The organism is Frigoribacterium sp. CFBP 8751, from assembly GCF_014841545.1.
Lineage (GTDB): Bacteria > Actinomycetota > Actinomycetes > Actinomycetales > Microbacteriaceae > Frigoribacterium.
The window spans coordinates 1-111,906 of sequence record NZ_JACYUB010000004.1 but is presented as its reverse complement, the minus strand read 5'-3'; the positions used below and the strand labels follow the sequence as shown (position 1 = coordinate 111,906).

The following is a 111,906-nucleotide window of genomic DNA, read 5'->3' as shown; positions in this document are numbered from 1 at the left end:
CCACGAGGAAGTCGGCGTAGGTGGGCTCGTCGACCCGGGGGACGGCCGAGACGGCTGCCGAGATCGGGGCGGCGAGGGCGACGGCCGCGACACGCGCCCGACGGCGACGGGGGTAGGTCTCGATGCGGACGGCCGGCACGCGGGGGTCGCGACGGTAGAGACCGGCGTCGACGCGACCGGTGGTGGGGCGGGTCGTCGCGGGGCGGGCCGAAGCGACCGTTCCGCGGACGAGGGAGACGAGTTGCTCGTGGCCGAGGCCCTGGAGCGAGGCGCTGCTGGTGTTCATGTTCTTCTCATTTCTGGCGACCCTGCGTCACCTGAGGAACCTGCTGGAACTGCGGGCACCGCCCGTGAAGTCGGTGCCCGTACCGCCGTGAACCGGTACGTCCATCACTGTGACAGGTGGATTGCTAGATGAACTAGCCAGATCGGGAAGAGTGCGCATTGCGGACATGGCTCGGTCGACTCCTGATCGATCTGCGTTCGTCTTCGTTTTTCTGCTTTTGTCTTGTTTTATCTGTGGAACCGACGTACAGTCGGCCCACACGGCACGGAACACCGCCGAACGGACACCAGCAGCACCGGCACCAGCAGCACCGCGAGACGACGAGGAGGTCGCATGTACGCCACCGAACGGCACGAGTCGATCGCCGAAGCCCTGCGCTCGGCCGGTCGGGTGTCGGTCAGCGACCTCGCCCTGCGCCTCGACGTCACGGCCGAGACGGTCCGCCGCGACCTCGACGCCCTCGAGCAGGCCGGTCTGCTGCAGCGCGTGCACGGCGGTGCCGTCGCCGCCGGCCGCTCCAGCGTCAGCGAGCTGAGCCTGAGCGAGCGCGAGACCCGACACAGCCCCGAGAAGACGTCCGTCGCCCAGGCCGCCGCGCACCTCGTGCCCCCGACGTTCACGGGGTCGATCGCCCTCGACGCCGGCACCACCACGGCCGCCGTCGCCGCCGAGCTCGCCCGCTGGGCCCCGGCGACACCCGGTACCGTCCTCACCGTCATCACCAACGCCGTCCCGATCGCGGCGCTGCTGCAGCACAGCCCCCACGTCGACCTGCACCTGCTCGGCGGACGCGTCCGCGGCCTGACCAGCGCCGCCGTCGGCACGAGCACGGTCGAGCAGATCCAGGCTCTTCGACCCGACATCGTCTTCGTCGGCGCGAACGGCCTCAGCGCCGGCTTCGGCCTGTCGACCCCCGACGAGTTCGAGGGCGCCGTCAAGTCGGCCTACGTCCGCGCCGGGCGTCGCGTCGTCGCCGTGGTCGACCAGACCAAACACGGCGAGGAGGCGCTGGTGCGGTTCGCGCGCCTGGCCGAGATCGACACCGTGGTCACCGACGCGCTCCCCGCGCCCGACCTGGGCGAGGCGCTCGAGCTCGCCGACGTCGAGGTGATCGTCGCATGAGCGCCTCGACCCCCGCGCCCCGCCCCGTCGTGGCCCCGCTCGACCCCGCACCGCTGCCAGGAGGCACCCGCATGATCCTCACCGTCACCGCGAACCCCTCGCTCGACCGCACGATCGAACTGCCGGGCACCCTGCAGCGGGGTGCGGTGCAGCGCTCGGTCAGCACGACCGACGAGCCCGGCGGCAAGGGCGTCAACGTGTCCCGGGCCCTCGCGGCGTCGGGCGCCGAGACCGTGGCCCTGCTGCCCGGCTCCCTCGACGACCCGGTCCTCGTCGCCCTGCGCGAGCGGGGCGTGCCGACCGTCAACCTGCCGATCGGGCAGCGCCTCCGGGCCAACGTCACCCTGACCGAGCCCGACGGCACGACCACCAAGATCAACGAGCTCGGCCCCGACCTCGGCTCCCACGTGGACGAACTCACCGCCCTCGTCGTCGAACACGCGGCCCTCGCCTCGTGGCTGGTGCTCGCGGGCTCGCTGCCGCCCGGCCTGCCGACGACCTGGCTGGCCGACGTCGTCCGGGCCGTGCGCGCCTCCTGCGGTGACGCCGCCCCGCGCATCGCGGTCGACTCGTCGGGCGAGCCCTTCGCCGCGCTGATCGCGTCGGGCGTCGGCGTCGACCTCGTCAAGCCCAACGCCGACGAGCTCGCCGAGATCGTCGGCGGCGACCCCGAGGCGTACGAGGCCGACCCGGCCTCGGCCGTCGCCGGAGCCCGACGCCTGCGCGAACTCGGCGTCGAGACCGTGCTGCTCACCCTCGGCAGCGCGGGCGCCCTGTTGATCGACGACGAGGGCTCGTGGTTCGCCGCCGCCCCCGTCATCACCGCCCTGAGCACGGTGGGCGCCGGCGACTCGTCGCTGTCCGGCTACCTGCTCGCCGAGACGGCCGGGGCCCCCGCCCCGGCCCGCCTCGCCCAGGCCGTCGCGTCCGGGGCCGCCGCCGCGGCCCTGCCCGGCAGCATCGTCCCCCGCCTCGACCAGACCTTCCCTGACGACATCGACGTCGTCCCGGTGGCCCCCGCGGCCGTCGGGCACCTCTGAGCAGCGTCGCCCAACCCCAAGGAGCAGAACAGCATGTCATCCCTCATCAGCACCGACCTCGTCGGTCTCGACGAAGACCTGGGCGGCACGTCGACCGACGTCATCCGCGCCCTGGCCGCGCGCGTCGCGGCCTCGGGCCGCGCCGGCTCGGCCGACTCGCTCGCCGACGACGCCATCAAGCGTGAGGCCTCGGTCGGCACCGGCGTCCCCGGCGGCATCGCGATCCCCCACGCGCGGTCGGCCTCGGTCACCGAACCCACCCTCGCCTTCTCGCGGCTCGCCCGCACGGTCGGCTTCGGCGCCCCTGACGGCGACGCCGACATCGTCTTCATGATCGCGGTGCCCGAGGGTGCCGACGGCGACCACATGACGGTCCTCTCGACCCTCGCCCGCGCCCTCATCCGCGACGACTTCACCGCCGCCCTCCGCGCCGCGAAGACGCCCGCCGACATCGTGCAGCTCGTCGACGACGAGGTCAGCGGCGAGGTCGCCGAGACGCGCGGCGCCACCGCGACCTCCGCGGCCGGCGCGACCAGCGCCTCCTCGTCCGCGGCCGACGCCACGGGTGACGGCGCGCGTCGCCCGAAGCTGGTCGGCGTCACCGCCTGCCCCACCGGCATCGCCCACACCTTCATGGCCGCCGACGCCCTCGTCGCCGCCGCGAAGCGCCTCGGTGCCGACCTGCAGATCGAGCCGCAGGGCTCGGGCACGGTCACCCCCCTCGACCCGGCCGTCATCGCCGAGGCCGACGCCGTGATCTTCGCCGTCGACGTCGACGTGCGCGACCAGGGCCGCTTCGCCGGCAAGCCCGTCGTCCGCGGACCGGTCAAGCGCGGCGTCGACGCTCCCGACGCCATGGTGAAGGAGGCGCTGGCCGCCGCCAAGGACCCGAACGCCGCCCGCGTGGGCGGCACGGCCGGTGCCGCCGGTACCGCCGCGGGCTCCGCCACCGAGAAGCAGGGCTTCGGCTCGTCGCTCAAGCGCTGGTTGCTGACCGGCGTCTCGTACATGATCCCGTTCGTCGCCGGTGGCGGCCTGCTGCTCGCCCTGGGCTTCCTGCTCTCGGGCTACGAGATCGCCGGCAACGCCGCGACCGTGCTGACCGACTACTCGCTCGTGAACCTGCCGCCCGAGGGCCTGATCTACTTCCTCGGTGCCGCCGCGTTCCAGATCGGCAACCTGTCGATGGGCTTCCTCGTCGCCGCCCTGGCCGGTTACATCGCCTATGCGATCGCCGATCGACCCGGCATCGCCCCTGGTTTCGTCGCCGGTGCCGTCGCGGTCTTCATGGGGGCCGGCTTCATCGGCGGTCTCGTCGGTGGCCTGCTCGCCGGCTTCGCCGCCTACTGGATCGGCAAGCCGAACGTGCCCCGCTGGCTGCGCGGCCTGATGCCCGTCGTGATCATCCCGCTGCTCGCGTCGATCTTCGCCTCGGGCCTGCTCGTGCTCGTGCTCGGCGGCCCGATCGCCGCCCTGACCGTCGCCCTGACCGACTTCCTCAACGGCCTCAGCGGCACCGGGGCGATCGTCCTCGGCGTCATCCTCGGCCTCATGATGTGCATCGACCTCGGTGGACCGGTCAACAAGGTCGCGTACTCGTTCGCCGTCGCCGGCCTGTCGGCGGGCTCCATCAGCGACAACCCCGCTCCGCTGATGATCATGGCCGCCGTGATGGGCGCCGGCATGGTGCCGCCGCTGGCCATGGCCCTCGCCTCGACCGTGCTCTACCGCAAGGGCTTCTCGCAGGTCGAGCGCTCCAACGGCACGGCCGCCTGGCTGCTGGGCGCCTCGTTCATCTCGGAGGGCGCGATCCCCTTCGCCGCGGCCGACCCGCTGCGCGTCATCCCCGCGAGCATGGTCGGAGGCGCGGTGACCGGCGCCATCTCGATGGCCGCCGGCGTCACGTCGCAGGCCCCCCACGGCGGGTTCTTCGTGTTCTTCGCGATCACGGGGCTCGGCATGTGGATCGTCGCCATCCTGTCCGGCACGGTGGTCAGCGCCGTCGTGCTCGTCCTGCTGAAGAAGTTCGTCCGCCGCGGTGCGGCCGCCGGGGCCGACGCGTCGGCCGAGGCCGCCGAGGCCGGATCGGTCGTCGGCCAGCGCAGCCCCGTCGCCGCGTAGCAGCGACACCGCCCCGCACCGACGCCGTCGAGGCGACCACACGAGGAGGCGCGCTCCGGGAAGCCCCGGAGCGCACCTCCTTCGCTGTGGACGGGCCGCGGACGGGCGGCCGCGTCCTCTACCCTGGCGTGAGCAACCGATTGGACCCCACGCCGTGACCGACATGAGCCTGAGGCTCCCCACCACCCATTTCCGTGCCGTGCTCGACCTGGGCCAGCGCCCGGCCGCGCAGACGCCGCTGCCGACCGCGCTCGGCAAGCCGAACCTCTACGCCGAGTACGACGACGACGACCTGATCACCGCGCTGTACGTCGGCTACGAGACCGGTCAGGTGCACCTCGAGACCACGCCCTCGGGCGACGTCGAGCACCACTTCCACCTCGCGAACGGCGACGACAGCGACCTCAGCCCCTTCGGCGTCGCCGACACGCGGGTGCTCGTCGAGTGGTCGACCCGGCTGATCGTCGACCTGCACCGCCGCATGCCCGACCTGCTCGACGAGGTCGACGAGGCCGCCGCCTGGCACGACGCCGGCTTCGACCTCTACGTCTGCGAGGTCGAGGAGCCCCGCAAGCTCGACCTGATCGAGGTCGACATCGAGGGCGAGCTGCTCACCCTGCCGTGGCTCGGCTCGGGCGCCGTCGAGCACGACCACATCGAGGGCGACGACCACCCCATCGCGCTGAGCTGGACGCCCCAGGGGTCGTCCGACGCCGTGCCGATCGCGGAGGCCTGGCTCGATCCGCGGACCGACCAGCCCCTCACGAAGGCCCTGCCCGGCATCGACTGGGACGCCGTCGGCTGGGGTCGCGACGAGGTGCTGCCCTGGCTCGAGGCGATCTACATGAACCACCACGTGCTGCCCGACGCGGCCGGCACGATCCTCACGGGCGTGCTCGAACGACTCGGCGGGATCGACGGCACCGACTAGCGAGGCGTCGCGCACGGGGGCGGGCCGCGCTGCCAGGATGGCGAGATGAGCGACTCGGCCGCACCGCGCCTCCTGAACCTGTTGGTCCTCGACGTCACCGACGAGGCCCGCGACGACCCGGCGTTCGCGCGCGAGCTCGACGAGTTGTCGACCTCGGTGGTCGCCGCCGCCGAACAGGTCGGCTTCGCGGTGCGCCGGGTGCCCGCGAACCGGCTCGGCGACGTGCGCACCGCCCTCGCCGAGGCCGACGCGGTGCTCGTCACCGGCGGTGAGGACGTCGACCCGAGCCACTACGGCGGGCCGGTCGACTACCCGGGGCGCGGCCAGACCTTCGCCGACGCCGACCGGGTGCAGTTCGAGGTGGTGCGCGGGTCCGTGGAGGCGCGGGTGCCGCTGGTCGGCATCTGTCGCGGCATGCAGGTGGTCGACGTCGCCCTCGGCGGAGACCTCGTGCAGCACCTCGACCACCCGGGCCACGTGAACCCCGACGACGCCTCGGACAGCATGGTCGACCACCCGGTCCGCCTCGAGGACGGCAGCACGCTCGCGACGATGCTCGGCACGACGTCGCTGGTCGTGCGCAGCTCGCACCACCAGGCGGTGGGGCGCCTGGGCGAGGGGCTGCGCGCGGTCGCCTGGGCCGACGACGGCACGGTCGAGGCCGTCGAGCACGACACGGCTCCGGTGTGGTGCGTCCAGTGGCACCCGGAGGACCGCGGGGCGACCGGCACGGTGCTCACCGACCTGCTCGTGGCGGCGCGCGACGCCGCCCTGGTTCGTCGAGAGGACGTTTGATCCGCTAACCATGGCTAAGGTGGGCGGCATGCCCCTGGTTCCCCCGCCCTCGTGGCCGCGGGTCGAGTACGAGAGCCACCCCTGGGACGACGACGAGGACGCCCCGCTCTCCCGCCGAGCTCGACTGCGGTCACGCGGCCCGTACGAGGCCGCCGTCACCCCGGCCATCGCCGGGGCGGCCGTGCCGAACCTGCCCGCGGACCTCGTGGTCGACTGCGAGGACGCCGTCGCCGAGCTGGCCCGCTTCGACGCCGAGGTGGGCGCGTTCACCGCCCCTTTCGCGGCGATCCTGCTGCGGAGCGAGAGCGCGTCGAGCTCCGAGATCGAGAACCTCACGGCCATGCCCCGTGGCATCGCCCTCGCCGCCCTCGGCCGGAAGGCCGGGACGAACGCCCGGCTCGTCATCGCCAACGCGCACGCGATGGAGGCCGCCGTCGCCCTCGCCGACGACCTCGACGACGCTGCCGTGGTCGCGATGCACGCGGCCCTCCTGGGCGACGAGCAACCGCATCACACGGGCCGCTGGCGCGATCAGCAGGTGTGGATCGGCGGCACGGGAACGAGCCCGCACACGGCGGACTTCGTGCCGCCCCGCGCCGAGAGGGTGCCGCGAGCCATGGACGACGTGCTCGCCTTCGCCCGTCGTGACGACCTGCCGGCCCTCGTGCACGTCGCGCTGACGCACGCGCAGTTCGAGACCATCCACCCCTTCCCCGACGGCAACGGCCGGACGGGTCGCGCGATCGTCCACTCGATGCTGAGACGGCTGGGCGTCATGCGTCAGGTGACGGTGCCGGTCTCGGCCGGCCTCCTGCGGGACGCCTCGGGGTACTTCGACGCACTCGGGGCGTATCGCGACGGCGACGTCGAGCCGATCGTCCGCGCCTTCACCCGCGCGACCGTCGAGGCGGTCGACAACGGCCGTTCGCTCGTGACCGACCTGACCCGGCTCCGCCTGCAGTGGGACGAACTCACGACCGCCCGCGCGGGGTCGGTCGGTCGACGTCTGCTCGACGTGCTGCAACGCCAGCCCGTCGTCGACGTGCCGTCGGTCGCCCGCGAACTCGGGGTCGCGACGAACAACGCCCGGGCCGGCATCGAACGACTCGTCGACGACGGCATCGTGCGGCCGATCGGTGAGGCACGCCGCGGACGCCTGTACGAGGCGCCCGACGTGCTCGTCGCCCTCGACGCCTTCGCCGTGCGGGCCAAGCGCGGCCGACGACCCGGGCCCGGCGCCTAGCGCTCGCGGACGATCAGGGCCGAGGCCGCGGTCACGAGTCGACGGGGCAGGAAGCGGTGCGCCTGGGCACCGATCGCGTTGCCGAGCCCGCTGACCACCACGGCACGGCGACGGCGGACGGCCCGCAGTGCCACGGTGACGACCTGCTCGGGCGTCTGGCGACCGCTCGTGAGGAAGTCGCTGCCGGTCGCGGCGAAGAACCCGGTCTCGGTCGCCCCCGGGCAGAGGGCCGTGACGGTGACGCCCGACCCGCGCACCTCGGCGTGCAGCGCCTCGCTGAACGAGAGCACGAACGCCTTCGTCGCCCCGTAGACCGCCATCGTCGGGATCGGCTGGAACGCCGCCGTCGACGCGACGTTGACCACCGTGCCGCGTCGGCGGGCCACCATGCCGGGCAGCAGCGCGCGCGTCAGCGCGACCACCTGTGAGCAGTTGAGGTGCAGCTGCGCCTGGACGGCGGCGGGGTCGGACTCGGCGAACGCCCCGTGCGAGCCGACGCCGGCGTTGTTCACCAGCACGTCGATCGTGCGGTCGCCGACCGCGGCCAGCACGGTCTCGACCCCCTCGGGCGTCGACAGGTCGGCGACCACGGCCGTGAACGACCCGGAGGCGCGGGTCGCCACGAGCTCGGCCCTCACCTGCTCGAGGCGGTCGCCGCTCCGTGCCACGATCACCACGTCGTGGTCGGGCGCGAGCCGCCGGGCGAACTCGGCGCCGATGCCGCCGGAGGCGCCGGTGACGAGAGCGATGGGCAGGGACGCGGTGGGTGCGGGCATGCCGTCCATCCTGCCCGACGGGGTGCCGGCTCTCCGACGGGGTGCCGGCTCTCCGACGGGGTCGCACCACCGTTGCGTCGTCGAACCACGCGACGGGGTGGTTCGACGACGCATCGGTGGTGCGACCTCCGGCAGGAGGCGCGGGGCGGGGCCCAGCGGGCGCAGCGTCGGCCGGCCGGTCGGCGTCAGCCGACGGGCGCGACGACCACGTCGACGCCGGCGGCCGCGAACTCGGCCAGGGCCTCGGGCGCGGCCGTGGCGTCGGTGACGAGCGTCCAGCCCTCGGGCAGGGCCGCCCGGGCGTGGAACGTCGCGCGACCGAGCTTCGAGCCGTCCGCCAGCACGTAGACGCGCTCGGACTGGCGGCACATCAGCTCTTTGAGGCGGGTCTGCACGAGGTCCGCCTCGACCACGTGCCCCGAGGCGAGCACGCCGTCGGCGCCGAGGAACACCCGGTCGAAGGTCAGGCGCTCGAGCGCGGCCTCGGCCAGCGGCCCGACGAAGCCCTGGCTGGCCGGACGCAGCGTGCCACCGAGGCACTCGAGGTGGATGCCGTCCGAGTCGGCGAGCTGCTGGATGACGGCGATCGAGGTGGTGGCGACCGTCGCGACCAGACCCGAGCGCGCCTCCCGGGCGAGGGCCGCGACCGACGACCCGGCGTCCAGCAGCAGGGTCTCGCCGTCGTGGACGAGCGTGCGGGCGTACCGGGCGATCTCGGCCTTGGCGACCCCGGCCTCGCTGTTGCGCTGCCGGAAGGTCGGCTCGGCCCCGGGGGCGCCGAGCGGCATGGCCCCGCCGTAGGTGCGCGCGATCTCGCCGCGCCGGGTGAGCTCGGCGAGGTCGCGGCGGATCGTCGACGGGGTCACCTCGAAGCGGCGGCTCAGCTCGTCGACGCTCGCCAGCCCGGTGGTGTGGGCGAGCTCGACGATGTCGCGGCGTCGCTCCCGTGCCGTGGTGCTCATGCGATGGCCGTCCTGATCGGTGGGGCGGGCGGCGTCACGCCGACGGTGCACCGACCTCGACGGCGTCGGCCGGGCTGGGCGACATCTCGACCGCCTGGCGCAGCGCCTCGATCATGCTACCGACGGCCACGACCCCGGTGCCGGCGATGTCGAACGCGGTGCCGTGGTCGACCGAGGTGCGGATCACGGGCAGCCCCACGGTGATGTTGACACCGGCCTCGATGCCGAGCACCTTCACCGGCCCGTGGCCCTGGTCGTGGTACATCGCCACGATGAGGTCGTAGTCGCCGCGACCGCCGAGGAAGAACGCGGTGTCGGCCGGCAGCGGTCCGACGGCGCGGATGCCGTCGGCCTGCAGCACCTCGATGGCGGGGGTGATCTTCTCGGCCTCCTCCCCGTAGCCGAACAGGCCGTTCTCGCCGGCGTGCGGGTTGATCGCGCAGACGCCGATGCGGGGGTCGTCGACGCCCGCGCGGCGCAGGGCCTCCCAGCCACGGCGCACCGTGCGCTCGACCAGGCCGGGCTCGATCTTCGCGATGGCGTCGATCAACCCGATGTGGGTGGTCACGTGGATCACCTTGATCTTGGGCGTCGAGAGCATCATCGACACCTCGCCGACGCCCATGAAGTGGGCCAGCAGCTCGGTGTGACCGGGGAACACGTGACCGGCCTCGTGCAACGCCGCCTTGTTCAGCGGAGCGGTGCAGATGCCCTGCACGAGGCCGGCCATGCCGAGCTCGCACGCGATGCGGATGTACTCGTACGCGGCGTGGCCGGCCTCGGCCGAGACGGCACCCCAGGGCAGGTCGGCCGAGAGCAGGTGCGGGTCGACGACGTTGATGCGGCCGGGGCTGAAGACGGCGTCGGCGGGGCCGTCGACCTCGACGATCTCGGCGTCGACGCCGAGCGCGGCGGCCCCCAGCCGCAGTCGGTGGGCGTCGCCGACGACGACCGGGCGGGCGTCGCGGTAGGCGGCCTCGTCGAGCAGCGCGCCGACGGTCACCTCGGGTCCGACGCCGGCGCCGTCGCCCATGGTGACGGCGATGAACGGCCGCGTGTCGGGTGTCGTCGTGGTCATGGGGGTTCTCCGTTTCGTGGGGGCGCCGGACGCGGCCGACGCGGTGAGGTCATGGGGGTCGGCGCCGGCGCGCGTGCGGCGCACCAGGTCGACGAGGTCGGCGAGCACGGTCGGGCCGCCGAAGCTGCCGGGCTTCGTGGCGACGAGCCGGCCGTCGCCCGCGGTGCCCCGCCCGTCGGCCGCGAGGCTGAGGACGGCACCGTGCTCGACCTGCGCGAGCGGCCGCAGGGTGGTCGTGGCGAGCCGGTCGAGCACCGCGCGGGCGGTCTCGCCGCCGGTCAGCACGAGGTCGAGCTCGACGTCGGCGCCGATCCGGGCGACGACCTCGGCGAGGGCCGCCGACCCGACGAGCGGGTCGGGCAGGCGCCGTGCGGTCACCGTCAGCACGGCGACGGACGACCGGGACAAGGAGGCGCGGGTCACCTCGACGAGGTCACCCGCGTCGTCTGCCGGGTCGAGCACGTGCACGTCCGCACCGGTCGCGGCGAGCACGTCGGCGTGGCCGCGGGCCACCTCGGCGGCCGAGCCGACCACGACGAGGACGGGTCGCACGGGCCCGGCCCCACCACGGGGCGCGACGTCGTCGGATGCGAGGACGTGGCCCCCAGGGGTCGCGGCCGGGGTCACGGCCGGAGCCACCGCGTCGGCGAGCGCGGCGGCGAGCGCGGCGCTGCCCGCGAGGGCGACGGGCCGACGGACCCCGGGGCGCACGGACAGCCGGAGAACGGCCGCGACCACGGCCGCGAGGTCGTCGTCGGTCTCGGCGTCGACGAGGGCGAGGGCTCCCCCGACGAGTGCGTCGTCGAGGCGAGCGGCGAAGGCGACCGGACCCGAGCGAACGACGTCGAGGCCGACGAGGGCCGACGGGTGGTCGACCAGTTCGGCGAGGGTCGCGGGGGCGTCGCGCGGTTCGAGGTGCCAGAGGGGCGTCTCGGCCAACGGTCGCCCGTCGACGAGGGGCCGCCCGCCGACGACCGTGCGCCCGAGAGCGGGCAACGCCCCCGCCACGACCACGTCGTAGCCTCGGCCGGTCAAGGCCTCGAGCTCGGGCCCGACGTGACCGCGCCAGAGCGAGTCCGTCTTCTTCAGGACGAGGGTGCCGACCGGCAGGGGCAGCGTGTCGATCGCGACCCGCGCCTCCTCGGCGGTGCCGGCGCGGGTGCCGACGTCGACGACCGTGACCCCGGTGGCCGGCCCGGACGGCACGCCGAGCGAGACCGAGGTCTCGTGACCGCGCAGCCGGAACTGCTCGGCGGTCTCGGCGGCGCCGGACAGGTCGTCGGCGATGACGGTGATCGGGGTCATGATGCGGCCATCCTGACACGACTGCGCGTTGTGCGCCAATGGTCTTGCGCGAAACGCGCAGCCCTGGCACAGTGTCATCCAGCCCGGACGAGGGCGTCGCAGCGCTGCGGGACCGGGCGCCGTCGACCTCGTCGAACCCCTGGATCGAGAGGTCGATGATGACCGTTCCGTTCGCGGACCACGAGATGTCGCGCCGTACCCTGCTCCGCTGGGGTGCCGCCGCCGGACTCTTCGTGACCGCCACCAGCCTCGCCGGCTGTGCCGGTCCGACCGGGCTGCCCGGGCCCGGCACGCTGACCCTGGCCCTCAACCGCTCGCTGGTCAGCCTCGACAACAAGCTGAACCAGTTCGACGCGGCCGTCACGGTGCAGCGGGCGGTGCGCCAGGCGCTCACGCGCATCGGCCCCGACATCACGCCCGAGCTCGTGCTCGCCGAGAGCTTCGAGCCGACGAGCGACACGCAGTGGACGGTCCGGCTGCGCGAGGGCGTCCGCTACTCGGACGGCACGCCCGTCACGGTCGCCGACGTCGCCACCGCGCTGCAGATGTACGAGCAGGTGCAGGGCTCGTTCGTCGCCAGCTTCTTCCCCGAGTTCCCGACCGTGACCGCGATCGACGAGCGCACCTTCACGCTCGACTCGTCGCAGCCGATCCCGGTGCTCGACGCCTTGATGAGCAACATCCTGATCACCCCGGCCGCGGCCAACAAACCGGAAGAGCTGCAGGACGGCGTGGGCAGCGGCCCGTTCGTCGTCACGCGCTTCAACCGCGGCGCCGGCACCTACAGCCTGACCCGCAACGAGCAGTACTGGGGCGAGGCCCCCGGCGTCGACCGGGTCGAGGTACGGTTCCTGCCCGAGGAGTCGAGCCGGGTGATCGCGCTGCGCAGCGGCGAGGTCGACGTGATCGACTCGATCACGCCCGACTCGGCGACGCAGCTGCAGGGACTGCCCGGGATCGCCCTCGACGAGGCCTCGAGCCTGCGCATCAACCAGATCTTCTACAACTTCCGCAAGCCCGAGGGGCACCCGCTGGCCGACGCCCGGGTGCGCGAGGCGCTCAGCCACGCCATCGACGGCCGCGCCCTCGTGCGCGACGTGCTGACCGACTCGGTGACGCAGGCCGACGGCGTCGTGCCGCCGAGCCTGCTCGGCTACGCGAAGACCGGCGAGTACCGCTACGACCCCGACCTCGCCCGGCGCACGCTCGCCGACCTCGGGGCGAGCGACCTGACCTTGCGCATCATCTGGGAGACCGGCGAGTTCGCCGGCGACACCTTCATCATGGAGGCCCTCGTCGAGATGTTCGGCGCGATCGGCGTGCGGACCACGCTGCAGCAGTTCGAGCCCGGTGGCGACATCCTGCAGTGGCGCCAGGGCAAGGCCGGCGACTGGGACCTGCTCGGCAACGGCTTCTCGGCCCCCACCGGTCTCGCGTTGACCATCTTGCAGGGCATGTACGCGGGCACCGCCGAGAAGGAGCAGACCCGCGACACCTACCAGGGCTACGTGCAGCCCGACGTGGCCGAGGCGATCGCCCGCGCGTCCACCGAACCCGACGCGACGCTGCGCCAGCAGCGGCTCGCCGAGGCGCAGCAGGCGGCCTGGGACACCTGGCCCTGCGCCTGGGCCTTCGTGCCCAAGTCGGTGCTCGCCCGTCGCGAGCGGGTCGAGCGCCTGGCCCTCGCGTCGTCCAACACGTATCCGCTCGCCGACGTCCGACTGGGGGCCTGACCATGGCGACCTACATCCTCAAGCGCCTCGGCCAGGGCCTGCTCACCGTGTTCCTCACGGTGTCGACGGTCTTCGTGCTGATCCGCCTCGCCCCCGGCGACCCGGCCGTGGCCTACGCCGGGCCGCTCGCGACGAACGAGCAGCTCGCCGCCGTGCGCGAGCAGTTCGGACTCGACGACCCGCTGCTGCAGCAGTACGGCGTGTTCCTGCAGCAGTTGTTCACGGGCAACCTGGGCACCTCGTACTCGTTCCAGGCACCGGCCGTGCAGGTCGTCCTCGAACGACTGCCGTACACGCTGACGCTCTCGTTCGCGGCGATCCTGCTGGCGGCCGTCGTGTCGATCCCGCTCGGCGTCTGGATGGCCCGCCGCACCGACACCCGCAGCGAGACCGGCGTGAACGTCGTCGCGATCGCCGGCCAGTCGATGCCCGACTTCTGGACCGGCATCCTGCTGCTCAGCGCCTTCGCCGTCGTGATCCCGATCTTCCCGGCCTCGGGCTTCGCGACCTGGGGCGGCCTCGTCCTGCCGACCGTGACGATCGCCATCCTGCAGGTGGCGCTCATCTCCCGACTCGTCCGACGCGAGATGGCGACCAACTTCTCGGCGCCCTACCTGACCGTGGCCCGGTCGCGTGGGGTCTCGGAGCGCGCCCTCACCTGGCGCTACGCCATGGGCAACTCGGCGATCCCGGTCTTCACGGCCCTCGGCACCCGGTTCGCGGCGATGCTCAACGGCGTCGTCGTGGTCGAGGTCGTGTTCGCCTGGCCCGGCGTCGGGTCGCTCATCGTGCGGGCACTCGAGACCCGCGACTACCCCCTCATCCAGGCGACCGTGCTGGTCACGTCGCTGCTCGCCGTCGGCGTCCAGCTGCTGATCGACCTCGCCTATCCCCTGCTCGATCCGCGCGTGCGGCTCGGAAAGGCGAGTGCCGCATGACCCGCACCGACACCTCCGGACGCCCGTCCGGCCCGGCGACCGCCGGCCCGTCCGGCCGGACCCCCGAGGAGGCGCGACCCACCGCGGTCACGCCGCGCCTGCTGAAGAGGTCCGAAGCGGCCCGACGGACCTCCGCCGCCCGCGTCAAGCTCTGGGTCGGGGCGATCTGCGCCCTCGTCGTCATCATCCCGATCGTGCTGGCGCAGGCCCTGCCGCTGCCCGACGCGAACGGCCAGGACCTCGGCAACCGCCTCGCGCCTCCGTTCACCGCCGGTCACCTGTTCGGCACCGACCAACTGGGTCGCGACCTGCTCTCGCGGGTGCTGCACGGCGGCCAGGTCTCGCTCGCGATCGGCGTGCTCGCCGTCCTCGTCTCGGGTGCCATCGGCGTGGTGCTCGGCTCGATCGCCGGGTTCTACGGGCGCTGGGCCGACACGCTGATCAGCCGCCTGCTCGAGGCGCAGATGTCGCTGCCGCTGCTCATGATGCTGCTGCTCGTCGTGGCGCTGTTCGGCCCGTCGATCCCGGTGATCACCTTCGTGATCGCGATCGCGCAGTGGCCCGAGGTGGCCCGGCTGACCCGCTCGCTCGTGCTCGTCGAACGCGAGAAGCCGTACGTCTCGTCCGCCCGGACGCTCGGCCTGAACCGCTTCACCATCCTGCTGCGCCACGTCGTGCCCAACGTCATCAAGCAGGCGACGCTCGTCGTGCTGCTGCTGCTCGCCCAGGCCGTGCTGCTCGAGAGCGCCCTGAGCTTCCTCGGGGCGGGTCCGCAGCGACCGTTCGCCACCTGGGGCCGCATCATCTCGGACGGCCAGGACTACGTCACCACGGCCTGGTGGATGGTCACCATCCCCGGCCTGTTCATCGTGTTGCTCGTCGTCGGGGTGAACCTGCTGGGCGACGCCCTGCGGGACCGGCCGCGCCGGTCGGCGGCCTCGCGCCTCCGTCGGTTCGTCGGGCTGCGCCCGTCGGCCTCGGCGTCGACCTCGGCGCCGACCTCGGCCCCGAAGAAGGGAACGCTCGCATGACCCCCGTGACCGACGACTCCGTCGACCCCGACCTGCTGCTCGAGGTGCGCGACCTGCAGATCGAGCTGATGACGACGAACGGCATCGTGCGCGCCGTCGACGGCGTCTCGTTCCACATCGCCCGCGGCGAGACCGTCACGATCATCGGCGAATCGGGGTCGGGCAAGTCGACCACCGCGATGGGCGTGCTGCAGCTGCTGCCCGCCGACCTCGCCGTGGTCTCGGGCCACGTGCGCATCACCGGACTCGACGTGCTCGCCTCCGCCTCGGCCGTGCGGACGGTGCGCGGCCGGGCGGTCGCCCTGATCCCGCAGGACCCCATGACGGCGCTCAGCCCGGTGCGGTCGATCGGCTCGCAGCTCGGTGAGGCGATCCGCATTGCCGGGGCCGCCAGCGGTCGGGCCGCCGTGACCGCGCGGGCCGTGCGCCTCCTCGAACAGGTGCACATCCCCGACCCCGTCGCCCAGCTGCGGAAGTTCCCGCACCAGCTCTCGGGCGGCATGCTGCAGCGCGTGCTGATCTCCATCGCCCTGGCCTGCGAGCCGCAGCTCATCGTCGCCGACGAGCCGACCAGCGCCCTCGACGTCACGGTGCAGGCCGGCATCCTCGACCTGCTGCTCGAACTGCAGGAGCAGCGCGGCATCGGCCTGCTGATGATCACCCACGACCTCGGGGTCGCCCGCCTGGTGTCCGACCGCATCCACGTCATGAAGGCCGGCGTCTTCGTCGAGTCGGGCGACGTGCGACAGATCGTCGAGCGCCCCGCCGAGCCGTACACGCAGGGGCTGCTCGCCGCGGTGCCCACCCTGGGTGCCTGGGACGAGACCCCGTCCACACCCGCCACGACCAGCACCGACCGACCGGAGGCCACCCGTGTCTGACACCATCCTCGAGGTCGACGACCTGGTCGTCGACTACGGCAGCGGCTCGACCGCGCACCGCGCCGTCGACCACGTGTCGTTCTCGGTGCGCCGCGGCAGCACCTTCGCCATCGTGGGCGAGTCGGGCTGCGGCAAGTCCACGATCGCCAAGGCGGTCATGCGGCTGTTGCAGCCGACCAGCGGGCGCATCGTGCTCGACGGCACCGACCTGGCGACCCTGTCGGAGGCGCTGCTGCGGCCCCTGAGGCACCGGTTCCAGATGGTCTTCCAGGACCCCTACGGCTCGCTCGACCCGCACCTGAGCGCCCGGGACATCGTCGCCGAGCCGCTCCGGCTGAAGGGCGTGCGGTCGGCCCAGGACCGGGCCACCGAGGCGGCGCGCCTGATCGACCGCGTCGGCCTGCCGTCGACGGCGCTCGACCGTCGCCCGCACGAGTTCTCGGGCGGCCAGCGCCAGCGCATCGGCATCGCCCGGGCGCTCGCCTCGAGCCCGGACCTGCTGATCTGCGACGAGGCGACGAGCGCGCTCGACGTGTCGGTGCAGGCGCAGGTGCTCGAGCTGCTGCGCGAGATCCAGGTCGACACCGGCATCACCTACGTCGTCATCTCGCACAACCTCGGCGTCGTGCAGCAGATCAGCGAGAGCGTCCTCGTCATGAAGCAGGGCGCCGTCGTCGAGCAGGGCGCCACGGCGCAGGTGCTCACGTCGCCCGCCGAGGACTACACACGGCGGCTGCGCCGGGCCGCCCTCGACCCCGCCACGATGACGGGCGTCAAGCCGCGCCACGTCGTCCGCAGCCTCTCGTTGGGAGCCACCGCATGAGCCGGACCGACACCGCCCGGACCGACACCGTCGCCGACGCCGACACCGCCGTGACGGGCGACGCGGCGGCCACCCGACCCGCGCCTCCTCGGCTCGTGCTCGGCACGATGACCTTCGGCGACACCGTCGACGAGGCCACCGCCGCACGGATGCTCGACACCGCGCGCGACGCGGGCGTCAGCTGGATCGACACCGCCAACGCGTACGTCGGCGGCACGACCGAGACGATGCTCGGCCGCCTGCTCGCCGGGCGACGCGACGAGGTCGTGCTCGCCTCGAAGGCCGGCATGCCCCACGCCGACGCGGGCGGCCTGCCGCCGCTCTCGGCCGTGGCCCTGCGCGCGAGCGTCGAGGCCAGCCTGCGCCGCCTCGGCACCGACCGGCTCGACCTGTTCTACCTGCACCAGCCCGACCGCCTGACGCCGCTCGACGAGACCCTGTCGACGGTCGCCGCGCTCGTCGCCGAGGGCAAGGTGCTCTCGCTCGGCGTCTCGAACTTCGCCGCCTGGCAGATCGGCGACGTCGAACGCGTGGCCGACGCCGTGGGAGCTCCCCGCCCGGTCGTCGCACAACAGCTGTGCAACCTCGTGGCCCGCCGTCTGGACGACGAGTACCTCGAGTTCGCGAGCGTCCACGGGCTCGAGACGATGGTCTACAACCCGCTCGGCGGTGGCCTGCTGACCGGTCGGCACCGGTTCGACGAGACGCCGACCGACGGGCGCTTCGGCGACTCGGCCCTCGCCGAGATGTACACGAAGCGCTACTGGGACGCCGACCTCTTCGTCGCGATCGACCGACTGTCGGGCGTCGCGGCCGAGGCCGGGGTGACGCTCGTCGAGCTCGCCCTGCGCTGGGTGGCGTACCGGCCCGAGGTCGGTTCGGTGCTGCTCGGCGGCTCGCGGCCCGAGCAGCTGACCGCCAACGTCGCCGCGATCGCCGACGGGCCGCTGCCCGACGAGGTCGTGGCGGCCTGCGACGAGGTCGGACGCTCGTTGCGGGGGCCGATGCCTCCGTACGCGCGCTGACCCGCGCCTCCTGACCTCCCCCGACCGAACCGCACGCACCGCGCACACCGCACGAGAGAGAGCACCATGAGCACCGCCAGCGACTTCGCCCGCACGATCCGCCGCCGCGAGAGGGCGGTCGGCTACTGGATCACCCTCGACGCCCCGCCGGCGACCGAGCGCATCGCGCGGCTCGGCTACGATTACGTCTGCCTCGACGCGCAGCACGGCTTGTTCGGCTACCAGGGCATGATGACCGGCCTGCTCGCGATCGACGCGGGGCAGACCTCGGCCGGCCTCGTGCGGGTCGAGGCGAACGACATCACGCCCATCGGCAAGGCCCTCGACGCCGGGGCGGCCGGCATCATCGTGCCGCTCGTCGACACGGCCGAGGACGCCGCCGCGGCGGTGCGCAGCGCGAAGTACCCGCCGCACGGCCGCCGCTCGTACGGCCCCATGCGGTCGAGCCTGCGCATCGGCCCCGTGCCGGCCGACGCGAACGACACGACGATCGTGCTCGCCATGATCGAGACGCCCGACGGGCTCGCGAACGTCGAGGCGATCGCGGCCACCCCCGGGCTCGACGGCCTCTACGTCGGCCCGAGCGACCTCTGCATCGCGGTGGGCGGGGCGTACCCGGGCGACCCGGCCGTGCAGGAGGCCTTCGACGCCGCCCTCGTCCGCGTGGCGGCGGCGGCCGAGGCGGCGGGCATCGCGGCGGGCATCCACACGCCGCACGGCGACGTCGCCCGGCAACGCCTCGCGGCGGGTTACACGTTCGCGACCGTGGCCGGTGACCTCAACCACCTCGAGGCCGCCGCACGCGACCACCTGCGGCGGGCGACCGCGACGGACGACGCCGACGCGACCGCAGGAGGCGCGGCGTGAGCAGGCAGGACACGGCGGCGGATCAGGGCGCCGCGGTCCCGGTCGGGGCTGTGGGCGTCGACGGGGCGGACGACACAGACGGCGTCGTCGCCGACGGCCGGCTGCGGCCCGACGCGGCGGGACGCTCCTGGTCGTACCTGCCGACGGCCACGGTGCAGTCGCACGCAGCCAACCTCGCCGAACTGCCCGACGGTCGCCTGGCCTGCGTCTGGTTCGGCGGCACGCAGGAGGGCGTCTCGGACATCCACGTCTGGTTCTCGACCCTCGACGGCGAGGTGTGGTCCGAGCCCGTGCGGCTCAGCGACGATCCCGCGCGCTCCGAGCAGAACCCGGTCCTCTTCACGGCCCCCTCGGGCGACGTCTGGCTGCTCTACACCGCTCAACGGGCGGGCAACCAGGACTCGGCCGAGGTGCGCCGCCGGGTCTCGACCGACGGCGGGATGACCTGGGGTGAGCCGTCGACGCTCTTAGCGGCCGACGAGACCGGCGGTGTGTTCGTCCGGCAACCGCCGGTCGTCACCCGGGCAGGCGACCTCCTCGTGCCGGTGTTCCGCTGCGTGACGACCCCCGGGCAGGCGTGGGTGGGCGACCACGACACGAGCTCGGTGATGATCTCCCGGGACGGCGGCGCCACGTGGGGTGAGGTCGCCGTCCCGGGCAGCACGGGAGCCGTACACATGAACGTGCACGAGCTGCCGGACGCCTCGCTGCTCGCGCTCTTCCGCAGCCGCTGGGCCGACGCCGTCCACGAATCCCGCTCGACCGACGGCGGCCGCACCTGGACGGCGCCCGTGCCGACCGAGCTGCCCAACAACAACTCGTCGGTGCAGTGGGTGCCGCTCGCCGACGGCCGCCTCGCGATCGTGTACAACCACCGCCGGGCCGACGCCACGACCGAGCGCCGGCTCGGGCTCTACGACGAGATCGACGAGTCCGGCATCGTCGAGCAGGCCGCGCTGCTCGGCTCGGACGCGGACGCCGACCAGGAGGCGCGGGCCGGGTCGCCTGCGGAGGGGGGCCGGACGGCGTTCTGGGGCACGCCCCGGGCTCCGATGTCGCTGGCGGTGTCGACGGACGACGGGCGCAACTGGCCGCACCGCGTCGACCTCGAGGACGGCGACGGGTGGTGCCTCTCGAACAACTCACGCGACGGGCTGAACCGCGAGCTGTCGTACCCGAGCATCACGCAGACGAGCGACGGGGCCGTGCACGTGGCCTACACCTGGCACCGACGGGCGATCCGCCACGTGCGCCTGTCGCCCGCCGACCTGCCCGGCGTGCCCGACCTGCCCGGCGTGCACGACCCGTCCGGCGCGGACGTCGGGGACTGAGCCGTGGCCGACGACGAGACACGGGGCGGGCAGGGCACCGACCGGCACGCCGTCGTCACGGGCTGCAGCTCGGGCATCGGGCGGGCGATCGCCGGGCTCCTGTTGGCCGAGGGGTGGCGGGTGACCGGGCTCAGCCGGCGCGCGGTCGACCTGGGCGAGGGGTTCTCGTGGGTCGGCTGCGACCTGTCGGTGCCCGGTGACGTCGCGGCGGCGGTCGCCGACGTCGCGCCGGTCGACGCGATCGTCCACGCGGCCGGGTTCCAGGTCGCCGCCCCGCTCGGCCGACTGGACCCCGCCGCCCTCGAGGGCATGTTCGCCGTGCACGTGGGGGCCGCGGCAGCCCTCGTCGACGCGCTCGTCGACCGGCTGTCCGACGGCGGCCGCATCGTGCTGATCGGCAGCCGTACCGCCGTCGGGGTCGCCGGCAAGAGCCAGTACGCGGCGACGAAGGCGGCCCAGGTCGCGCTGGCCCGCAGCTGGGCGGCCGAACTGGCGCCGCGGGGCGTCACCGCCAACGTCGTGGCGCCGGGGCCCACCGACACGCCGATGCTCGCCGACCCGGCCCGCGCCTCCTCGGCTCCGGTCGTGCCGCCGCTGGGCGCGCTCGTCGACCCGGTGGACGTGGCCGCGCTCGTGGCGTTCGTGCTCGGGCCACACGGACGGAGCATCACGGGGCAGGCGCTCGTCGTCTGCGGCGGCGCCTCGCTCTGAGAGAGGTCGGGGTGGTGCGTCCTGGCCGAAAAGCGAGGAGCGAACACGAGTTGTTTTGAATCATTCAAAAGAAGGCGTATGGTGGTGGCAACGCCGACGGAGGCCAGGGCCACCGTCGAGCATCTCGGCGCGGCCCTCCCCGCCGGTGGCCGCCCGCTCGATCCCCGATCGCGGGCCCCGACCGACACGACCCGCCCAGCCCCGAGGAGTCAGCATGGACACCACCGCCACGACCACCCGCACCGCCGTCACCCCGCTCGGCGGCCGCTACGTCAGCACGACCGCCGCCCCGACGGTCGGCTCCTACGTCGGCTCGCTCGCCGCCGACGTCGCCCCCGGTTCGTACGTCAGCACCTCGGCTCGCCGAGACCTGTCGATCGGCCGCTACACCGCCAGCGTGCTGCGTCGCCTCTTGTCGGCCACGGCATCCGTCCGCACGGCCACGGGCACGATCCACACCGCGACCGGTTCGATCCGCACCGCGTAGTCGTCACCGGTCGGGGTCGCCTCACCCCGACCGTCCCGCCCGGGCGGCCCGTCCGGGCTGCCCCACCAGACCCGGGCCCGCCGCGCGACCTGAATCCGCGCGACGGGCCCGCTGTTGTACCCAGGAGACACGACGTGCCGCTCACCTGCGAAGGTGAGCGGCACGTCGTGACATCCCTGTGGCCAGGCCAGGCCAGGCCAGGCCCGACCCGGCAGCCGACCGGACTAGAGCGTCGCGGCCGAGGGGTCCCAGCTCTCGTCGAGCGGCACCGGCTGCTGCACGGCGGACTCGACGGAGACCGGCCCACCCTGCTCGGCGGCCGACGAGATCGCCAGCAGCACGTCGAGCACGTGCGAGGCGACGGCCCCGCTGGCACGCTCGGCGTCGCCACCGCGGATCGCCCGCGCCAGGTCGAGCACGCCCGACCCGCGTCCGTAGGTCGACCCCACGGCGGCGAGCGTCTCGGGCTCGTCCTGGCCGAAGCGCCACAGGCTCGAGTCGCCCTCGAACGTGTTGGGGTCGGGCAGCACGAGGGTGCCCTCGGTGCCGCTGATCTCGACGAAGCCCATGCGGGGCAGCGCGTTCTGGAACGAGAACGTCGACTGCGCCGACTGCCCGCCCGCGAACTCGATGAGCGCCGCGTGGTGCGTCGGCACCTCGACCGGGAAGGTCTGGCCCGCGCGCGGGCCGCTGCCGATGGTGCGCGTGTCGAACGACTTCGACGAGACCGCGCTGACGCGGCTGGCCGAGCCGAACGCGTGCACCAGGGTCGTCACGTAGTACGGCCCCATGTCGAAGAGCGGACCGGCCCCGAGTGCGAACAGGAAGTCGGGGTTCGGGTGCCACGACTCGGGCCCGGGCACGTGGAACATCGTGGTCGCCGTCAGGGGCTGGCCGATGTCGCCGCGGGCGATCGCGCGCATCGCGGTCTGGATGCCGGCGCCGAGCACGGTGTCGGGTGCACAGGCCACGCGGACGCCGGCCGCCTCGGCGGCGGCGAGCAGGTCGCGCGCGGACTCGTGGTCGAGGGCGAGGGGCTTCTCGCTCCAGACGTTCTTGCCGGCGGCGATGATCTGACGTCCGACCTCGGCGTGCACGGCCGGGATCGTCAGGTTGACGACGATCTCGATCTCGTCGATCGCGAGCAGTTCGTCGACCGTGCCGTGACCCGGGACGCCGTACGTCTCGGCCTGCGCCTCGGCACGGTCGAGGTCGAGGTCGGCGACGAAGAGCACCTCGAGGTCGGCGAACTGCGTCATGTTCTCGAGGTAGGTGCCGCTGATGACGCCCGCGCCGATGACGCCGACGCCGACGCGTCCCGTGCGGCCGGCGGTCGTGTCGACGCCGCTCACTTGTCGTTCTCCTGCAGCCAGGCGAAGGACTCGGCGACGCCGTCGAAGACGTCCTTCGCGTAGTCGTCGAACTCGACGACGCGCAGCGCGTGCGGCGCGGCGGCGAGCACGGCGGCGACGTCGACGTCGCCCTGACCGGCCGGGGTCTGGTTCTTGAAGGCGGCGGCGAGCGCGTCGGGCACCTCGAGGGCGCTCTCGCTGCTGGGCAGGGCGGTCGCGATGTCGCCCGAGATCTTGCCGTCCTTGACGTGGAGGAACTGCACACGGTCACCCAGCGAGCGCAGCAACGCCGGGGTGTCCATGCCGCCGACGGTCGACCAGAAGGTGTCGATCTCGAGGACGACGTCGTCGTTCAGGCGCTCGAGGAAGAAGTCGTAGACGGGACGGCCGTCGACCTTGTTCGCGAACTCCCACTGGTGGTTGTGGTACCCGAACTTCAGACCCGATGCGGCGGCGAGCACCTGCAGCTCGTTGACGCGGTCGGCGATCTTCCGGGCGTCGTCGGCGGTCTGCCAGCGGTCGCTCGGGATGAACGGGTCGATGACCGTGCCGATGCCGAGCTGGGCCGCTGCGGCGAAGGCGCGCTCGGGCTCGTCGGAGTCGATCACGGGGGCGTGGCCGGAGGGGGCGGTGACGCCGGAGGCGGCGAAGGCCTTCTCGAACTCGTCGGCACGCTCGACGAACGAGTAGGGCTCGACCTGGGTGAAGCCGATCTCGGCGATGCGGGCGACGGCGCCCTGCAGGTCGGCCGAGACGGCGTCTCGGACCGTGTAGAGCTGAACGGAGGGTGACGAGGTCATGGGATGACTCCTTTGTCGTGAGGGGTTCCGGTGGTCTGTGCCCAACTCTGTCACTTATGTCGACCGATGACAAAAGTTCGTCCGAAATCGACGCATTCGCTTGCCCGGGCGACACCTGCTGTGTATTCTGCGAACACCTAGCGCGACTAGGTTTTGACTCGAGGAGGCGTCATGGCCAACCCAGGCCCCATCGGCACGCAGGGCGTGCTCACCCAACCCGTCAGCACCGTGAGGGTGTCGCGGGGCTACATGATCGCGCTGGGCCTGGCACAGTTCGGCCTGTTCGCGGCCCTGCTCTCGCCGGTGTACGTGAGCATGCAGCTCAAGGCCCAGCAGCTGAACCCCGACGACCCGGCGAGCATCATCGGGCTCGTCCTGCCGTTCGGCGCCTTCGGTGCACTGCTCGCGAACCCGCTCGTCGGCGCCCTGAGCGACCGCACGCGCACCCGGTGGGGCCGCCGCCGCCCCTACCTCGTCGGCGGCATCGTCGTCTTCACGCTCGCCCTCGCCTGGCTCGCGTTCGCCCCCACCGTGCTGCAGCTCGGCATCGCGTGGGTGATCGCCCAGATCGCGGCCAACGCCGTGCTCGCTGCCCTGACCGCGAGCTTCGCCGACAACGTGCCGCAGTTCCAGCGCGGCAAGGCCTCGAGCGTCATCGCCCTGGCACAGAACATCGCCGTCCTCGCGGGCACCTACCTCGCCGTGCTGTTCGTCGCGAACCTGCCGGTGCTCTTCATCGCGCCGGGCATCCTCGCGATCGTGCTGATCCTCGTCTACGCGGTCGTCGCCCGTGACGACCTGCCCGAATACGAGCTCAAGCCGTTCACCTTCGTCAACCTGGTCAGCTCGTTCTGGACGAACCCCCTCGAGCACCGCGACTTCGCCTTCGCCTGGTGGTCGCGGTTCCTGATCATCCTCGCGACGTTCATGTTCACGACCTATCGACTGCTCTACATGCAGGAGCACCTCGGCATCTCGGACGTCGCCGACGCCACGGCCGCGGTCGCCTTCGGCGTCCTGCTCTACACGATCGCGTTGATGGCGAGTGCCGCGCTCTCGGGCTGGCTGAGCGACAGGCTCAAGATGCGCAAGGTCTTCGTCGGAGGCTCGACCGCCCTCTTCGCGGTCGGCCTGATCCTGCTGGCCCATGCCGAGACCGTCACCGGCTTCTACGTCGCCGAGGTCGTCATGGGCTTCGCCTACGGCATCTACGCCGCCGTCGACACCGCCCTCGTCGTCGACGTGCTGCCGAACGCCGACCGTCCGGGCAAGGACCTCGGCGTCATCAACATCGCCAACGCCCTGCCGCAGTCGCTCGCCCCGGCGATCGCGCTGTTCTTCCTCGGCATCGGCAACACCGGCTCGGGCAACTACACCCTGATGCTCTGGGCCGCCGGCGTCGCGGCGATCCTCGGCGCCCTGGCCGTCATCCCCATCAAGCGCGTGCGCTGAGTCGGGCGGTGGCGTGTGCGACGGCCTACCGTCGCACACGCCATGACGCCCCCGACCGACACCTCCGCCGCCACCCCCGCCACCGCCGGTCCGGGTGACCACCGGGTCGTACCCACGGTCGGGCCGGTGGCCGCCCCGGACCTGCACCTCATGACCTACAACGTGCGGCGGCGCATGCCGCAGGTGCTGACCACCCGTCACGCCCTGGCCGACCGGTGGTCGTCCCGGCTGCCGGCACTGCGCCTCCTGCTCGAGGCCGAGCGACCCTCGGTGCTGGGCATCCAGGAGGCGCTACCCGACCAGTCCGCGCAGCTCGCGGACGCCCTCGGCGCCGACTACGCCTCGGTCGGCACGGGTCGCGACCGCGACCGCGGCGGCGAGCGCGTCGAGCTGTACGTCGACACCGCCCGGCTGAGGATCGTCCGCCACGAGGCGCTCTGGCTCTCGGCCACCCCCACGGTGCCGGGGTCGCGCTCGTACGGCAACATGATCCCCCGCACGGCCGTCCACGCCGAGCTCGACGACCTCACGACCGGAGCCCGACTGCACATGGTCGTGACGCACTTCGACCACCTCTCGGCCCGCTCGCGGCGACACTCCGCCGTGCAGCTGCGCACCTTCACCGACGCCCTCGACGGGCCCGTCGTCGTGATGGGCGACTTCAACGCCGTGGTCGACTCCCCCGCGCACCGCGAACTGACCCGCGGCAGGCTGGTCGACAGCCGCGTGGTGGCCGACGTGCGGCTCGACCCGGGCTGGGGCTCGTACTCGAACTACGGCCCGCCCCGCACCGGCGGCCGCCGCCTGGACTGGCTGCTCGTCGACACCGGGGCCCACGTCGAGCGGGCCGGCGTCGGCGGGGTCCGTCCCGGCGGCGTCGCCCCCTCCGACCACGACCCGGTGCACGCCGTCGTGCGCTGGCCGTCCGGGCACGCCGGACACCGTCCCGCCGAGCACCGTCCCGCCGAGCACCGTCCCGCAGAGCACCACCCCGAGGAGTCCTGAGATGCCCACCGTCGCCGAGACCTTCCTCCGCCGCCCGCACGGAGTCCTCGAGTACGTCGCCGACGCCGTCCGCGTGGTCGCCGCGCTGAGCGTCGTCGTGGTCGGCGTCGGCTGGGGCGTCGTCGAGATCGCCGTGCTGATGCTGGCCCTGCTCGGCACCCTCGTTCCCCGCATGCTCGGCCTCCGGGCGACGTTCGACCTGATGGTCGGCGTCGCCGCGCTGGGCGCCGCCTGGAGCAGCGTCTTCGAGCTCTACACCCGGGTCACGGGCTACGACACGGTCGTGCACTTCGTGCTCAACGGCCTGCTCGCCGCGGTGTTCGTCGTCCTGGCCCACCGCGCCGGCTGGGTCGTGTCGCCGGGCCGCGGTGACGGACGAGGAGGCGCGGGTCGCTCCGCCCGCGTCGGCTCAGTCCTGCTGACGGTCGCGTTCGGCCTGGCGGCCGGCACCCTGTGGGAGATGGGCGAGTGGGCGGGCCACACCCTCGTCGACTCGGCGATCTTCGTCGGCTACGACGACACGATCGGCGACCTCGCCGCGGGCGGCCTCGGCTCGCTGCTGGCCGGGCTGGCGCTGCCGTTCCTCGTGGGGGGCGACGTCCGCGGCCGGGCCGCGCGCGCCTCCTCGTCCGGAGCCGGCGCCGGCGCGGGTGCCGACGGACACGGGGGCGACGCCGTCGGCCACGGCCGCCCGCGCGTCCACCACCACTGAGGGCGCCCAGCCGAGCCGCGTGAAGACGCCGGCCGGGTCGGCGCGCAACCAGCGCGACCACGGCAGGCCGTCGGTGCCGTGGACCGTGAACGAGTGCAGCGCCCGGTACGTCCGCAACCACGGGGCGTTGCCCGGATCGAGCGGCCGGGCCGAGATGCCCGTGACGACGTCGCGGCGGTAGGCGATGCGGCCCCGACCGGCGAGTTGGCGGTCGCCGAGGTGCAGGGCGAGGTCCATGTCGTCGTGCAGCAGGGTCTCGTGCCGGTGCACCTCGTCGCGGACGTCGAGCCAGGCGGTGCGGCGCATCATCATCGTCGAGCCGAACAGCGGCCAGTGCGCCAGGGCGGCCCCGATCACGAGGTGGTACGCGCCGACGTAGAGAGCGGAGAGCAGGCGTTCGACGCCGACGGGCGCGTCGTAGAAGCGGGCGTTCGTGCTCACGGCGAGCACGTCCGGCTCGTCGACGAGGGTGCCGAGCAGATCGGCGACCCAGGTGCGGGGCAGGACGCTGTCGGCGTCGACCCGGCCGATGAGGTCGGCGGGCGCGGGGGCGCCCGCCTCGGCACCCACCCCGGCGGCGGCGTCGTAGCCCGTGCTGGCGGCCGCGGCGATGCCGACCTCGGCCTCGGCGACCACGCGGGCACCGTGCCGCAGGGCGACCTCGACGGTGTCGTCCGTGCTGCCGTTGTCGACGACGATCACCTCGTCGGGCACGCGCGTCTGCCGCGCGAGCGACCGGAGGCACGCGTCGAGCAGGGCTCCGTCGTCTCGGACGGGGACGACGACACAGACACGCACTCGCCCATCCAACCCGGTCGGGGCGGGTCACGTCGAGCGATCACACCCCAGGACGTCGCCGAGACCCGTCGGCGCGCACAGGGGTCTCGGCGGTTTCCCGGGGTCTGGCCGCACGCTCGCCCGGCGAGAGCAGACTCGGCGCATGATCCCGACCGCCGCCGAACCGATCGTCCCCATGCTCGCGAAGGCCGTGGCCGACGTGCCCGAGCCCGACTCCGTCGAGGGCGGGCTCGTCTACGAACCCAAGTGGGACGGGTTCCGCGGCATCGTGTACGCCGAGCCCGCGGCCGCCGGCACCGACGGCGCCCCGCTCACGATCGAGATCGGCAGCCGCGGCTCGAAGATGCTGACCCGGTACTTCCCCGAGCTGGTCGATGCCCTCGCGCGCCTCCTGCCAGGGCCCTGCGTGCTCGACGGCGAGATCGTCGTGCGCACCGGCGAGCCCGGTCACGAACGGCTCGACTGGGACGCGCTGGGCCAGCGCATCCACCCGGCCGCGTCGCGCGTCGCGAAGCTCAGCGTCGAGACCCCCGCGATGTTCGTCGCGTTCGACCTGCTCGCCCTGGGCGACCGCGACCTGCTCGACACCCCGTTCGCCGAGCGCCGCGCGCTGCTGCTCGAGACGGTCGGCCCCGAGGGAGGCGCCGGCAGAGGTGCCATCGGCACGGCAGGAGGCGCGGACCACCCCCTGCACGTCAGCCAGGCCACCGACGACGTAGCGACCGCACGTCGGTGGCTGACCGAGTTCGAAGGCGCCGGGCTCGACGGGGTCGTCGCGAAGCCGACCCGCGCCTCCTACGCTCCGGGCAAGCGGACGATGCTCAAGGTCAAGCACCACCGCACCGCGGACGTCGTGGTGCTCGGCTACCGCGTCCACAAGAGCGGCTCGGGAGTGGGGTCGCTGCTGCTCGGGCTGCACGACGACGAGGGCGAACTGCGCAACGTCGGAGGCGCGTCCGCGTTCTCGGACGCCCGTCGCCTCGAGCTGGTCGACGAGTTGGCGCCGTTCGTCGACCGCGACGACGACGGCGAGGTGCGTCACGCCGAGACCGAGCGCAGCCGCTTCTCGTCGGGCAAGGACGTGTCGTTCGTCCCGCTTCGTCCCGAGCGCGTGGTCGAGGTGCGGTACGACCAGATGGAGGGCTCCCGGTTCCGGCACACCGTGCAGGTCGAACGGTGGCGCGACGACCGCGAGGCCCGCTCGTGCGGGTTCGACCAGCTCGAGGTGCCGGCGGCGTACGACCTGGGCGAGGTGCTCGCCTAGGCGACGAGCGCTTCCTCGGGCACAGGGCACCGCGTTTCGGGCACCGCACACCGACGAGACGCGGTGCCGTGCACGGGACACGGTGTCGTGGTCAGTCGGCGGCGGGCTTCCGCGCCCGGCTGGGCTGCACGCGGGGCGGCTCGCCGGGCATCTTCGGGAAGTCGGGCGGGAAGGGCAGCTCGCCGAGGCCGTCGGCGACGTCGCGCTCCCACCAGGCGAGCAGTGTGTCGATGCGCCCCGGCGACTCGTGCATCGAGCCCCACGGGTCGCCGTGGGTCTGCAGTCGCTCGGGCACCGTCAGCACGGTGTGCTCGGCCGGGTCGATGCCGGGCAGGTCGTCCCACGTGACCGGCAGGGACACGGAGGCGCGGGGCAGCGCCCGGGGAGACCACGCCCCCGCCATGGTGCGGTCGCGATTGGCCTGGTTGTAGTCGACGAAGAGGCGGTCGCCGCGTTCCTCCTTCCACCACGCGGTGGTGACGCGGTCGGGGGTGCGGCGTTCGAGCTCGCGGGCGGCGGCGATCACGGCGTGCCGCACCTCGAGGAACTCGTGCGTCGGCTCGATCGGCGCGAAGACGTGCAGGCCCCGGTTGCCGCTCGTCTTGACGAACGCGGTGAGGCCCGCCTCGTCGAGCACGGCCCGGAGGTCGAGCGCGGCCGTCACGGCGTCCGCGAAGCTCGTGCCCGGCTGCGGGTCGAGGTCGATGCGCAGCTGGTCGGGCAGGTCGGGCTGCTCGGCGCGCGAGGCCCACGGGTGGAAGACCAGGGTGTTCATCTGGGCCGCCCAGACCGCGGCGGCGGGCTCGTCGACCACGAGCTGCGGGTGCACGCGACCGCTCGGGTAGGTGACGTCGACGGCTCGCACGTAGTCGGGGGTGCCGCGGGGCGGGTTCTTCGAGAAGTACTGGTCGCCGTCGACGTCGCCGCCGAAGCGCTGCAACGAGATCGGACGGTCGCCGTTGGCCGCGACGAAGGGCGTGCCGACCTCGGCCAGGTACCGGGCCAGGTCGAGCTTCGTCACGCCGAGGTCGGGCCAGAGCACGCGCGACGGACTGCTGATGCGGACGTCGCGGTCGCCCACCCGCAGGGTCGTCGCCTCGGATGCCATGTGCGTGACGCTAGTCCCGTCACGCCGCCGGGGCACGAGGTGCCGGCGTTCACGGGGTGTTCACCCGGGCGTCGCTTCCGTCCGAGATGGTTCGGTCCACACCCGACGAAACGGACACCCGCATGCGCACGCCCTTGCTCCGCCTCGGCGCCCTGACCCTGGCCGGCTCGATCGCCGCCGCCGGGCTCGTGGCCACGAGCGCCCTGCCCGCCCTCGCGGCCGAAGCCGACGTCGTCGTCAACGAGATCGACACGACCGACGACTGGGTCGAGCTGCTCAACACCGGCGCCACCCCCACCGACGTGTCGGGCTTCGTGCTGCGCGACAGCAACGACACGCGGACCCTCGCCCTGCCCGCGGGTACGGTCCTCGCCGCCGGCGAGCGCCTGGTCGTCGACGTCGCCGACGACGCCGTGTGGGGCGCCGCCGCCTACGGGCTCGGACGCGCCGACGCCGTCCGGCTCTACGCGGCCGACGGCACGACGCTGCTCGACTCGTACGCCTGGACGCAGTTCCCGACCACGACCTACGGCCGCTGCGCCGACGGCACCGGCGAGTTCACGACGACGGCCGCGGGAACCCGGGGCACCGCCAACGAGTGCGCCACGACACCGGCGCCGACCGACCCGACGGACCCCGCCCCGACCGACCCGACGACCCCCGCCGTGCCCGCCACCACCGACGTCGTGATCAACGAGGTCGAGTCCAACGGCGACGACACCGACTGGGTCGAGCTGACGAACGTCGGCACGGTGCCCGTCGACGTCTCGGGCTACACCTTCCGCGACGAGGACGACGTCCGCACCCCCTTCACCCTGCCCACCGGTTCGGTCGTGCAGCCCGGTGCGTTCTTCGTGATCGACCAGGCCTCGGGCTCGAACCCGGTCGGCTTCGACTTCGGTCTCGGCCAGCCCGACTCGGCGCGCCTGTTCGACACCGCGGGCACGCTCGTCGCGTCGTACGCCTGGAGCGTCCACAGCACGGTCAGCTACGGCCGCTGCCCCGACGGCACCGGCGAGCTGACGACGACGACCTCGACCACGAAGGGCGCGGCGAACGACTGCTCGTCGCCCGTGCGCATCAACGAGGTCGAGAGCCAGGGAGGCGCGCCCGGCGACTGGGTCGAGCTCACCACCGTGGGCACCTCGCCGGTCGACCTCGGCGGCTACGTGCTGACCGACTCCGACCCGACGCACCGCTACGTGATCCCGGCCGGGACCGTCGTCGCCCCCGGTGGCTTCGTCGTCCTCGACGAGCAGACCCCGACCTCGGCCGGCTTCGACTTCGGGCTGGGCGGTGCCGACTCGGTGCGCCTGCTGCTGCCGGACGGCACGACGGCGGCCGACGGCTCGACCCTCGCCGACGAGTACTCGTGGACCTCGCACGCCGCCACCACCTACGGCCGCGGCCCCGACGGCACGGGCGACTTCGCCGTCACGTCGGCCCCGACCAAGGGCTCGGCCAACGCCTTCGCCGGCGTCTCCGTGCCGACGGCCTGGCCCGGCGGACCCGACGAGGTCCCCCTGGACGACGAGGGCACCTTTACGGGCGACCTGAGCGGTCTCGACTACGAGCCGACCGGCACGGCCACCCCCGGCACGCTCTGGGCGGTGCAGAACGGCGACGGCCTGCTCTACCGCATCGTCCCGGACGGCGCCGGCGGCTGGGCTCCGCAGACGACCGACGGCTGGGTCGCCGGCAAGAAGCTGCTGTACCCGAGCGGGGTCGCGACCGACATCGTGGACGCCGAGGGCGTCACGGTCGCCGACGACTCGTCCGCCGGGGGCGTCTACGTGTCGACCGAGCGCAACAACGCCTCGGGCTCCGTCAGCCGCCCCTCGGTGCTGCGGTACGACGCCGCGACCGCGAGCCCGGCCACGACCCTGGTCGCCACCGACGAGTGGAACCTCGCCGCGGACTTCCCCGGCCTGGGGGCCAACGCGGGCCTCGAGGGCATCACCTGGGTGCCCGACGCGTGGCTGACCGAGGCGGGGTTCGTCGACGAGGCGACCGGCGCCTCCTACGATCCGGCCACCTACGCCGGCCACGGTGACGGGCTCTTCTTCGTCGGCGTCGAGGGCACCGCGAGCGTCTACGCCTACGCCCTGATGGACGACGGTTCGTTCGAGCGCGTCGCGACGATCGCGACGTCGTTCGCCCTGGTCGCCGACCTGCAGTTCGACGCCGACCTCGACGCGCTCTGGGTCGTCTGCGACGAGGCCTGCTCGGGCCGCACGGCGCTGTTCTCGGTCGACGAGTCGGGGGCGTTCGCCGAGGACGTCGTCCACGAGGCACCGGCGAACGCCGACCGGGGGCTCGCCAACGAAGGCTTCGCGATCGCCCCGGCGGCGACGAGCGTCGACGGGTTCCGTCAGACGTTCTACGCGGACGACAACGACACCGACGGGTTCTCGCTGCGCGCCGGGACGTTCCCCGGCGTGGCGGCCGAGCCCGGGACGCCCGGCGACCCCGGGACTCCCGGCACCCCCGGGACGCCCGGGACGCCCGGGACGCCCGGCGGCCCCGGTTCTCCCGCCGATCCCGGCACGGGCGTGACGCCGATCGGTCAGGGCTCGGGCCCGGCGTCGGTCGACGGGCAGCTCGCCTTCACCGGTTCGGACGCCCGGTGGGCGGCGGCCGCGGCCCTGCTGCTCGTGCTCGCCGGGGCGGGCACCCTGATCGCCCGTCGCCGTCGCCCCACCCGCGACTGAGGAACGACGCCCCGCGAACCCCGTTCCGAACGATGAACCCGCAAGCTTCCGGGTTCATCGTTCGGAACGGGGTTCATCGTCGTGCGGCGGCCGGGCGGCGGCCGGGCGGCGGCCGGGCGGCGGCCGGGCAGCGGGTCGGCGGGTCAGCGGGTCAGCGGGTCAGCGGGTCAGCGGCGTCGCCGTGCCGGTGACCGTGATGCCGCCCTCGACCGGGACGTCGACCACGAGGAGGCTCGGCCGCCCGACGTGCCGCCCCTGCCTCACCACGACACGGGCAGGAGGCGCGATCAGCTCGAGCGCTCGGAGGTACCCGCCCAGCGAGGCGGCCGCCGACCCCGTCGCAGGGTCCTCGGTGAGGGAGCCGACGGGGAACAGGTTGCGCGCCTCGACCACGGTCGCCCCGGACTCGTCGACGCCCCGGGCGTGGATCACCGTGATCGTGCCGGCCCAGCCCTGCTCGTCCATCAGTGCCCTCACGGCGATCGGATCGAAACCGAAGTCGTCGAACGCCCGCTGGTCGCGGACCGCCACCACGGGGTGCCGGTTGCCCGCGAAGGACTCCCGCACCGGACGACGCTCGTCGAGGTCGGCGTGCGCGAGGCCCAGCAACGCCAGCAGCCGGTCGGTGACGGTCGGGTCGAGGTCGCGCACGACGGGGTCGACGCTCGTGAACGACGCCGTCACGAGGCCCGTGACGACGTCGGCACCGCCGCGCGACGTCTCGATCACGACCGGGCCGACCGCCGTCGCGAGCGTGAAGGCTCCGACCCCACGACGCTCGGCCAGGGCGACGGCGGTGGCGATCGTCGCGTGGCCGCAGAACGGCACCTCGGCCCCGGGCGAGAAGTAGCGCACGGCCACGTGCCGGTCGTCCCCGGCGCGTGACGGTTCGACCACGAACGCCGTCTCGGCGTACCCCACCTCGGCGGCGATCCGCAGCATGTCGGCGGCCGAGAGGGCCGACGCGTCGAGCACGACGCCGGCCGGGTTGCCCCCGCCCGGCCCGTCGGCGAAGGCCGTCAGGTGCAGCACCTCGACGGACGGGGCGGACGGCGAGGCAGGGGCGGGGTCGTCAGGGTCGTCAGGAGGCGAGGGTCTGCGGTCGGTCACGACGCCACTGTGCCGCACCGCGCCTCCTCGTCGCCAGCGCCACCCGGGGCCGGGTGGCCCGCCCGGCTCTCGAGACCCTGCCGAGCCGTGCCGGACCCCGAGCCGCCTCAGACGACCCGACCGGCCTCGAGCCACGTCACGCGGTGCGCCGCGTCGAGCAGCAGCGGATCGTGCGAGACGGCGAGGACGGCCGCGCCCCGGGTCGCCTCGTCGAGCAGCGTCACCCGGATGCGTTCGGCGCTCACCGCGTCGAGTCCGGTCGTGGGCTCGTCGAGCACCAGCAGGTCGGCCCCGCGCGCCAGCCCGTGGGCGAGGAGCGCGCGCTGCCGCTGACCGCCCGAGAGCGCGGCGAAGGGTCGCTGCGCGAGATCGGCGACGTCCAGGCGGTCGAGCGCCTCGTCGACGGCGGCGCGGGCTCGACGGTCCAGGGGACGCCACCGGCCCACGCGACCCCAGGCGCCGACCGTCACGACGTCGCGCACGGTGACCGGGAGCCCGTCCGGGATCGACGTGCGCTGCGGGACGAACGCGATCGTCGCGGTGACCGACCGCGTGCCCGACGTCGGCTGCCGCACGCCCGCGACGACCTCGAGCAGCGTCGACTTGCCGGCCCCGTTCGGACCGGCCACCACCGTGACGACCCCGACGGGCACGTCGAGGTCGACGTCGGCCAGGGCCGTGCGGTCGCCGAACGACACGCCCACCCCCAGGAGGCGCGCCGGGGTCGGGGGAACGGCGGCGGTGTTCGTCGTCATGCGACCACCCTAGTTGATAAGCGTTCTCATTCTCAGCTACGGTCGTGTCTCGTGCCCTTCCTCTCCACCGCCGTCCTCGAGCCGTTCTCGCTCGACTTCGTCCAGCGCGCCCTCGTCGGCGGCGGCCTCGTCGCGATCCTCTGCGGCGTCGTCGGCACCTGGGTCGTGGTGCGCGGCATGGCCTTCCTCGGCGAGGCGCTCGCGCACGGCATGCTGCCCGGCGTCGCCCTCGCGACCGTGCTCGGGGCTCCCGTCCTCGTCGGCGGGGCGCTCAGCGCCGTCGTCATGAGCCTCGGCGTCGCGGCGCTGCAACGACGCGGTCGCCTGTCGTACGACACGAGCATCGGCCTCCTCTTCGTCGCGATGCTCGCCCTCGGCGTCGTCGTCATCTCGCACTCGGGCAGCTTCGCCACCGACGCCACGTCGATCCTGTTCGGCGACGTCCTGGCGATCACCTCCGCGGACCTCGGACTGCTCGCCGGTGCGACGATCGTCGGCGTCGGCCTCGCGGCCGCCTTCCACCGCCCCCTGCTGGCCCTCGCCCTCGACCCGCGACTGGCCGCCGTGCTGGGGCTCGGTCCGCGCTCGGCCCAGGCCGTGCTCGTGGGCCTGGTCACGCTCGCCGTCGTGGCCTCGTACCAGGCCGTCGGGTCGCTGCTCGTCGTCGGACTGCTGCTCGCACCGGCCGTCGCCGCGGGCCACTGGACGTCGCGCCTGCCCACGCGGATGGTCCTCTCCGCGGTGATCGGCGTGCTCGCCGTCGCCATCGGATTGCTCGTCTCGTGGCACGCCGCGACGGCCGCCGGCGCGTCGATCGCGGCGACGGCCATCGCGTTCGCCGGACTGTCGGGCGTCGGCCACGCCGCCGTGGGCCGACGTCGGGAGCGCCGGGGCGGCGCCGCCGTCCCGGCGCCCGCGAGCAGGGCACCCGTCGCGACCCGCGCCTCCTGATCCGCCGCACTCCCCCACCCGCGCCGGCACCCTGCCAGCCACGCCCACGCCCACGCCCCCACCCACCCGGAAGGACCGCATGCGATCCCCCCTCCTCTCGACCTGCCTGCTCGGCACGCTCGCCCTCGGGCTGACCGCCTGTTCGACCGGCACCGCCCCGGGCGGTGGCGGCGCCGGCGGGGAGTCGTCGACCGACTCGAGCGACACCACCGGCGAGGGCCACGGCGCCGTCGCCAATGCCGAGGAACTCGCCGAACCCCGACTCGGCCTCACCACGATCGACCCGTCGGGCACGGTCGCGCACCTCGACCTGCTCGACGAGAGCGTCGTCGAGCTCGGCTCGGTCGACGCCCCGACCGCCGTGGAGACCGACGGGCGGTACCTGTTCGCCGAGACACCTCGCGGCCTCGACGTCGTCGACAGCGGGGTCTGGACGTGGGACCACGTGGACCACTTCCACTACTACCGGGCCGACCCGCGCCTCCTCGGCACCGTCGAGGGCGACGGCGCGGCGACCGTGGCGACCACCAACCTCTCGACCTCGGGCTCGACCGGCGTGCACTTCGCCGGCTCGGGCGACGCCGTGCTGCTCGACACCGAGGCGCTGTCGCGGGGCGAGCTGCGCGAGCGGTTCCGCCTCGACGGCGAGCCCGGCGACGGCCTGGTCGTCCCCGTGGGCTCGTACGCCCTGGTGACCGAGGGTCGCGGCGAGACGACGACGCTCGTCGGGCGCACCGCCGACGGCGACGAGACGGGGCTGCGGGAGGCCTGCCCGGACGCCTCCGGCACGATCACCACGCGCGTCGGGGCCGTCGTCGGCTGCTCGGACGGGGCCGTGCTCGCGACCGTCGACGACGACGAGCTCGTCGTCGAGCACATCCCCTACCCGGCCGGCACGGCCCTGTCGTCGGGAGGCACGGCGGCCCCGGCCACCGCCTTCGACAACCGGGAGGGGCGACCCACCGTGGCCGGGCTCGCCGGCTCCGAGGGCGTCTGGCTGCTCGACACCCGGGCCCGGGCCTGGACCCTGCTGCCGGCACCGACCCCGCTGGTCACGGTGACCGCCGTGGACGACGCCGACCAGCGCCTCCTGGCCCTCGCGCAGGACGGCCGGGTGCTCGTCCTCGACGGCACCACCGGCCAGGTCGTCGCCGAGACGGCGCCGCTCGTCGCGGACTCGCTCGCCGCGGGCCGCACGCCGACGCTGATCGCCGACCAGCAGCGCGCGTACCTCTCGGCCCCCGCCGAAGGGCGGCTGTTCGAGATCGACCCGGCCGACGGCGCCCGGATCGCCCGCAGCTTCGAGACGACCACCGAGCCGGCCTTCGTCGCGGAGACGGGTCGATGAGAGCGCCGTCGACGGCCCGCCGCCGTGTCGGGCTCGCTCGCGTCACCCGCGGCACCGCCGCCCGCGTCGCCGCCCTGACCGTCGCGGCCGCGGTGGCCCTGACCGGCTGCGCACCCGCCGGCGACGACCGCCCGGTCGTCTTCGTGTCGACGAACATCCTCGGCGACGTCGTCGACGAACTCGTCGGCGACCAGGCCGAGGTCGTCACCCTGATGAAGCCGGACGCCGACCCGCACTCGTTCGAGATCTCGGCCCAGCAGGCGGCGCGGATGCGGGCGGCCGACCTCGTCGTCTCGAACGGCCTCGGCCTCGAGGAGGGGCTGCAGCAGCACCTCGACGCCGCGGTCGACGCCGGCGTGCCCTCGTTCGTCGCAGCCGACGCGATCGACGTGCTCGACTACCGTGAGGGCGACGCCGCAGGCACCCCCGACCCGCACTTCTGGACCGACCCCGGACGCATGCTCGACGTCGTCGACGCCCTCGGGCCGGTGCTCGCGGAGGTCGACGGCGTCGACGCCGCGGCGCTCACCGAGCGCACCACCGACTACCGGGCCGAGCTCGAGCGGCTCGACGCCGACATGGTCGACGCCTTCGCCGCGATCCCCGCCGAACGTCGCGCACTCGTGACGAACCACCACGTCTTCGGCTATCTCGCCGACCGGTTCGACTTCGACGTCGTCGGGGCCGTGATCCCCGGCGGGACGACGCTCGCGGCACCGTCGGCCTCCGACCTCGCCGACCTGGTCGACGCCGTCGAGACGACGGGCGTCCCGACCGTGTTCGCCGAGTCGTCGTCGCCCGACCGGCTCGTGCAGGCCCTCGCGAGCGAGGCGGACGTCCACGTCGACGTCGTCGAGCTGTTCACCGAGTCGCTCACCGCGGCCGACGGCGACGCCCCCGACTACCTGACCATGATGCGCGTCGACACCGAGCGCATCGCCACCGGGCTCTCCCCCTGAGCGCCCGACCACCGGAAAGAGGAACACCCATGCGCACCACCCACCTGCGACGGACCGGCGGCTCACTGCTCGCCCTCGGCGTCGCCGCGACCCTCGTCGCCTGCTCGACCGGCGGACCCGGCACCGCGTCCGACGGCACCGGCGGCACCGACGCGACCGGCGCCTCCTCGTCCGGCCCCCGCCTCGCCGTCTCGTCCGAGGGCCGCGTCACCGTGCTCGACGGCGAGACCCTCGAGACCGTCGGCGAGTTCGACTCCGAGGAGTTCACCCGCCTGAACCCGGCCGGCGACGGCCGACACGTCATGGTGACGACGAGCGAGGGGTTCCAGGTGCTCGACACCGCGGCCGGCAGCTCGTCCGAGCCCGCCCTGACCGACCTCGTCTTCGACGCCGACACCGCGGGCCACGTCGTCCGACACGGCGGCAAGACGATCCTCTATGCCGACGGCACGAGCGACACCACCGTCTTCGAGTCCGCCGACCTGACCGGCGCCGTCACCGACGGCGAGCTGCCCGCGGTCGAGACCGTCGAGGGCGTCCAGGCGCACCACGGCGTCTCGGTCGTGCTCGAGGACGGCACCTTCCTCACGACGGTCGGCGACTCCGACGGCCGCACGGGCATCGAGGTGCGCGACGCCGACGGTGCCGTGGTCGCGCAGAGCGACGAGTGCCCGGGCGTCCACGGCGAGGGCACCGCGGCCGACGAGGCCGTCGTGTTCGGCTGCGAGGACGGCGCACTGGTCTACCACGACGGCACGATCACCAAGCTCGCCTCGCCCTCGCAGCCCTACGGCCGCATGGGCAACGCGTGGGTCAGCGAGACCAGCCCGATCGTCGTCGGCGACCACAAGGACGACCCCGACGCCGAGGGCTACCTCCTGCACGCCGTCACCCTGATCGACACCGCCGCCGACACCCTCGACGTGGTCGACCTGCCCGAGGGCGTCGAGTACACCTTCCGGGGCGTGGCCCGTGGCCCGGGCGACCTCGCGTACCTGATCGGCACCGACGGCGCGGTGCACGTGCTCGACCCCGCGACCGGTGAGCTCACCGACTCGTGGCCCGTCGTCGCCCCCTGGGAGGGCCCGGCCGAGTGGCAGGACGCCCACCCCGCGATCGTCGTCGCGGGTGACGTCGGCTACGTCACCGAGCCGGCGACGAACAGCGTGCACGCGGTCGACCTGACCACGGGCGAGGTGCTGTCGTCGCGCGGACTCGACGTCACGCCGAACGAGGTCGCGGTGGCCACGGCCGACTGACGCGACCACCCCGGGGGACGAGGAGGCGCGGTGCGACGGCACCGCGCCTCCTTCGTCGTCGAGGGCTGCGCACGGCTCGTCCGGCCGGCCCGGCGCGCTCGGCCGACCCGGCCACCCCGTCCCGCCCCGCCGGTCGCTGGCCCGTCCTCTGGGGGCACCTCGAGCCCCGTCGGGGCGTCCCGCCGCACCGAAGATCAGAAGAATCCGACGATTTCGTGACGTTTCGCCCTCGGGGATCGTCTCCATCGTGTGCCGCCCTTCACCGCGGCGGTGCAGCAGGACGACGGATCGAGAGGACCACCATGCCGAGCTTCTACGTCAGCGAGCCCGACGGAGAACCGGACCCGACGGGCGGCGTCACCTCGCACCCCGTCGACCTCACGGGCGGCGGCGACGACGGCGCCGCGTCGACCTACCGGCGCGTGCAGGACGGCGGCACCGATCTGCGCGAGGCGACCCGCCGACTCGAGACGCACTACCGGGGTCGACGTTTCCGGGCCCAGTCGGGCGGTCGACCCTTCGAGTACTCGTACGTGCTCGCCGGCGACCACCGTCTCGTGCTGCAGACGTCGTCGTTCACCGCCCCGATGCAGGGCGAGATCCCCTTCCCCGGGCAGTACATCGTGGCGTGGAACCGCAGCGGTCGCACCACGCTGCACCAGCGCGGCCACACCTTCACGAGCGAGGGCTCCACGCCGTTCCTCATGCCGGCCGAGGAGGCCTTCTCGTTCGAGTCGACCCCACGGACGAACAGCATGGTGCAGGTCGGCAGCGACTTCCTCGAACGGACCGCCGCCGAACGCCACGGCGGACCCTCGCAGCGCGTCGTCTTCGACTACGCGGTCATCCCTCGCCCCGAGGCGGTCGCGGCCTGGCGCGCCGCCGTCGGCTCGAGCGCCGCGGCCGTCGTGGCCCAGCAGACGTCCCCGCTCGTGCGACTCGAGGCCCAGCTCACCCTCGCCCGGGCCATGCTCGACCTCTTCCCGTGGCGCGCCGTCGACGTGCCCGTCGGCCTGCGCACGCAGGAGGCCGCCCGCGTCCGGCACGCGGTCGAGTACATCCACGCCCACGCCGCCGAACCGCTCACCCCGGCCGACATCGCCGAGGCGTCGGGCATGCACACCCGCACCCTGCAGACGTCGATGAAGGAACACCTCGGCACGTCACCGGCGGCGTACCTGCGCCAGGTGCGCCTCGACCGCGTCCACGACGAACTGCTCGCGGCGGCGCCGGACGAGACCCGCGTCTCGGACGTCGCCCGGCGTTGGGGCTTCGGCAACTTCGGCCGGTTCGCGGGGTCGTACGCCGCGCGCTTCGACGAGTACCCCCGCGACACGCTCGCCCGCTAGCGACGCCGCGGCCCGCGCCGCGCTGCCCGGCTCCGCCCCGAGGAGGCGGTGGTCGAGTGGGCAGGAAACGTCCTTCCCGGTCCCGCGAGGGACATCTTCTGCCCACTCGATCGTCAGGCACCCTGCTGGTCGGACCCCTGCTGCTGGGCGTAGGCCTCGGGGCCCTGTTCGGCCGCCGACGGGTCCATCCAGCCGAACTCGAGGATGTTGCCGTCCGGGTCGGTCAGCTGACGCTGGTACATGAAGCCGTAGTCCGACGCGGGGCGCGCCTCCGTCCCTCCGGCGCCGAGGCCGGCCGTGACCGTGGTGTCGACGTCGTCCCGCGAGTCGAGCATGACGGCGGTGGCGACCGAGGGAGCGGTGGTCGGGTCACCGATGGGCAGGTCGGTGAAGGTCTGGAAGAAGTCGCGCGTGAGGATCATGAACGCGCTGTGGTCTTCTTCCACGACCACGCAGGCGGCGTTCTCGTCGGTGAAGAGCGGATTGATGGTGAACCCGAGCGCCGTGTAGAACGACTTCGCCCGGTCGAGGTCGGTCACGGGCAGGTTGACGAAGATCATGGGCACGGGGTTCTCCTTCGAACGGTCCACGGGTAGTGAGCCACACAGTGGACCCGCCCGGGTGCGCCGTCAAGGCCCCCATGACCGCTCAGAAGTCGAGCAGGCGCAACCTCACGCTCACGGTGTCGCCCACCCCGACGCCCTCGGCGTCGCGCACGGCCCGCTTGACGGGCAGGGCGTAGGCGTTCTCGTCGCCGAGGGGGAAGACCGACGTGGCGAACGTCGACGAGCCGACCCGCGCCTCCACCCGGACGGAACCCCAGCCGCGCAGCAGGTCGCCGGCCACCATCAGGACGTGGTCCTCGACCTCGGGCGGCAGGCTGACGAACGTGTAGAAGGCTCGCCGGCTCTCCCACCGCCACAGGTCGGCGTCGAACGTGAACTCCATCGCCGCCCCTCCTCTCGCCGTGAACCGTCCCGTCGAACCTAGTGCCGGTGCCCCGGCCCGGCCCCCGGCCCGCTCCACACGGGGAACGGGTCGACGAAGTCGCGCCAGCCCGCCGGGTCGCCCAGCAGCTCGTCGTCGGTCAGGAGGCACGCGTCGAGCTCACGACGGATCGTCGCGACGTCGAGGTCGAGACCGAAGAAGGCGATCTGCTGGCCGTGGGGCGAGTCGGGATGCCACGACGGGCTCGAGGTGGGGTCGAGGCTCAGCATCTGCCCGACGCTCGACCACGAGCCGACGCGGTCGCAGCGCGTCGCGAACTGCGTGAACCCGCGGGAGCGCAGCAGCGTGCCGACGGCGCCCGGGGCGAAGGTGTGCTCGACCGCCAGGGCGAGGCGGCCGGGGTGGAACGGGCGCTCGTCCCGGTAGACGGAGGTCGTGACCACCCCGTCGTGGTCGAGGTCGGGGGTGTGCTCCGAGAGGGCCTGCATCCAGCCGGCGGCGCCGCCGAGCTGCGCCGCGCCTCCCGGGCTCTCGAGTGTCTCGCGTCGCACGGCGGCGACGCTCGCGACGCGGCTCTCCGGTGCCAGTCGTGCGAGCAGCCGGCGGATCGTCCGCAGGTCACGCGGGCGCACGGCGGCCGTGTCGACCAGGACGATCACGGTCGCGTACTCGACGAGGTCGACGACGTGCTCGGCGGCGAGGAAGCGGTCGTCGACACCACCGAGCACGAGGTCGACCAGGTCGACCGCGCTGACGACCGAGACGACGTGCTGCAGCAGCGAGCGGCCGTCGGGGCGACCCAGGGACGAGTCGAGCAGGGAGCCGATCAGCAGCCCGGTGGCGCGGCTCGGCGTGCCGGCCGCGAGCGTGGCGACGACGTCGATCGGCTGCCCGTCGTGCGCGAGGTCGAGCGCGAGCCGGTGCACGGCGTCGGCGGCGTCGTGCACGTCCGGGCCCGAGTCGACCCGACGGCTCGTCGACCCGGCCAGCCGGTCGGCCACGAGATCGACCTCGGACGGGCTCTGGCCCGTCACGAGGACGACTCCCCGGTGGCGTGGGGACGAGGAGGCGCGGGTCGGTTCGGTCATGCCCCCACGCTAGGTGATAATGGTTCTCACTAACAACCGCACCACCACACCGACACCAGGAGGCACCCGTGAAGGTCCGCAACTCGCTCAAGGCGCTCAAGAAGATCCCCGGCTCGCAGGTCGTCCGCCGCCGCGGCCGGGTATACGTCATCAACAAGAAGGACCCGCGGTGGAACACCCGCCAGGGGTGAGGCTCACTCCGCCGTCGGGCGCGCGAGCGGCAGGGTGACCTCGATCGTCGTGCCGGTGTCCGACGTCGCCGCGACCCGGACGTCACCGCCGTGACGGCGGGCGATCTCGCGGACGAGGGCGAGACCGATGCCGAAGCCCGGGCGCGCAGAGGCCGGGCCCGACGGCTGGTCGGCCCGGGCGAAGCGGTCGAAGACCCGCGCGGGGTCGATCCCGGTGATGCCGGGTCCCCGGTCGGCGACCGCGATCACCACGGTCGCCGCGGCGTCCCGGCCGTCGACGCGGACGGTCGTCACGACCACCGATCCCTCGGGGGCGTGGCCGAGGGCGTTGTCGACCAGGGCGAGGACCGACCGTCGCAGGCTCGTCCGCGGCACGGCGACCCGCGCCTCCCCACCGCCGGCGACGAGCTCGAGACGGACCGCCCGCTCGTCGGCCAGCACGGCCATCGACCCGAGGACCTCCGCCACCACGGCGTCCACGTCGACGACCCCGGGTGCACCCCCGTCGTGGTCCTCGCCACCGGCGGCCTCCAGCAGGTCGCCGACGATGTCGATCAGCGCCCGAGAATCCTCGCGGAGGTGCGCGACGTCCGACGCGACCTGCGCATCGGCCGCCACCGCGCCTCCGGAGATCTTGCGCTCGAGGGCCTGGAGCCGCGCGTCGAGGACGGCCAGCGGGGTGCGAAGCTCGTGGCTGGCGTCGGCGACGAACCGGCGTTGCCGGCGCAGGGCGTCGCCGAGCGGCCGGACGGCGCGTCGGGCGATGACGACGCTCACGACCCCGGCGAAGACCACGCCGGCGAGTCCGAGCACGACCAGACCGGCCACGACGTCGGTGGCGCTGATGAAGACCTCGCCGCGGCGGGCCGCCGCGACCTGCTCGAGCCGCTCGCTCGGCACCGTCTGGTGCAGCACCCACGCGATCGTCAGCGCGAGGGCGGCCACGACCACCACGGCCGAGACGAGCACGATCTGGCGGCCGACCGACCGCGCCGCCCCGCGGAGCGCCGCCGCGTCGGGGTCGGGCCCCCGCACGATCGGCGGCCGGCCGGAGGGACGTCGGCCCGGCCACCCCGCCCCCCGGGGTCGCCCGGTCACAACGCTCCGATCCGGTAGCCGCGCCCGCGCACGGTCAGCACGACGTCGCGGTCGAGCTTGCGCCGGAGGTAGCTGACGTAGGTGTCGACGGTGCCGAGCTGCTCCCCGCGGGGGAAGACCGCCGCCAACAGCTCGGACCGGTCGAAGGTGTGGTCGGGCCGCTCGGCGAGCGCGGCCAGCAGGCCGGCCTCGCGGTCGCTCAGCACCACCCGGCTCGACCACGGCGTGACCACGATGCGGCTCTCGGGGAAGAACCGGCCGGCACCGACGTCGAGCCACGCCTCGTGGGCGGCGAAGGACCGGGTGAGGGCGCGCAGCCGCGCGAACAGCTCGTCGAACTCGAACGGCTTCACGAGGTAGTCGTCGGCTCCGAGGTCGAGGCCCTCGACCCGGTCGGCCGTCGAGCCGAGCGCGGTCAGCATCAGCACCGGGGTGGTCACGTGCTCGCGACGCAGGGTCGCGACGAGTGCGGTGCCGTCGAGCCCGGGCAGGCGTCGGTCGACGACCAGCACGGCGTGGACGCCGGTACGGGCGACGTCGAGCCCCCGACGGCCGTCGGCCACGAGGTCGACGCGCCACGCCTCGGCGAGCACGTCGGCGACGATCGGCCCCAGCGCGGGGTCGTCCTCGACCAGCAGGAGGCGCGGGCGCGGATCAGGATCGGTCACCCGAGTCCTCCTTCCGCCGTCGTGTCCCTGCCGATCGTCGCACGGCGGCGAGCACGAGGGGCAGCACCGACACCGCGACGAGCGCGATCGCGAGCAGGTCGATGTGGTCGGCGACGAACGGCAGGCCGCCGAGGAGCGAGCCGAGCACGGTCACGCCCACGGCCCAGAGGAACGCCCCGGCGAGGTTCCACACGACGAAGCGGCGGTACGGATACCCGCTGGTCCCCGCGGCGAGCGGGACGAAGGTGCGCACCACGGGGACGAACCGGCCCAGCACGAGGGCGGGGCCGCCGTGCCGCGCGAAGAACGCCTCGGCCCGCTCGAGGTGCGCCGTCTTCAGCACCCGGGCGTCGGGCCGGAACCACCGTCGGCCGAAGCGGTGACCGAGGAAGAACCCGACCTGGTCCCCCGCGGCGGCGGCCACGAAGGCACAGAGGGCGATCACCGCGACGCTCAGGCCGAGGCCCTGGTGCAGCAGCCCCGCCGTGACCAGCAGCGAGTCACCGGGCAGGAAGGGGAAGAGCAGGCCGGACTCGACGAACACCACGAGGGACAGCCCACCCAGAGCCCAGGGGCCGAGTGCGGTGAGCAGCGTCTGCGGGTCGAAGAGGGTCATGGGGCGTTCCGTTCGGTGTCGGGTGCCGTCAGGGCACCGGGTGGTGTGGTGGCAGGTCGGTCGAGTCGGTCGAGTCGGTCGAGTCGATCGACGATCCGTCGCCAGAGGGGCAGGGCGAGGGCGACGACCGAGCAGCCGAGCACCACCGACGCGATCGTGTCGGTGGGGTAGTGCACGCCGATCCAGACGCGGGAGGCCGCCACCAGGACGACGCCGAGCGCGGCCACGACGGCGACCGGTTGCCACCCCCGCCGTCCGTTCCGTCCTCTCACGACGAGCACGATCGCCAGGGCGAGGCCGGTCGCCAGCGCGGTGTGGCCGCTGGGGAACGAGAACGAGTGCGGTTCGACCAGCAGGGGGTCGACGAGGAGGCGCGGGTCGGGTCGGTCGCGTCCGACGACCAGCTTGACAGTCTCGGCCGCAGCCCACGGCAGCACCGAGACGCCGACGACGGTCAGCGCCTCCGCTGCCCGCCGGGTCGTCACCCCCACGGCGACGGCGAACAGCAGGACGAGCGCCACCCCGAGCTGCGGCCCGAGCAGCCGGTCGATCAGCAGCGCCGCCCCGTCGAGCAGGGGCGTGTGCATCCCACTGACGTCCTCGACGACGGCGATGTCGGCTGCCGCGACTCCCCCGGCACCCGACGTGATCACGAGTCCCGCCGCGACGACCGCGACGATGCCGATCCCACCCGCAGCCGCGATCCCGACGTCGCGGCGGATCGGCCGACGAGCGGGACGAGACGCAGGAGGCGCGGGTCGTCCACCCGGGGACGTCACCGGGGGTCGTCGGTCGAGTTCGGTCATGTACCGAGGCTCGTCGCGCCTCTCCCAGAAACCGCCCAGCGGCGGGATCGAGCCGACCCGCGCCTCCTCGATCCGGTGTCTGGGCGCTTTCTGGGACCGGCTTCGCCAGGGTCGTCCGCATGACGACACGAGCCGAACGCACCGAGCCGGCGATCAGCCGACCCGGGTCGCTGCTGAACAAGGTCCCCGAGGTCACGTCGGCCTTCTGGGTGGTCAAGGTGCTCTGCACCACCGTGGGCGAGACGTTCGCCGACTTCCTGAACGACGGTCTCGGCCTCGGCCTCACGGTCACCAGCGTGGTCATGACGGCGCTGCTCGTCGTCGCTCTCGTGTTGCAGTTCCGGACGCGACGGTACGTGCCCTGGGTCTATTGGCTCACGGTGGTGCTCATCAGCGTCGTGGGGACCCTGCTGACCGACACCCTCACCGACTCACTCGGGGTGAGCCTTCGGACCTCGACCGTCGTCTTCGCCGCCGCGCTCGCCGTGCTGTTCGGCGTCTGGTACTCGGTCGAGCGGACGCTGACGGTTCACGACATCACGACCCGTCGCCGAGAGGGCTTCTACTGGGCGACGATCCTGGTGACGTTCGCCCTCGGCACCGCCGTCGGCGACCTCCTCGGCGAGCAGCTCGCCCTCGGGTACCTGTCGTCGGCGTTCGTCTTCGCGGGAGCCATCGCCCTCATCGCCCTGGCCCGCCGCTTCTTCGGCCTCGGCGCGGTGGTCGCCTTCTGGGCGGCCTACGTACTCACCCGGCCGTTGGGCGCGTCCCTCGGCGACCTCCTCTCGCAGGCTCGGTCCGACGGAGGACTCGGGCTGGGTCCGACGGCGACGAGCCTCGTCTTCCTCGTGGCGATCGCCGGGGTGGTGACGGCGATGACCGCGGCGGCACGTCGCGAGACCCCGCCCGGACGGCACGCCTGACCCCGCACCTCACCTCACCTCACCGCACCGCACCGCACGGCACCGACCCCGAAGAGAGACACCATGGACTGGCAACTGAACGGACTCCCCCTCCACCCGCTGATCGTGCACCTCGTCACGGTCGCCTTCCCGACGGCCTCGCTGCTGATCCTGGCCGGTGCCGTCTCGGCACGGCTGCGCCGACGGCTGGGCATCATCACTCCGCTCGTCGCCCTCGTCTCGCTCGTCGCGGTGCCCCTGGCGACGTCGTCGGGCGAATCGCTCGAGGAGCGGGTCGGCCACAGCGCCCTGCTCGAGACGCACACGCAGCTCGGTGACACGCTGTTGCCCTGGGCGATCGCCGTGTTCGTCGTCGCCGTGGCGCAGTGGGCCTGGCAGCACAACGTGCTGACCCCGGACGCGAAGCGACCGCATCCCACCCTGAAGAAGGGCACGCGCACGATCGTCGGGGTCGCGCTCACCGTGGCGGTCGCCGTCGCCGCGATCGGCGGCATCGTCACGACGGTGCGCATCGGCGACTCGGGCGCGAAAGCGGTCTGGTCGGATTCGAGCGAGGGCTGAGATGGAGCAGATCACCGTCCACCGGTTGGCCGCCCTCACGACACCACTCGTGGTCGACGTGAGAGCCGCCGACCGCTTCGCCGAGGGCCACGTCCCCGGGGCGGTCAACCTCCACCCGTCGCAACTGGTGGATCGACTGGACGAGATGCCACACGAGACCGCTGTCTACCTGATCTGCCAGAGCGGCGCACGGAGCTCCCGGGCGGCCGAGGCCCTGTCAGCTCGAGGGATCACCGCCGTCGACGTGGTCGGCGGCACCACGGCCTGGGTCGCGGCAGGGCTGCCGCTCGATCAGTCCTGAGGGGCGAGCCGGGCGACCGGCGCCGGGGTGATCGTGAAGGCGTCGACCGGTTCCGTCGTCTGGCAGGATCTCCTGATGCCTGCCGACCGATCGCCCCGCCGACCCGACGTCACGACCACCGAGCTCGTGGGCGGTGCCGAGGCCGTCCACGTCTCGTTGCACGAGTACGACGAGCGCTGGCCGGCCGAGTTCGCCGAGCACCGACGCCGCATCGTCGAGGCCCTCGCGCCGTCGGGCATCGCGGTCGACGTCGAGCACATCGGCTCGACGTCGGTGCCGGGCCTCGCGGCGAAGCCGATCGTCGACATCGTGGTCGCGGTGCCCGACATCACTGCGGAAGAGGACTACCTCGAACCGCTGCTCGCCGCGGGTTACGAGCTGCGGGTGCGTGAACCCGGGCACCGACTCGTGCGGACGCCCGAACGCAGCGTCCACGTGCACGTCTTCGAACAGGGCACCGACGCGATCGACGGATACCTGCTGCTGCGCGACCACCTACGCACCGATGCCGCCGACCGCGAGCTCTACGCGAGCGTCAAGCGGGACCTGCTCGGCCGCCGTTGGGACGACATGAACGACTACGCCGACGCCAAGACCGAGGTCATCGCCGCGATCAAGGCGCGGGCGCGCGCAGCCCGCGAGCGCTGACCGCGCCACGGTCGCCACGGCCGCCGCGGTCGGCCGGGCCGAGGCGTCAGACGGCCGACGTCGCCGCCATCGACTGCAGCCCGGTGACGCGCAGCAGGTCGAGTCGCGCCTCGTCGTCGGAGCCCGGTGCGACCGTGTAGACGACGATCCGTAGGTCGCCCGGCGCGGTCAGCACGTCGCAGTCGATCGTGATCGGGCCGGCCGGCGTGTTCGTCACCGTCTTGCGACTGGCCCGGTGCTCGGCCACCTTGGCCTCGGCCCAGCGGCGTGCGAACTCGGGCGACGTGTCGAGCAGGCGCGACACGAGGTGGTCGAGCGAGCGGTCCGACGGGTAGCGCCCCACGGCCGCCCGCAGGTCGGCGGCGAGGTCGCTCGCGAAGTCCTCCTCGTGCTGCGCGTCGAACTCGGTGCCCGCGTGGCCGGACGTGAAGTGCCGCCAGACGAGGTTGCGCTCGAGCCCGACGAGACGCGACGGGTCGCCGTTGACCGCCGCCCAGAGGGGGTTCCAGAGCAGGATGTCGTGGGTCGCCGAGAAGACGGCCAGCGGCACGTCGCCGAGCCGGTCGACGATGCGTTGCACGCCGGGCCCCACGTGGCGCGGGACGACCTCGGCCGACGGAGGCGCGGCGCCGGCCGAGCGGTAGAGGTGGTCGCGTTCGTCGTCGCTCAGGCGCAGGGCCACCGCCAGGGCACGGAGCATCTGCGGTGACGGATTGGTCGCCCGACCCTGCTCGAGGCGGACGACGTAGTCGACGCTCACCCCGGCGAGCGCCGCCAGCTCTTCGCGGCGCAGGCCCGTCGTCCGGCGCCCCACCCCCGCCGGCAGCCCCACGTCGGCGGGGCTGACCCGGTCACGCCACGACCGCAACACGTCGGCGAACTCGCTCATGCGCCCATCCTCCCCCGCCCCGGGCGCCCGAGGGTGGTACCGCCAGTCCTCCCGTCGTGCGGGGCCTGGGTGCCCGGGCGGGGCCGGGCGCAGCATGGACCCATGACCACCACACTCATCACCGGGGCCAACAAGAGCCTCGGACTCGAGACCGCCCGCCGCCTGCTCGAAGCGGGCCACACCGTGTACGCCGGCATGCGCGACCTCGGCTCGGGCGACGCCGTCCGGGCCCTCGGCGCCCACGCCGTGCAGCTCGACGTCACCGACCAGGCGAGCGTCGACGCGGCGCTCGCCTCCCTGCCCGAGCTCGACGTGCTCGTCAACAACGCGGGCGTCCTCGGGTCGTCGTTCGGCGTCGACGACCTCACCCCAGAGACGATGCAGGAGGTGCTCGACGTCAACGTCGTCGGGCTCGTCCGCGTCACCCAGGCCGCGATGCCGCTGCTGCGCCGCTCCGACCGTCCCGTGATCGTCAACGTCGCCTCGGGCGTCGGCTGGCCACGCTGGCTGAGCACCGAGGGCCACGACGAGTACCCCGTCGCCGCGGTGCCCTACGCGTCCTCGAAGGCGGCCGTGATCGCCCTGACCGTGCAGTACGCCAAGAACCTGCCCACCTTCCGCGTGAACGTCAGCGACCCCGGCTACACCGCCACCGACTTCAACGGTCACGGCGGCCACCAGACCGTCACCGAGGGCACGGACGCCACCGTCGCCCTCGCCCTGCTCGGCCCCGACGGCCCGACCGGCGAGTTCCACGACCGCCGGGGCCGCATCGACTACTGAGCGGCGACCGCAGGAGGCGCGATGCCGGTCCCCGAGACCGGCACCGCGCCTCCTGCGTGGCGAAGGACTAGACCTGTCCTCGTGCCGTCACCGCTCCTCCTCGCCGCCCTCGCCGGCCTGCTCTCTGGCCTCTCCCTCGTCGTCGGGGCGGCGGTGTCGTGGTTCGTCAGGGTGCCCCGCGAGGCCGTCGCCCTCGTCATGGCGTTCGGCGCCGGGGTCCTGATCTCGGCACTGTCGTTCGACCTCGTCGACGAGGCCACGAGCAGCGGGGGGCTGCTCCCGACCCTCGGTGGGTTCCTCGCGGGCGCCGTCGTCTACGTCGCCCTGGACCAGCTGCTCGAGCACGGCGGGTTCCGGCGCAAGCACCACCGTCGCGGGTCGGCCGGCTCGGGCACCGGCCTGGGCATCGCCCTCGGCGCCCTGCTCGACGGTGTCCCCGAGACGGCGGTGCAAGGCGTGAGCCTCACGGGCGGCGGCTCCCTCAGCATCGCCGTGCTGGTCGCCGTGGTGATCTCGAACTTCCCCGAGGGCATGTCGAGCACGGCCGACCTCAAGTCGTCGGGCCGGTCCGCCCGGTACGTCTTCGGCCTCTGGTCGGGCATCGCCGTCGTGTGCGCCCTGTCCGCCCTCGGCGGGTACGCCCTGCTGGGCGGGGTGCCCGAGGGCGGGCAGTCGTTCGTCATGGCGTTCGCCGCCGGGGCGATCCTCGCGATGATCTGCGACACGATGATCCCCGAGGCCTTCCGCAAGACGCAGACGCTGACGGGACTGGTGACGGTGCTCGGCTTCGTCGCGAGCTACGTCGTGCACCAGGTCGCCTGAGCAGGGGGCCGCGCCCCGAACTGGGTCATCCGTTCTGCGCAACGTCGCCGACACCTGGGGCGATGCTCGGTACCCTGCTGTCGTGAGCCCCGACCTTCCCGCCACTCCGGAGAACCACCCGGAGTCCGTCCGGCGTCTCGCCGCGACCCTGCAGACCCTGGACGAGGCGCACCGTCGCTACCGGCTCCACGCCGCGAAGGTCGTCGGCATGGGCCACACCGAGCTGGCCGCGCTGCTCGCCGTCGCCGACGCCCCGGGGCTGACCCCGGGTGCGCTCGCCCAAGAGCTGCTGCTCAGCACGGGGGCGACGACGGCCGTGGTCGACCGGCTCGAGAAGTCGGGGCACGTCACGCGCAGCCGACACCCGGGCGACCGCCGCAGCCTCTTCCTGCACCTGACCGCGCAGGGCGAGGGCACGACGACCACCCTGCGCGAGGCGTACCAGTACGTCCTCTCGACCACGGGCACGGACGAGACGATCGCCGAGGCCCTCCCCCAGCTCGACAGCATCGCGGCGGCGCTCGACGCCGCCGCCCGCGAATCCGTGTCCTGACCCGCGCCGCGCCTCCTCGGGGCGTGGTCGGGGTCGGGGTCGGGGTCGGGGTCGCACCACCGATGTGTCGTCGAACCACGGAACACGATGGTTCGACGGCCCATCGGTGGTTCGACTGCGAGCCACGACTCCTAGGCTGCGGGGCATGACATCCGACGTCGGGGCTCGCTACGCCGCGCGGGCCCGCGAGTACGTCGACCACCTCGGCTCGATGTCGGCGGTGCACCCCGCTGACGAACACCTGGTCACGTCCTGGGCGACGACGGTAGAGGGTCCCGTGCTCGACGCGGGCTGCGGGCCGGGCCACTGGTCGGGGCACCTCGCCGCGCGGGGCGTCCACGTGCGCGGACTCGACCGGGTCCCGGCCTTCGTCGAGCACGCGCGCCACACCCACCCGGACGTCTCGTTCGGCCTCGGTGACGTCGACGCCCTGCCCTACGAGCCCGACGAGTTCTCGGGAGTCCTCGCCTGGTACTCGCTGATCCACCACGACCCGGGCAGCATCCGGCACCCCCTCCGCGAGTTCGCCCGCGTGCTCCAGCCGGGCGGCGGGCTGCTCGTCGGGTTCTTCACCGGGTCGACCGGGCCGACCGTCGAACCGTTCGACCACGCGATCACGACCGCGTGGCGCTGGGCACCCGACCTCCTCGCGGACGAGCTGCGCGCCTCCGGGTTCGACGTGCTCGAGACCCACACCCGCACGGGACCGCCGTCCGGGCCGAGGCCCCACGGCGCGATCATCGCCCGACTCGCACCGTGAACTGAGCGTCGCACCGCCGATTTCCGCGGTACGACGTCCAGTCGGCGGTGCGAGACCCGCGTGACCGGCGCCGGGGCACGCGCCGCAGCGGTCAGCCTCCCTGGCGCACCTGCCGCACGTACCGGTACACCGTCGGCTCGGACACGTGCAGCGCCTCGGCCACCTGGGCCACCGCGCCCTTGAGCAGGAAGACCCCCGCCCGTTCGATCTCGCGCACGGCCGCGACCTTCTCGTCGGGCGTCATGCGGTGCGGCTCGACGCCCTGGGCCGCCACGATGCGGGCGACGCCGTCGAGGGCGAGCTCGTCGACGTTCATGCTCAGTCGCTCGGCGACCGGCCCCGACGACGAGGTCGAGGTCGAGGCAGGGCCCGCCTCGGACCCCGACCCCAGGGGCGCCCCCTTGACCAGCCCCGTCGTCGCCGTGATGGCCGCGAGCAGGTCACGAGCCCGGGTCAGCGGCTCGTCGTCGATGTTGAGGCAGAGCATGCCCACGACGTCGCCGCCCGCGTCGCGGATGAAGAAGGTCGACGAGCGGAACGTGCCGCCGGTGCGGGACTCGGCCAGGTAGTTGGCCAGGTAGTCGCGGTCGTCGTGCTCGTGGTTCTGCAGGACCTTGAGCACCAGGTCGGTCGCCGGCCCGCCGACGCTGCGCCCGCTCACGTGGCCGTTCGTCAGGGCGACGATCGACCGGCTCAGGTCGCTCGTGTCGTGCAGCACGACCTCGGTCCGCGGCCCGAGCAGCTCGGCGAAGAAGTCCATGAGCGGCAGGTAGGGCTCGAACTCGGCCCGCAGGACCCGGCTGGCGTCGACCACGGTGGCGCTGCTGGCTCTCGTCATGCCCCCAGGTTACCGGCATGTAACGAAATCGTCGCACTGTGATAATTTCTTCTCATCTCGCCGATCGCTCGGCTAGCTTGCGATGACCGACGACGCTCACGAAAGGCTCGACCATGACCCGAACCCGCTCCCGCTCCGCCCTCTGGGGCACCGTCGCCACGGGCGCCGTCCTGGCCCTCGGCCTCACCGCGTGCGGCGGCCCGAGCGCCCCGCAGCCCGGCGACGCCTCCGGCGACGCGTCCGGCGGCGCCTCGTCGTCCTCGACCATCCCCGACACGAGCGCGCTGCTCGACGCGGTCCAGGTCGACGACGCCCTCGCCGCCCAGGTGCCCGCGGACATCAAGGACGCGGGCACGCTCGTCGTCGGCTCGAACGTCCAGTCCGCGCCCAACAACTTCTACGCGGCCGACGGCTCGACCGTCATCGGCTCGGACCACGACCTCATCACCGCGGTCGGCAAGAAGCTCGGCCTCGACGTCGAGTACCAGAACCAGGACTTCGGCTCGCTCATCACCAGCCTGCAGTCCGGCCGCGTCGACGTGACGATCGCCGCGATGAACGACACGGCCGAGCGCCAGCAGGCGATCGACTTCGTCGACTACCTGACCTCGGGCATCACGCTGATGGTGCAGAAGGGCAACCCCGACGACATCACCGGCCCCGACGCGCTCTGCGGCAAGTCGATCGCCGTCGTCACCGGCACCAGCCAGCAGGAGTTCGCCGAGGCCACCAGCACGCAGTGCGAGTCCGACGGCGAGGAGGCCCTCGACATCACGGTGACCGACAGCGACAGCCAGAACCAGACGCAGCTGCGCACCGGCCGCATCGACGCCATCGTCAACGACCTGCCCAGCGCGGTCTACATCTCGAAGACCGCCCAGGACGGCCAGGCCTTCGAGGTCGTCCCCGGCGACGTCATCGACGGCGCCCCGTACGGCATCGGCGTCAACAAGGACGACGCCGAGCTGCGCGACGCCATCGCCGCGGCCCTCGACTCGCTCATCGACGACGGCACCTACGGCGAGGTCCTCGACGCCTGGGGCATCACCTCGGGCAGCGTCACCGAGGCCACCGTCAACGGCGGCAAGTAGGTGGCGACCGCACGACCGACGGGCACCGACCCGGGCGACGCGACCCGCGCCTCCTCGGCCGGACGCGGCGGCGGGCCCGTCGGCAGCCGTGAGCTGCTGCCCCAGGTGCGCCTGAAGCACTGGGGCCGCTGGGTCAGCGCCGTCGTCATCGTGGTGCTGCTCGTCGCGCTCGTCTACGGGGCGTCGCAGGGCGACATCTCGTACCGCGACATCCCATACTATCTGGTGTCGCCGATCATCCTGCAGGGCCTCGTCGGCACGATCGTGCTCGCCGTGGTGGCCCAGGTGAGCGCCGTGGTCATCGGCGTCGTCATCGCCCTGATGCGCATCTCGAAGAACCCGGTGGCGCAGGCCTTCGCGGCCGGCTACACCTGGCTGTTCCGCGGCCTGCCCGTGCTGCTGCAGATCCTGCTCTGGTACAACCTGGCGCTGATCTTCCCGCGCCTGACCGTCGGGGTGCCGTTCACCGACGTGGTGTTCCTCGACGTCAGCACGAACGACGTCATGACCACGTTCGTCGCGGCGTTCCTCGGTCTGGCCCTCAACGAGAGCGCCTACATGGCCGAGATCGTGCGCGCCGGCCTCAAGAGCGTCGACCGCGGTCAGATCGAGGCCGCCCAGTCGATCGGGCAGACCCCGATGCAGCGCATGGCCCGCATCGTGCTGCCCCAGGCGATGCGCATCATCATCCCGCCGACCGGCAACGACTTCATCAACATGCTCAAGGGCACGGCGATGGCGTCGGTCATCGGCTACCTCGAGTTGATCAAGGCGGCGAACAACATCGCCTCGTTCAACCTGCAGGTGATGGAGACCCTGATCGCCGCGGCGATCTGGTACATGGTCATCGTCAGCGTGGCAAGCGTCGGCCAGTTCTACCTGGAGCGCAGCTTCGACCGGCAGGACCGCCGCCCCGGCGGGCCGCCGAACGCCCGCGCCCTCCGCCGCAAAGTCGCCGCCGACCTCGGCCGCGCACCCCTCGTGAGGAGCACCCCGTGACCACGACCGACACGACCACCGCAGGAGGCGCGGTGCCCGCCGCCGAGGCGGCCCCCGTCCTCGAGGCCATCGGCATCGGCAAGTCGTACGGCAGCCACGAGGTGCTGCGCGACGTCTCGATGACGGTGCGCAGCGGCGAGGTGGTCTGCATCATCGGCCCGTCCGGAGCCGGCAAGTCGACGTTCCTCCGCACCCTGAACCGGCTCGAGGAACCCGACGCGGGCGAGGTCTGGGTGGGCGGCGAGCCGATGGGCTTCGAGCTCCGCGACGGTGTGCTGCACGAGCTGAGCGAGCGCCGCCTGTCGGCCCAACGCGCCCGCACGGCCATGGTGTTCCAGCACTTCAACCTGTTCCCGCACCTGACCGTGCTGGGCAACGTGCTCGAGGGCCCCGTCCGCGTGCAGCGCCGGTCGGCGAAGGAGGCGCGGCGCGAGGCCGTCGAGATCCTCGAGCGGGTGGGCCTCGGCGACAAGGTCGACGCCTACCCCGGCCAGCTCTCGGGCGGGCAGCGGCAGCGCGTGGCGATCGCCCGGGCCGTCGCGATGAAGCCGCTCTTCCTGCTCTTCGACGAGCCGACCTCGGCCCTCGACCCCGAGCTGGTCGGCGAGGTGCTCAAGGTGATGGGCGACCTGGCGCGCGACGGCATGACGATGCTCGTCGTGACGCACGAGATCCAGTTCGCCCGCGAGGTCGCCGACCGCGTGGTGTTCATGGCCGACGGCGGCATCGTCGAGCAGGGGCCGGTCGAGCAGGTGCTCGGCGCCCCGCGTGAGGCGCGCACCCGACAGTTCCTGCAGCGGGTGCTGACGTGACGACGGGTACGCCGACGGCCCCGGGCTCGGCGCTCGACGCCTACCTCGCGTCGTTCGCCGAGCCGGTCGGCTACCTGAACTTCGGCAGCTACGGGCCGCCGTCGCGGGACGTCGTCGAGACGATCGGCCGCCTCGCCTCCGCGGCGAGCGCCGGGGTCCCCTCGTCCGGCCTGCACGCCGAGGACGAGCGGGCCCTCGCGGCGGTCTCGCGCCTCACCGGGTTCGACCGCGGCGGGGTCGCCCTCACCGGCAGCACGTCGCTGGGGCTGATGCAGATCGCGTTCGGCCTGCCCCGGGGCGAGGTCGTGGTCAGCAGCGCCGAGTTCCCGTCGAACCTGTACGCGTGGTGGCGCTCGGAGGAGGCCGGGCTCACGACGGTGCGACCGCTGCCCGCCGTCCCGGGGCAGCCGCTGGCGCCCGTCACGCCCGAGCGCGTGGCCGACGCGGTCGGGCCCGACACCGTGGCCGTCGCGGTGAGCGCGGTCGACTTCCGCACGGGCACCGTCGCCGACCTCGCCGGGCTGAGGGAGGCCGTGGGCGACCGACTGCTCGTCGTCGACGGCATCCAGGGGTTCGGCGTCCTCGACGCCGACTGGACGCTCGCCGACGCCCTCGTCGTCGGTGGGCAGAAGTGGCTGCGCGCGGGCTGGGGAACCGGGTTCGTGGCGCTGTCCTCGCGGGCCCTCGCGCGCCTCCGTCCGGTCCTCGGGGGCTGGACGGGCGTCGAGGGGGCGTCGCGCTACGACGGCGTGCCGCACGCCCCGCTGCCCGGGGCGCAGCGCCTGTCGGTGACCAACGGGTCGCCGTTCGCGTCGGGCGCCCTCGCCACGGCGCTCGAGCAGCTCGAGTCGGTGGGCGTCGACGTCGTGGCGTCCCGCGTGGCGGACACGGCGGGCGACCTGATCGGCCGACTCGAGGCCGCCGAGGTGCCCGTGCTCTCCCCCGTCGACCGGTCACGGCGGGCGGGACTCGTCGTCGCCGGCGTGCCCACGGGTGAGGCCGCCGCCGTCGGCGCACGACTCGAGGCCGCCGGCGTCACGGCGACCGTCCACGGCGACGACCGGGTGCGCCTCAGCGTGCACGCCACCACCACCCCGGCCGCGCTCGACGCGGCCCTGACCGTCCTGGGAGGACGACGATGACCCTCGACCCGAACCCCCTCCGTGCCGTGCACACCGACCGGGCCCCGGCCGCGATCGGTCCGTACTCGCAGGCCGTCCGGGTGGGCGACCTCGTCTTCGTGTCGGGCCAGCTGCCGATCGACCCGGCCACGGGCGAGTTCGCCGGGCCGGACGTCCGCGACGAGGCGGCCCAGTCGTTGCGCAACGGCGCCGCCGTGCTCGAGGCCGCGGGCTCGCGCATCGACCTCGTCGTCAAGACGACGGTGCTGCTGGCCGACATCGCCGACTTCGCCGTCGTGAACGAGGCCTACGCCGAGGTGTTCCACGGCGGGGTGCTGCCGGCCCGAGCGGCGTACCAGGTCGCCGCGCTGCCCAAGGGCGCCCGGGTCGAGATCGAGTTCGTGGCGGCGGTCGCCCCGGGGCACGCCGGGTAGCATCACGGCATGCCGGAGGGTGACAGCGTCCACCTGCTGGCGGCGCGCCTCCGTCCGTCGCTCGTCGACCGCGTCGTCGTCGACGGCGAGCTGCGGTCGGGCGGCCGGGCGGGCGAGTCGCTCGCCGGTCGGCGCGTCGTCGAGGTCGACACCCACGGCAAGCACCTGCTGACCCGCTTCGACGACGCCACCACCCTGCACACGCACCTGCGCATGCAGGGGTCGTGGACGCTGACCCGACCCGGTCGCGTCCTGCCGTCGCGGCTGCAGCGGCAGGTCCGCGTGCGGGCCCGGCTCGACGACGGCCACACCCTCTGGGGCGTCGACCTGCCGGTCGTCGACCTGGTGCCGACCCGGGACGAGCACACGCTGATCGGCCACCTGGGCCCCGACCCGCTCCGCCCCGACTGGGACCCCGAGGAGGCGCGACGTCGCCTGGCCGCACTCCCCGACGTCACGGTCCGTGCCGCCCTGCTCGACCAACGTCCGATGGCCGGTCTCGGCAACCTCTGGGTCAACGAGGTGGGGTACCTGCGTGGGGTGCACCCGGCCACCCCGATCGGTCAGGTCGACCTGGTGAAGCTCGTCGACGTGGCCGCGCGCGCCCTGCGATTCTCGGTCTCGACGCCCGGCGCCTACCAGGTCACGACGGGCCGGACCCGCCTCGGCGAGACGCACTGGGTCGTCGGCCGGGCCGGACGCCCGTGCTTGCGCTGCGGCACCCGTGTCGAAGGGCGCGACGACCCGCCGACGCCGGACGGGCGCACGCGACGGGCCTGGTGGTGCCCGCGGTGCCAGCCCGCGGCGTGACGGCGGACGGTCGCGACGACGTGCCCCGAGGAGCGGGCCGCGCCCGGCTCAGCGCACGCTGACGAAGATCGGGTTCGCGTAGAGCCAGGTGTCGGCCCACGGGTCGGCCGGGGCGACGGGATACGGCTGGGGCGCCCGGGGGTCGACCTCGGCGCCGAGCGGACCGACGCCGTGCACCCGGCCGTCGCTGCCGCGCAGACGTACGTAGCCGTCCTCGGTGACGGGCTCGAGCGGCACCACGACGCGGAACGGGGCGGCGGAGCGGTCGGCGACGTCGAGCAGTTCGACGACCCGGGTGCCGGGCGCGCGCTGCTCGTCACGGTCGGCCGCGGGTCCGGTGACGCGGCCGCGGATCACGTCCAGGTGGACGAGCCGCGGGACGGTGCCCCGTGAGGTGGGCGTCGTCGTGGGCACGACGTCGACCACGAGCTCGAGGGCCGTGCCGCGCGGGACGGTGAGGGTCCCGCCCATGGTGGCCTGCGCCTCCTGCCCGCCGGTGGCCCGGAGCACGACGGAGAGCCCGGCGACGAGGTGCCCGTGGTCGACCCAGAGCCGACCGGCGCGGATCGCGTCGAGCAGCGCGGCGGACGAGCGGTCGACGGCCCCGACGTGGTTCCGGCTGAACTCGCCCGGCCAGAAGTCGGCGCCGTTCTGGGGCGTGGCCGTGGCGACCGGGTCGGGTCGACGGCCGGCACGGTCGAAGTTGGCGAGCGTCGCGCCGGCCTCCCAGCCGGCCCCGGTCGGGAAGTCGCCGACGCGCGTGGCGTCGGACTCCTTGAGGTGGAGGTCGCTGTTCGAGGTGATCCACCAGCGCCGCCCCTCGCTGAGCAGCGAGTCCCACACGCCGCCGACGACGGCCGTCGTCCAGTCGAAGCCGCCGTGGGTGAGGTAGGCCTCGGCGGGGTAGCCGGCGAACGAGAACTCGCTGGGGGCGTTCTCGTACTCGCCCCGCCGCGAGCGCGCCGAGGCGTTCGCGGCGACGGCACCGGCCTGGGCACCGGGGGCGCCCTCCATGCCGACGAACACCTCGGGGTCGGCGTCCTGCCAGGCCCGCAGCTCGCCGGGCGAGTCGATGCCGAGGCGGCTCGGGTGGTTCGCCAGGACGATCACGTCGTCGACGACGCCCGAGCTCTTCTGGGCGCCGAGCCAGGCGATCGCGTCGGTGGCGTGCACGAGCCACTCGGCGGCGTCGTCGGTGCCGGGGCGCGGTTTCTCCCAGCCGTTGAGCTTGCCGTCGTGGTCGAGCTCGAAGCGGCGCAGCACGCGGGTCGTCGCGGGACCGGGTGCGACGAGCACGGTGGCGTGCTCGGCGCCGGGGATGTACCACTCGAGCCCCTGCAGCACGAGCAGGTCGGGCCGGGCAGCCCGCGCGGTCTCGATCTCGCGGGCGGCGTTGAACACCCCGCCGACGTTGGCGTGGCCCTTGTTGCTGTGCTCGGTGAAGGCGATCGCGTCGACGCCGAAGCGCTGCGCCCGGTCGAGGATCGTCGTCATGGGGTACTTCGCGTCGTGCGAGTAGACCGAGTGCACGTGGTGGTCGAACACCAGCCACGAGAGCGCCGCCGGGTCGACCACGGCGGGCACCGACGGCAGCGGCGCGGCCTCGGCGGGGTCCGCTCCCCGCAGTCCCTGGGCGGTCGCCCCCACGGCGACCGTCGCGGCGACGGAGGCCCCCAGGAAGGCCCGGCGGGAGAAGCCCGATCCGGTCGGGGCGGGCTGCTCGGGGCGGGGGTCGAGGGACATGGCATCACTTTCGTCGGGCGGGCGTCCCGACCGTAGGGAGCGGGCCTGAACCGCAGGCCAACGGTCGGGGACGCGTGCGACACCGGGCGTTCACGATCCGTTCCCCCGGGTGCGCGACAGTCCTGGCGTCGCCGCGCGCTCCCCGCCGCGGAGGCCCACCGCACCCACCGAAGGTCCCGATGTCCTCCTCCGTCCCCACCGCCCGCCGCCTCCCCTCGCGCGCCTCCGTCCCGGCCGCCCGCCGCCTCGCCTCGCGCGCCTCCGGACGGGCCCTGCTCGTCGGGGCGGCCCTCGCCGCCGGCACGGTCGCGGGCCTGGCCGGGCCCGGTGCCGCCGTCGCCGCTCAGGCGCCCGCCGACCCCGCACCGCTCGTGCTGCGCGACGCCGCCGGCACCGCGGTCGTGTCGGGCGACGCCCGCGCCGACCCATCGTTCGCCTCGGCGCTGTTCGCCGCGGGCTGCCCGTCCGCCGCGGACGATGCCGCCCGACTCTCGGTGACCTCGGGAGGCGCGACCGTCGTCACGTCGCCGAGCGTCGCGGTGGCCGCGGGGCAGCCGGTCGAGGTGCCGATGGCGATCTCGTTCGAGGAGGTCGTCGCCGCCGGCGTCGAGGCGGGCGGAGCGACGCTCTCGCTGGAATGCCTCGTCGTCGAGTCGGGCATCCCGTCGACGGTCGTCGTGGCCGCGACGCTGCCGGTGACCTTCGCCGCGGGGACCTGGTCGGTGCCCGGCGCCGAGGTCGACCCGGCGCCGCCGACGGACGATCCGACCGCGGTGCCGACCGATCCCGGCACGGCGCCCTCCCCCGCGCCCACGGACGGTGCCGGGGCGGGAACGGGCTCGACGCCGCGCCCCTCGGCCACGGCCCGGCCCTCCGCCGACGGAGCCCTCGCCTTCACCGGCGGACAGGTCGCCGGGGTCGGCGCACTCGCCGCCGGCCTGCTCGCGGCAGGCACCGCCCTCGTGCTGCGACGACGTCGGACCGCGCCCGTCGACGGGCCGACCGCGGAGTAGGGCTAGCGCGCGCTCGGCGCCTGCTCGTCCGCGGCGACGTCCTTCTGCACGGCGAACTGCGTGCGGTGCAGTTCTTCGTAGCGTCCCTCCGCGGCCAGCAACTCCTCGTGCGTGCCGCGCTCCACGATCGAGCCGTCCTCGACCACGAGGATCTGGTCCGCGCTGCGGATGGTGGACAGGCGGTGCGCGATGACCAGGGCGGTCCGACCCTCGAGCGCCTCGCTGAGGGCGGCCTGCACGGCGGCCTCGGACGTCGAGTCGAGGGCCGCGGTCGCCTCGTCGAGGATGACGACGCGGGGCTGTGCCAGCAGGAGGCGCGCGATGGTCATCCGCTGACGCTCGCCTCCCGAGAGCCGGTAGCCGCGCTCTCCCACCATCGTGTCGAGCTGGTCCGGCAGGGACCGGACGAGGGGCTCGAGCCGTGCACGCCGGACGGCGTCCCAGACCTCGTCGTCGGTCGCCTCCGGCCTCGCGAGACGCAGGTTGCTGAGGATCGTCTCGTGGAACAGGTGGCCGTCCTGGGTCACCATGCCCAGGGTGTGGCGCATCGAGGCGAAGGTCACGTCGCGGACGTCCGTTCCCGCGAGGCGCACGGCACCGCCGTCGACGTCGTACAGACGCGACATCAGCTGCGCGATCGTGGATTTCCCGGCACCCGACGTGCCCACGAGCGCGACGGTCTGCCCCGGCTCGATCCGGAAGGACACGCCGTGCAGCACCTCCTCGCCGCCGCGGGTGTCCAGGGTGGAGACCTCTTCGAGGGAGGCGAGGGACACCTTGTCGGCGGACGGGTACGCGAAGCGGACGTCGTCGAACTCGACGCTCACCGGACCCTCGGGGACGGAGGCGGCGGTGGGCTTCTCCTGGATCAGCGGTTCGAGGTCCAACACCTCGAAGACGCGCTCGAAGCTCACCACCGCGCTCATGATCTCGACCCGCGCGTTCGCGAGCCCGGTCAGCGGCACGTACAGGCGGGTGAGGAGGAGTGCCAGGGTGACGACCTCCCCGGTGTCGAGCTGGCCGGCGAGCGCTAGGGCACCGCCGAGCCCGTAGACGAGCGCGAGGGCGAGAGCGGAGACGAGGGTCAGCGCGGTGACGAAGACGAACTGCAGCAGGGCGGTGCGGACGCCGATGTCGCGGACGCGGGCGGCGCGGACGCGGAACTCCTCGGCCTCCTCGTCGGGGCGGCCGAACAGCTTGACGAGGGTGGCCCCGGGCGCGGAGAAGCGCTCGGTCATCTGCGTGCTCATCGCGGAGTTGTGGTCGGCGGCCTCACGGCGGAGGGCCGCGAGGCGGCTGCCCATGCGCCGCGCGGGCACCAGGAAGATCGGGAGCATGACGACGGCGAGGACGGTCACGAGCCAGGACGTGCTGAGCATGACGATCAGCGTGAGGACCAGGGCCACGACGTTCGTCACGACGCCCGACAGGGTGCCGCTGAAGGCCTGCTGGGCGCCGATGACGTCGTTGTTGAGGCGGCTCACGAGGGCGCCCGTCCGGGTGCGGGTGAAGAACGCGATCGGCATCTTCTGCACGTGGTCGAAGACGGCGGTGCGGAGGTCCAGGATCACGCCCTCGCCGATCCGGGCCGAGAACCAGCGCGTCACCAGCGAGACGCCGGCGTCGGCCAGCGCCACGACGGCGATGAGGACGGCGAGCCGCACGACGGCCGCGAGTTCGCCCCGCGCGACGATGACGTCGACCACCCGGCCGGCCAGCACCGGCGTCGCGACCGCGAGGACGGCACCCACCACGGACAGGGCGATGAAGACGACCAGCTTCGACCGGTAGGGCACCGCGAACGTCATGATCCGCCGGACGGACGCGCGCGAGATGCCGTGCCCACCGTCCCGTGCGGACGAGATCTTGTAGAGCGAGCTCCAGGCCGCGCCTTCCATGCTCATGGGGGTTCCTTCCGTGGGGGCCTGGCCCAATGTAGACGGCGGGTCACCCCGGGCTCGCAGCAGCCGTGTCGGGCCGTCGTCAGGGAACGAGGACGACCTTGCCGTCGAGGGTGCGGGACTCGGCGAGTTCGAGCGCCTTCGAGATGTCCGTGAGCGGGAAGCGCGCGGCGACGTTCGCGGTGAGGACACCGTCTCGGACGAGTTCCAGGACGTGGGTGAGGTCCTCGTCGAGGCGTCGCCGGTACGACTTCCCGCGGGTGCCGTGGCCTGCCCAGAGGTCGTAGAAGGTGGCGCGCTTGCCGTTCGGGAGGGCGTTCCAGGTCAGGATGCGGCCCAGGTGGCGCAGGAACGGCGGCCAGAGGCTGCCGGTGCCGCTGACGGCGGCGATGATCGCATACGACACCAGGGTGCCACCGCGGCCGAGCAGCGACCACGAGGTCCGCGCCGTCTCCCCTCCGACGTTGTCGAAGACCGCTGCCAGGCCCCCGGCGGGAGCCGACCGGCGCACGGTCGACGCGAGGTCCGGGTCGGCGTAGTCGACGGGGACGACCCCTCGCGCCCGCAGGGACTCGTGGTGGCGCGGGGACGCCGCCGCGATGACGTGGACGCCGGAGTGCTGGGCCATCTGGATGAGCAACCCGCCCACGCCTCCGTTCGCCCCGAACACGAGGATCGTGTCCCCGGCCTCCACGCGTGCGGCCCGGTGCAGCATCTGCCAGGCGGTCACTCCGTTGACGGTGACCGCCTCGGCGAGGTCGGCGGCGAGCCCGTCGGGGACCACGACGCTGTCCCGGGCGGCGACGATCGCGTGTCCGGTCCAGGCGCCGGTCTTCGTCAACGTCGCCACCCGTCGGCCCACGAGTCCGCCGTCCGCGCCGGTGCCCGCGGCGAGCACGGTGCCGACCAGGTCGTATCCGGGGGTGAAGGGGAACGGCGGCTGGGCGAAGTACCGGCCACGACGCATCGCCTGTTCCGCGTACGAGATCCCCGTGGCCTCGACGGCCACGAGCAGTTCTCCGGCGGCGGGCGTCCCGACGGGGGCGGCGAGGTCGACCACGAGTCCGTCGGGTTCGACGAGGCCGGGCAGGACGATCCGTGTCGTCGTGGTGGGGAGCGAGGTGTTCGTGTCCATGACGTTCCTTCTTGTTAGTGTTCAGTCAGTCACAACTGCGGACATGCAGAGGGACGAGCGCGCGGGCCGCCCGGATCAGTCGCGGTGGCGGATGCCGGCGGTGAGCGTCGAGGCCCAGGCGTGCGGCAGGTGAGCCAGGTCCGCCTGGACGACGAGGTGGCAGAGCTGCCCGTAGGCGATGAACCGCTGCACCGCGTCGGGTGCCGCTCCGGACCCCTCGGCGACGGCCTCGACGACGGCCCCGAGTCCTTCGTGGACGGCCGCACGGACCGCGGCCACGTCCGTCGCCGCCTGCGCGTGGGACTGCATCAGGATCAGGTCGCGGTCGGCGATCAACCGGACGTAGGCCTCGGTCATCGCGTCGAGGACGCCCTCCGGCGTCGTCGATGCGGAGGCCGCCCCGGCGTCGCGCATGGTCGCCTCGACGAGCGCGTAGGTGTGCCGGACGGCCGCGACGAACAGCCCCTCCTTGCCGTCGAAGAGTCGGAAGACGTAGGCGGGCGAGACCCCGGCCGCGGCGGCGACGTCGGCGACCGGGGTCGCGTGGAGGCCCTTGCGGGCGAAGACGTGCACGGCGGCGGAGGTGATGAGCGCCCGCTGCGCCTCCGCCGTCGAACGTGTCGCGGTGCCTGATGTCATGTGACTGAGTGAACACTCACATCGACGTGATGTCAACCGTGATCGTGCGGACGGCAGCCGTTCGCCGGGGCCGGGTGATGCAGGAGGATCGACGTCATGGACACGGACACCTTGGCGTCGACCCCCCGGCTGACCCTCCGCCTGCATCGCGAGGGTGATCTGGAGCGACTCGTCGCGATCCACTCACGGCCGGACGTCGCCCGTTACCTCCTGGAGGAGCCCTGGTCGATCGAGTCCGGGCAGGCGCAGCTCGAACGACGCCTGGGTCGGACGGACCTGGCCGAGCCCGCCGGCGCACTCGCCCTCGCCATCGAGCGGGCGGGGGCGTTGATCGGCACGGTGGCGCTGTGGCGCACCGAGCCCGAACCCCGCACGCTCGAGGTCGGGTGGACGCTCGATCCCGACCACGGGGGTCGGGGCTTCGCGGGCGAGGCGGTGGCGGCCGCGCTGCGGCTCGCGTTCGCGCTGGACGACGTCCATCGCGTCACCGCGCAGATGGACGGCCGCAACACGGCCTCCGCCCGACTCGCGGCCCGGGTCGGCATGCGGCAGGAGGCGCACCACCGGCAGGACTTCTGGAGCAAGGGCGAATGGACCGACACCCTCGTCTTCGCGATGCTCGCCGACGAGCTGCCCGCGTGACGCGTCGGTCCCGGCGGGCCGCCGACGGGCAGACTCGTGCCGAGGAGTCCACGGCGACGGAACGGAGACGGGCATGTTCACGAGGCGGGGGAAGTCGACCGAGGGGTGGGCCCTCATCGGGTTCGGAGTCCTCGCGTTCCTGTTCTCGGTGATCGCGCTGTCCGGCGGATTCGGTCCGATCCCGGACGGCGGTCGCGCGGGGACGTTGGCCTACCTGGGCATCCCCGTCGGCATCGCGGCGATCGTCGTCGGCATCGTCGGCCTCCGTCGTGACGACCGTCGCGCCGGGGACTGATCCCGCGCCTCCGCCGGTCGGCGTTCCGGTCCTCCTCAGCGGACCACGCATCAGCGGATCTCTTGACCTGTCTTGCACCGCAAGGTAACTTGTGACGCATGACAGTGGACGGAGGGGCGCAACTGCGCAAGGGCGTCGTCGAGTACTGCATCCTCGGATTGCTCGACCGTGAGCCCATGTACGGCTGGCAGCTCTCCGAACAGCTCGTCGAGGCCGGTCTCGCCGCCAGCATCGGCACGCTGTACCCCGTCCTCGGCCGCCTCCGGGCCCAAGGCCTCGCCACCGCCTTCGACCAGCCGTCCGCGACGGGCCCCGTCCGCAAGTACTACCGACTCACTCCCCTCGGACGCGCCCAGCTCAGCGCTTTCCGGCTCCAGTGGGCCCCGTTCACCGCCTCGGTCCACCGACTCATCGGAGAAGACACCCGTGACTGACACCACGCCCGGGATCACCACCGCCTACCTCGCTCAGCTCGACGCCGAGCTCGCACAGCTCCCGGCAGACCTCCACCGGGACATCGTCACCGGCGTGACGGAGGAACTCCGGGGTCTCGACGCAGGAGCCGCGGCCGCTCGCATCCGGCAGCTCGGCGATCCGGCCTTCATCGCGGCCGAAGCACGCGCCGAGACCGCCACCGAGGTTCCCCTCGTCAGCCAGGACGCGCCTCCTCCCGGCCGCACCTTCTCGATCGTCGCGGCGGTCGTCCTGATCGCCGGCTCACTCCTGGTGCCGGTCGTCGGCGCACTCGCCGGCCTCGTCTTCGTCAGCCAGGCCCAGGCCTGGACACGACGGGAGAAGGCAGCCGCCTGGCTCGCCTCCGCGGGCGTCGCCCTCCTCGCCGTCGCGGCCGCGACGGTGATGGCCTCGGCGGGTCTCGGCGGCACCCACCTCGTCGTCCTGGTCGGCTACCTCGTGTTCCCCGTGGTCGGCATCGTCCTGGCCGTCCGAGCGCGGCGCCGGGGCTGGCGCGCCTGAGGCGCAGCTCCGCACCTCACGGAACGACCTCTGCCCGTCGCGCCCGTCGGCCGGTCCCTACCGGCCGCGGGGAAGACGCTCGTCGAGCAGCGTCGCCAGCCGTTCGAGGTCACCGCGCACGAGGCGGGCATCGGCCTCGACGTCCGCCTCCGACATGCCGTCCCGGCGGAAGAGGGTGAACACGGCCTCGCTTCCCTGGTCGTTGGCCACGACGCGGAACGGGTTGTTCACGACCGTTCCGTCCGGCAGGACCACGTCGTGATCGAGGATGCCCAGTTCCACCGGCCCGGTGAACGTGACCTCGACGACCCCCATGGGTGAGTCCGTGAGCCACCGCCCCTCTTCCTGACGGATGCCGGCGCTCAGACCCGCCGCCCACGAGGGGAGGTTCGCCGGGTCGCCGGCGACGCTCGAGACGGCGGCGACGTCGTGGTCGAACGCACGCGAGATGTGGAGGACGGGCCAGGTCATGCAGGGAAGCTAGCAGCGGTCCCCTCGACGAGCCACCATCACGACGCCGCGTCAGGGCCGTCGGACTCGTCACAGGCGAACGGAGAGCACGGTCGGTAATCTCGGTCCATGACGCGCCTCCCAGATCCTTCGTCCGACTGCCACAGTCCGGGCGCCCGGAAGACCCCGGGCACCTCCCGGTCGATCGCCCTCGCCGCCCGATGAACGGCGACCTGCTCCTCAACATCGTCCTCGTCGTCGTCTTCGTCCTGGTCGGCGGTGTCTTCGCCGCCACCGAGATGGCGCTCGTCACCCTCCGCGAGAGCCAGGTCAACGCGATCGCAGCCCGCGGCAAGCGCGGTGAGAAGGTCGCGGGCCTCGCCCGCGACCCGAACATGTTCCTCGCCGCCGTGCAGATCGGCGTCACCGTCGCCGGCTTCGCCTCCGCCGCCTACGGCGCCTCCTCCATCGCGCCGTCCGTGACGCCCGTGCTCGTCGGGTTCGGGCTCGGCGAACAGGCCGCCTCGACGGTCGCGACCATCGTCCTGACCCTTCTCATCGCCTACCTCTCGCTCGTGCTGGGCGAGCTGGCTCCCAAGCGGCTCGCGATCCAGCGGAACGCCTCCTTCGCCTACGCCGTCGCCCCCGTCCTGGCGGTCTTCGCCGTCCTCATGCGGCCTGTCATCTGGCTCCTGTCGATCAGCACGAACCTCGTCGTCCGTCTGCTGGGCGGCGATCCGCACAAGACGGGCGAGGAGATGACCGAAGAGGAGCTGCGCGACATCGTCTCCAGCCACGAGGGCCTCCCCGAGGACGAACGCCGGATCCTCGACGACGTGCTCTCCCTCCGGCACCGCCAGCTCAGCCAGGTCATGCGCCCTCGCCCCGAGGTCACGGCCGTCGACGGCACCGGGAGCGTCAGCGACGCCGCCCGCGAGGTCCACGACCAGCCGTATTCGCGCTACCCGGTCATCGACCGGTCCATCGACGACATCATCGGCTTCGTGCACGTGCGCGACCTGTTCGAGGCGATCACGAGAGACCCGGCGACGCCGGTCCGCGACATCGTGCGGACGATCTCGTACCTGCCGGCCACGGCGCGCGTCCTCCCGACGCTGACCTCGATGCGGGCGGACGGCCACCACATCGCCGTCATCGTCGACGAGTACGGCGGAACCGACGGCATCGTCACCCTCGAGGACCTCGTCGAGGAGGTGGTGGGCGAGATCTTCGACGAGTACGACACGGAGTTCGCCGCCGCCGACCTCGAGGCCGGCGGCGGGATCGTGGACGGCCGTCTGAACTTCCAGGACTTCGAGGAGGCGACGGGCATCCACCTGCCCGAGAGCGCCTCCGACACCGTCGCCGGCTACGTCATCGAGACCCTCGGGCGCCTGGCGGTCGTGGGCGACGTCGTCGAGATCGACGGCGCCCGCCTGCAGGTGACCGAGATGGACCGTCGCCGCATCTCCGAGCTGCTCGTCATCCCCGACGTGGACGAGACACCCGCGGACGAGGCGGGCACCCCGGACACCGCGCGGCCCCTAACCTGACGGCATGGGGATTCAGAAGAAAGCGTCGACCACTCTCGTCGCACTGGCGGCCGTCGGGGCTCTGCTGACCGGTTGCGCGTCGACCGCACCGGTGACCGAGACGCCACCTGGAGCAGCGGGCGCGACGTCCGCCGCTCCGGCGAGCGACGGTGCCGAGAAGTGGCCGACAGGCGCCGACGGCGACACCCCGACGTGCCGAGACGCCTCGTCGGCCGTCCTGACGACCGTCAACGAATCGATCCTCGACACCGCCTCCGCGAACGGGACCGTCGTGTCCGCGCTGCCCTGGCTGAGCGCCCACCCCGACCCGGACCTCGGGAAATGGACCCTCACCGGCCTGGTCGAGACCGCCCAAGGCACCGAGGGCGGTTACTTCGTCGTCTTCGCCACAGCTGACGATCCCACCTCACCTGCGTTCGACGGGGCGGTCTTCGCACTCGGTGCCGCAACCGGGGTGACGAACCTTCCACCTCTCGAGCCGGCCTACGTGGGGCCGACCGACATGGACGACGTGCCTCCCGCCGCACTCGGCTGCGGGACGCAACGCGCACAGAACCCCTGAGCCTCGCCTTCCCGGCCCCACCTCCACCAAGGGCCCGCTCGGCGATCGTCTAGAGCGACACGGGGCCGTGTCCGTCATCGCGCTCCACGCCGTCGACGCTTCGTCGCCAGAGGAGGATCATCGCGATGAGCGCGGCCGGGATGAGGAGGATGTTGAACGGCGCGGCTGCGTCGAGGAACGGGTTGTGGGCGTTGCGCAGGTCCTCGTCGATGCCGCCGCTGACGAGGAATGTCGTCGGGTCCGTCACCGCGTGCAGGATCATCGGCCAGATGATGCTGCCCGTGACGCGCATCGTCAGGTACATCATCATCCCGAAGCCGAACGCGATCAGCACCGTCAGCCCGACGACCAGCGGTGCCTGGCCGGTGAAGATGTTCACCGAGTGGGACAGTCCGAACACGGCGCTCGAGACCACGGCGACCGTCCACTCGCGGTGCCCTGCCTCGCGGAGCACGGTGACGACGACACCGCGATAGAGGATCTCCTCGGTGAAACCGATGAACAAGCCCACGAAGAACGACATCGGCACGACACCGGCCGCGTAGACGCCGTAGTCGGTCCCGATGAGCTGGAGCACGATCGGGGCGACGACCAGGGCTACGGCGATCCACATCCACCATCGGCGGCTCGCGGTCTGCCGGGCGAAGACCGGCCGGGCGAGCCCGGACGTCCAGACGAACACGACGAGGATCACGGCGCCGACGATGAGCGGCGCGCCGAGCCCGAAGAGCACGGTGGTGGGCGAGGCGAAGATGTCGTCGCCGACCCGGTCGCCGAAGGCCCAGCCGAGGAGGAACCCGGCGAGTTCGTAGAGGCCGAGGTAGCCGACGACCGCGAGCAGCGCCTTCCACCATCGTCCGCGAGCCCAGAAGCGCCGCCAGGCAGATCCTCCAGGAACGGGCGTGGTCGTCATCGGGGCAGTGGTCATGAGCGTCTTCCCTCCGTCGGCGCCGCAGCGGCGGGGTCGTCGTGTCGTGCGGAGCGGGTGCTCCGGGTGCGCCGGTCTTCGCGGATGACGCTGACCAGGCCCCCGAGGGAGGCGACGATCAGCAGGGTCTGCAGCACGGCGGCGGGCCACATGGTCGACATGTCCGTCTCGTTCTGCTGCATGAGCGCCTCGGACGTGCTGGTGGCACCCGACGAGAGGTAGAGGAGGCAGTCGGTCAGCGCATGCACGGCCATCGCCGCCCAGAGGCGGCCCGTGACACGTCGCACCCAGTACAAGAGGGAGCCGTTCATCGTCAAGAACGTCACCTGGAACACGATCGCCCCCGGCGGCACGCCCGCCCAGACGCTGCCGACCACGTGTGCGAGACCGAACACCGCCGAGGTGCCGAGCAACGTGACGAGCTCGCCGTGCCGGGCCCGCAAGGACTCGAGCAGGATGCCCCGGAGGAACAGCTCCTCGCCGATGCCCACGAGTGTCGTGGCCAGCACCACGACGATCACCACGCCGGCTACCTGGTCACCCCAGGGGATGGAGGGGACCTGGGACAGTGCGAGGGCGACCATCAGTACCGGGATCGTCACCAGCCACAACCGCCTCGGCACCAGCCGGGGAGTCGGCGTCTCGCGGAACACGCGCCGGACGTCCCAGCCCGACCACCGGAACACGAACAGCGAGCCCAGGGCGATCGCGATCGGCAACGGGATGAAATGCGACAGTGCGAGCTCGGCTGTGTCACCGCCGGCGAGGTCCCCGACGAGTGTGCCGATCACCGCCGCCAACACGACGTAGACGACCACCGCTGCGAACCCCACCCAGAAGGTCCGCGGCACGCGTGTCCGCTCGGACTCCGGTGCCTGCTGAGCCTGACGGCCCCCCGACTCCACGGGTCGACGGGAAGAGTTCATGTGACATTCCAAGCAGATGCCGAGCTGCCTGATCAGCTCGAGCAGTACTCAGTATTGCGGGCACCCGACGTGACGGGCAACGCAGCTGATGTCGTACCCACGATCATCACGGTGTCCTCGAGAGGCGTTGTGTTGGAAGATCTTGCCCCGAGGTCGAGGGGTGGGTGCATCCGACGAGGTCCGAAAACTGTAGCGTTCAAGCCCCATCACAGGGCATTCATGCGGGACGGGACGCGAGCGAGAGGGTGGGGCTTCACTTGACGTCGGCCGGCCGAGACGAGCTCGAAAAGAGGCTCCGATGAACAGCCGAATATCGGAAATCTCCTCCTCTTACTGGTAACTGCTCGCGTGCGCAGGAATGGGTATCGGAAGCGCATCGTGGCCGACGGTGCAACTGCAACCGCAGACTCAGCCCCCGATATGAGCCTCATTCCGACGGACCGGAGTGCGATGTGCGGTGCGGCGTTCGGTCAGGAGGAAGACGACGAGCAGGACGACGCCGACGAGGACGAGGACGATGTTGCCGAGCTGGGCCAGGGACCCGAGGCTGCTCTGCAGGGGGTAGGTGCCCTGCATGAAGATGCTCGGGTCGGTGCTCGCGTGCAGCAGGATCGGAGCGATGATCGTTCCGGTCACCCGGAGCGCGAGGTACATGCAGAGGCCGAAGAAGAACGTGTAGAGCATCTGCAGCACGGTGGGGACCAGCGCCTGACCGGTGAAGAGGTTGGTCGCGTGCAGCAGCGAGAACAACGCCGCGGAGACGAGCCCGACGGCGATCTCGGAGCGGCCGGCCGAGCGCATGATGCGGACCACGTACCCACGAGTGAGCACTTCTTCCGAGAAGCCGATGACGAGTCCTGCCAGGAGCCATGCGGCGACCCAGTCGAAGCCTGCAGCGTCGTAGTCGATGCTCGCGAAGCGCAGCACGTTGAAGAGCAGCACGACAGCGACGGCGATCCACATCCAGCCTCGGCCCGGGACGTCCTGCCGCGCGAAGAGGCTCCGCAGCCAGCCGAGGCTGGCGCCGAAACCGATCAGGATCAGGCTGCCGATCAGGACCGGGACGACGATGAGGACGAGGACGTAGCTGACTGAGCCGGCGTCGCCGATGAACGGCACGAAGGGTGCCATGAGGAGCGACGCGGGTTCGTAGATGGCGAGGTAGCCGACGGCGAGGATCAGCGCCTTCCACCATCGACCCCGTTCCCAGAACCGCGTCCACCCTGATCGTGCAGCAGTGTCTTCCATGATCCTCCTCTTGGTTGAGGTTCAGTCAACCATCAGCTTCGGGGACGATTCAAGTTGATGTCGGGGGGCGAGGACCCGTCTCCGCGGTGCTCCCCTGCGTTCCGATCATGGTCGAACGGCGTAGGAGCAGGCGCCCTGCGACGATGCATGCTGCCGTGCCTCCCCACCAGATGGCGAGGGCGACGATCGCGATGACGAGATAGGCGTGCTCAGTCGTCACCCCGGCATACGGCTGGGCGTCCAGGGCATCCAGGGCTGTCCGGACGAAGACCGCTCCGAGGACGGCGCTGAGGACACAGCCCACCGCGACGCCGACGTAGATGCGTCGTCGCCGCGGTGGGCTGGCCTGGGGTTCAGGCTTCGTGGTCGTGGCCTGCTCGTCGGCGTCGGACTGCGATCAGGGAGAGTCCTGCCAGCAGGAGCAGTGCGGCCGCCGTGATGCCGGACATGACCATGTCGCTGCCGGTGAAGGCGAGGTTCGAACCGCTCATGCTCCCGTTGGTGGTACTCGTGCCGGTGCCGGTGCCGGGGTTGGCACCCGTTCCCGTTCCGGGCGTGGTGCCGGGGTTTTCGCCGACGACGGGTGCTGCCGTCACGGTGAACTGTGCGGCCGTCGAGCCGGACGTCGCTCCGGTGAGCGTGATGGTGTGCGTTCCCGGGGTCGTGTCGAGGGGCACGGTCCACGTGATCGAGACAGCACCGTTCTGGCCGGCGGTCGCGGTGCCCACCTGCACCGGGTCCGACGTCATGACGGCGGTGACGGTCTCGCCTGCGGCGAAGCCCTCACCGATGACGGTCTGGGTCTCGCCGGCCTGGACGGTGGCGTTCTCGACTCGTGACGTGAGAACGGTGGCGGCAGGCGCCACGGTGACCGTGGTGGCTGCGGAGGTGTTCCCGTCACCCGTCGACACGGTCACCTCGAGAACCGTGCCGGGTGCCTGGGCGGGGTCGAGCGGGACGGAGAACCGTCCGGTGGCGTCCGTGGTGCCGGAGCCGACGAGGGTGCCTCCGGCGGTGACGGCGACCCCGGTCTCGGGCGCTGCGCTGCCGGTGACGACGGTGCCGTCGGTCGGATCGACGGTCGGCGCCGTAGGCGTCGGCGCCGTGACGGTCACGAAGGTGACCTCGGACGAGCCGCCGGCGTTCGTGGCGGTGACCGAGAGGACTGCTCCGGGCTGCTGAGCGGGCGACAGTGGGACGGTGAACGCGCCGGTGCCGTCGGTCGTGGCGGTGCCCAGGGTGGCGCCGGTGGCGGTCACGGCGACGGTGGAGTCGGGCTCGGCCGACCCCGTCACGGTCGTTCCCGTGGTGGGGTCGACGGTCGGGGCCGCGGGGGCGGGGATCGGGACCGTGATCTCGGTGGCCGCCGAGGTGTTGCCGGCGGCGTCAGCGGCGGTGACGCGGAGCTGGGCACTTCCTGCCTGAACAGGCGTGAGCGTGACTGTGAAGTTCCCGGTGGCGTCCGCCACGGCAGATCCGACGGCGGCGCCGGTGCTGTCGAGGACCGTGACGATCGCCTCGGCCTCTGCGGTGCCCGCGACCGTGGTGCCGGTGACGGAGGTGACGGTCGGGGCGTCGGGGGCGGCGGTGTCCGCGACGGTCGTCCGCAGCCGGAGCGTGGCGGTGTCGGCGGTCCGGGAGACGACGTCGAGGGTGGTCGTACCAGTCGCCGTGGTGAAGGTCGATCCGGGAGCCCAGGAGTTGGGGCGGGTGCCGTTGCCGGTGCCCTGCGGGGAGATCAGCAGGGTCTGGGTCGTTCCCTCCATGCGGAGGATGCGCACGCCGCGGACGGAGGCGTAGGTGTCGCCGCCGACGGACGAGGTCCTCGAACCGGCGATGTAGCCGGTGTCGTAGCGGGTGGGCGTCGCGAGCTCCGCCCAGTAGGTGATGCCCGAGGAGGGGTCGGTGAACTGCAGCGAACGAACGCCCGTGGTGGCCTCGCGGGCCTGGATCGTGACGGTCTGGTCCACGCTCGTCGGGCTGTCGACGTCGACGTAGTCCGCGGCGGTCAGGATGCCGGTGCGGATCTGGTTCGGGGTCGAGAAGTTCTTGTAGATCGTCTCGTAGCTGCCGCCCATGACGTCGTACGTGTCCTCGTAGCCCCTCGAGACGCAGTTTCCGCCCTCGGAGGCGAGGCGGCCGTCGACGACGTCGGCGGGGCAGTCGAGGAGGTTCGCGTGGCCGAAGTCCATGGTGTGGCCCATCTCGTGTGCCCAGACGCCGTCCCAGAGGCCTTCGAGGTAGGCGCGGCCTCCCCCGACCATCGAGGGCCCGCCGCTCGTGGCGCTGCCGCGGAAGGTGCAGCCCTCGGCGACGGAGATGATCAGGCCCTGGCCCTGTCCGGAGCCCGGCCACCCGGTCGCGGCGATCGCGTCGCCACGGAGGTTCGGGTTGCCGTCGCCGCAGACGCCCTCGCCGGGGCGGTAGATGAGCTGCTTGATCTCGAACTGCACCTGGCCGTTGGTCATCGACAGCCAGTAGTCGCTCATGCCCTGGAACTCGTCCCGGACCTTCTGCTCCGTCGTCGCCTGGTCGACGGAGGCGGTCTCCGCGGTGGTGGTGACGTAGATCGACACGGGAACGGCGGTGGCGGCTGCGTGCGCGGGTGGGGCCTCGGCGACCACGGCGCCGGTGACGGCGAGAGCGGAGGCGAGGAACCCGGCACCGAGGGTACGCCCGAGACGTCCTTGTCGGTGGGTGGTGTGTGCTGACATGGCGACCCTTTCGGGGATGGAGATGGAATCGATCTGCGGTGTTCTTGCTGTCGGGGGCGGTGGCCGCCGTCGAGTGACCTGCCCGCGACGGTCAGTCGGCCGTCTCAGTGGCCGAGCGTCGGCGGCGGAACCACAGCCCGAGGAGGAGCAGCGCGCCAGCGACGACAGGGATGCCGGACACGAGCGAGAGGGCGGTCAGATCGCTACCCGTGAAGGCGAGCGTCCCGTGGGACGTCGGCGTGGTGTCGTCACCTGAACCGGACCCTGCCGGCACCGGGTTCCCTGCCCCAGGAGTCACGGGATTCTGCGGGGCCACTCCAGCGGCTGCCGTCACGAGGAACTGAGTCTGGGCTTCGCCTGACTCTTCCCCTGTGAGCGTCACCGTGTAGGTGCCAGCCACGATGTCGGCTGGGGCTGCCCATGTGAAGCTGACTGATCCGTCGGCTCCTGCGATCTGCGTGCCGAGATCGGCGCCGTTCGGCGTGATGCTGGCGCGCACGGTCTCTCCTGGGGCGAAGCCGCTGCCGGTGAACGTCTGGGTCGTTCCGGCCTGGATGCTGCCGCTGGCCACCTGGACGGTTGGTGCGACCGGTGCAGCCTGCACGGTGACCGTCGTCGGGGCGGAGACGTTGGCCTCGCCAACCGCTGCTGTCACTTCGAGATCGGTTCCGGGCGCCTGGGCCGGGTCGAGCTGGACCGTGAACCGACCCGTGCTGTCTGCGATCCCCGAGCCGACCAGGGTTCCGCCGGCTTTGACGGCGATGCCCGCACCAGCGGCCGCGGTGCCCGAGACGGTGGAGCCGTCGGTGGGCTCGACCACTGGAGCAGCAGGTGCGGGGGCGGTGACCGTGATGAAGGTCGTCGGTGATGTTCCTCCGGCGGTGGTGGCCGTCACCTGGAGCACCGTGCCGACCGGCTGAGCGGTGGGAAGGGCAAGGGTGAAGGAGCCGTCGGCGGTCGCGGTCGTCGTTCCGAGCGTCGCCCCGTCCTTGTTCACCGTGATGACGGCATCCGGCTCGGACGTTCCGCTCACCACCGCACCGGTGGTCGGGTCGACCGTGGGAGCGGAGGGTGTGGGGGCAGGCACGGTGACGTCGGTCGCCGGAGAGGCGTTGCCTACGGCGTCGGTGGCGGTGACCACGAGCTGGGCGCCGACGGCCTGGACAGGAGCGACAGGGACGTCGTAGTTGCCGTTCTCGTCAACGATGACCGATCCGACGGTCGCACCGGCAGCGTCTGCGACCGTGATGGTCGCTCCGGGCTCGGCCGTTCCGGTGAGCCGATCGGCCGTGATGGTGGTCACGACAGGAGCTTCCGGGGCAGTCGTGTCGGCGACGGTCGTCCGCAGGCGGAGTGTCGCCGTTGTGGCTGTCTGGGCGACGACCTCGAGGTTCACGGCACCGCCGTCGGTCTCGAAGGTTGAACCGACGGGCCAGGACGTCTGGCGGGTGCCGGGAGTGGTGGCGGCCGGGGAGATCAGGAGTGTCTGCGTCGTGTCCAGCATGCGGAGGATGCGAACGCCGCGAGTGTACTGGTAGGTGCCTCCGCCGACGACGGAGTTGATCGATCCTGCCCCGTAGCCGTTGTCGTAGCGGACCGGGGTCGCGAGCTCCGCCCAGTACGTGATCCCGGTGGACGGGTCGGTGAACTCCAGGGAGCGTGTTCCGGAAGTCGCTTCACGCGCCTGGAGGACGACGGTCTGATCGACGGCGGTGGGGCTGTCGATGTCGACGTAGTCCTCGGCGGTGAGGATGCCCACGCGGATCTGGTTCGGGGTCGAGAAGTTCTTGTAGACCGTCTGGTAGCTGACACCCATGACGTCGTACGCGTCGCCGTAGCCGCGGGATGTGCACTGGCCGCCCTCGGAGGCGATCCGCCCGTCGACGACGCCAGCGGGGCAGTCGAGGAGGTTGGCGTGGCCGAAGGTCAACGTGTGCCCCATCTCGTGAGCCCAGTTCCCGTCCCAGAGCCCTTCGAGGTACGCACGTCCTCCTCCGAGGAAGGTTCCGCTGTTGGTGGCGCTGCCCGCGTAGGTGCAGCCCTCGGCGACGGCGATGATGAGCGACTCGCCGCTGCCTCCGCCACCCCAGCCGGTGGCGGCCTGGGCATCGTCACGGATGCGGGGGTTGCCGTTCTTGCAGACACCCTCACCGGGACGGTAGACGAGCTGCTTGATCTCGAATCGCACGAGCCCGTTGGACATGGAGAACCAGTAGTCGCTCATGCCCTGGAACTCGTCACGGACCTTCTGCTCCACGGTGGCCTGATCGGCCGACGCGGTCTCGGCAGTCGTGGTCACGTACAGCGACACCGGCAGCACCGTCGTCGCGGCCACCGCTGGTGTCGCGGTGCCGGTCACCAGGGCGGTCACCGCGATCGTGGCGGTGAGGGCTGATGCCCCCAGAGCACGGAGGCGCCGTCGGGGGGTCGTCTTGCTCTGAGACGTGCGCTGGCTTGTCGTGCTCAAGTGTTTCCCCTTGGGTGCGTGATCTGGAGTGAGGCAGTGATCGTGTCGGTGGCGGTGGCCGCCGTTGGGCGACCAGCCCGCGACGGCCACCGTGGGTCACCTGCGAGGGAGATGCGGTGACCCTGCCAGGCCGCGCTCACCCGACGTGAGTACGGCCCGGCGGTCGTGTCATGGCTGTGCGCGTCGCTTCCGTCGGACGAGTACCAAGCTGATCCCCCCCATGAGCAGAAGTAGACCTGCCAGGCCTGCCCAGCCGACCATCTGCGATCCGGTGAATGCCAATTGCTGCCCGCTCGGCGTCGTGATGACGACCCCTCCACCAGGCCCGGGATTCACCGCCACGGGCGGAGCGGTCACATCGACGCTGAGGGTCGCAGTGGTCCGGTTCCCGCTGCCGTCGGCGACCGAGTAAATGATCGTCGAGGTGCCGGTGAAGGCCGGGGCGGGGGTGAAGGTGATCAGTCCCGTCGTGGTGTCGACGGCATAAGTGCCCTCACCGGGGATGGTGACGGCGGTTGCCAAGGCGCCGGTGGTCGGGTCGACCAGGCGCAGCGAGCTGCGGTCGAGGTCACCGGTGCCGGCAGTGTCGTTGGTGAACGGGTCGATGGTGACCGAACCACCTCGGGGCACCGTGACGGTGTCGTTGCTCGCGACGGGGGCGACGCCGACGACCGTTGCGGTGATCGTCGACCCGACGGTGACTCCATCGGTGTCGGTGACCTGGTACCCGATCGGCGTGGCCGTCCCGGAGAACGTCATCAGCGGGGTGAAGGTGACCTGCCCACCGGTGCCGACGGTCCAGGTGCCCTCACCGGGCACCGTGACCGTGGTCACGGCGTCGCCTGTGGCCGGGTCGACCAGGCGCAGGCTGGCCGGGTCGAGGGTCGCACCGGTGCCGCTGACGGTGTCGTTGGCGAGCGGGGTGACCGTGACGGGCGTGTTCTGCCCAGTGGTCGCGACGTCCGGAACCGCGACGGGTGCGGCCGACACGGTGACGCTGACGGTCGAGACATCCGTCTGCCCGTCGCTGTCGGTCAGCTGGTACGGGACGGTCGCCGTCCCGACGAACCCGGCCTCGGGCGTGAAGGTCACCGTGCGGCCGTCGCCGCCGACGGTCCAGGTGCCCTCGCCGGGGACGACGAGCATCGTCACCGGGTTCCCGTCACCGTCGAGGAACGTCACGGGCACGTCGGCGAAGTTCGCAGCGCTCCCGAGCCCGTCGTTGCCGACGACGTTGATCGTGGCGACCTGTCCCGAGGGGACGGTGATGGAGTCGGGCGTGGCGAACGGCGGGGTGCCGCTGGTGACCGTGATGCTGCCGGCGACCGTGTCCCCGACGTTGGTCGTCGCCGTGTAGTCGAGCGCGGTCGCGGGGCCGGTGAAGCCGTCGACAGGAGCGAAGGTGACGACCCCGGTCGTGGTGTCCACCGTCCAGGTGCCCTCACCGGGAACCGTGACCGTGGTCGCCGGTGTCCCGGTGGCCGGGTCGATCAGTCGCAGCGACGAGGTCACGAACGACGTGCCAGCGGGGCCGGACGTGTCATTCGCCAGCGGGCTCACGGTGATCGACTCGCCGAACGGTGCAGCCCCGGTGTCGTCCGTCGCGGTGGGCGCCCCGGGTGCTCCGACCGTCACGGTGGCGTCGGCGGTGACCGACTCGCCGAACGTGGTCGTCGCGGTGTAGCTGACCGGGGTCGCCTCGCCGGTGAAGTCCGGGACGGGGGTGAACGAGATCTCACCGGTGGCCGTGTCGACCTCGTAGGTGCCCTCACCATCGATCGTGACGGCCGTCACGGGGTCGCCGGTGACAGGGTCCGTCAGTCGCACCGAGCTGAGGTCGAACGACGCGGCCGGATCACCGGTGTCGTCGTTGCCCGTCGGGGAGAACGTCACGGGCGTGTTGTACGCGGTGCCGACGGTGTCCTCGACTCCGGCCGGCAACGGTGCTGCCGTGACCGACACGGTCAGGGTCGCGGTGTCCCGGTCGCCGTTGACGTCAGCGACGCTGTAGGTGACGGGCGTCGCGGGACCGGTGAAGGTCGGCAGCGGCTCGAACACGACCTCGCCGTCGGGGGTCACCGAGTAGGTGCCCTCCCCGTCGACGGTCAGGGTCGCAACGAGCGCACCCGTGGTCGGGTCGACCAGCTGCACGGACGCCGGGTCAAGGGCGATGCCGGAGGCGCCGGTGTCGTTCCCGAGGACGGGCACGGTCACGTCCGCGCCCTGGGGCGTCGTGATGGTGTCGTCGGCGGCGGTCGGCGGGCCCGTGATGGTCGCGGTGACCGTCGACGTCGACACGCGGCCGTCGCTGTCGGTCACCTGGTACGGGGCCGTGGCGGTCCCGACGAACCCGGCGACCGGAGTGAAGGTGATCTCACCGGTCGTGGTGTCGACGTCGAACTGACCCTGCGGGGTGGCGAGGGTGAGGACCGGGTTCCCGGCTCCATCGACGAGACGCAATGAAGCCTGGTCGAGGGTCGCACCAGTCGACGGCGTGTCATTCGACAACGGGAGGAACGTCGCCGGCTCGTTGAACGAGGCCGTGGCCGTGTCAGCCGTCGAGGACGCGGGGGTGACGGCGGTGGCCGTGACGGTGGCGGTCGAGGTGAGGTCGGCCGTGTCCGGGTCGGGCGTCACCGAGCTGGCGACGACCTGGTTGGCCAGGGAGCCTGCGGCGTCGGCAGTCGCGGTGACGGCGAGGGTCGCGCTGGCGCCGTTCGCGAGGGTCCCGACGGTCCACACCTGGGTGGCGGGGTCGTACGTCCCGGCCGAGGGGACAGCTGAGGTGATGGTCAGACCGGCGGCGGGGCGCTCCTGGATGGTCACGCTCTGGGCGTCCGAGACGCCGGCGTTGCTGGTCGTGACCGTGTACTGCACCGGCTGCCCCTGGCGGACGGTCGTCGAAGCTGCGGTCTTGACGACGGATACGTCGGCGCTGGCCGTCACGGGGACGGTCACGGTGGCCTGGTCGTTCGCGGCGTCGCCGTCGGGCGTCGAGGAGGTGGTGGAGGCGGTGTTCACGACGTCGACGCCGGCGCCGCTGGCCGGGACGGTCGCGGTGACCGTCCGGACGGAGGACCCGCCGGGGGCGAGGTCGCCGATCTGGCAGATGACGACACCGTCGACGATCGAGCAGTCGTCACTGGCTGCAGCACCCGTGATCGTGGCGGGGAGCGGGTCGCTGGTGACGACGGCGCGGGCGACGGAAGGCCCGTTGTTCGTGGTCGTGATGGTGAACGTGATCGGCCCGCCGGCAACTGCCGGGTTGGGGTTCGCGGTCTTCGTCACGGCGAGGTCGGCGTCTTGCTCGACATCGACGTTCGCCGAAGCGGAGTTGTTCGTCGTGTCGGGGTCGGACGTCGGCGACACGATCGAGGCCGTGTTCCTCAACGACCCGGCGGGGGCGTCAGCGGCAATGGTCGCGGTGATGGTGACGACACTCGTGGCGTTTCTGGCCAGAGTGGCCCACTGGCACTGCACAGCACCGTCAGCGACGTCACACGTGGCCCCGGCCGGTGAGACGACGTTCGTGGCCGTCACACCGGCCGGCAGGGTGTCCTTCAGAACGGCGTTGGTCGCTTCCGAGGGGCCGTTGTTCGTGGCGGTCAAGGTGTAGATGACCTCGTCGCCTGCGGTCGCCGTCGCGGGCGTGGCCGTCTTGGCGATGCTGAGGTCGGCAGAGGTCGTGGCCGCGAACTGGGTCGAGCTGGTGTTGTCGGTCGGGTCCGTCTCGGGCGTGGAGGAGGTGATCGCTGCGGTGTTCTGGACGACCGCAGCATCCGGGGCGAGGGTGACGGTGATCGTCGCGGTCTGGGTCGTCCCGGCAGCCAGGGTCCCGGCGTCGCACGTGACGACGTCATCGGTCAGGGTGCAGGTGCCGCCGGGGACGGTGGCCGAGACGAAGGTGACCTCGGGGTCGAGGGGGTCGGTGATGGTGACGCCACGGGCGTCGGACGGGCCGTCGTTCCGGGCAGTGAGCGTGTAGGTGACCTGCTCGCCTGCCACGGGAGTGGTCGGGGCGTAGGTCTTGACGATCGACAGGTCCGCCGCGGTGGTGACCGTGGCTGCTGCTGTGGCGGTGTTGTTGGTGCGGTCGGGGTCGGTGAGGGAACCGGCGATGGTCGCTGTGTTCGTGAGGCCCGCGCCGGGGTCGGCCGTCGCGGGGACGGTTCCGGTGATCGTGATCGGGGTGCTGGCTCCGACGGCCAGGTCGGGGACGGCGCAGCCGATGGTGGTGCCGGTGACGGTGCAGTCCGCACCTGTCGCGGTCACGCCGGTCAGTCCGGCGGGCAGGGTGTCGGTGACGCGGACACCGGTGCCGGCCTGGGGTCCGTTGTTGGAGGCGGTGACCGTGTAGGAGATCGGCTGGCCGGCGACGACCGGGGTCGTGTCCAGGACCTTCGTCACCGCGAGGTCAGCGGCGGGGGCGATCGTGGTCGAGGTGGTCTGGGTGGTGGAGGCGCGGGTCTGACCGAGGATGGGATCGGTGAAGCCGACGGTGGCCGCGTTGGCGACGGAGCCGTTCGCGGCCGAGACGTTCACGACCGTGTCGAAGGTGGCCGTGGTCGTGGCGCCCGGCTGGATCGTGCCGCCGCCGGTCGCGGAGGCTCCGTCGCCCAAGCGGACGGCGACGTTCCGAGACGCCGTTGTGTACTCCCCGCGGTCGTCGCCGCCCTGGTCGGTGAGGCGCCCCGTCCCGGCGCCCGCGGTGATCCGCATCGATCCGGGGACGTAGGTGACACCGGTGGCCAGCGCGTCGTTCACCACAGCAAGCAACGCTGGGTTTCCGCCGTTGTTGGTGGCGGTCACCGTGTAGCGAAGGGTGTCGCCGACGCGGGTGGGGTTGTTCCCGGAGACGTTCTGCACCGTCTTGTCGGCGATGATGCAAGGTCCGGTACCAAAGCTGATCGAGTCGAGGAAGTTACCAGCACTGGCGTTGCCACCAGCCGAGCTCACTGCGCGGAAGGCGAAGCGGGTCGTGGTCTGGCCCTCGGGCACGACGTACGTGCCCGAATGGGTTCCCCATGCAGTGTTGCCGTCGCTATAGGTGGCGATGCTGGTGAGGCTGTTGTTGTTCGGCGGGCCAACCAACACAGCCATCGTGTCAGTGCCGTTGCGACCCCGGTGCTGCAATGAGTAGCTCAGCGTCTGTCCAGGCGTCGTCGTGACGTCTTGGAAGAGGGTGCTTGACGAATACGCGTTCAGTTCCGCGAACTGCCGACCTGTGGCTGCAGGCACACCCTGGGCGCCCTGACTCCAGAGCTCGAAGGCCCCTCGGACGTCCGTCGTCTGCCATCCAGGGATGGCCGTCGGGAAGTTGATCGTGCCATCGGGATAGACAGGCTGTTCGAATCCGCCGTTGACGAGCGCGAGGGTGTTCTGGCATGCAGCAGGATCTTGCGCCGCATTCGCGGGCAGGACCGCCCCTGCAGTCGGGAGGACGACCGAGGCCGACGCGATGACCGCTCCGATGCCGATCAGGGCGAAGACCTTCTTCCGGGCAGAGGCAAAGGGCATGTGTTGTCGTCCTTGAGAAACGCGTGCACCGATCAGCGCGTCCGCCACATGGGTGATCCGGAAGGCGCGCGCGCTCGACGCACACTGCAGCAAGCCCGGGGTGGGCTGATTAGGTTGGTAAGGCCTGAGCCACATCCCCTCGAACGTGTGGCTCACCCCGCATGACGGGGATTTCTCAACAAGTTAAACGAATCAAGGAGATATGTCCAGAAAGTCTCGCGAAAAGGCCGATTAGCGAAAATGCATGGGGTACGGATTGTCCCCGAATCGGCCGACACAAGCCTTCTGGGAGCATCAACGGGGTACATCCGAATATGGAGTGCTGTTTTCCGAGGCGACGGCCGATGAACGACGGCAGGGCACTCCGCGGAGCGCGCAATGACCACCGCCGCCCGCCGGCGTCTAGAGTGAAGTCAGGCCCGGACCCTGCCGATCTGTACATGCCGCCGCCTACTCGACGAGTTCCCGAGCGGTGTCGTTGGCAGCAGACGTCATGACTGTTCGTCCGCGATCTCCGTCGTCATGATGCTGGAAGAAACAGTCCTCCGTGTCCGATCCCACCCCTCCTGTCAGCGCCCTGCTAGGGCGCTTCAGCGAAGCCGTGACGAGCGTGGTCACCGAGGCCTTCGGTGGCACGTGGGCGGACAACGAGGAGTTCATCGTCCTCAGCGAGCTGGCCCTCGGGAACCAGCTCACGACGAGGGAACTCACGTCGAGTGCATCGATGGCCCGACACGTGCTTCACCATCTGATCGACAGGCTCCGCCGTGACGGGCTCGTGTCGACCGCCCCGAGCCAGTTCGACGGTCGCGCCGTCGCCGTGGAACTCACTCCCCCGGGCCGCTTGCGGGCCGAGGCGCTCCGAGCATCCCTGCAAGTGTCCTTCCAGGAACTGAAGGGCCTGGCCGGGGCTGTCCTGAGGGGACTCGATGCACCTCCCAGACCTCAGCGCAGAGGTGGACAGACGATCGACCCCTTGGCCGTGCTCGGTCTGACGGGCCGTGTCGGCCAAGACCTGGGAGCGTCCCTCCGTGCCCTCGACCTGCCGGACGTCACCGGTCGACGACGCATCACCCTGGTCCAGATCGCGGCCACCGAGAACATCCGACCACGTGACGTCAGCCAGGCGCAGGCGACGTACCGCCAGAGCACGGCGTACGTCATCGATCAGCTGGTCGCCGAGAGTCTCGTCGGCCGGCACCGCGGACGAGTTCCCGACGACGCCCGAGCGGTGACCCTCGAGGTGACAGAGCGCGGCCGTCAGGTAGTCGACGGCATCGACGATGTGCTCTGGCGCCACCGCGAAGCGCTCGTCGAACTGTTCTCGATCGTTGCTGCCTGGCCGAAGTAGAAGCCTGTCATTGCGAATGAGCCCGGTGGCGGTGCCTCGTCCGCTGCAGTGACGTCATGCTCATCGGATGCGCCCGCCTCTCGAACTCTCGACAGGGCGTCGTGGCGCAGCGTGACGGGTTGCTTGCCCAGGTGTAGCCGATCGGGACATGCACGTCGGCCGCGGCATGACCGGAACCAACCGGGCATGCCCGGTTCTCCGAGAAGCATCGTCCGTGTGCCGCCAGGGGGACACTCTCCTCGTGACGAATCTCGACTGCCTCGCGAGGTTCTTGCGACACGCGAGCGACATGGCCGCCGGGCGCGCCGATCAGCAGTAACCCGGACGCGATCTGACCCGGTTCCCGGTGAGCTGTTGCCTCGCTGCCGCCGAACCGGCGAGGGGAATCTTCCCCGTTCTCACGGGCTCGCACCCGCCCAACACGTTGCGTCGAAACGTCCGAGGAATCGCGTCCGGTTCGCGGGCCGGCTCGTTCTGCTCAGGAAGCCAGGGCCGTCAGGGAAAGACGCACGTCAGGCCCGTGCGAGGGCGGGGGCGGGGGCGGGGGCGGGGGCGAAGGTCGCCACGACGACGGTGACGTCGTCGGCCTGTTCGTCGTCGCCGACGAGTTCGGTGACCCTCTGCACGATCTCACTCGAGTCACCGGTCGAGATGAGCAGGCGTTGGAAGGCACTGAAAGCCAGCAGTTCGTCCGGGAAGAGGTCGAGGACCCCGTCGCTGATGCAGACGATCGTGTCTCCTGGCTGCAACTGGTCGGTGTGGGAGACCCAGTGATCCCCGAGGCCGACGGGCAGATCCGACGATCGCAGCCGCTCCACGAGACCGGAGGCCCGCCGGATGAGCGCCAGGCCGTGCCCACCGTCGGCCCACCGGACCTCGCCCGACGGGGTGATGCGCGCGTGGAAACAGGTCGTGAACTGGATGTCGACATCGCTGTCACCGCTCGCGAGACCGGTCGTGGCACGACGCAGCGCCACGGCGGGGTCGAGGTCGTCCGACGAACTCCGGATGACGGAACGCACGGCCGCCGCGATCATCCCCGCCCCCACTCCCTTCCCCATGACGTCCCCGACGGTCAGGGCGATGCCGTCCGGAGTCGGATACCAGTCGTAGAAATCTCCCCCGACGGTCCGCGCCGGGATGCACGTCCCCCGAACGGCGAACATGTCCGGGAGAAGGCTCGTCTTCGGAGGCAGGAGTGACTGTTGGATGGTCGCGGCCTTGTCGATCTCGCGTTCGACGGCGTGCTGCTGCGCACGAGAGAGTTCGACCCTGCGACTGGCCTGGCGTGCGAGCTCGTTGACGGCGAGTCCGACGGTGGCGTAGATGGCCAACGAGAACACGATGCGGATGAACTCGCTGGGCGCGCGACCACCGGGGTCGATGACGAACGGCAGCAGGAAGGTCACGGCCGATCCGACGAGCAGCCACACGATGTTCGACCGGCCTGCCCAGACGGCTATCCAGACGATGGGCAGCAGGATGATCGGCACGAAGACGGACCGGCTGTCACCCGTCCCGTATCGCAGCAACCCCACCGCCACGAAGTCGGCTGCCGGGATGACGATCTCCCACGCGAGCAATCGGGGACGCCACGAGGCGGCTGCGGCGAAGGCGACACCGAACAGAGCAGCCGAGACCCCGGCCCACATCGTCGGTGCGTCGGTGACCGGCAGCCACGGGATGACCGTGCTCACGAGAGCGGCCATCAGGACGAAGAAGAAGACGAAGCCCTGCTTGAGCACCGGGACGTGCCGTCGTGAGCCGGCGGACATGACTCGCCCGAGAAGGCCCGAGTCCCCCCAGACGCTGGGGCGCAGCGTGTCGTCGCTCACCTGATTGACGCTCATCGAAGAAGGTTAGAGCGGCCGCCCCCCGCCTGGGGAGAACGGGGCACCCCAGAACGCGGGTCAGCCCGAGAGGGTGCGCAGCTCGACGGTGACCCGGAGCGCGCCGCCGACCCGGGGCCGCACGTCGGAAGCCGGCTCCGGAACCCCTGGCGATGTCGCCTCCCGAGCCCGCGTCACCGGGCGGCGAGCGCCTCGACCGGGGTGACCGACGTGGCCCGGCGGGCCGGGACGAGGGCGGCGACCCCGGCCAGCACGGCGGCCGTCACGGCGAGCCCGAGCAGCAGCGGCACGGGCAGCGTCGGCGCGATGAGCAGACCCTGGTTCGCGGAACCGAGCAGCGCCTGGGCTCCGGCCCAGCCGTAGACGACGCCGAGCACGACCCCGACGACGATCGCCGTCAACGCCATCTGTGTCGCCTCGAGCAGGATCATGCGGCGCACCTGACCCGCGGTCGAGCCGATCGCGCGCAGGAGGCCCAGCTCGCGCCTCCGTTGCAGGACGCTCAGCGACATGTCGTTCACCATGCCGACGGCGGCGATCACGGCCGAGAAGCCGACGAGGGCGGCGACGATCAGCAACGTCGTCGTGAACACCTGGTCGAGCTCGGCGGCGTACGACGGGTCCTGCTCGATCGAGTAGATGAAGGAGCGCAGCGTCTCGAGCGCGACCGACAGGGTCGTGACGAGGGTCACGCCGATCACGATGCCGATCGTGGCCCGGGTGCTGCGCTCGGGCTGACGGAGGGCGTTCTCGGCGGCGAGGCGGGCCACCTGACTCGTGCCGAACGTCCGGCCGACGGCGCTCAGCACGGCAGGCATGAGCGCGTGGGCGCCGACGACGACACCGGTGAACGACAGCACGCCACCGAAGAACGCGATCAGCACGCCCATCGCGTCGACCAGTCCGACCACGACCCCGGCGACGAGCAGCAGACCACCGCCGACGACGAGCAGGGCGGCGAACACGGTCCGCACGACGCGGCGGGACCGGGCCGAGACGGGCGCGTCCTGCGCGGCGTCGGTCGCCTGCAGCGGCGTCACCTGCAGCACGCGGCGCGAGCCGACCCAGGCCGCGGCGACCGTGGTCAGCACCACGGCCACGGCCGGGACGAGACCGCCCACCGAGACGTACGAGTACGCGAGGTCGGGCAGGTCGCCACGCCCCACGAGCACCCGCACGGCGACGACGACGAGCGCGAGGCCGGCGAGCGTCCCGAGCACGGCGCCGGCGACGCCGACCACGAGCCCCTCGCGGGCGACGGCGCGACGCTGGTCGCGCGCCGACGAGCCGAGCAGGCGCATCAGGGCGATGGTGGGCGTGCGGCCGGCGACCACGGTGGTGAAGGTGTTGGCCGTGACGATCGCGCCGACGTAGAGCGCGAGGCCCACGAAGACCGCGGCGACGAAGCCGAGCATGGTCGAGACCGTGCCGCTCGCGGCGACCGCGGGGTCGGAGGCGACGATCTGCTCGAGCACGTGGGTGACGCCGAGCAGCCCGACGCCGAACGTCGTGCCGAGACCGGCCACGAGGATGCTCGGACGGTGCTCGCGCAGCTGGTCCCGGGCGCTCACGCGACACGCTCCAGGTCGAGCATGACGCCCGAGATCTCGGCGGCGGTGCTGCGGTCGATCTCGTGCACGATGCGGCCGTCCGCGAGGAACACCACGCGGTCGGCGTAGCTCGCCGCGACCGGGTCGTGGGTCACCATCGCGATGCTCTGACCGTGGTCGGTCGACGCGGTGCGCAGCACGTCGAGCACGTCGCGGCCGGCCTTCGAGTCGAGGTTGCCGGTGGGCTCGTCGGCGAAGATCAGGTCGGGCCGGGTGGCCAGGGCGCGGGCGATCGCGACGCGCTGCTGTTGCCCGCCCGAGAGCTGGTGGGGGCGGTGGGTCAGCCGGGTGCCGAGGCCGAGCGTGGCGACGAGCCAGTCGATCCAGGCCCGCTCGTCGGCGGTGGCGCGGCGGCCGTCGAGACGGAACGGCAGCTCGATGTTGGCCGACACGTCGAGGGTCGGCACGAGGTTGAACGCCTGGAAGACGAAGCCGATGCGACGGCGGCGCAGCAGGGTCAGCTGGGTGTCGTCGAGCCCGGTGATGTCGGTGTCGCCGAGCAGCACCTGCCCCGAGGTGGCCGAGTCGAGGCCGGCGGTGATGTGCATCAGGGTCGACTTGCCCGATCCGCTCGGGCCCATGACGGCGGTGAACTGCCCGGCCGGCAGGTCGAGCGAGACGTCGCGCAGCGCGTCGACGCGACCGTCGCCCTGGCCGAAGGACTTCGTGACGTTCCGGACGCGGGCGACGGGGCCCGCGCCTCCTCGGGTCGTGTCGGCGGGACCGCGGGATGTGACGGGCTGGGGCTGGCGGGAGGGGGTCATCGTGGTCTTCCTGTGCGGGTCGTGGGGTCGTTGGGTCGTGGGTCGGTGGTGAGGTCAGTGACGCAGCGTCGAGTTGACGTCGTCGCCGGGCACCGCGTCGACGGTCGTCCAGCTGGCCCAGCGTCCGTCGACCTGGGCGACGACGCGGCCGTCGCCACAGCTGACGAGACCCGAGGTCGGCAGGGGCTCGGGCAGCGTGGTCGGCTCGAGGGCGGGGCCGCCGAGGTCGCCGTCGACGGGGGTGCACCCCGCGAGGTCGGGGCCGGTCTCGGAGGTGAACGAGAGCTCGTAGCCGGGCTCCTGCGTGTCGAGGCGCACGTCGACGTCGCGGGCGTCGGCGGGCACCCACTCGGGCAGGAACCAGGCGACGTCGGTCGAGTCGGTCGAGCTCGGCGCGTCGGCCGCGGTGTCGAAGTGGCGCTCCTGCACCTGCTCGGCGCCGAGCGCGCTCTTCGCGGCGTCGGCCATGCCCGAGCAGCCGGTGAGCGTGACGGCGGCGAGCGCGGCGAGGGCGAGACCGGCGGCGAGGGCGCCGCGGCGGCGGGTGGTGGTGGACGAGGAGGCGCGGGTCGCGATGGTCGCGGAGGTCGAGTCGTTCATGTCCACGATCCTCGCCGCGGGGCCCGGTACCGGAACATCACGTGCACCCACGGACCCGCGCGGGGGTTATCCCCCGGTGGTGGCGGCTCCGTCCACGGCGGGACGCGGTCGTACCGGTCGGTGTCGTAGGGTCGACAGCAGGCCCGGCACGCAGACGTCCGGGCGGACCGCGGGTGGGCAGGGTTCCGCCCGGGAACGAGGGGGACATCGTGACCGACCACCGAGGCCTCGGCCAGGGCGACACCGGCGCCGGGGCAGCCCCGGTCGAACCACGCATCGCCCTCACGGCGACCCCGTTCGTCACCGCGATCGCGCTGTCGCCCATCATCACGATGGGCCTCGTGGTGGTGACCATGCGACGCGCTCTCGAACTGGCGATCCCGGGCCGGACGGGCGTCGACGCCGGCGACCTGGGCGTCGTGCAGATCGCCTCGCTCGTGCTCTGGCTCGGGATCGTGCTGCTCGCCTGGCTCGACCACCGCACGCTGCGCGACCGCGGACTCGAGCGGCCGTTCCCCTGGGCGTGGGCTCTGCTCGGGCCCCTCGTCTACCTGATCGGGCGCAGCGTCGTCGTCCGCCGCCGCGCCGGCGGCAGTGCCGCGCCTCTCTGGCTCTACCTCGGACTGACCGTTCTCGGATTCGCCGTCGCCATGATCGTCGTCGTGTCGTCGGGGGTGCCGACACCGTGAGCATCGTGGACGTCAGCACCGTCGTCGTCGTCTCCCTGATCGTCGCCGTCGGAATCGTGGCCGCCGTCGGCGTCGTGCGGCGCGGGCGACGTGACCGGGCGATCGCCGCCCGCCTCGACGCCACCGACCCCGGGGCCGGTGTCCGTGCCCAGGCCGAGTCCGAGCGCCGGCACGAGGGCCCTCGCGGCGAAGCGGGCGGCATGTCCCGCTCGGCCGGCGGCAAGAACTCGGCCTGACCCGCGCCGAGCTGGGAACACGATCTCCGACGGAGGCGTAGCGTCACACGGGTCGAAGGCGTTTTCTTGCGTCTTCATTGGCCGGTGTTGCTTGCATCCCTGCCCGTGAAGCTCATGCGACAACATCGGCATCTGGGGCACGGCTGCGGACTCTTCCGCGGCCGTGCCCCTCTCTCGTCTCCGACCGCGCAGCTGCGAGCGCTCGCCGGCTGATCCGCGATCCCCTCCGCGTGAGGGAGGCAGGCCCGAGACCCCAGGAAGTCGCCGAGACCCTGCCGCGCGGACGGGTGTCTCGGCGAGTTCCTGGGGTCTCGGCGACCACCGAAGGAGGCGCGGTGCGAGGAGGTCTCGCACCGCGCCTCCTTCATGGGTCGTTCATCGGAGGCGCAGGGCCGGGTCATCGGGACGGGCGTCAGGCTGACGGCGATCCCATCCGAGGCGACCAGCCCCGAGCCGAGAGCGTGACCATGAGCGACCCCCGCCCCACCCGCATCCCCGAACCCGACCGCACCCCCGAGGGCCCGGCCTACGAGGGCCGGCTGCTCGACCGCGTCGACGACGAGGTCGTCGACCAGGGCGTCGCCTTCGACCTGCGGACGTTGGTCTCGCGCCGCAGCGTGCTGAGCCTGATCGGGCTCGGTGCGGGCAGCGTCGTGCTCGCCGCCTGCACGTCGGCCACGGGGACGGGCGGAACCGGCGCCTCCTCGTCCGCCACGGCGACGCCGAGCCCGAGCGCGTCCGCGGGCACGGCGAGCACGCTGCCAGCGGGGGAGATCCCCGACGAGACCGCCGGGCCCTATCCGGGCGACGGGTCGAACGGCGCCGACGTGCTCGAGCGGTCGGGCATCGTGCGCAGCGACATCTGGGCGAGCCTCGACGGAGGCACCACCGCGGCGGGGGTGCCGATCACGCTGAGCATGACGGTGCTCGACATGGCGAACGGCGACGTGCCGTTCGCCGACGTCGCCGTCTACGTCTGGCACTGCGACGCGGCCGGCGGGTACTCGATGTACTCGGACGGCATCACGGACGAGACCTACCTGCGCGGCGTGCAGGTCGCCGACGCCTCCGGCACCGTGACCTTCTCGTCGGCCTTCCCGGCCTGCTACTCGGGGCGGTGGCCGCACATCCACTTCGAGGTCTACCCCGACGTGGGGTCGATCACCGATCCGACGAACGCGATCGCCACGTCACAGCTCGCCCTGCCCGAGGACGCGTGTCGGACCGTCTACGCGCTGACCGACTACGACGGCTCGACGGCGAACCTGAGCCAGGTGAGCCTCGCGAGCGACAACGTGTTCAGCGACGACAGCGGGGCGCTGCAGCTGCCGACGGTGACCGGCGACGCGACCTCGGGCTATGCACTGGCCCTGACCGTCCGCGTCGACACGGGCACGGCGCCCACCGCCGGTGCCGCACCCGGTGGCGGCGGCGCCCCCGGCTCGCGCTGAACCGCCGAGACCCCAGGAAGTCGCCGAGACCCTTCCGCGCGCACGGGTGTCTCGGCGAGTTCCCGGGGTCTCGCGAGCACGCGAGGAGGCGCGGTGCGAGACCTGCTCACACCGCGCCTCCTCGGGTCGTCGCCTACCGGTAGACGCGCACGTAGTCGACCTTCATCTGCTGCGGCAGCTGGGTGCTGCCGTCGGGGTAGCCGGGCCAGGCACCCCCGACCGCCACGTTGAGGATGAGGAAGAACGGCTTGTCGAAGACCCACGGGTCGCCGCCGGTGCTGGCCGGGGTGACCTGGTGGTAGACCTGCCCGTCGACCGACCACGTGATCGAGCCGGGGGCCCAGTCGACCGCGAAGGTGTGGAAGTCGTCGGCGATCGACCAGCCCTGAGGGTGCTGCCACGTGCTGGTCAGGCCCTCGCCGCCCGAGTAGCCGGGGCCGTGCACGGTGCCGTGCACGCGGTGCGGTTCGAAGCCGACGTTCTCCATGATGTCGATCTCGCCCGCGCTCGGCCAGGCGTTCGTCGGAAGGTCGGCACCGAGCATCCAGAAGGCCGGCCAGATGCCCTGGCCGCGCGGGATCTGGATGCGCGCCTCGACCCGCCCGTACTGCGCCGTGTACTTGTTCTGCGTGGTCAGCCGGGCGGAGGTGTACGACCCGTCACCCTCGCGCTTCGCCGTGATCACGAGGTTGCCGTTGCCGTCCAGAGCCGAATTCGACCGCGAGTTCGTGTAGTTCTGCAGTTCGCCGTTGCCCCAGCCGCCCCCTCCGGTCTCGAGGTTCCAGACCGAGGGGTCGGGCGCGCTGCCGGCGCCGCCGTCGAACTCCTGGGACCAGACGATCGCCTGCTGGGCGGAGGTCTCGGCCGAGGCCGGGGCGGGCGCGGCGGCGACCGTGGTCGCGGCGAGCGCGGCGGCGGCGGCCAGGCCCACGCCGGTCAGGGTGCGACGTGTCGGTGCGCGTCGCGTCAGGTGCTGGTGGGTCCTCATCATGTCTCCGCTCGTCGTCGTGCGTCGTTTCGTGTCCGTGCGTCGGTTCGTGTCCGTGCGTCGGTTCGTGTCGTCCGGGCGTCCGGTCACGGGTAGGTCACCACCCGGCTCGGGACGGTGTTGCCCGCGGGCGTCGGCACCGAGTCGCCGACGCCGTTGATGACGCTCGAGATCGTGCCGACGTCACCGAGCGAGACCGTGAAGACCCCGTGGGCCTTCACGCCCGACGCCCGGGGCACCTCGAAGGCCTGCGCCAGGCGCACCTGCGGGTTGGCGTTGAAGAACGAGTACACGCCGCCACCCCAGATCTCGTGGCTGGTCACGCCGTCCGCGACCTTGTACGCCGCCCAGCCCTCGCCGGTCGGGCTCTGCCACGAGGCGTTGTCGGGCACGTCGTACGGCAGCTCGTTCTGGAAGAAGACCGTGCGGCCGCGCTCGCCGTTCCACACCACCTGGTACTGCTGGTAGTGCTCGACGAACAGGCCGGTGGCCAGGACGTCGTCGCCGTTCACCTCGACGCCGGTCGCACCGCGGTTGACCGTCCAGCCCGTGGGAGCGCCGCCGTGGTCGGCACGCCAGGCCCAGATGTGGTCGACGATCGTGTCGTCCGAGTTCACCTGCAGCGTGGTGGTCGCGTTGCCCTGGATGCTCGAGCCGACGCGGAAGTACACGTCCTGCACGCTCTGCGGGTTCGATGCGTGGTCGACGTGCGAGCCCGTGGTGCCGAGTCGCATCAGCTGGTCGCTGTTCTGCGTGCCGGCGTCGACGACGAGCCCCGAGACGTTCACCCCGGCGACGTCGGCAGTGGTCAGCACCGCGTTGCCGCTGGTCGGGACGAGCGTCGGGAAGCCGATGCCCGTGACGACGGTGTCGGCCCGCGTGACCTCGATCGCCTGGTCGAGCGGGTAGGTGCCCGGCGTGAAGAACAGGTTCAGGCCCTGGGCCAGGGCACCGTTGATCGTCGCGGCCGAGTCGCCCGGGTGCGCGACGAAGAAGTCGCGCATCGGCAGGTCGGTGCCGGGGGTGCCCGGCCAGGTGACCCCGGCCGAGTCCCGCTGCAGCGCGGGGACGAACACTTGGTAGTCCCCCGCGTCGTCGACGTAGAGGTACGGCTTCTCGCGCGTGACCGGGGTCGTGGCGAGGGTCGTGTAGCTCTTCGAGAAGTCGTTCGCGGGGGCCCCCTGCACGCCCGAGAAGGTCATGTTCCAGTTGCCGCCCTGCCACGAGCCGAGGGTCGAGTCGCGGGTGTACCACTGCTGCTGCGACCCCGAGCTGACGGTGCCGTCGACCTTGCTGTCGGCGATGTAGCCGCCCGACGAGTACCCCTGTCCGCCGTCCTGGTTCGACGGCCCCATCGTCAGGTCGCCCCTGATGTGGACGCGACGCATGGGTGCTGCCTGCGACACGGCCCAGCGGTCGACGCCCGACTCGGGTTCGACGGCGAGGTTCTCGACCGACCGCCAGAAGTTCTGCGTGGCGTTCTTCTCGTCACCGGAGTTCCAGCCCGAGTCGACGTTGACCGCACCCTGGATCGTGACGTCGTCGGGGTCCTTGCCGAGGCCCTGCAGCGCCGTGTAGAAGCCCAGGTTCGCGAAGACCCGGCCGTAGGTGCCGGGCTCGAACAGGAAGGCGTGGCGCTGGTCGCCGAACTGCGCCGTCGGGTTGCGCAGCTGCGCGTCGAAGGCCGCGTCGATGTCGGCCTGGATCGTCGAGGCCGGCACGCTCGGGTCGTACACGGTCACGTTCGGGCCGAAGTCCGGCCGGTCGCTGGTGGTCACGGCCGGTGCCGACTGCGCGGCGAGCGCGGGCACCACCGCCCCCACGACGCTCGCGGCGACCCCCGCCGCGATCAGAGTCCTCATCCGTCTGTGCATGATCTTCTCGTCTCCGGTGGCGTCTTTGCCACCCGTTCGGACCGTACGCCCGGCTCGACGACGAAACAAGACCCCCCTGTCCAGTACGCGAAGGGGGGGTGTGGGAAAAGTGCGGAGACTGCAGGAGGCGCGGTGCCGGCCCCGCCGACACCGCGCCTCCTCGGGCCCCTCGGTTCAGAGCACCTGGTCGAGGAAGGTCTTCAGCCGGTCGGTGCGCGGGTGGTCGAAGAGCTGGGCCGGCGGCCCGGCCTCGACGACGACGCCGCGGTCCATGAAGACGACCTGGTCGGCGGCCTCGCGGGCGAAGCCCATCTCGTGGGTGACCACGACCATCGTCATGCCCGCGCCGGCCAGCCCCTTCATCAGGGCGAGCACGCCCTTGACGAGCTCGGGGTCGAGCGCCGACGTGGCCTCGTCGAAGAGCATCACCTCGGGTCCGAGCGCCAGGGCCCTGGCGATGGCGACGCGCTGCTTCTGGCCGCCCGAGAGGGACGCGGGCCGGACGTCGGCCTTCTCGGCGAGTCCGACCTCGGTGAGTCGCTCGAGCGCGACCCGTCGGGCCTCGGCCGCCGACACCCGACGGACCCGGCGCACCGGCAGCACGATGTTGTCGAGCACCGTCCGGTGCGGGAACAGGTTGAAGTGCTGGAACACCATGCCGACCCGACGGCGCAGGGCGTCCTCGGAGCCGTGCAGCACGTCCGTCCCGTCGAGCAGCACCTCGCCGCCCGAGGGCTCCTCGAGGCGGTTGATGCAGCGCAACACCGTCGACTTGCCCGACCCCGAGGGGCCGATGATGCAGGTCGTCGTGCCGGCGGGCACCACGAGGTCGATGCCGTGCAGCACCCGGGTGGCGCCGAAGTCCTTGGTCAGGCCCCGGATCTCGAGGTCGCCGGCGGTCGGGACCGAGGGCACGGCAGGAGGCGCGGTGAGGGTGGTCATCGAGGGGCTCCTGACGTGGCGGGGGCGAGGGGTTCGGCGGTGGTGGCCGAGGTGGTGGCGGTGGCCGAGCCGGTGGGGGCGACCGTCGCGACCGCTCCCGCCGACGTCGGCGGGGAGGCCGGTGGCACCGTGCCCGACGGGCGCCGCCCGAACGAGCGGCCCTCGCGCAGCCGACGGTCGATGACGTTGACGAGGTGCGTCAACGGCACCGTGATGATCAGGTAGAACACGCCCGCCAGCACGAGCGGCGAGAGGTTGCCGTTGGTGATGGCCGCGTCCTGCCCGATGCGGAACAGCTCGCGCTGCGACGTGATCAGGCCGAGGAAGTACACGAGCGACGAGTCCTTGACGATCGCGATGAACTGGTTCACCAGCGACGGGAGCACCTGGCGGATGCCCTGCGGGATCACGACGAGCCGCATGGAGTCGCCGTGGCTCATGCCGAGCGCCCGGGACGCCTCGAGCTGGCCGCGGTCGACCGCGAGGATGCCGGCCCGGAAGATCTCGCCGATGTAGGCGCTGGCGATCAGGCTGAGGGCCAGGATGCCCAGCGGGTACGGGTTCCCCCGCGTGAACAGGTTGAACAGCGGCGACAGGCCCGTCCCGATCAGCAGGATCGTCAGGATGGCGGGGAGCCCGCGGAACACGTCGGTGTAGATGCGACTGAGCACGCGCGGCAGGCGATGGCGGCTCGTGCCCATCACCGCGAGCAGCAGCCCGACGACGATGCCGATCGCCGTGGCGCAGAGGGCCAGCAGCAGCGTGTTCCACACCCCGTAGGCGAGCATGTCGGGCAGCGTGCGGAGCATCGCCTCGCCGTCGAAGAAGCTGCGGCCGATGTTGGCCAGCGCGTCGGAGAAGTTCACGGTCGACCCCTGCTCACTCGCTCGGCTGGAACTCGTCGGGCACGGGCTGGTCCGGGAAGAACTTCTGGTCGATCTCGAGCCAGGTGCCGTCGGCGACGATGTCGGCGACGGCCCCGTCCACGGCCGTCTTCAGCGCGTCGTTGCCCTTCGCGATCGGGAAGCCCACCGGGAACTCGGGCACGGCGACGTTGATCGCGATGGTCTGCGAGCCGTTCGACGCCGCCGCGTACTCCTCGGCCACGGGGAAGTCGAGGAAGTGCGCGTCGATCGTGCCCGAGCCCAGCGCGGCGACGGCGCTGTTGTTGTCGGGGAAGCGCACGAGCTCGGCACCGGTGAAGTTCTCCTGCGCGTAGCTGTCCTGGATCGTGCCCTGGACGATGCCGAGGCGCTTGCCGTCGAGCGAGGACTCGTCGTCGGTGATGCCCGAGCCGTCGGCGGCCAGCACCGAGATGTACCCGATGAAGTAGTGGTCGCTGAAGTCGACGGTCTTCTCGCGTTCTTCGGTGTCGCTGATGGACGCGGCCGCCATGTCGAGCTGCCCGTTGGCGACGGCGGGCAGCAGGGCCGAGAACTCCTGCGTGACGAACTCGGTCTCGAGCCCGAGGCGCTTCGCGACCTCCTTCGCCATCTCGACGTCGAAGCCCTGCAGCTCGCCGTCCTCGGTGTACGCGTACGGCTTGGTGTCGCCGGTCGTGCCGATCCGCAACGTGCCGGCCGAGACGGTGCCCAGCTCGTTCGAGGCGCCGGCCTCGGAGCCGCCCGACGAGCAGGCGGTCAGGGCGAGGCCGAGGGCGGCGACCGCGGCGAGGGCGGCCGTGAGGCGGGTGGTCGTTCGTCTGGTCATGGTTCTCTCCTGTCAGGGCGGTGCGAGGGGAGTGCGGGGTGGGTTCGGGAGGCGCGGGCCGGGTGGATCAGGACGGCACGGCCAGGCGGTCGACCGTGTCGGTCGCGTCGGTCGTGGCCGCGGTCGGGTGGTCGTCTTCGTCGAGCCAGGACGTGCCGTCGTAGCCGCGGTCGGGGCTCATGAAGTCGATGTCGGTGAACGGTTCCTCGTCGACGGCCAGCTGCGCGAGCAGCTCCCCGATCGCCGGGGCGTGCTTGAAGCCGTGGCCGCTGTCGCCGCCGGCGACGACGACGCGGGTGTCGCCACCGGGGTGGCCGATGACGAACTGCCGGTCGGGCGAGTTCGTCACCATGCAGGCGATCGCCTTGGCAGGGGTCGGGTCGAGCCCCGGGAAGGCCCAGGCCACGGCTGCCGAGAGCAAGCCGTAGTCCGCCGCCGGATGGATGTACCGGTCCACGGTGTCGGCCTCGGCGTCCTCGAAGGCGCCGCCCGAGTCCTCCAGGCCGATCTTGACGGCGTAGCCGTCCCCGTCGGCCCGGTCGGCGCCGTGCCCCCAGAGGGTGGTGCCGTCGGGCAGCTGGCGGATGAACACCGGGAAGGCCGCGAGGTCGAAGTCGCCGCCCGGTGCCGTCGCCTCGGGGGTCGTGCCCTCGAACCAGAAGAGCGGGGTGCGGCGGGCGACGAGGGGATGGTCGACGAACTGCGGGGTCCAGGCCCCGAGCGTCACGACCACGCGGGCGGCCCGCAGCACGCGCCCGCCGGCCGTGACCTCGACTCCCCCGTCGACCGGGTCGATCGCCGTCACCCGGGTGTCGGTCAGCACGGTCGCGCCGAGCGACCGGGCCACCTCGACCGCGGCCCGCACGCCCTTCTCGGGGTAGCTGATGCCCGCGGCGGGGTCCCACACGCCGATGTCGTCGGGGCCGAAGCCGGCGTACTGCGGGAACCGCGCGACGAGTTCGTCATGCTCGAAGACCGTCGACTCGAGCCCCGCCTCGTGGACGGCACGCAGGGTGCCGGCGACGACGTGGCCGTCGCGGGGGCCGACCATGACGCCGCCGGTCTGACGCAAGAGGGTCTGACCGGTGCGCTCGCCGAGGTCGTACCAGAGGTCGCGGGCGCGGGTCGCGATCGGGGCCAGCCCCGGGTGCTCCATGCACGCGATGCGGAACAGTCGGGTCGCGCCGTGGGTCGAGCCCATCGGGTGGCCGATGCCGAAACGCTCGACGCCGATCACGCGCTGTCCCCGCTCGGCGAGGCGCCAGAGCGCCTGTGCCCCCCAGGCGCCGAGCCCCACGACGATGACGTCGGCGTCGAGGGACGGGTCGGTGGGTCCTGGTACCGAGGAGGCGGTGGTGGCGTCGTTCATGGCCCCTGTCTATTGTGTCGGCACTTGCGCCCTCAAATACCAAAAAGGGATGATCTGATACCCGCTGCGTATGAGGCGCGACCGACGAGAGGCCCGTCATGGAGATCCGAGAGCTCACCTACTTCATGGCGGTCGCCGACGACCTCTCGTTCACGAAGGCCGCCGCGCGGTTGCAGATGAGCCAGCCGCCGCTCAGCCAGGCCATCTCGCGACTCGAGGCGAAGCTCGGCACGCGGTTGTTCGAGCGGCAGGCGCGGACGGCCCCCCGACTGACCCCGGCGGGTGAGCTGCTGAAGCGTGAGGGCAAGCGCATCCTGCACCAGATCGAGCAGACCGAGTCGCTGCTCGACTCGGTCGTGGCCGACGTCCAACCGCTGCGGGTGGGCAGCATCAGCTCGGTGCTCGCCGGCCTGCTGCCGACCGTGGTCCGGGCGTTCTCGGCGTCGCACCCGGGGGCCCGGGTGCTGGTCGAGGAGAGCGAGGAACAGGCGATCCTGTCCGACCTCGTGCGGGGGTCGGTCGACCTGGGCTTCACGCGCGTCCGGTCGATCGACGACCGGTTCGAGGTCGAGCAGCTGGCGCTCGAGCCCCTGGTCGTGGCCCTGCCCGACACGCACCGGCTGGCCGGTGAGACCTCGGTGCCCCTCGGCGAACTGTCCGAGGACGACTTCATCATGTTCAACCGCGAGGACGCACCCCAGGCCTACGACCGCATCGTCATGTCGTGCGTCCGGGCAGGTTTCAACCCTCGCATCCCCATCCACGCGGTCAACGACCTCTCGATGCTGAGCACGGTCGCCTGCGGCCTCGGCGTCTCGCTCATGCCCTACCTCTCGTCGTACATCCCGATCCCCGGCGTCCGCTTCGTCACGATCGCCGAGGACTGGGCGCGGACGGCCCTCTCGATGCTCTGGCTCTCCGGTCGGCCGAACCCCATGACGACGGCCTTCACGGCACAGATCCGCACCGAACTCACCGTGATGCGCGACCGCGACCGGCGGGCCGGCCGCATCACCCTCGAGTTGATCGGCGGTTGAGCCGACGACGCGAGCACGACTTGGGGCACGTCGCGTCCCGTGTCAAGCCCGGTGCGCATCCTCCCCGGGCCGGAGAGGATGGAGCATCTCCTGCCAGTGCTTCACGGGCGGCACGGTCTCGTCACACGGGCGTGTCGGCGGAGAACGATACGACGAACGTCGCGTCGCGGGGCCGCGACCTGCCCTAGGGGTCGCGGCCCCTCACAGGCCTGCGGCCTAGTGTGACGACCAGTGCGCGCCCTGTCCGACCATCGTGTCTCCAGACCTCGGACACGACGAGACCGGGCGGACAACCGCTACCGAGAGATCAGAGGTCCATCCCATGCCCGTGACGACGCTGTACACACGTCAACAAGCCATCCGCCTGTCGCCCGAGAGCGACGTCGACGCCCTGAAGGGTCGGATCGTCGCCGCATCCGGCGGAGCGCCGGAATTCGTCGACGTCGAGACCGCGTCGGGCAGCCACGTGTCCGTCCTGGTCACCGGTCGGACCGAGATCTGGTTCGAGACGGTCGACCGTGTCGACGAGCCGTCGGCAGCGTCCGTCGCGGAGCTCCCCGACTTCGACTACTACGCCGCCGAGTCGGCGTAGTCGTCCGGCTCTCGCCGGATCTCGGCCAGGCTGAGCTGCGACGACGCGGTGATCAACACCTCGACGGCCTTCAAGGTGCCGGCCCCCTCGTTGACGCTCAGCCAGAACGGCTCACCGCCGGTCGCGGTCACCAGGACGCGGGCCTTGAGGTCCTCGAACGACGTGTTCGACAGGGTGTACGCATGGCCGTCGTAGACGATGTCGATGCGGTTCACCAGGTGGCCTTAATGGTGGGCACGGAGGGCTCGGGCACGATCTGCAGACCCGCGTTCGTGTTGGCGCTGACCTCGAGAGCGTGGATCCATGCAGGGTTGATGGCCGGGCTGCGCGAGCCATAGTACTTGTACACCAGCGGGATGGTCGGGTGCAGCCAGATGCTCGTGCGGCCGTCTCCGACCTGCTGGTCGTCCTTCCACGAGAAGTAGAACGACTCACCGCGACGCATCTTCATGCCGATGACGATCTGGAGATGGGCGAGGGTACGGTCGTCGAAATCGATGGTCAACGAGCGGTCGTAAGCGAGTTTTCCCATGTCTGGCCTTCTGCGAGAGCGGAGCGACCAGGGCCCAGACGGCCGCTCGACGCACTGGTCGATGGACGACCGATGCGACGAGACGCTACACGACATCTGTCCCCCGACACCGACCCTTCTGCCCCGATAATCCTCTCTTTCACAGAACTGACGTCAGGTCAACCCTCTTCACCAGAACGGGGGGTCTTCATAGATTGGAGACCGATCCCCGGGCCAGCGGAGATCGGTCACCCCGGGAGGAAGGTCGGTCATGAGCACCTACGAAACCAATCCGTTCGCTCGACCCGCGGTGATCCACACGTACCCCAAACCCGGCATCTCTCGAGCACACCGCGTGAGCATCGGCCTGACCGGCATCGACCGGAGCAGCAGTGCGTACCGACTGCCCGCCTACGAGGACTTCTTCCTGCCCCGTCCCGCCCACGACGGCATGTCGTCGAGAGGAGGCACCTGGTGAAGCACATGACCTTCGCCGACAAGTCGTTCCTGCTCGGCGACGAGACCGCCGTCACGGTGCTCGAGTACGCCGCGGCGTTGGCCCACCACCACGACGCGGACGACATCGAGCTCGAGGCCATCAGCTCGGACGGCGACGAGGTGCGAGCCATCCTGTTGCTCGGCGGGGGTGCACCGCTGATGGCCGAGAGCGCCCACACCGAGTTGCCCGAGCCCGACAACGCCGACGCCCTCGCCTACATGAAGCGACGCCTCGACGCGTTGCGCCACGCACCGTCGGCCAACCCTCTGGACCCGGAGACGAACGTCGACAGCACGTACTCCGAACCCGACCTGACCCAGAGTTGATCGAGACGGGACGACGCGCTTGCGCAGCCTCCTTCCCGACTCGCCGACCTCGAACACCTCGGTATGCAACCCCGACCGGGAGACCCATCTCGTCGACGTCTTCACCACCCTGGCCGACACCCTCGTCGCCGACTACGACGTCGTCGAACTGCTGCAGACCCTGGTCGACACCACGGTCGACCTGTTCGACGTGAGCGCCGCGGGCATCCTGCTGGCCGAGGCCGACGGGGCGCTCGACGTCGTGGCCTCGACCAGCGAGTCGTCGTACCTGATCGAGGTCATGCAGCTGGACTCCGAAGAGGGTCCCTGCTTCGACTGCTACGTCACCGGCGCCTCCATCAGCGTGCCCGACCTCGGCACCGTGCCCGACCGGTGGCTGCCGTTCGCCCGGGCCGCGTCCGAGCACGGCTTCGCCTCGGTGTTCGCGATCCCCCTCCGACTCAGGGCCGAGACCATCGGCACGCTCAACCTCCTGCGTCGAGAGACCGGCGACCTGAACCCCCGTGACATCCGCGCCGCCCAGGCGCTGGCGGACGTCGCCACGATCGGCATCCTGCACGAGCGCACGGTGCGCGAGGGCGACGTCGTGCAGAAACAGTTGCAGACCGCCCTCGGCACGCGCGTCGTCATCGAGCAGGCCAAGGGCGTCGTGTCCGAGACCCAGCGCGTCAGCACCGACGCCGCCTTCGACGTCCTCCGGCGCCATGCTCGTGACCACAATGCCCGCCTGGCCGACGTCGCTCGGGACGTCGTCGAGCGCCGCCTCGAACTCTGAACTCGAGCGCGAACCGGCCATGGCCGCCGGACATGCGTAAACGAGGACGACCAACTTTGTCCAGCCCCTTTTCAGGGTGCCACGCGACTGCGATTCTGTTCAGCGAACCCTTCGCGGGCCGGCCTGAACCCGGCTCGCGAGGGGTGGCCGATCGGTTCCCGAAGACCATCGGCAGTGAGTGCCCTCCGACGATCACCCGTTTCGACGGAGGGCACTCACCGTCAGACGGAGGCCCCCGCCCGCGCGACGTAGCCCTCGACGAGCCGCTCTCGCTGCCTCTGTGTCGGGCACCGTGGCGCGGTCGACCGTGAGCCAGGCGAGGGCCGCCTCGATCGTGCATCGTTCGTACCCGATCCCCGCGGGACGGGGGACAACTGCGTCACGGTCTCATCACGGCTGACCCCGCGGACCATCCGATCCCCCGCCCGGCCCGACCGTGCTGTCTACAGTCGACCGACCGCGCTCACCCGACGCGCGGCACCACTCGTCCCGGGGGAACCATGTCCACATCACGCCGCCTCGGCGCCGCCACCGCCCTGCCCGCCGTCGCCTTGGCCGCAGTCCTCGTCCTCGCGCCCGCCACGGCCTTCGCCGCCGAGGGCGACCCCGTGGCGGTCGGCGCCACGGCCGGCTCGGACGCGACCACGACCGTCGCGCCCACGGAGGCCGCGGTGACGCCGGCCACGACGGATGCTTCCGTCCCGACGACCGGCACCGACGCGAGCGTCCCCTCCGACCAGGACGCGACCAGCGCCTCCGGGTCCGAGACGGCCCCCGCCGACACCGACGCGCCCGTCGACGACCCGGCGCCGGCCGACGCCGCGCCGGTGGAGACCGCCGCTCCGGCCGAGGTCGCTCCGGCGGACGAGGCGCCGATCGCTTCGGAGCCGGTCGTCTTCGGCGACGACTTCGAGGCACACCCCGGTACCGTCCTCACGGTCCGCGCCGTCGGCTTCACCCCGGCGGACCCCGTCACCGTGACCGTCACCGGTGACGGCGTGCCGAGCGACGCCGACTGGGCCTCCGTCCCCCGGTTCCTGGTCTACGGCCTCGACGACGGCAGCGCGAGCACCTTCGTGAGCATCCCCGCGGACTTCCCCGTCGGCGGTGTCGTCACGGTCACCTTCTCGGACGCCCACGAGCTGGCGGCCTCGACCGACTTCGACGTGACGCCGTTCGCCGCGGCCCCCCACCTCGAGCCCCCGGTCGACGCGACCGCGGGCGTCGTGACGGTGAGCGGCGAGAACGCCGTCCCCGGCGGCTACGCCCTCGTCGAGCTCTACGATGCCGAGGACGCTCCGATCGACGACGAACCGACGCAGTTCGCCGCCGCGGCCGACGAGCCGGGCGACGAGGTCGAGCCCGTCCTCGTCGACGTCGACCCCGTGCCCTACGAGACGACCGGCGGAGCCGTGACCGTCGTCCCCGTCGACGCGACGGGTCGGTTCTCGGCGCGGTTCGTCCTGCCCGCGGGCGACTTCGCGGCCGACGCCCTGACCTTCGACGCCGACCAGACGACGTTCAGCGACTTCTCGAACGCGGTCGTGTTCTCGGTCGCCCCGGCCGTGACCGTCCCCGCCGCGACGAACCCGGGCACGGTCGCCCCGGCCGCACTGCCGGTGCGTCCCGTCGCCGCCGCGACGCCCGCCCGCGCGACGTCGCTCGCCTACACCGGGTCGGAGCCCGCGGGCGCGCTGACCTGGGCCCTCGGTGCGGTCCTCGCCGGTGCGGGTGCCCTCGTCGCCGGGCGCTTGCGCCTGCGCCGCCGCTGAGCCCGACCCGACTCATCCGCGGCCGCCACGCCGCCACAATGTACACAGCCCGCCACGACATCTCGTGGCGGGCTGTTCACTTCGTGGCGTGCAGGTCGTGGCGGGTAGGCCGTGCGGACGTGCGCACGTGCGCCAGGGCGCCGGAGACTCAGGGCGCGGGCTCGCCCGCTGCGGGCGGGTCGCGGACGACCTGCTCGGCTCCGGCCTTGTCCAGCGTCCCCGGGAAGTTGAACCGCCCGAACGTCCCGGTGGGGTCGTGCGGGCTCACCGGGCGGGCGATCGAGGAGGCGCGGATCACCTCGATCAGCAGGTCACGTCGGGCGTCGTCGAGCGCGGGCGTCGACCGCTCCCTGAGCAGCACGGACGCCGTCGGCCCCCGACGTCGGCCGATCTTGAGCAACAGGCCGGCCCGGTCGCCGTCGCTCAGCCCCACGAGCTCGGCCCGCTCGACCTCGTCGAACGGCACGACGCGATGGCGGATGCGCAGTCGACGCCCCTCGAGGTCGATCGCGAAGGGGGCGTTGAGCCACAGCACGACGTTCCACCCGACCGCGGCGGCGGTCGCCCAGAACACGAACGAGATCGGCACGGCGATCGGGCCGAACAGATCGACCAGCGACTCGCCGCCTCGAGAGAAGAAGGCTCCGGCCGTCCCGAAGATCACGATCGCCGGCAGGAAGACCCGCATCGCCCGCACCAGCACCCGCTGCTTCGGCTCGTCGTCGAACACGACCCAGGTCTCGTCGGACATGCGGTCACGGTACCGGGCGGCGGCTCCGGAGGCACCGAGGTGGGCCCGCCACTCCCCCTGGTGTAGACAATCCCTCATGGACAAGGCCGTTCCCGACCCACCCCGGAGCCGCTCGGAGCGGAAGCTGCGGGGCGGCCAGTGGTGGACGCTCGGCTGGGGCGCGCTGCTGACCGTGCTCTTCGTCGCCCAGTCGTCCTGGCGCTTCGCGACCGACGGCCCCGACGGCCTCTGGTACGTCATGGTGGCCCTCATCGTCGTGTACGTCGTCTCCCTGGTCGGCCAGGTCCGGCGCGTCTTCGCGATCACGTCCTGGCGACGACTCCCCGTGGAACCCGACGAGCGCCTCCTCTGGGGCACCTTCGCCGACCGGGTCCTGCCGACAGGAGGCGCGGCCCACCCCGGCCGCTTCGCCCTGTCGACGACGCGGTTGCGCTACCTGCCCGACCCCATCTCGCGCCTCCGTGGGGTGACGGGCGAGGAGTGGCCCGCCACCGCCCTGCACGACGTCCGTGTCACTCCGGTCGACGAACGTCGGCGCCGCCGCGGTGGCCGCTGGGTGATGGTCGACGTCGAGGGCGGCGCCCCGATCACGCTGATGTCGAACGAGGCGCACCTCGCCGCCGACGAGCTCTTCGAGGCGCTCCGCGTCGCCTCGCCGGCCGCCCGCGACTGACGTCCCCGACGGACTCGCGCCGCGCCCGCTCAGGCGAGCCGCGCCTCCAGACCGGCGCGCACGTCGGGCCACTCGCCGCGCACGATCGAGAAGTAGGCCGTGTCGCCCACGGTGCCGTCGGCGGCGATGCGGTGCGACCGGAGCACGCCCTCGGGCACGGCCCCCAGCCGGCGGATCGCCGCAGCGCTCCGCAGGTTGCGGGCGTCGCAGCGCAGCGCGACCCGGTTGAGCCCGAGGGTGTCGAACGCGTGCCCGAGCAGCAGAAGCTTCGTCGCAGGGTTCGTCCGTCCTCCCCAGAAGGCGCGGCCGTACCAGGTGCTGCCGATCTCGACCCGCCCCTGCGCCACCGCGAGGTCGTACAACGTCGTCGTGCCCCGCACCTCGCCGTCGGCCTCGCCGCGCACCGTGAACGCGAGGGTCGTCGGGTTCGCGACCTGCGCCTCCACGTGCTCCGCGTAGGCCGCGACGCTCGCCGGACGCGACGTCACCATGCCCGCCCACAGCCCGTCGTCGGTCAGCGGCCAGAGAGCGGCCGCGTCCTCGACCCCGAGCGGTTCGAGCCGCACGCCGTGCCCCACCAGCGCGACGTCGTGGATCATCGGCCCTCACCTCGCGTGCTCATGCGCACGATCCTAGGGACCGTGGACGAGGAGGCGCGGCGCCGGTCCCCCGACACCGGTCCCGACGCCCCGCGCGCATCCGCTACGGTGATCGATCACAGCCCACGAACTGGGGGCCGCGGCACGACCCCACCGTGCCGCACCATCGTCTGACGCGTCCGACCCGACGGGCCCGCCCGAGGAGACACCCATGAGCACCCACAGCACCCCCACCCGCCTGCGCGAGGACGACGTCGACGGCGTCGTCTGGGACACCGCCCAGGAGGCGCGACTCGCGTCCGCCCCCGCCCGCACCTCGACCGCGGCCGCGACCCTGCCCGCCCAGGGCCCCGCCGCCGTCTGACCCGGCGCCCGCGCGATCCGACCGACTACGGGCGGTCGGCGTCGTCCCGCTCGTCGACCCCGTCGAGCGGCGCGACCGGAGCCCCGGTCGCCACCGCACCGGCGGTCGCGGCCTCCGACGCCGTCCCGGCACCGCGCTTCGCGGCACGCCCCGTGCCACGCCCCTGCGCGGCCCGCTCGGCCGCCTCGAGCTGCTCGGCCTCGTCGCCCGACAGCGCTTCGCCGCGGGACACCATGCCGGCCACGTCGGAGAGCTTGATCTGCGGCAGGAAGAGCGACAGCACGAACGCCACCGCGATGAACGGGATGAGGTAGGCGAAGACCGGTGCCAGCGAGTCGGCGTAGGCCTCGACGACCAGGCGGCGGATCTGTTCGGGCAGCTGGTTCAGCGTCGCGGGGTCGAGCGTGGCCGTGGCCTGTGAGGCGTCGCCCACCGAGGCCCCGGCACCCGTGAACACGTCCGTCAGGTTCGAGGTGAGCCGGCTCGTGAACAACGCGCCGAAGATCGCGACGCCGAGCGCGGCGCCCACCTCGCGGAAGTAGTTGTTCGTGCTCGTCGCCGTACCCACGTTCTGGGCGTCGACCGAGTTCTGCACCACGAGCACGACGACCTGCATGATCAGACCGAGGCCCGCGCCGAAGAGGAAGAGGAACACGCAGATCAGCCAGAGCGGGGTGTCGGCGGTCAGGGTCGTGAACAGGGCCATGGCGATGCCGGTCAGGATCGTGCCGACGACCGGGAAGACCTTGTACTTGCCGGTCTTCGTGATCAGGTTGCCCGACAGGATCGAGGTGCCGATCAGGCCGACCATCATGGGCAGCAGCAACAGGCCCGAGACCGCGGCCGAGGCGCCCGACGACATCTGCAGGAAGGTCGGCACGAACGCGATGGCCGAGAACATGCCGATGCCGAGCACGAAGCCGACGGCGGTGGCGAGCACGAACACCTTGTTGCGGAAGAACGACAGGGGGATGATCGGGTCGTCCGCGCGCGACTCGACGAGCACGAACAGCGACGCCGCGATCACGACGCCGGCGCCCCAGAGCCAGGTCTCGGGCGCACCCCAGCCGTGGTCGTCCTGACCGCCGAACTCGGTGAAGAAGATCAGGCAGGTGGTCGCCGCCGACAGCAGCACCACGCCGAGCACGTCGATGCGCTTGGTGGCCTTCTTGCTCGGCAGCGTCAGGGCGGCCCAGGTGATGGCGAACGCCGCGATGCCGACGGGGATGTTGATGTAGAACGCCCACTGCCAGGTGAGGTGGTCGACGAAGAAGCCGCCGAGCAGCGGCCCGCCGATGGCCGACAGGCCGAAGACCGCGCCGAGCGGGCCGAGGTACTTGCCGCGCTCGGAGGCCGGCACGATGTCGGCGATGATCGCCTGCGACAGGATCATCAGACCGCCGCCGCCGAGGCCCTGGATCGCGCGGAACACCACGAACATCCAGAAGTCGGTGGCGAAGGCACAGCCGATGCTCGCGAGGGTGAAGATCGCGATCGCGACGAGGAAGAGGTTGCGACGACCCAGGACGTCGCCGAACTTGCCGTAGATCGGCATGACGATGGTCGTGGCGAGCAGGTACGCCGTGGTGATCCAGGCCTGGTGCTCGACGCCGCCGAGCTCGCCGACGATCGTCGGCATGGCCGTCGACACGATCGTCTGGTCGAGGCTCGACAGCAGCATGCCCGAGATGAGGGCGCCGAAGATGATCCAGATGCGTCTCTTCGTCAAGAGGAAGGGCGCGTCGGCCTTCGCTGCGGTGGTGGTCGTCATGGCTGGGTCACAGCGCCTTTCGGTCGTGGTCGGCAGGGTGGGTCGGGGCGGGCGGAGAGACGGGGCCCCGAGGCGCGGCGGCGCCGAGGAGCTCGCGGGCGATCACGAGCTGGTCGGCGAGGACGGCGTCGAAGCGCTCGTCGTCCCGCCCCTCGGCGGAGAAGAACCGTTCGAAGGCCCGCTGGACGAGCCCGGTGAGCAGGGTCACCGCGACGTCGATGCGGGGATCGCCCACGTCGAGCCCCTCGTGTGCGGCGACGGCCGAGACGACGCGTCGCCGCTGCTCGTCGCCCTGCCGCATCATGGCGCCGAACAGGCGGGGCTCGCGGTCGAGTGCGGCCTTGAAGTGCGCGGCCTGCCCGCGGGTGAGGCCGACGTTCTCGACACGCTCGACGACGAGCGCGCCCAGGTCGTCGAAGACGGTGGACAAGGGCGGGAGGCGCGGGTCGCGTCGCGAGGACGAGTACCCGTCGAGGGCCTCGTCGTCGTCGTCGAGCGCGACGCCGACGACGACGTCGTCCTTCGACGCGAAGTGGTTGAAGAACGTGCGACGCGAGATGCCGACCGAGGCGCAGAGCTCCTCGATGGTGAAGCCGGCCAGTCCGTGCTCGGCCGTCAACCGCCGGGCGGCGGCGGTCAACTCGAAGCGGGTGCGCAGTCGACGCTGGGCCGTCTTGCCGGCGGTCGTGGCCATCGCGCGCCTCCTGGTCTCGTCGCTCTCGTGATCGGCGACGTCGCCGGGGCCTCGCGGCCGAAGACGATGATTGCACTTTCACGCCGGGAGTGCAATTGCGCATCCTGTGAACCCCCCTGCCCGGCGAGCCGGCTGGGGGCTACGCGGCAGAAGCATCCGCGTCCCCTGAGAACGCCGCCGTCGGACGTCAGGTGTTGCCTACGCTGAGCGGATGAGTGCACCGAGAGCCCGCCGCGTCTGCCTGTCGGTCGCCGGTTTCGCCCTCGTGGCGATCGGCCTGGCCGTCTTGGCGTTCACCTTCGACTGGGACGCCCCCACGATGTTCGGCCTGCCCGCCGGACTCGCCGGCTTCTCGCTGATGGTCGCGGGTGCGATCGTCGCCGAGGTCGGCTTCCGCGGAGCGGTCAAGGCGCGGAGGCGCGAGGTCGCGACGCGTCGGCGCTCCCACGTCACCGACCTCGAGCGCACCTCGTAGCGGTCGCCGTCAGACGGTCAGCCACTTGATCGCCGGGTAGAGCACCCGGGCGATCTTGCGGGGGCACGGGAACGACGTCTGCGTGCCGTCTCGCTCGTTGAGCGTGATGACCGGCCGATCCGCGACCGTCGAGTAGTCGACGGTCTCGAGGGAACCGGCGGGGATCTCGTGCGTGGTGGGGCGGCCGGCGGTGTCGCGGAGGACGTAGACGAGACGGTCGTCGTGCACCTGCATGCCGTGCTGCGCACCGCCTGCCGTCCAGGTCACCGAGAGTCTCACGAGCCGACCCTAGCGGGTCGCCGGGCCGCGAGGGCCGGAGCGTCGTCCACCCGCGTCCGCCCGACCTCCCGACCAGGAGGCGCGGCGTCGGTCGTCCTCACGGCGTCGCGACCCCGAGGGCGTCCCCCAGGTCGCGGAAGACCGCCTCGGCGACGGGCCGGCGGGACGCGGACAGCGCCTCCCGCACGACTCGCCCGTAGAGGATGCCGGCCTCGTCCACGCCGCTCGACCCCTGGGCGGTGAGCGCCAGGACGAAGCTGCGGCGGTCGGTCGGGTGCTGGAGTCGGACGACGAGACCGGCGGCCTCGAGACGGTCGGCGAGGGCCGTCATGGCACCCGACGAGAGCCCCAGGGCTTCACCGACCTTCTTGGGCGGGGTGTCGCCGTGCACCGAGAGGTGCACCAGGGCGAGGTAGTCCGTCGCCCCCACGCCCATGCCCTTGGCCATCCGGTCGTTGACGGAGGCGATCCGGGACTGCAGGTGTTGCAGCGCGACGAGCACGGCCGTCACGTCGTCGGTCCGTGGCTCGGGACGGGTGTCGGCACGGGTGTCGGCACGGGGCGCGACGGTCGTCTGCGCATCGGGGGCGGGGGTCATCGGGTCTCCGGGAGGGATCGGATCGGGCGCGACGCTCGTCTCTCGGCCCGGGGTTCGGGTCCCGTCCGACGACTGCACGACACATGTCGCTTATCGGGCAAGCAACTCGATCACCAAGTAGTTAGATGATCGTACCATCCGTGTACGGGCCCCGGAAGGCCCCCGCTCGCGGGTCGTTCGTCGATGCATCCGGTGCACGATCCGTCTCGTGAGGCGAGTAAACTCGCGGCGGACTCGGCGCCAGGGTCCGGCCAACCGGGGTCGACGACGATCCGACGACACGATCGACACCGCAGGAGCAACCCCATGACCGCAGACCCCCGCCCCCACGTCGTCATCGTCGGCGGCGGCTTCGCCGGCATCGCGGCGATGAGGTCCCTGCGAGACGCCGACGTCCGCATCACCCTGATCGACCGCCACGTCTACAACATGTTCCAGCCGCTCATGTACCAGGTCGCCACCGGTGGCCTCAACGCGGGCGACGTCACCTACTTCCTCCGCAGCCTGAGGTCCAAGCAGTCGAACGCCGAGTTCCGCCACGGGCTGCTCACCACGATCCGCGCCGACGAGCGCATCATCACCCTGCGCGACGGCGAGGAGATCGCCTACGACGCCCTGGTCCTCGCCAACGGCGTCAACACCAGCTACTTCGGCACCAAGGGCGCCTACGAGTACGCCTACTCGATGTACTCCCGGTCACAGGCGCTGCGCATCCGCGACGAGCTCTTCACGCAGCTCGAGAACGCCGCGGCCTCGGTGGGCAGCGGCGAGGTGCGCGTCGTCATCGTCGGTGGCGGCGCCACGGGCGTCGAGATGGCCGGCGCGCTGGCCGAACTGCGCGACCAGGCCTTGAAGGACGCCTACCCCGAGATCGACGCGTCGAGCATCACGATCACCCTCGTGCACCGCAGCGGCGAACTGCTCAAGCCCTTCTCCCCCCGTCTGCGCAAGTACGCCGCCAAGGTGCTGCGCAAGCGCGGCGTCGACCTGCGGCTCGACACGGGTGTCGAAGAGGTCCGTCCCGACGGCGTCGTCGCCGCCGACGGCGAGTTCATCCCGGCCGAGCTCGTCATCTGGGCCACCGGCGTCGCGGCCCACGCCGAGGTCGCCTCGTGGGGCGTGCCGCAGACCCACGGCGGACGCATCCAGGTCGACGACGACCTCACGGTCAAGGGCTTCGACTGCATCTTCGCCGCAGGTGACATCGCCGCCACCGACGACGCCCTCGCTCAGCTCGCCCAGCCGGCGATCCAGGGCGGCGAGCACATCGGCGAACAGATCGTCCGCCTGCTCGCCGGCAAGAAGCTCGTGCCGTTCAAGTACCACGACAAGGGCACCATGGCCACGGTGGGCACGAACGCCGCCGTGGTGCAGTTGCCCAACGGCTTCACGCTGACCGGCCCGGTCGCCTGGCTGCTGTGGGTGTTCGTCCACATCACGAGCCTGCTCGGGAACGGCAACCGACTCTCGACCCTGACGCACTTCTTCGTGCGCTACCTCTGGGCACTCCGCAAGCGGGCCATCCCCATCGTGGGCGACGTCCGGCCGGTCCGGCCGAACGGTGACCGGGCGCCCGAGAAGTGGCAGACCGAGAAAGCCGAATAGCGGCCAGCCGCTGAGCGCCGACGGCGCGGTCCTGCCGGCCCGCGCCTCCGCGCCTCGCGCCTCCGCGCCTCCCCCCGGAGCGCGAAGAACCCCGTTCCGAACCATGAACCCAGAAGAAACGGGGTGCATGGTTCGGAACGGGGTTCGAGGCTGATCCAGTACGTACCGGATCACGCCGTAGTTCGGGTACTACTCCGTGGCGGCGGTGATCTTCGCGACGCCGACGAGCATCTCGTCCTGGACGGCGTCGGTCTTGAAGGTCTG

Annotated in this window: 109 protein-coding genes (1 of these 109 only partly in view); 61 read left to right on the top strand and 48 right to left on the bottom strand. The window is 72.2% G+C overall.

What is annotated here, in order from left to right; all coding sequences use genetic code 11:
* Window positions 1-286, bottom strand: the 5' portion of a protein-coding gene (locus IFT88_RS11755; protein WP_043596001.1) for a hypothetical protein. It extends 29 nt beyond the left edge of the window; 286 of the gene's 315 nt are visible here — the first part of the coding sequence; the start codon lies at window positions 284-286; its stop codon lies beyond the left edge, outside the window.
* A 333-nt stretch (window positions 287-619) separates the two neighbouring features.
* On the opposite strand from IFT88_RS11755, the gene IFT88_RS11750 reads away from it, so the two are divergent.
* The 6 genes from IFT88_RS11750 to IFT88_RS11725 all read left to right on the top strand — a co-directional run bounded on the left by IFT88_RS11750 (window position 620) and on the right by IFT88_RS11725 (window position 7,538).
* Entirely contained in the window at window positions 620-1,408 is a 789-nt protein-coding gene (locus IFT88_RS11750; RefSeq protein WP_043595999.1) for a DeoR/GlpR family DNA-binding transcription regulator, read from the top strand.
* A gap of 71 nt (window positions 1,409-1,479) precedes the next feature.
* A complete protein-coding gene (locus IFT88_RS11745; protein ID WP_192120974.1) occupies window positions 1,480-2,448 on the top strand; it encodes a 1-phosphofructokinase family hexose kinase in 969 nt (322 codons plus the stop codon).
* 33 nt (window positions 2,449-2,481) lie between these two features.
* On the top strand, window positions 2,482-4,569 hold the full coding sequence (locus IFT88_RS11740) for a PTS fructose transporter subunit IIABC (protein ID WP_137847826.1): 2,088 nt from the start codon (window positions 2,482-2,484) through the stop codon (window positions 4,567-4,569).
* Window positions 4,570-4,723: 154 nt separating this feature from the next.
* Window positions 4,724-5,500 carry a hypothetical protein gene (locus tag IFT88_RS11735; RefSeq protein WP_056225044.1) on the top strand — a complete coding sequence of 259 codons (777 nt, stop codon included), beginning with the start codon at window positions 4,724-4,726 and terminating at the stop codon, window positions 5,498-5,500.
* A gap of 45 nt (window positions 5,501-5,545) precedes the next feature.
* Complete coding sequence (locus IFT88_RS11730) at window positions 5,546-6,295, top strand: gamma-glutamyl-gamma-aminobutyrate hydrolase family protein (protein WP_192120759.1); 750 nt, start codon at window positions 5,546-5,548, stop codon at window positions 6,293-6,295.
* A 28-nt stretch (window positions 6,296-6,323) separates the two neighbouring features.
* A complete protein-coding gene (locus tag IFT88_RS11725) occupies window positions 6,324-7,538 on the top strand; it encodes a Fic family protein (protein ID WP_192120758.1) in 1,215 nt (404 codons plus the stop codon).
* On the opposite strand, the gene IFT88_RS11720 is transcribed toward IFT88_RS11725, so the two are convergent.
* The 3 genes from IFT88_RS11720 to pdxA form a co-directional block, all read right to left on the bottom strand.
* Window positions 7,535-8,314: an SDR family NAD(P)-dependent oxidoreductase gene (locus IFT88_RS11720; RefSeq protein WP_192120756.1), complete on the bottom strand. Its 780-nt coding sequence runs from the start codon at window positions 8,312-8,314 to the stop codon at window positions 7,535-7,537. The two genes, IFT88_RS11725 and IFT88_RS11720, sit on opposite strands and share 4 nt — an antisense overlap.
* Before the next feature lie 185 nt (window positions 8,315-8,499).
* Window positions 8,500-9,276 (bottom strand): DeoR/GlpR family DNA-binding transcription regulator, encoded by a 777-nt coding sequence (locus tag IFT88_RS11715; RefSeq protein WP_056226686.1) that lies wholly within the window; start codon window positions 9,274-9,276, stop codon window positions 8,500-8,502.
* 34 nt (window positions 9,277-9,310) lie between these two features.
* Window positions 9,311-11,659 carry a 4-hydroxythreonine-4-phosphate dehydrogenase PdxA gene (pdxA, locus tag IFT88_RS11710; protein ID WP_192120754.1) on the bottom strand — a complete coding sequence of 783 codons (2,349 nt, stop codon included), beginning with the start codon at window positions 11,657-11,659 and terminating at the stop codon, window positions 9,311-9,313.
* A gap of 158 nt (window positions 11,660-11,817) precedes the next feature.
* Here pdxA and IFT88_RS11705 point away from each other — a divergent pair, with 158 nt between their 5' ends.
* The 10 genes from IFT88_RS11705 (at window position 11,818) to IFT88_RS11660 (ending at window position 21,486) form a co-directional block, all read left to right on the top strand.
* Complete coding sequence (locus IFT88_RS11705) at window positions 11,818-13,392, top strand: ABC transporter substrate-binding protein (protein ID WP_199859210.1); 1,575 nt, start codon at window positions 11,818-11,820, stop codon at window positions 13,390-13,392.
* A 2-nt stretch (window positions 13,393-13,394) separates the two neighbouring features.
* On the top strand, window positions 13,395-14,330 hold the full coding sequence (locus IFT88_RS11700; RefSeq protein ID WP_043594466.1) for an ABC transporter permease: 936 nt from the start codon (window positions 13,395-13,397) through the stop codon (window positions 14,328-14,330).
* Window positions 14,327-15,361 (top strand): ABC transporter permease, encoded by a 1,035-nt coding sequence (locus tag IFT88_RS11695; RefSeq protein ID WP_192120752.1) that lies wholly within the window; start codon window positions 14,327-14,329, stop codon window positions 15,359-15,361. Before IFT88_RS11700 ends, IFT88_RS11695 begins: the two co-directional genes overlap by 4 nt.
* The gene (locus IFT88_RS11690; RefSeq protein ID WP_192120750.1) at window positions 15,358-16,242 is read left to right on the top strand and encodes an ABC transporter ATP-binding protein; all 885 of its coding nucleotides are present in this window, start codon (window positions 15,358-15,360) and stop codon (window positions 16,240-16,242) included. The genes IFT88_RS11695 and IFT88_RS11690 overlap by 4 nt, the downstream gene beginning before the upstream one ends.
* Window positions 16,235-17,065, top strand: a complete 831-nt coding sequence (locus tag IFT88_RS11685; RefSeq protein WP_192120748.1) for an ATP-binding cassette domain-containing protein — start codon at window positions 16,235-16,237, stop codon at window positions 17,063-17,065. The genes IFT88_RS11690 and IFT88_RS11685 overlap by 8 nt, the downstream gene beginning before the upstream one ends.
* Window positions 17,062-18,090 carry an aldo/keto reductase gene (locus IFT88_RS11680; protein WP_192120746.1) on the top strand — a complete coding sequence of 343 codons (1,029 nt, stop codon included), beginning with the start codon at window positions 17,062-17,064 and terminating at the stop codon, window positions 18,088-18,090. The genes IFT88_RS11685 and IFT88_RS11680 overlap by 4 nt, the downstream gene beginning before the upstream one ends.
* A 66-nt stretch (window positions 18,091-18,156) precedes the next feature.
* Window positions 18,157-18,957 (top strand): HpcH/HpaI aldolase family protein, encoded by an 801-nt coding sequence (locus tag IFT88_RS11675; RefSeq protein ID WP_056225030.1) that lies wholly within the window; start codon window positions 18,157-18,159, stop codon window positions 18,955-18,957.
* Complete coding sequence (locus IFT88_RS11670) at window positions 18,954-20,288, top strand: sialidase family protein (protein WP_342212147.1); 1,335 nt, start codon at window positions 18,954-18,956, stop codon at window positions 20,286-20,288. The genes IFT88_RS11675 and IFT88_RS11670 overlap by 4 nt, the downstream gene beginning before the upstream one ends.
* A gap of 3 nt (window positions 20,289-20,291) precedes the next feature.
* Window positions 20,292-20,999, top strand: coding sequence for an SDR family oxidoreductase (locus IFT88_RS11665; RefSeq protein WP_192120744.1), 708 nt, complete (start codon window positions 20,292-20,294; stop codon window positions 20,997-20,999).
* Between the two features lie 214 nt (window positions 21,000-21,213).
* Entirely contained in the window at window positions 21,214-21,486 is a 273-nt protein-coding gene (locus tag IFT88_RS11660) for a hypothetical protein (RefSeq protein WP_192120743.1), read from the top strand.
* Window positions 21,487-21,710: 224 nt separating this feature from the next.
* On the opposite strand, the gene IFT88_RS11655 is transcribed toward IFT88_RS11660, so the two are convergent.
* The gene (locus IFT88_RS11655; protein ID WP_192120741.1) at window positions 21,711-22,838 is read right to left on the bottom strand and encodes a Gfo/Idh/MocA family oxidoreductase; all 1,128 of its coding nucleotides are present in this window, start codon (window positions 22,836-22,838) and stop codon (window positions 21,711-21,713) included.
* Window positions 22,835-23,638 (bottom strand): sugar phosphate isomerase/epimerase family protein, encoded by an 804-nt coding sequence (locus IFT88_RS11650; protein WP_192120739.1) that lies wholly within the window; start codon window positions 23,636-23,638, stop codon window positions 22,835-22,837. The genes IFT88_RS11655 and IFT88_RS11650 overlap by 4 nt, the downstream gene beginning before the upstream one ends.
* Window positions 23,639-23,809: 171 nt before the next feature.
* On the opposite strand from IFT88_RS11650, the gene IFT88_RS11645 reads away from it, so the two are divergent.
* Complete coding sequence (locus IFT88_RS11645) at window positions 23,810-25,090, top strand: MFS transporter (RefSeq protein WP_192120737.1); 1,281 nt, start codon at window positions 23,810-23,812, stop codon at window positions 25,088-25,090.
* Between the two features lie 42 nt (window positions 25,091-25,132).
* Complete coding sequence (locus IFT88_RS11640; RefSeq protein WP_192120736.1) at window positions 25,133-26,095, top strand: endonuclease/exonuclease/phosphatase family protein; 963 nt, start codon at window positions 25,133-25,135, stop codon at window positions 26,093-26,095.
* A gap of 409 nt (window positions 26,096-26,504) precedes the next feature.
* Here IFT88_RS11640 and IFT88_RS17660 read toward each other — a convergent pair whose 3' ends face one another.
* Window positions 26,505-27,605, bottom strand: a complete 1,101-nt coding sequence (locus tag IFT88_RS17660; protein WP_342212146.1) for a glycosyltransferase family A protein — start codon at window positions 27,603-27,605, stop codon at window positions 26,505-26,507.
* A 142-nt stretch (window positions 27,606-27,747) separates the two neighbouring features.
* Between IFT88_RS17660 and IFT88_RS11625 the strand changes: the two genes are divergently transcribed.
* Window positions 27,748-28,869, top strand: coding sequence for an ATP-dependent DNA ligase (locus tag IFT88_RS11625; RefSeq protein WP_192120732.1), 1,122 nt, complete (start codon window positions 27,748-27,750; stop codon window positions 28,867-28,869).
* A 91-nt stretch (window positions 28,870-28,960) separates the two neighbouring features.
* Here the strand turns inward: IFT88_RS11625 and ligD are convergent, their stop codons facing one another.
* The gene (gene ligD / locus IFT88_RS11620) at window positions 28,961-29,977 is read right to left on the bottom strand and encodes a non-homologous end-joining DNA ligase (RefSeq protein ID WP_192120730.1); all 1,017 of its coding nucleotides are present in this window, start codon (window positions 29,975-29,977) and stop codon (window positions 28,961-28,963) included.
* 122 nt (window positions 29,978-30,099) lie between these two features.
* Between ligD and IFT88_RS17435 the strand changes: the two genes are divergently transcribed.
* Window positions 30,100-32,688 (top strand): lamin tail domain-containing protein, encoded by a 2,589-nt coding sequence (locus IFT88_RS17435; protein ID WP_192120728.1) that lies wholly within the window; start codon window positions 30,100-30,102, stop codon window positions 32,686-32,688.
* Window positions 32,689-32,847: 159 nt separating this feature from the next.
* Here IFT88_RS17435 and IFT88_RS11610 read toward each other — a convergent pair whose 3' ends face one another.
* Together IFT88_RS11610 and aztA are read right to left on the bottom strand one after the other, a co-directional pair.
* Window positions 32,848-33,798: a PhzF family phenazine biosynthesis isomerase gene (locus IFT88_RS11610; RefSeq protein ID WP_192120725.1), complete on the bottom strand. Its 951-nt coding sequence runs from the start codon at window positions 33,796-33,798 to the stop codon at window positions 32,848-32,850.
* Between the two features lie 107 nt (window positions 33,799-33,905).
* The gene (gene aztA / locus IFT88_RS11605) at window positions 33,906-34,553 is read right to left on the bottom strand and encodes a zinc ABC transporter ATP-binding protein AztA (RefSeq protein WP_192120723.1); all 648 of its coding nucleotides are present in this window, start codon (window positions 34,551-34,553) and stop codon (window positions 33,906-33,908) included.
* Between the two features lie 51 nt (window positions 34,554-34,604).
* Between aztA and aztB the strand changes: the two genes are divergently transcribed.
* From aztB to IFT88_RS11580, 5 genes are all read left to right on the top strand, one after another.
* Complete coding sequence (gene aztB / locus IFT88_RS11600) at window positions 34,605-35,504, top strand: zinc ABC transporter permease AztB (protein WP_192120721.1); 900 nt, start codon at window positions 34,605-34,607, stop codon at window positions 35,502-35,504.
* Window positions 35,505-35,583: 79 nt separating this feature from the next.
* Complete coding sequence (locus IFT88_RS11595) at window positions 35,584-36,852, top strand: ABC transporter (protein ID WP_192120719.1); 1,269 nt, start codon at window positions 35,584-35,586, stop codon at window positions 36,850-36,852.
* On the top strand, window positions 36,849-37,811 hold the full coding sequence (aztC, locus tag IFT88_RS11590) for a zinc ABC transporter substrate-binding protein AztC (RefSeq protein ID WP_192120717.1): 963 nt from the start codon (window positions 36,849-36,851) through the stop codon (window positions 37,809-37,811). The genes IFT88_RS11595 and aztC overlap by 4 nt, the downstream gene beginning before the upstream one ends.
* A 29-nt stretch (window positions 37,812-37,840) precedes the next feature.
* The gene (gene aztD / locus IFT88_RS11585) at window positions 37,841-39,070 is read left to right on the top strand and encodes a zinc metallochaperone AztD (protein WP_192120715.1); all 1,230 of its coding nucleotides are present in this window, start codon (window positions 37,841-37,843) and stop codon (window positions 39,068-39,070) included.
* A 302-nt stretch (window positions 39,071-39,372) separates the two neighbouring features.
* A complete protein-coding gene (locus IFT88_RS11580; protein ID WP_192120713.1) occupies window positions 39,373-40,419 on the top strand; it encodes a helix-turn-helix transcriptional regulator in 1,047 nt (348 codons plus the stop codon).
* A gap of 113 nt (window positions 40,420-40,532) precedes the next feature.
* Here IFT88_RS11580 and IFT88_RS11575 read toward each other — a convergent pair whose 3' ends face one another.
* The 3 genes from IFT88_RS11575 to IFT88_RS11565 all read right to left on the bottom strand — a co-directional run bounded on the left by IFT88_RS11575 (window position 40,533) and on the right by IFT88_RS11565 (window position 42,455).
* The gene (locus tag IFT88_RS11575) at window positions 40,533-40,985 is read right to left on the bottom strand and encodes a VOC family protein (protein WP_192120711.1); all 453 of its coding nucleotides are present in this window, start codon (window positions 40,983-40,985) and stop codon (window positions 40,533-40,535) included.
* A gap of 82 nt (window positions 40,986-41,067) precedes the next feature.
* Entirely contained in the window at window positions 41,068-41,367 is a 300-nt protein-coding gene (locus IFT88_RS11570; RefSeq protein ID WP_056224975.1) for a DUF1905 domain-containing protein, read from the bottom strand.
* A 38-nt stretch (window positions 41,368-41,405) separates the two neighbouring features.
* Window positions 41,406-42,455 (bottom strand): GTP-binding protein, encoded by a 1,050-nt coding sequence (locus IFT88_RS11565; protein WP_192120709.1) that lies wholly within the window; start codon window positions 42,453-42,455, stop codon window positions 41,406-41,408.
* A 68-nt stretch (window positions 42,456-42,523) separates the two neighbouring features.
* Here IFT88_RS11565 and ykgO point away from each other — a divergent pair, with 68 nt between their 5' ends.
* Window positions 42,524-42,646: a type B 50S ribosomal protein L36 gene (ykgO, locus tag IFT88_RS11560; RefSeq protein WP_056224971.1), complete on the top strand. Its 123-nt coding sequence runs from the start codon at window positions 42,524-42,526 to the stop codon at window positions 42,644-42,646.
* 3 nt (window positions 42,647-42,649) lie between these two features.
* Here ykgO and IFT88_RS11555 read toward each other — a convergent pair whose 3' ends face one another.
* From IFT88_RS11555 to IFT88_RS11540, 4 genes are read right to left on the bottom strand one after another with little or no spacing between them, the layout of a single operon-like run.
* Window positions 42,650-43,681 carry an ATP-binding protein gene (locus tag IFT88_RS11555; RefSeq protein WP_171007341.1) on the bottom strand — a complete coding sequence of 344 codons (1,032 nt, stop codon included), beginning with the start codon at window positions 43,679-43,681 and terminating at the stop codon, window positions 42,650-42,652.
* A 59-nt stretch (window positions 43,682-43,740) separates the two neighbouring features.
* Window positions 43,741-44,412: a response regulator gene (locus tag IFT88_RS11550; protein ID WP_192120707.1), complete on the bottom strand. Its 672-nt coding sequence runs from the start codon at window positions 44,410-44,412 to the stop codon at window positions 43,741-43,743.
* The gene (locus IFT88_RS11545) at window positions 44,399-45,028 is read right to left on the bottom strand and encodes a DedA family protein (RefSeq protein ID WP_137848015.1); all 630 of its coding nucleotides are present in this window, start codon (window positions 45,026-45,028) and stop codon (window positions 44,399-44,401) included. The genes IFT88_RS11550 and IFT88_RS11545 overlap by 14 nt, the downstream gene beginning before the upstream one ends.
* On the bottom strand, window positions 45,025-45,834 hold the full coding sequence (locus tag IFT88_RS11540) for a phosphatase PAP2 family protein (RefSeq protein ID WP_192120706.1): 810 nt from the start codon (window positions 45,832-45,834) through the stop codon (window positions 45,025-45,027). The genes IFT88_RS11545 and IFT88_RS11540 overlap by 4 nt, the downstream gene beginning before the upstream one ends.
* 119 nt (window positions 45,835-45,953) lie before the next feature.
* On the opposite strand from IFT88_RS11540, the gene IFT88_RS11535 reads away from it, so the two are divergent.
* The 4 genes from IFT88_RS11535 to IFT88_RS11520 all read left to right on the top strand — a co-directional run bounded on the left by IFT88_RS11535 (window position 45,954) and on the right by IFT88_RS11520 (window position 48,267).
* Entirely contained in the window at window positions 45,954-46,757 is an 804-nt protein-coding gene (locus tag IFT88_RS11535) for a COG4705 family protein (protein WP_137848017.1), read from the top strand.
* 63 nt (window positions 46,758-46,820) lie between these two features.
* Window positions 46,821-47,318 carry a DUF2231 domain-containing protein gene (locus IFT88_RS11530; protein WP_137848018.1) on the top strand — a complete coding sequence of 166 codons (498 nt, stop codon included), beginning with the start codon at window positions 46,821-46,823 and terminating at the stop codon, window positions 47,316-47,318.
* A 1-nt stretch (window position 47,319) separates the two neighbouring features.
* The gene (locus IFT88_RS11525) at window positions 47,320-47,619 is read left to right on the top strand and encodes a rhodanese-like domain-containing protein (protein WP_192120704.1); all 300 of its coding nucleotides are present in this window, start codon (window positions 47,320-47,322) and stop codon (window positions 47,617-47,619) included.
* A gap of 75 nt (window positions 47,620-47,694) precedes the next feature.
* A complete protein-coding gene (locus IFT88_RS11520; RefSeq protein ID WP_192120702.1) occupies window positions 47,695-48,267 on the top strand; it encodes a GrpB family protein in 573 nt (190 codons plus the stop codon).
* Window positions 48,268-48,313: 46 nt separating this feature from the next.
* Here IFT88_RS11520 and IFT88_RS11515 read toward each other — a convergent pair whose 3' ends face one another.
* Complete coding sequence (locus IFT88_RS11515) at window positions 48,314-49,156, bottom strand: helix-turn-helix transcriptional regulator (protein ID WP_192120700.1); 843 nt, start codon at window positions 49,154-49,156, stop codon at window positions 48,314-48,316.
* A 102-nt stretch (window positions 49,157-49,258) separates the two neighbouring features.
* On the opposite strand from IFT88_RS11515, the gene IFT88_RS11510 reads away from it, so the two are divergent.
* The 4 genes from IFT88_RS11510 to IFT88_RS11495 all read left to right on the top strand — a co-directional run bounded on the left by IFT88_RS11510 (window position 49,259) and on the right by IFT88_RS11495 (window position 52,074).
* A complete protein-coding gene (locus IFT88_RS11510; protein WP_056224964.1) occupies window positions 49,259-49,939 on the top strand; it encodes an SDR family NAD(P)-dependent oxidoreductase in 681 nt (226 codons plus the stop codon).
* Window positions 49,940-49,960: 21 nt separating this feature from the next.
* The gene (locus IFT88_RS11505; RefSeq protein ID WP_249408996.1) at window positions 49,961-50,761 is read left to right on the top strand and encodes a ZIP family metal transporter; all 801 of its coding nucleotides are present in this window, start codon (window positions 49,961-49,963) and stop codon (window positions 50,759-50,761) included.
* Between the two features lie 82 nt (window positions 50,762-50,843).
* Window positions 50,844-51,314, top strand: coding sequence for a MarR family transcriptional regulator (locus tag IFT88_RS11500; protein ID WP_052505315.1), 471 nt, complete (start codon window positions 50,844-50,846; stop codon window positions 51,312-51,314).
* 145 nt (window positions 51,315-51,459) lie between these two features.
* A complete protein-coding gene (locus IFT88_RS11495; protein ID WP_192120698.1) occupies window positions 51,460-52,074 on the top strand; it encodes a class I SAM-dependent methyltransferase in 615 nt (204 codons plus the stop codon).
* A gap of 91 nt (window positions 52,075-52,165) precedes the next feature.
* On the opposite strand, the gene IFT88_RS11490 is transcribed toward IFT88_RS11495, so the two are convergent.
* Entirely contained in the window at window positions 52,166-52,912 is a 747-nt protein-coding gene (locus tag IFT88_RS11490; RefSeq protein ID WP_192120696.1) for a helix-turn-helix transcriptional regulator, read from the bottom strand.
* Window positions 52,913-53,025: 113 nt separating this feature from the next.
* On the opposite strand from IFT88_RS11490, the gene IFT88_RS11485 reads away from it, so the two are divergent.
* The 6 genes from IFT88_RS11485 to IFT88_RS11460 are packed head-to-tail and all read left to right on the top strand — an operon-like array spanning window position 53,026 to window position 58,179.
* Window positions 53,026-54,003, top strand: a complete 978-nt coding sequence (locus IFT88_RS11485; protein ID WP_056224956.1) for an ABC transporter substrate-binding protein — start codon at window positions 53,026-53,028, stop codon at window positions 54,001-54,003.
* The gene (locus IFT88_RS11480; RefSeq protein ID WP_082452201.1) at window positions 54,004-55,002 is read left to right on the top strand and encodes an amino acid ABC transporter permease; all 999 of its coding nucleotides are present in this window, start codon (window positions 54,004-54,006) and stop codon (window positions 55,000-55,002) included.
* On the top strand, window positions 54,999-55,814 hold the full coding sequence (locus tag IFT88_RS11475; RefSeq protein ID WP_342212144.1) for an amino acid ABC transporter ATP-binding protein: 816 nt from the start codon (window positions 54,999-55,001) through the stop codon (window positions 55,812-55,814). The genes IFT88_RS11480 and IFT88_RS11475 overlap by 4 nt, the downstream gene beginning before the upstream one ends.
* Entirely contained in the window at window positions 55,811-56,956 is a 1,146-nt protein-coding gene (locus tag IFT88_RS11470; protein ID WP_192120694.1) for an aminotransferase class V-fold PLP-dependent enzyme, read from the top strand. The genes IFT88_RS11475 and IFT88_RS11470 overlap by 4 nt, the downstream gene beginning before the upstream one ends.
* Window positions 56,953-57,369 (top strand): RidA family protein, encoded by a 417-nt coding sequence (locus tag IFT88_RS11465; protein WP_043595677.1) that lies wholly within the window; start codon window positions 56,953-56,955, stop codon window positions 57,367-57,369. Before IFT88_RS11470 ends, IFT88_RS11465 begins: the two co-directional genes overlap by 4 nt.
* Before the next feature lie 9 nt (window positions 57,370-57,378).
* Entirely contained in the window at window positions 57,379-58,179 is an 801-nt protein-coding gene (locus IFT88_RS11460) for a DNA-formamidopyrimidine glycosylase family protein (RefSeq protein WP_192120692.1), read from the top strand.
* 48 nt (window positions 58,180-58,227) lie between these two features.
* Here IFT88_RS11460 and IFT88_RS11455 read toward each other — a convergent pair whose 3' ends face one another.
* The gene (locus IFT88_RS11455; protein WP_192120690.1) at window positions 58,228-59,922 is read right to left on the bottom strand and encodes a PHP domain-containing protein; all 1,695 of its coding nucleotides are present in this window, start codon (window positions 59,920-59,922) and stop codon (window positions 58,228-58,230) included.
* A 179-nt stretch (window positions 59,923-60,101) separates the two neighbouring features.
* On the opposite strand from IFT88_RS11455, the gene IFT88_RS11450 reads away from it, so the two are divergent.
* Window positions 60,102-60,935: a hypothetical protein gene (locus IFT88_RS11450; RefSeq protein WP_192120688.1), complete on the top strand. Its 834-nt coding sequence runs from the start codon at window positions 60,102-60,104 to the stop codon at window positions 60,933-60,935.
* A 2-nt stretch (window positions 60,936-60,937) separates the two neighbouring features.
* Here the strand turns inward: IFT88_RS11450 and IFT88_RS11445 are convergent, their stop codons facing one another.
* The 3 genes from IFT88_RS11445 to IFT88_RS11435 form a co-directional block, all read right to left on the bottom strand.
* The gene (locus IFT88_RS11445; protein ID WP_043593819.1) at window positions 60,938-62,839 is read right to left on the bottom strand and encodes an ABC transporter ATP-binding protein; all 1,902 of its coding nucleotides are present in this window, start codon (window positions 62,837-62,839) and stop codon (window positions 60,938-60,940) included.
* Window positions 62,840-62,918: 79 nt separating this feature from the next.
* Window positions 62,919-63,971 carry a zinc-binding dehydrogenase gene (locus IFT88_RS11440; RefSeq protein ID WP_192120686.1) on the bottom strand — a complete coding sequence of 351 codons (1,053 nt, stop codon included), beginning with the start codon at window positions 63,969-63,971 and terminating at the stop codon, window positions 62,919-62,921.
* 75 nt (window positions 63,972-64,046) lie between these two features.
* A complete protein-coding gene (locus IFT88_RS11435; RefSeq protein WP_043593815.1) occupies window positions 64,047-64,610 on the bottom strand; it encodes a TetR/AcrR family transcriptional regulator in 564 nt (187 codons plus the stop codon).
* Between the two features lie 96 nt (window positions 64,611-64,706).
* Here IFT88_RS11435 and IFT88_RS11430 point away from each other — a divergent pair, with 96 nt between their 5' ends.
* The 4 genes from IFT88_RS11430 (at window position 64,707) to IFT88_RS11415 (ending at window position 66,522) form a co-directional block, all read left to right on the top strand.
* The gene (locus IFT88_RS11430; protein WP_192120684.1) at window positions 64,707-65,252 is read left to right on the top strand and encodes a GNAT family N-acetyltransferase; all 546 of its coding nucleotides are present in this window, start codon (window positions 64,707-64,709) and stop codon (window positions 65,250-65,252) included.
* A 73-nt stretch (window positions 65,253-65,325) separates the two neighbouring features.
* Window positions 65,326-65,547, top strand: a complete 222-nt coding sequence (locus tag IFT88_RS11425; RefSeq protein ID WP_056224928.1) for a hypothetical protein — start codon at window positions 65,326-65,328, stop codon at window positions 65,545-65,547.
* Window positions 65,548-65,645: 98 nt separating this feature from the next.
* Complete coding sequence (locus tag IFT88_RS11420; protein WP_192120682.1) at window positions 65,646-65,981, top strand: PadR family transcriptional regulator; 336 nt, start codon at window positions 65,646-65,648, stop codon at window positions 65,979-65,981.
* Window positions 65,974-66,522 carry an HAAS signaling domain-containing protein gene (locus IFT88_RS11415; protein ID WP_192120680.1) on the top strand — a complete coding sequence of 183 codons (549 nt, stop codon included), beginning with the start codon at window positions 65,974-65,976 and terminating at the stop codon, window positions 66,520-66,522. Before IFT88_RS11420 ends, IFT88_RS11415 begins: the two co-directional genes overlap by 8 nt.
* Before the next feature lie 57 nt (window positions 66,523-66,579).
* Here IFT88_RS11415 and IFT88_RS11410 read toward each other — a convergent pair whose 3' ends face one another.
* Complete coding sequence (locus tag IFT88_RS11410; protein WP_043593806.1) at window positions 66,580-66,993, bottom strand: polyketide cyclase; 414 nt, start codon at window positions 66,991-66,993, stop codon at window positions 66,580-66,582.
* A gap of 200 nt (window positions 66,994-67,193) precedes the next feature.
* Between IFT88_RS11410 and IFT88_RS11405 the strand changes: the two genes are divergently transcribed.
* The gene (locus IFT88_RS11405; protein ID WP_056224918.1) at window positions 67,194-68,525 is read left to right on the top strand and encodes a hemolysin family protein; all 1,332 of its coding nucleotides are present in this window, start codon (window positions 67,194-67,196) and stop codon (window positions 68,523-68,525) included.
* A 4-nt stretch (window positions 68,526-68,529) separates the two neighbouring features.
* On the top strand, window positions 68,530-69,087 hold the full coding sequence (locus tag IFT88_RS11400) for a hypothetical protein (RefSeq protein WP_192120678.1): 558 nt from the start codon (window positions 68,530-68,532) through the stop codon (window positions 69,085-69,087).
* A 49-nt stretch (window positions 69,088-69,136) separates the two neighbouring features.
* Here IFT88_RS11400 and IFT88_RS11395 read toward each other — a convergent pair whose 3' ends face one another.
* The 6 genes from IFT88_RS11395 to IFT88_RS11370 form a co-directional block, all read right to left on the bottom strand.
* The gene (locus IFT88_RS11395) at window positions 69,137-70,015 is read right to left on the bottom strand and encodes a CPBP family intramembrane glutamic endopeptidase (protein ID WP_192120676.1); all 879 of its coding nucleotides are present in this window, start codon (window positions 70,013-70,015) and stop codon (window positions 69,137-69,139) included.
* A complete protein-coding gene (locus IFT88_RS11390) occupies window positions 70,012-70,866 on the bottom strand; it encodes a CPBP family glutamic-type intramembrane protease (protein WP_192120674.1) in 855 nt (284 codons plus the stop codon). The genes IFT88_RS11395 and IFT88_RS11390 overlap by 4 nt, the downstream gene beginning before the upstream one ends.
* A gap of 483 nt (window positions 70,867-71,349) precedes the next feature.
* Complete coding sequence (locus tag IFT88_RS11385) at window positions 71,350-72,189, bottom strand: CPBP family intramembrane glutamic endopeptidase (RefSeq protein WP_192120672.1); 840 nt, start codon at window positions 72,187-72,189, stop codon at window positions 71,350-71,352.
* Between the two features lie 353 nt (window positions 72,190-72,542).
* Complete coding sequence (locus IFT88_RS11380; protein WP_192120670.1) at window positions 72,543-74,903, bottom strand: Ig-like domain-containing protein; 2,361 nt, start codon at window positions 74,901-74,903, stop codon at window positions 72,543-72,545.
* A 91-nt stretch (window positions 74,904-74,994) separates the two neighbouring features.
* Window positions 74,995-77,370 (bottom strand): Ig-like domain-containing protein, encoded by a 2,376-nt coding sequence (locus IFT88_RS11375; protein ID WP_192120668.1) that lies wholly within the window; start codon window positions 77,368-77,370, stop codon window positions 74,995-74,997.
* A gap of 168 nt (window positions 77,371-77,538) precedes the next feature.
* Window positions 77,539-82,887, bottom strand: a complete 5,349-nt coding sequence (locus IFT88_RS11370) for a beta strand repeat-containing protein (RefSeq protein WP_192120666.1) — start codon at window positions 82,885-82,887, stop codon at window positions 77,539-77,541.
* A 547-nt stretch (window positions 82,888-83,434) separates the two neighbouring features.
* On the opposite strand from IFT88_RS11370, the gene IFT88_RS11365 reads away from it, so the two are divergent.
* Complete coding sequence (locus tag IFT88_RS11365; RefSeq protein ID WP_192120664.1) at window positions 83,435-84,238, top strand: MarR family winged helix-turn-helix transcriptional regulator; 804 nt, start codon at window positions 83,435-83,437, stop codon at window positions 84,236-84,238.
* Between the two features lie 512 nt (window positions 84,239-84,750).
* On the opposite strand, the gene IFT88_RS11360 is transcribed toward IFT88_RS11365, so the two are convergent.
* From IFT88_RS11360 to IFT88_RS11345, 4 genes are all read right to left on the bottom strand, one after another.
* Entirely contained in the window at window positions 84,751-86,088 is a 1,338-nt protein-coding gene (locus IFT88_RS11360; protein ID WP_192120662.1) for a PP2C family protein-serine/threonine phosphatase, read from the bottom strand.
* Between the two features lie 173 nt (window positions 86,089-86,261).
* On the bottom strand, window positions 86,262-87,659 hold the full coding sequence (locus tag IFT88_RS11355) for an FtsX-like permease family protein (RefSeq protein ID WP_192120660.1): 1,398 nt from the start codon (window positions 87,657-87,659) through the stop codon (window positions 86,262-86,264).
* Window positions 87,656-88,462 (bottom strand): ABC transporter ATP-binding protein, encoded by an 807-nt coding sequence (locus IFT88_RS11350; protein WP_192120658.1) that lies wholly within the window; start codon window positions 88,460-88,462, stop codon window positions 87,656-87,658. Before IFT88_RS11350 ends, IFT88_RS11355 begins: the two co-directional genes overlap by 4 nt.
* A 54-nt stretch (window positions 88,463-88,516) precedes the next feature.
* Complete coding sequence (locus IFT88_RS11345) at window positions 88,517-89,062, bottom strand: hypothetical protein (protein ID WP_192120656.1); 546 nt, start codon at window positions 89,060-89,062, stop codon at window positions 88,517-88,519.
* A gap of 209 nt (window positions 89,063-89,271) precedes the next feature.
* On the opposite strand from IFT88_RS11345, the gene IFT88_RS11340 reads away from it, so the two are divergent.
* The 3 genes from IFT88_RS11340 (at window position 89,272) to IFT88_RS11330 (ending at window position 91,438) form a co-directional block, all read left to right on the top strand.
* A complete protein-coding gene (locus IFT88_RS11340) occupies window positions 89,272-89,751 on the top strand; it encodes a hypothetical protein (RefSeq protein ID WP_052505135.1) in 480 nt (159 codons plus the stop codon).
* A 5-nt stretch (window positions 89,752-89,756) separates the two neighbouring features.
* Window positions 89,757-89,987: a hypothetical protein gene (locus tag IFT88_RS11335; RefSeq protein WP_156155471.1), complete on the top strand. Its 231-nt coding sequence runs from the start codon at window positions 89,757-89,759 to the stop codon at window positions 89,985-89,987.
* A 467-nt stretch (window positions 89,988-90,454) separates the two neighbouring features.
* Complete coding sequence (locus IFT88_RS11330; RefSeq protein WP_192120654.1) at window positions 90,455-91,438, top strand: intradiol ring-cleavage dioxygenase; 984 nt, start codon at window positions 90,455-90,457, stop codon at window positions 91,436-91,438.
* A 133-nt stretch (window positions 91,439-91,571) separates the two neighbouring features.
* Here IFT88_RS11330 and IFT88_RS11325 read toward each other — a convergent pair whose 3' ends face one another.
* The 6 genes from IFT88_RS11325 to solA all read right to left on the bottom strand — a co-directional run bounded on the left by IFT88_RS11325 (window position 91,572) and on the right by solA (window position 98,321).
* Entirely contained in the window at window positions 91,572-92,429 is an 858-nt protein-coding gene (locus IFT88_RS11325) for a glycoside hydrolase family 16 protein (RefSeq protein WP_249408995.1), read from the bottom strand.
* Window positions 92,430-92,512: 83 nt separating this feature from the next.
* Window positions 92,513-94,288 (bottom strand): hypothetical protein, encoded by a 1,776-nt coding sequence (locus IFT88_RS11320; protein WP_192120652.1) that lies wholly within the window; start codon window positions 94,286-94,288, stop codon window positions 92,513-92,515.
* A gap of 186 nt (window positions 94,289-94,474) precedes the next feature.
* Window positions 94,475-95,242, bottom strand: coding sequence for an amino acid ABC transporter ATP-binding protein (locus tag IFT88_RS11315; protein ID WP_192120650.1), 768 nt, complete (start codon window positions 95,240-95,242; stop codon window positions 94,475-94,477).
* The gene (locus IFT88_RS11310; RefSeq protein WP_192120962.1) at window positions 95,239-96,051 is read right to left on the bottom strand and encodes an amino acid ABC transporter permease; all 813 of its coding nucleotides are present in this window, start codon (window positions 96,049-96,051) and stop codon (window positions 95,239-95,241) included. Before IFT88_RS11310 ends, IFT88_RS11315 begins: the two co-directional genes overlap by 4 nt.
* A 70-nt stretch (window positions 96,052-96,121) precedes the next feature.
* Window positions 96,122-96,952, bottom strand: a complete 831-nt coding sequence (locus IFT88_RS11305; protein WP_043593789.1) for an ABC transporter substrate-binding protein — start codon at window positions 96,950-96,952, stop codon at window positions 96,122-96,124.
* 67 nt (window positions 96,953-97,019) lie between these two features.
* Window positions 97,020-98,321: an N-methyl-L-tryptophan oxidase gene (gene solA, locus IFT88_RS11300; RefSeq protein ID WP_192120648.1), complete on the bottom strand. Its 1,302-nt coding sequence runs from the start codon at window positions 98,319-98,321 to the stop codon at window positions 97,020-97,022.
* 98 nt (window positions 98,322-98,419) lie between these two features.
* Between solA and IFT88_RS11295 the strand changes: the two genes are divergently transcribed.
* The gene (locus IFT88_RS11295; RefSeq protein ID WP_052505134.1) at window positions 98,420-99,358 is read left to right on the top strand and encodes a LysR family transcriptional regulator; all 939 of its coding nucleotides are present in this window, start codon (window positions 98,420-98,422) and stop codon (window positions 99,356-99,358) included.
* Window positions 99,359-99,680: 322 nt separating this feature from the next.
* Window positions 99,681-99,950 (top strand): hypothetical protein, encoded by a 270-nt coding sequence (locus tag IFT88_RS11290; protein WP_056047060.1) that lies wholly within the window; start codon window positions 99,681-99,683, stop codon window positions 99,948-99,950.
* Here the strand turns inward: IFT88_RS11290 and IFT88_RS11285 are convergent.
* Both IFT88_RS11285 and IFT88_RS11280 read right to left on the bottom strand, forming a co-directional pair.
* Window positions 99,929-100,165, bottom strand: coding sequence for a hypothetical protein (locus tag IFT88_RS11285; RefSeq protein WP_192120646.1), 237 nt, complete (start codon window positions 100,163-100,165; stop codon window positions 99,929-99,931). The genes IFT88_RS11290 and IFT88_RS11285 overlap by 22 nt on opposite strands.
* Window positions 100,162-100,482, bottom strand: coding sequence for a DUF7882 family protein (locus IFT88_RS11280; protein ID WP_192120644.1), 321 nt, complete (start codon window positions 100,480-100,482; stop codon window positions 100,162-100,164). The genes IFT88_RS11285 and IFT88_RS11280 overlap by 4 nt, the downstream gene beginning before the upstream one ends.
* 250 nt (window positions 100,483-100,732) lie before the next feature.
* Between IFT88_RS11280 and IFT88_RS11275 the strand changes: the two genes are divergently transcribed.
* The 4 genes from IFT88_RS11275 (at window position 100,733) to IFT88_RS11260 (ending at window position 103,833) form a co-directional block, all read left to right on the top strand.
* Window positions 100,733-100,939, top strand: a complete 207-nt coding sequence (locus tag IFT88_RS11275; protein ID WP_192120642.1) for a hypothetical protein — start codon at window positions 100,733-100,735, stop codon at window positions 100,937-100,939.
* The gene (locus IFT88_RS11270; protein WP_056224866.1) at window positions 100,936-101,286 is read left to right on the top strand and encodes a hypothetical protein; all 351 of its coding nucleotides are present in this window, start codon (window positions 100,936-100,938) and stop codon (window positions 101,284-101,286) included. The genes IFT88_RS11275 and IFT88_RS11270 overlap by 4 nt, the downstream gene beginning before the upstream one ends.
* A 19-nt stretch (window positions 101,287-101,305) precedes the next feature.
* Window positions 101,306-102,061 carry a GAF and ANTAR domain-containing protein gene (locus IFT88_RS11265; protein WP_199859208.1) on the top strand — a complete coding sequence of 252 codons (756 nt, stop codon included), beginning with the start codon at window positions 101,306-101,308 and terminating at the stop codon, window positions 102,059-102,061.
* Between the two features lie 500 nt (window positions 102,062-102,561).
* Window positions 102,562-103,833: a hypothetical protein gene (locus IFT88_RS11260; protein ID WP_192120640.1), complete on the top strand. Its 1,272-nt coding sequence runs from the start codon at window positions 102,562-102,564 to the stop codon at window positions 103,831-103,833.
* A 148-nt stretch (window positions 103,834-103,981) separates the two neighbouring features.
* On the opposite strand, the gene IFT88_RS11255 is transcribed toward IFT88_RS11260, so the two are convergent.
* Complete coding sequence (locus IFT88_RS11255) at window positions 103,982-104,584, bottom strand: hypothetical protein (protein ID WP_192120638.1); 603 nt, start codon at window positions 104,582-104,584, stop codon at window positions 103,982-103,984.
* Window positions 104,585-104,660: 76 nt separating this feature from the next.
* On the opposite strand from IFT88_RS11255, the gene IFT88_RS11250 reads away from it, so the two are divergent.
* Window positions 104,661-105,257 (top strand): hypothetical protein, encoded by a 597-nt coding sequence (locus IFT88_RS11250; RefSeq protein WP_192120636.1) that lies wholly within the window; start codon window positions 104,661-104,663, stop codon window positions 105,255-105,257.
* A gap of 29 nt (window positions 105,258-105,286) precedes the next feature.
* On the opposite strand, the gene IFT88_RS11245 is transcribed toward IFT88_RS11250, so the two are convergent.
* Window positions 105,287-105,856, bottom strand: a complete 570-nt coding sequence (locus IFT88_RS11245; protein ID WP_192120634.1) for a GNAT family N-acetyltransferase — start codon at window positions 105,854-105,856, stop codon at window positions 105,287-105,289.
* Between the two features lie 211 nt (window positions 105,857-106,067).
* Here IFT88_RS11245 and IFT88_RS11240 point away from each other — a divergent pair, with 211 nt between their 5' ends.
* Window positions 106,068-106,220, top strand: coding sequence for a hypothetical protein (locus IFT88_RS11240; protein ID WP_156155597.1), 153 nt, complete (start codon window positions 106,068-106,070; stop codon window positions 106,218-106,220).
* A gap of 25 nt (window positions 106,221-106,245) precedes the next feature.
* On the opposite strand, the gene IFT88_RS11235 is transcribed toward IFT88_RS11240, so the two are convergent.
* Both IFT88_RS11235 and IFT88_RS11230 read right to left on the bottom strand, forming a co-directional pair.
* Window positions 106,246-107,991: an MDR family MFS transporter gene (locus IFT88_RS11235; RefSeq protein ID WP_192120632.1), complete on the bottom strand. Its 1,746-nt coding sequence runs from the start codon at window positions 107,989-107,991 to the stop codon at window positions 106,246-106,248.
* Between the two features lie 7 nt (window positions 107,992-107,998).
* Entirely contained in the window at window positions 107,999-108,685 is a 687-nt protein-coding gene (locus IFT88_RS11230; protein WP_052505369.1) for a TetR/AcrR family transcriptional regulator, read from the bottom strand.
* Between the two features lie 211 nt (window positions 108,686-108,896).
* Here IFT88_RS11230 and IFT88_RS11225 point away from each other — a divergent pair, with 211 nt between their 5' ends.
* Window positions 108,897-109,160 (top strand): hypothetical protein, encoded by a 264-nt coding sequence (locus IFT88_RS11225; protein ID WP_043596283.1) that lies wholly within the window; start codon window positions 108,897-108,899, stop codon window positions 109,158-109,160.
* A gap of 9 nt (window positions 109,161-109,169) precedes the next feature.
* Here the strand turns inward: IFT88_RS11225 and IFT88_RS11220 are convergent, their stop codons facing one another.
* Window positions 109,170-109,439, bottom strand: a complete 270-nt coding sequence (locus IFT88_RS11220) for a hypothetical protein (RefSeq protein ID WP_137848061.1) — start codon at window positions 109,437-109,439, stop codon at window positions 109,170-109,172.
* A gap of 97 nt (window positions 109,440-109,536) precedes the next feature.
* Window positions 109,537-110,037, bottom strand: coding sequence for a MarR family winged helix-turn-helix transcriptional regulator (locus tag IFT88_RS11215; protein ID WP_157489609.1), 501 nt, complete (start codon window positions 110,035-110,037; stop codon window positions 109,537-109,539).
* Window positions 110,038-110,343: 306 nt separating this feature from the next.
* Between IFT88_RS11215 and IFT88_RS11210 the strand changes: the two genes are divergently transcribed.
* Window positions 110,344-111,642, top strand: coding sequence for an NAD(P)/FAD-dependent oxidoreductase (locus tag IFT88_RS11210; RefSeq protein WP_043596286.1), 1,299 nt, complete (start codon window positions 110,344-110,346; stop codon window positions 111,640-111,642).
* Window positions 111,643-111,906 lie beyond the last annotated feature (264 nt).

Bases quoted from the DNA above. Each gene is read 5' to 3' on its own strand.
- IFT88_RS11215 (WP_157489609.1), bottom strand. From the start codon at position 110,037: ATGACCCCCGCCCCCGATGCGCAGACGACCGTCGCGCCCCGTGCCGAC.
- pdxA (WP_192120754.1), bottom strand. From the start codon at position 11,659: ATGACCCCGATCACCGTCATCGCCGACGACCTGTCCGGCGCCGCCGAG.
- IFT88_RS11750 (WP_043595999.1), top strand. From the start codon at position 620: ATGTACGCCACCGAACGGCACGAGTCGATCGCCGAAGCCCTGCGCTCG.
- IFT88_RS11290 (WP_056047060.1), top strand. From the start codon at position 99,681: ATGCCCGTGACGACGCTGTACACACGTCAACAAGCCATCCGCCTGTCG.
- IFT88_RS11720 (WP_192120756.1), bottom strand. From the start codon at position 8,314: ATGCCCGCACCCACCGCGTCCCTGCCCATCGCTCTCGTCACCGGCGCC.
- IFT88_RS11675 (WP_056225030.1), top strand. From the start codon at position 18,157: ATGAGCACCGCCAGCGACTTCGCCCGCACGATCCGCCGCCGCGAGAGG.
- aztC (WP_192120717.1), top strand. From the start codon at position 36,849: ATGAGAGCGCCGTCGACGGCCCGCCGCCGTGTCGGGCTCGCTCGCGTC.
- IFT88_RS11380 (WP_192120670.1), bottom strand. From the start codon at position 74,903: ATGTCAGCACACACCACCCACCGACAAGGACGTCTCGGGCGTACCCTC.
- IFT88_RS11420 (WP_192120682.1), top strand. From the start codon at position 65,646: ATGACAGTGGACGGAGGGGCGCAACTGCGCAAGGGCGTCGTCGAGTAC.
- IFT88_RS11360 (WP_192120662.1), bottom strand. From the start codon at position 86,088: ATGAGCGTCAATCAGGTGAGCGACGACACGCTGCGCCCCAGCGTCTGG.
- IFT88_RS11245 (WP_192120634.1), bottom strand. From the start codon at position 105,856: ATGATCCACGACGTCGCGCTGGTGGGGCACGGCGTGCGGCTCGAACCG.
- IFT88_RS11520 (WP_192120702.1), top strand. From the start codon at position 47,695: ATGCCTGCCGACCGATCGCCCCGCCGACCCGACGTCACGACCACCGAG.
- IFT88_RS11465 (WP_043595677.1), top strand. From the start codon at position 56,953: ATGACCCTCGACCCGAACCCCCTCCGTGCCGTGCACACCGACCGGGCC.
- IFT88_RS11425 (WP_056224928.1), top strand. From the start codon at position 65,326: ATGTTCACGAGGCGGGGGAAGTCGACCGAGGGGTGGGCCCTCATCGGG.
- IFT88_RS11625 (WP_192120732.1), top strand. From the start codon at position 27,748: ATGATCCCGACCGCCGCCGAACCGATCGTCCCCATGCTCGCGAAGGCC.
- IFT88_RS11595 (WP_192120719.1), top strand. From the start codon at position 35,584: ATGCGATCCCCCCTCCTCTCGACCTGCCTGCTCGGCACGCTCGCCCTC.
- IFT88_RS11740 (WP_137847826.1), top strand. From the start codon at position 2,482: ATGTCATCCCTCATCAGCACCGACCTCGTCGGTCTCGACGAAGACCTG.
- IFT88_RS11650 (WP_192120739.1), bottom strand. From the start codon at position 23,638: ATGACCTCGTCACCCTCCGTTCAGCTCTACACGGTCCGAGACGCCGTC.
- IFT88_RS11545 (WP_137848015.1), bottom strand. From the start codon at position 45,028: ATGACCCTCTTCGACCCGCAGACGCTGCTCACCGCACTCGGCCCCTGG.
- IFT88_RS11530 (WP_137848018.1), top strand. From the start codon at position 46,821: ATGGACTGGCAACTGAACGGACTCCCCCTCCACCCGCTGATCGTGCAC.
- IFT88_RS11580 (WP_192120713.1), top strand. From the start codon at position 39,373: ATGCCGAGCTTCTACGTCAGCGAGCCCGACGGAGAACCGGACCCGACG.
- IFT88_RS11350 (WP_192120658.1), bottom strand. From the start codon at position 88,462: ATGACCCCCTCCCGCCAGCCCCAGCCCGTCACATCCCGCGGTCCCGCC.
- IFT88_RS11495 (WP_192120698.1), top strand. From the start codon at position 51,460: ATGACATCCGACGTCGGGGCTCGCTACGCCGCGCGGGCCCGCGAGTAC.
- IFT88_RS17435 (WP_192120728.1), top strand. From the start codon at position 30,100: ATGCGCACGCCCTTGCTCCGCCTCGGCGCCCTGACCCTGGCCGGCTCG.
- IFT88_RS11315 (WP_192120650.1), bottom strand. From the start codon at position 95,242: ATGACCACCCTCACCGCGCCTCCTGCCGTGCCCTCGGTCCCGACCGCC.
- IFT88_RS11510 (WP_056224964.1), top strand. From the start codon at position 49,259: ATGACCACCACACTCATCACCGGGGCCAACAAGAGCCTCGGACTCGAG.
- IFT88_RS11250 (WP_192120636.1), top strand. From the start codon at position 104,661: ATGGACAAGGCCGTTCCCGACCCACCCCGGAGCCGCTCGGAGCGGAAG.
- IFT88_RS11515 (WP_192120700.1), bottom strand. From the start codon at position 49,156: ATGAGCGAGTTCGCCGACGTGTTGCGGTCGTGGCGTGACCGGGTCAGC.
- IFT88_RS11370 (WP_192120666.1), bottom strand. From the start codon at position 82,887: ATGCCCTTTGCCTCTGCCCGGAAGAAGGTCTTCGCCCTGATCGGCATC.
- IFT88_RS11210 (WP_043596286.1), top strand. From the start codon at position 110,344: ATGACCGCAGACCCCCGCCCCCACGTCGTCATCGTCGGCGGCGGCTTC.
- IFT88_RS11435 (WP_043593815.1), bottom strand. From the start codon at position 64,610: ATGACATCAGGCACCGCGACACGTTCGACGGCGGAGGCGCAGCGGGCG.
- IFT88_RS11235 (WP_192120632.1), bottom strand. From the start codon at position 107,991: ATGACGACCACCACCGCAGCGAAGGCCGACGCGCCCTTCCTCTTGACG.
- IFT88_RS11395 (WP_192120676.1), bottom strand. From the start codon at position 70,015: ATGACCACTGCCCCGATGACGACCACGCCCGTTCCTGGAGGATCTGCC.
- IFT88_RS11280 (WP_192120644.1), bottom strand. From the start codon at position 100,482: ATGGGAAAACTCGCTTACGACCGCTCGTTGACCATCGATTTCGACGAC.
- IFT88_RS11295 (WP_052505134.1), top strand. From the start codon at position 98,420: ATGGAGATCCGAGAGCTCACCTACTTCATGGCGGTCGCCGACGACCTC.
- IFT88_RS11535 (WP_137848017.1), top strand. From the start codon at position 45,954: ATGACGACACGAGCCGAACGCACCGAGCCGGCGATCAGCCGACCCGGG.
- IFT88_RS11485 (WP_056224956.1), top strand. From the start codon at position 53,026: ATGACCCGAACCCGCTCCCGCTCCGCCCTCTGGGGCACCGTCGCCACG.
- IFT88_RS11730 (WP_192120759.1), top strand. From the start codon at position 5,546: ATGAGCGACTCGGCCGCACCGCGCCTCCTGAACCTGTTGGTCCTCGAC.
- IFT88_RS11700 (WP_043594466.1), top strand. From the start codon at position 13,395: ATGGCGACCTACATCCTCAAGCGCCTCGGCCAGGGCCTGCTCACCGTG.
- IFT88_RS11385 (WP_192120672.1), bottom strand. From the start codon at position 72,189: ATGGAAGACACTGCTGCACGATCAGGGTGGACGCGGTTCTGGGAACGG.
- IFT88_RS11405 (WP_056224918.1), top strand. From the start codon at position 67,194: ATGAACGGCGACCTGCTCCTCAACATCGTCCTCGTCGTCGTCTTCGTC.
- IFT88_RS11645 (WP_192120737.1), top strand. From the start codon at position 23,810: ATGGCCAACCCAGGCCCCATCGGCACGCAGGGCGTGCTCACCCAACCC.
- IFT88_RS11695 (WP_192120752.1), top strand. From the start codon at position 14,327: ATGACCCGCACCGACACCTCCGGACGCCCGTCCGGCCCGGCGACCGCC.
- aztA (WP_192120723.1), bottom strand. From the start codon at position 34,553: ATGACGACGAACACCGCCGCCGTTCCCCCGACCCCGGCGCGCCTCCTG.
- IFT88_RS11345 (WP_192120656.1), bottom strand. From the start codon at position 89,062: ATGAACGACTCGACCTCCGCGACCATCGCGACCCGCGCCTCCTCGTCC.
- solA (WP_192120648.1), bottom strand. From the start codon at position 98,321: ATGAACGACGCCACCACCGCCTCCTCGGTACCAGGACCCACCGACCCG.
- IFT88_RS11305 (WP_043593789.1), bottom strand. From the start codon at position 96,952: ATGACCAGACGAACGACCACCCGCCTCACGGCCGCCCTCGCCGCGGTC.
- IFT88_RS11570 (WP_056224975.1), bottom strand. From the start codon at position 41,367: ATGGAGTTCACGTTCGACGCCGACCTGTGGCGGTGGGAGAGCCGGCGA.
- aztD (WP_192120715.1), top strand. From the start codon at position 37,841: ATGCGCACCACCCACCTGCGACGGACCGGCGGCTCACTGCTCGCCCTC.
- IFT88_RS11450 (WP_192120688.1), top strand. From the start codon at position 60,102: ATGTCCTCCTCCGTCCCCACCGCCCGCCGCCTCCCCTCGCGCGCCTCC.
- IFT88_RS11505 (WP_249408996.1), top strand. From the start codon at position 49,961: ATGCCGGTCCCCGAGACCGGCACCGCGCCTCCTGCGTGGCGAAGGACT.
- IFT88_RS11725 (WP_192120758.1), top strand. From the start codon at position 6,324: ATGCCCCTGGTTCCCCCGCCCTCGTGGCCGCGGGTCGAGTACGAGAGC.
- IFT88_RS11275 (WP_192120642.1), top strand. From the start codon at position 100,733: ATGAGCACCTACGAAACCAATCCGTTCGCTCGACCCGCGGTGATCCAC.
- IFT88_RS11225 (WP_043596283.1), top strand. From the start codon at position 108,897: ATGAGTGCACCGAGAGCCCGCCGCGTCTGCCTGTCGGTCGCCGGTTTC.
- IFT88_RS11460 (WP_192120692.1), top strand. From the start codon at position 57,379: ATGCCGGAGGGTGACAGCGTCCACCTGCTGGCGGCGCGCCTCCGTCCG.
- IFT88_RS11715 (WP_056226686.1), bottom strand. From the start codon at position 9,276: ATGAGCACCACGGCACGGGAGCGACGCCGCGACATCGTCGAGCTCGCC.
- IFT88_RS11255 (WP_192120638.1), bottom strand. From the start codon at position 104,584: ATGTCCGACGAGACCTGGGTCGTGTTCGACGACGAGCCGAAGCAGCGG.
- IFT88_RS11455 (WP_192120690.1), bottom strand. From the start codon at position 59,922: ATGTCCCTCGACCCCCGCCCCGAGCAGCCCGCCCCGACCGGATCGGGC.
- IFT88_RS11260 (WP_192120640.1), top strand. From the start codon at position 102,562: ATGTCCACATCACGCCGCCTCGGCGCCGCCACCGCCCTGCCCGCCGTC.
- IFT88_RS11320 (WP_192120652.1), bottom strand. From the start codon at position 94,288: ATGAGGACTCTGATCGCGGCGGGGGTCGCCGCGAGCGTCGTGGGGGCG.
- IFT88_RS11525 (WP_192120704.1), top strand. From the start codon at position 47,320: ATGGAGCAGATCACCGTCCACCGGTTGGCCGCCCTCACGACACCACTC.
- IFT88_RS11705 (WP_199859210.1), top strand. From the start codon at position 11,818: ATGACCGTTCCGTTCGCGGACCACGAGATGTCGCGCCGTACCCTGCTC.
- IFT88_RS11325 (WP_249408995.1), bottom strand. From the start codon at position 92,429: ATGATGAGGACCCACCAGCACCTGACGCGACGCGCACCGACACGTCGC.
- ligD (WP_192120730.1), bottom strand. From the start codon at position 29,977: ATGGCATCCGAGGCGACGACCCTGCGGGTGGGCGACCGCGACGTCCGC.
- IFT88_RS11745 (WP_192120974.1), top strand. From the start codon at position 1,480: ATGATCCTCACCGTCACCGCGAACCCCTCGCTCGACCGCACGATCGAA.
- IFT88_RS11430 (WP_192120684.1), top strand. From the start codon at position 64,707: ATGGACACGGACACCTTGGCGTCGACCCCCCGGCTGACCCTCCGCCTG.
- IFT88_RS11310 (WP_192120962.1), bottom strand. From the start codon at position 96,051: ATGCTCCGCACGCTGCCCGACATGCTCGCCTACGGGGTGTGGAACACG.
- IFT88_RS11490 (WP_192120696.1), bottom strand. From the start codon at position 52,912: ATGACGAGAGCCAGCAGCGCCACCGTGGTCGACGCCAGCCGGGTCCTG.
- IFT88_RS11445 (WP_043593819.1), bottom strand. From the start codon at position 62,839: ATGAGCATGGAAGGCGCGGCCTGGAGCTCGCTCTACAAGATCTCGTCC.
- IFT88_RS11680 (WP_192120746.1), top strand. From the start codon at position 17,062: ATGAGCCGGACCGACACCGCCCGGACCGACACCGTCGCCGACGCCGAC.
- IFT88_RS11540 (WP_192120706.1), bottom strand. From the start codon at position 45,834: ATGACCGAACTCGACCGACGACCCCCGGTGACGTCCCCGGGTGGACGA.
- IFT88_RS11230 (WP_052505369.1), bottom strand. From the start codon at position 108,685: ATGGCCACGACCGCCGGCAAGACGGCCCAGCGTCGACTGCGCACCCGC.
- IFT88_RS11330 (WP_192120654.1), top strand. From the start codon at position 90,455: ATGAGCGACCCCCGCCCCACCCGCATCCCCGAACCCGACCGCACCCCC.
- IFT88_RS11410 (WP_043593806.1), bottom strand. From the start codon at position 66,993: ATGACCTGGCCCGTCCTCCACATCTCGCGTGCGTTCGACCACGACGTC.
- IFT88_RS11660 (WP_192120743.1), top strand. From the start codon at position 21,214: ATGGACACCACCGCCACGACCACCCGCACCGCCGTCACCCCGCTCGGC.
- IFT88_RS11240 (WP_156155597.1), top strand. From the start codon at position 106,068: ATGAGCACCCACAGCACCCCCACCCGCCTGCGCGAGGACGACGTCGAC.
- IFT88_RS11400 (WP_192120678.1), top strand. From the start codon at position 68,530: ATGGGGATTCAGAAGAAAGCGTCGACCACTCTCGTCGCACTGGCGGCC.
- IFT88_RS11440 (WP_192120686.1), bottom strand. From the start codon at position 63,971: ATGGACACGAACACCTCGCTCCCCACCACGACGACACGGATCGTCCTG.
- IFT88_RS11690 (WP_192120750.1), top strand. From the start codon at position 15,358: ATGACCCCCGTGACCGACGACTCCGTCGACCCCGACCTGCTGCTCGAG.
- IFT88_RS11565 (WP_192120709.1), bottom strand. From the start codon at position 42,455: ATGACCGAACCGACCCGCGCCTCCTCGTCCCCACGCCACCGGGGAGTC.
- IFT88_RS11640 (WP_192120736.1), top strand. From the start codon at position 25,133: ATGACGCCCCCGACCGACACCTCCGCCGCCACCCCCGCCACCGCCGGT.